At 64.1% G+C, this 115,343-nt stretch carries 100 protein-coding genes, 2 tRNA genes, 1 other RNA gene and 1 pseudogene (2 of these 104 cut by a window edge); 41 read left to right on the top strand and 63 right to left on the bottom strand.

All coding sequences use genetic code 11. The features are described from left to right. Window positions 1-199 carry the 3' portion of a protein-methionine-sulfoxide reductase catalytic subunit MsrP gene (gene msrP, locus H6935_10330; GenBank protein MCP5278741.1) on the top strand. 743 nt of this gene lie to the left of the window's left edge, so only the last 199 of its 942 coding nucleotides appear in the window; its start codon lies off the left edge, out of view; its stop codon occupies window positions 197-199. A 130-nt stretch (window positions 200-329) separates the two neighbouring features. Next, window positions 330-980, top strand: a complete 651-nt coding sequence (locus tag H6935_10325) for a sulfoxide reductase heme-binding subunit YedZ (protein ID MCP5278740.1) — start codon at window positions 330-332, stop codon at window positions 978-980. 36 nt (window positions 981-1,016) lie between these two features. Here H6935_10325 and H6935_10320 read toward each other — a convergent pair whose 3' ends face one another. After that, the gene (locus H6935_10320; protein ID MCP5278739.1) at window positions 1,017-3,203 is read right to left on the bottom strand and encodes a UvrD-helicase domain-containing protein; all 2,187 of its coding nucleotides are present in this window, start codon (window positions 3,201-3,203) and stop codon (window positions 1,017-1,019) included. Window positions 3,204-3,328: 125 nt separating this feature from the next. Here H6935_10320 and H6935_10315 point away from each other — a divergent pair, with 125 nt between their 5' ends. The 5 genes from H6935_10315 (at window position 3,329) to selD (ending at window position 8,246) form a co-directional block, all read left to right on the top strand. Then, window positions 3,329-4,558, top strand: a complete 1,230-nt coding sequence (locus H6935_10315) for a phosphatidylserine decarboxylase (protein ID MCP5278738.1) — start codon at window positions 3,329-3,331, stop codon at window positions 4,556-4,558. Beyond that, a complete protein-coding gene (locus H6935_10310; GenBank protein MCP5278737.1) occupies window positions 4,555-5,217 on the top strand; it encodes a uracil-DNA glycosylase family protein in 663 nt (220 codons plus the stop codon). Before H6935_10315 ends, H6935_10310 begins: the two co-directional genes overlap by 4 nt. A gap of 88 nt (window positions 5,218-5,305) precedes the next feature. Further along, window positions 5,306-5,575 (top strand): MoaD/ThiS family protein, encoded by a 270-nt coding sequence (locus H6935_10305; protein MCP5278736.1) that lies wholly within the window; start codon window positions 5,306-5,308, stop codon window positions 5,573-5,575. A gap of 125 nt (window positions 5,576-5,700) precedes the next feature. Further along, window positions 5,701-7,164, top strand: coding sequence for an apolipoprotein N-acyltransferase (gene lnt, locus H6935_10300; GenBank protein ID MCP5278735.1), 1,464 nt, complete (start codon window positions 5,701-5,703; stop codon window positions 7,162-7,164). Next, a complete protein-coding gene (gene selD, locus H6935_10295; protein MCP5278734.1) occupies window positions 7,161-8,246 on the top strand; it encodes a selenide, water dikinase SelD in 1,086 nt (361 codons plus the stop codon). Before lnt ends, selD begins: the two co-directional genes overlap by 4 nt. A gap of 151 nt (window positions 8,247-8,397) precedes the next feature. Here the strand turns inward: selD and H6935_10290 are convergent, their stop codons facing one another. Then, on the bottom strand, window positions 8,398-8,778 hold the full coding sequence (locus H6935_10290; protein ID MCP5278733.1) for a hypothetical protein: 381 nt from the start codon (window positions 8,776-8,778) through the stop codon (window positions 8,398-8,400). A 272-nt stretch (window positions 8,779-9,050) separates the two neighbouring features. Between H6935_10290 and H6935_10285 the strand changes: the two genes are divergently transcribed. Next, entirely contained in the window at window positions 9,051-9,233 is a 183-nt protein-coding gene (locus H6935_10285; GenBank protein MCP5278732.1) for a hypothetical protein, read from the top strand. 52 nt (window positions 9,234-9,285) lie between these two features. Here H6935_10285 and H6935_10280 read toward each other — a convergent pair whose 3' ends face one another. The 7 genes from H6935_10280 to H6935_10250 all read right to left on the bottom strand — a co-directional run bounded on the left by H6935_10280 (window position 9,286) and on the right by H6935_10250 (window position 18,668). Next, on the bottom strand, window positions 9,286-10,740 hold the full coding sequence (locus tag H6935_10280) for a TrkH family potassium uptake protein (GenBank protein ID MCP5278731.1): 1,455 nt from the start codon (window positions 10,738-10,740) through the stop codon (window positions 9,286-9,288). 12 nt (window positions 10,741-10,752) lie between these two features. Beyond that, window positions 10,753-12,126 carry a Trk system potassium transporter TrkA gene (gene trkA, locus H6935_10275; GenBank protein MCP5278730.1) on the bottom strand — a complete coding sequence of 458 codons (1,374 nt, stop codon included), beginning with the start codon at window positions 12,124-12,126 and terminating at the stop codon, window positions 10,753-10,755. 106 nt (window positions 12,127-12,232) lie between these two features. Next, window positions 12,233-13,489: a sigma-54-dependent Fis family transcriptional regulator gene (locus H6935_10270; protein MCP5278729.1), complete on the bottom strand. Its 1,257-nt coding sequence runs from the start codon at window positions 13,487-13,489 to the stop codon at window positions 12,233-12,235. A gap of 72 nt (window positions 13,490-13,561) precedes the next feature. After that, window positions 13,562-15,691: a HAMP domain-containing protein gene (locus H6935_10265; GenBank protein ID MCP5278728.1), complete on the bottom strand. Its 2,130-nt coding sequence runs from the start codon at window positions 15,689-15,691 to the stop codon at window positions 13,562-13,564. 100 nt (window positions 15,692-15,791) lie between these two features. Further along, on the bottom strand, window positions 15,792-16,376 hold the full coding sequence (locus H6935_10260; GenBank protein ID MCP5278727.1) for a DUF4390 domain-containing protein: 585 nt from the start codon (window positions 16,374-16,376) through the stop codon (window positions 15,792-15,794). A 46-nt stretch (window positions 16,377-16,422) separates the two neighbouring features. Then, complete coding sequence (gene rsmB, locus H6935_10255) at window positions 16,423-17,715, bottom strand: 16S rRNA (cytosine(967)-C(5))-methyltransferase RsmB (GenBank protein ID MCP5278726.1); 1,293 nt, start codon at window positions 17,713-17,715, stop codon at window positions 16,423-16,425. 14 nt (window positions 17,716-17,729) lie between these two features. Further along, window positions 17,730-18,668, bottom strand: coding sequence for a GGDEF domain-containing protein (locus H6935_10250; GenBank protein ID MCP5278725.1), 939 nt, complete (start codon window positions 18,666-18,668; stop codon window positions 17,730-17,732). A gap of 114 nt (window positions 18,669-18,782) precedes the next feature. Between H6935_10250 and mpl the strand changes: the two genes are divergently transcribed. The 9 genes from mpl to H6935_10205 all read left to right on the top strand — a co-directional run bounded on the left by mpl (window position 18,783) and on the right by H6935_10205 (window position 28,329). Then, window positions 18,783-20,240, top strand: coding sequence for a UDP-N-acetylmuramate:L-alanyl-gamma-D-glutamyl-meso-diaminopimelate ligase (gene mpl, locus H6935_10245; protein ID MCP5278724.1), 1,458 nt, complete (start codon window positions 18,783-18,785; stop codon window positions 20,238-20,240). 20 nt (window positions 20,241-20,260) lie between these two features. After that, window positions 20,261-21,382: an ABC transporter permease gene (locus H6935_10240; protein MCP5278723.1), complete on the top strand. Its 1,122-nt coding sequence runs from the start codon at window positions 20,261-20,263 to the stop codon at window positions 21,380-21,382. Further along, window positions 21,379-22,149: an ATP-binding cassette domain-containing protein gene (locus H6935_10235; GenBank protein MCP5278722.1), complete on the top strand. Its 771-nt coding sequence runs from the start codon at window positions 21,379-21,381 to the stop codon at window positions 22,147-22,149. Before H6935_10240 ends, H6935_10235 begins: the two co-directional genes overlap by 4 nt. Continuing rightward, complete coding sequence (locus H6935_10230) at window positions 22,139-23,095, top strand: MCE family protein (GenBank protein ID MCP5278721.1); 957 nt, start codon at window positions 22,139-22,141, stop codon at window positions 23,093-23,095. The genes H6935_10235 and H6935_10230 overlap by 11 nt, the downstream gene beginning before the upstream one ends. Further along, window positions 23,092-23,703 (top strand): membrane integrity-associated transporter subunit PqiC, encoded by a 612-nt coding sequence (locus H6935_10225; GenBank protein MCP5278720.1) that lies wholly within the window; start codon window positions 23,092-23,094, stop codon window positions 23,701-23,703. Before H6935_10230 ends, H6935_10225 begins: the two co-directional genes overlap by 4 nt. A gap of 145 nt (window positions 23,704-23,848) precedes the next feature. Further along, the gene (locus tag H6935_10220; GenBank protein ID MCP5278719.1) at window positions 23,849-24,403 is read left to right on the top strand and encodes an esterase; all 555 of its coding nucleotides are present in this window, start codon (window positions 23,849-23,851) and stop codon (window positions 24,401-24,403) included. Beyond that, window positions 24,403-26,265 (top strand): RNB domain-containing ribonuclease, encoded by a 1,863-nt coding sequence (locus tag H6935_10215; GenBank protein MCP5278718.1) that lies wholly within the window; start codon window positions 24,403-24,405, stop codon window positions 26,263-26,265. The genes H6935_10220 and H6935_10215 overlap by 1 nt, the downstream gene beginning before the upstream one ends. Then, window positions 26,241-27,167 carry a TonB family protein gene (locus H6935_10210; protein MCP5278717.1) on the top strand — a complete coding sequence of 309 codons (927 nt, stop codon included), beginning with the start codon at window positions 26,241-26,243 and terminating at the stop codon, window positions 27,165-27,167. Before H6935_10215 ends, H6935_10210 begins: the two co-directional genes overlap by 25 nt. 154 nt (window positions 27,168-27,321) lie before the next feature. After that, window positions 27,322-28,329: a class 1 fructose-bisphosphatase gene (locus H6935_10205; protein ID MCP5278716.1), complete on the top strand. Its 1,008-nt coding sequence runs from the start codon at window positions 27,322-27,324 to the stop codon at window positions 28,327-28,329. A gap of 59 nt (window positions 28,330-28,388) precedes the next feature. On the opposite strand, the gene H6935_10200 is transcribed toward H6935_10205, so the two are convergent. The 11 genes from H6935_10200 to ilvD all read right to left on the bottom strand — a co-directional run bounded on the left by H6935_10200 (window position 28,389) and on the right by ilvD (window position 38,610). After that, window positions 28,389-29,066, bottom strand: a complete 678-nt coding sequence (locus tag H6935_10200) for a hypothetical protein (GenBank protein ID MCP5278715.1) — start codon at window positions 29,064-29,066, stop codon at window positions 28,389-28,391. Window positions 29,067-29,201: 135 nt separating this feature from the next. After that, a complete protein-coding gene (locus H6935_10195; GenBank protein ID MCP5278714.1) occupies window positions 29,202-30,296 on the bottom strand; it encodes a nucleotidyltransferase family protein in 1,095 nt (364 codons plus the stop codon). Further along, on the bottom strand, window positions 30,293-31,192 hold the full coding sequence (locus H6935_10190) for an HprK-related kinase A (GenBank protein ID MCP5278713.1): 900 nt from the start codon (window positions 31,190-31,192) through the stop codon (window positions 30,293-30,295). The genes H6935_10195 and H6935_10190 overlap by 4 nt, the downstream gene beginning before the upstream one ends. Beyond that, window positions 31,183-31,482 (bottom strand): hypothetical protein, encoded by a 300-nt coding sequence (locus tag H6935_10185; protein MCP5278712.1) that lies wholly within the window; start codon window positions 31,480-31,482, stop codon window positions 31,183-31,185. The genes H6935_10190 and H6935_10185 overlap by 10 nt, the downstream gene beginning before the upstream one ends. Continuing rightward, the gene (gene prmC, locus H6935_10180) at window positions 31,479-32,339 is read right to left on the bottom strand and encodes a peptide chain release factor N(5)-glutamine methyltransferase (protein ID MCP5278711.1); all 861 of its coding nucleotides are present in this window, start codon (window positions 32,337-32,339) and stop codon (window positions 31,479-31,481) included. The genes H6935_10185 and prmC overlap by 4 nt, the downstream gene beginning before the upstream one ends. Before the next feature lie 2 nt (window positions 32,340-32,341). Beyond that, complete coding sequence (gene prfA / locus H6935_10175; GenBank protein MCP5278710.1) at window positions 32,342-33,424, bottom strand: peptide chain release factor 1; 1,083 nt, start codon at window positions 33,422-33,424, stop codon at window positions 32,342-32,344. 68 nt (window positions 33,425-33,492) lie between these two features. Further along, complete coding sequence (locus H6935_10170) at window positions 33,493-34,758, bottom strand: glutamyl-tRNA reductase (protein ID MCP5278709.1); 1,266 nt, start codon at window positions 34,756-34,758, stop codon at window positions 33,493-33,495. A 95-nt stretch (window positions 34,759-34,853) separates the two neighbouring features. Beyond that, the gene (locus tag H6935_10165) at window positions 34,854-35,783 is read right to left on the bottom strand and encodes a D-hexose-6-phosphate mutarotase (GenBank protein MCP5278708.1); all 930 of its coding nucleotides are present in this window, start codon (window positions 35,781-35,783) and stop codon (window positions 34,854-34,856) included. Then, window positions 35,780-36,391 carry a ParA family protein gene (locus H6935_10160; GenBank protein MCP5278707.1) on the bottom strand — a complete coding sequence of 204 codons (612 nt, stop codon included), beginning with the start codon at window positions 36,389-36,391 and terminating at the stop codon, window positions 35,780-35,782. Before H6935_10160 ends, H6935_10165 begins: the two co-directional genes overlap by 4 nt. Before the next feature lie 29 nt (window positions 36,392-36,420). After that, window positions 36,421-36,747: a hypothetical protein gene (locus tag H6935_10155; protein MCP5278706.1), complete on the bottom strand. Its 327-nt coding sequence runs from the start codon at window positions 36,745-36,747 to the stop codon at window positions 36,421-36,423. Between the two features lie 6 nt (window positions 36,748-36,753). Beyond that, window positions 36,754-38,610 (bottom strand): dihydroxy-acid dehydratase, encoded by a 1,857-nt coding sequence (gene ilvD / locus H6935_10150; protein MCP5278705.1) that lies wholly within the window; start codon window positions 38,608-38,610, stop codon window positions 36,754-36,756. 71 nt (window positions 38,611-38,681) lie between these two features. Between ilvD and H6935_10145 the strand changes: the two genes are divergently transcribed. The 6 genes from H6935_10145 to H6935_10120 all read left to right on the top strand — a co-directional run bounded on the left by H6935_10145 (window position 38,682) and on the right by H6935_10120 (window position 42,333). Beyond that, complete coding sequence (locus H6935_10145; protein MCP5278704.1) at window positions 38,682-39,464, top strand: prolipoprotein diacylglyceryl transferase; 783 nt, start codon at window positions 38,682-38,684, stop codon at window positions 39,462-39,464. 43 nt (window positions 39,465-39,507) lie between these two features. Then, window positions 39,508-39,583: transfer RNA gene (locus H6935_10140), tRNA-Ala, on the top strand. Window positions 39,584-39,640: 57 nt separating this feature from the next. Next, entirely contained in the window at window positions 39,641-40,255 is a 615-nt protein-coding gene (locus H6935_10135; GenBank protein ID MCP5278703.1) for a DUF938 domain-containing protein, read from the top strand. A 3-nt stretch (window positions 40,256-40,258) separates the two neighbouring features. Beyond that, window positions 40,259-41,401: a GNAT family N-acetyltransferase gene (locus H6935_10130; protein MCP5278702.1), complete on the top strand. Its 1,143-nt coding sequence runs from the start codon at window positions 40,259-40,261 to the stop codon at window positions 41,399-41,401. A gap of 404 nt (window positions 41,402-41,805) precedes the next feature. Continuing rightward, complete coding sequence (locus H6935_10125) at window positions 41,806-42,009, top strand: cold-shock protein (GenBank protein MCP5278701.1); 204 nt, start codon at window positions 41,806-41,808, stop codon at window positions 42,007-42,009. A 102-nt stretch (window positions 42,010-42,111) separates the two neighbouring features. Continuing rightward, window positions 42,112-42,333, top strand: coding sequence for a hypothetical protein (locus H6935_10120; GenBank protein ID MCP5278700.1), 222 nt, complete (start codon window positions 42,112-42,114; stop codon window positions 42,331-42,333). Here H6935_10120 and H6935_10115 read toward each other — a convergent pair. Both H6935_10115 and H6935_10110 read right to left on the bottom strand, forming a co-directional pair. After that, on the bottom strand, window positions 42,318-43,478 hold the full coding sequence (locus H6935_10115) for a hypothetical protein (protein ID MCP5278699.1): 1,161 nt from the start codon (window positions 43,476-43,478) through the stop codon (window positions 42,318-42,320). The two genes, H6935_10120 and H6935_10115, sit on opposite strands and share 16 nt — an antisense overlap. 116 nt (window positions 43,479-43,594) lie before the next feature. Continuing rightward, window positions 43,595-43,671, bottom strand: a tRNA-Arg gene (locus H6935_10110). A 100-nt stretch (window positions 43,672-43,771) separates the two neighbouring features. Between H6935_10110 and H6935_10105 the strand changes: the two genes are divergently transcribed. Further along, entirely contained in the window at window positions 43,772-44,572 is an 801-nt protein-coding gene (locus H6935_10105) for a c-type cytochrome (GenBank protein MCP5278698.1), read from the top strand. Window positions 44,573-44,615: 43 nt separating this feature from the next. On the opposite strand, the gene H6935_10100 is transcribed toward H6935_10105, so the two are convergent. Both H6935_10100 and H6935_10095 read right to left on the bottom strand, forming a co-directional pair. Continuing rightward, entirely contained in the window at window positions 44,616-46,613 is a 1,998-nt protein-coding gene (locus tag H6935_10100) for a UvrD-helicase domain-containing protein (GenBank protein ID MCP5278697.1), read from the bottom strand. Window positions 46,614-46,673: 60 nt separating this feature from the next. After that, window positions 46,674-47,288 carry a cytochrome c4 gene (locus H6935_10095; protein ID MCP5278696.1) on the bottom strand — a complete coding sequence of 205 codons (615 nt, stop codon included), beginning with the start codon at window positions 47,286-47,288 and terminating at the stop codon, window positions 46,674-46,676. A gap of 70 nt (window positions 47,289-47,358) precedes the next feature. Between H6935_10095 and H6935_10090 the strand changes: the two genes are divergently transcribed. Next, complete coding sequence (locus H6935_10090; GenBank protein ID MCP5278695.1) at window positions 47,359-47,988, top strand: YihA family ribosome biogenesis GTP-binding protein; 630 nt, start codon at window positions 47,359-47,361, stop codon at window positions 47,986-47,988. Between the two features lie 175 nt (window positions 47,989-48,163). Beyond that, the gene (gene hemB, locus H6935_10085; GenBank protein ID MCP5278694.1) at window positions 48,164-49,180 is read left to right on the top strand and encodes a porphobilinogen synthase; all 1,017 of its coding nucleotides are present in this window, start codon (window positions 48,164-48,166) and stop codon (window positions 49,178-49,180) included. Window positions 49,181-49,186: 6 nt separating this feature from the next. On the opposite strand, the gene H6935_10080 is transcribed toward hemB, so the two are convergent. Next, window positions 49,187-49,921 (bottom strand): flagellar brake protein, encoded by a 735-nt coding sequence (locus tag H6935_10080; protein ID MCP5278693.1) that lies wholly within the window; start codon window positions 49,919-49,921, stop codon window positions 49,187-49,189. Between the two features lie 230 nt (window positions 49,922-50,151). On the opposite strand from H6935_10080, the gene H6935_10075 reads away from it, so the two are divergent. From H6935_10075 to H6935_10050, 6 genes and pseudogenes are all read left to right on the top strand, one after another. Further along, on the top strand, window positions 50,152-50,823 hold the full coding sequence (locus H6935_10075) for a hypothetical protein (GenBank protein ID MCP5278692.1): 672 nt from the start codon (window positions 50,152-50,154) through the stop codon (window positions 50,821-50,823). A 7-nt stretch (window positions 50,824-50,830) separates the two neighbouring features. Further along, on the top strand, window positions 50,831-51,694 hold the full coding sequence (locus tag H6935_10070; protein MCP5278691.1) for a ThiF family adenylyltransferase: 864 nt from the start codon (window positions 50,831-50,833) through the stop codon (window positions 51,692-51,694). Window positions 51,695-51,753: 59 nt separating this feature from the next. Beyond that, window positions 51,754-52,518 (top strand): PEP-CTERM/exosortase system-associated acyltransferase, encoded by a 765-nt coding sequence (locus H6935_10065; protein MCP5278690.1) that lies wholly within the window; start codon window positions 51,754-51,756, stop codon window positions 52,516-52,518. Beyond that, the gene (locus H6935_10060) at window positions 52,505-53,578 is read left to right on the top strand and encodes a hypothetical protein (protein ID MCP5278689.1); all 1,074 of its coding nucleotides are present in this window, start codon (window positions 52,505-52,507) and stop codon (window positions 53,576-53,578) included. The genes H6935_10065 and H6935_10060 overlap by 14 nt, the downstream gene beginning before the upstream one ends. Window positions 53,579-54,631: 1,053 nt before the next feature. Further along, window positions 54,632-54,712 (top strand): annotated as a pseudogene (locus H6935_10055) (PEP-CTERM sorting domain-containing protein). 70 nt (window positions 54,713-54,782) lie between these two features. Beyond that, window positions 54,783-55,658, top strand: coding sequence for a class I SAM-dependent methyltransferase (locus H6935_10050; GenBank protein MCP5278688.1), 876 nt, complete (start codon window positions 54,783-54,785; stop codon window positions 55,656-55,658). 24 nt (window positions 55,659-55,682) lie between these two features. Here H6935_10050 and H6935_10045 read toward each other — a convergent pair whose 3' ends face one another. After that, the gene (locus H6935_10045; GenBank protein MCP5278687.1) at window positions 55,683-56,423 is read right to left on the bottom strand and encodes an outer membrane lipoprotein-sorting protein; all 741 of its coding nucleotides are present in this window, start codon (window positions 56,421-56,423) and stop codon (window positions 55,683-55,685) included. 96 nt (window positions 56,424-56,519) lie between these two features. Here H6935_10045 and H6935_10040 point away from each other — a divergent pair, with 96 nt between their 5' ends. After that, on the top strand, window positions 56,520-57,239 hold the full coding sequence (locus tag H6935_10040) for an ABC transporter ATP-binding protein (protein ID MCP5278686.1): 720 nt from the start codon (window positions 56,520-56,522) through the stop codon (window positions 57,237-57,239). Window positions 57,240-57,404: 165 nt separating this feature from the next. Next, window positions 57,405-58,856, top strand: a complete 1,452-nt coding sequence (locus H6935_10035) for a hypothetical protein (GenBank protein MCP5278685.1) — start codon at window positions 57,405-57,407, stop codon at window positions 58,854-58,856. Window positions 58,857-58,996: 140 nt separating this feature from the next. Here H6935_10035 and H6935_10030 read toward each other — a convergent pair whose 3' ends face one another. The 11 genes from H6935_10030 to H6935_09980 all read right to left on the bottom strand — a co-directional run bounded on the left by H6935_10030 (window position 58,997) and on the right by H6935_09980 (window position 79,017). Next, window positions 58,997-60,208, bottom strand: a complete 1,212-nt coding sequence (locus H6935_10030; GenBank protein MCP5278684.1) for an ABC transporter permease — start codon at window positions 60,206-60,208, stop codon at window positions 58,997-58,999. Between the two features lie 12 nt (window positions 60,209-60,220). After that, a complete protein-coding gene (locus H6935_10025) occupies window positions 60,221-61,456 on the bottom strand; it encodes an ABC transporter permease (protein ID MCP5278683.1) in 1,236 nt (411 codons plus the stop codon). A gap of 178 nt (window positions 61,457-61,634) precedes the next feature. Further along, window positions 61,635-62,546 (bottom strand): THxN family PEP-CTERM protein, encoded by a 912-nt coding sequence (locus tag H6935_10020; GenBank protein MCP5278682.1) that lies wholly within the window; start codon window positions 62,544-62,546, stop codon window positions 61,635-61,637. Window positions 62,547-62,719: 173 nt separating this feature from the next. Next, complete coding sequence (prsT, locus tag H6935_10015) at window positions 62,720-65,491, bottom strand: PEP-CTERM system TPR-repeat protein PrsT (GenBank protein MCP5278681.1); 2,772 nt, start codon at window positions 65,489-65,491, stop codon at window positions 62,720-62,722. 48 nt (window positions 65,492-65,539) lie between these two features. Beyond that, window positions 65,540-68,308: a PEP-CTERM system TPR-repeat protein PrsT gene (gene prsT / locus H6935_10010; GenBank protein ID MCP5278680.1), complete on the bottom strand. Its 2,769-nt coding sequence runs from the start codon at window positions 68,306-68,308 to the stop codon at window positions 65,540-65,542. 80 nt (window positions 68,309-68,388) lie between these two features. Continuing rightward, window positions 68,389-71,169, bottom strand: coding sequence for a PEP-CTERM system TPR-repeat protein PrsT (gene prsT, locus H6935_10005; protein ID MCP5278679.1), 2,781 nt, complete (start codon window positions 71,167-71,169; stop codon window positions 68,389-68,391). Window positions 71,170-71,289: 120 nt separating this feature from the next. Then, the gene (gene prsR, locus H6935_10000) at window positions 71,290-72,642 is read right to left on the bottom strand and encodes a PEP-CTERM-box response regulator transcription factor (protein MCP5278678.1); all 1,353 of its coding nucleotides are present in this window, start codon (window positions 72,640-72,642) and stop codon (window positions 71,290-71,292) included. Continuing rightward, a complete protein-coding gene (prsK, locus tag H6935_09995; GenBank protein ID MCP5278677.1) occupies window positions 72,639-74,705 on the bottom strand; it encodes a PEP-CTERM system histidine kinase PrsK in 2,067 nt (688 codons plus the stop codon). Before prsK ends, prsR begins: the two co-directional genes overlap by 4 nt. Before the next feature lies 1 nt (window position 74,706). After that, window positions 74,707-76,089 (bottom strand): TIGR03013 family PEP-CTERM/XrtA system glycosyltransferase, encoded by a 1,383-nt coding sequence (locus H6935_09990; protein MCP5278676.1) that lies wholly within the window; start codon window positions 76,087-76,089, stop codon window positions 74,707-74,709. Window positions 76,090-76,160: 71 nt separating this feature from the next. After that, the gene (locus H6935_09985) at window positions 76,161-76,712 is read right to left on the bottom strand and encodes a nucleotidyltransferase (GenBank protein MCP5278675.1); all 552 of its coding nucleotides are present in this window, start codon (window positions 76,710-76,712) and stop codon (window positions 76,161-76,163) included. 7 nt (window positions 76,713-76,719) lie between these two features. Then, window positions 76,720-79,017, bottom strand: a complete 2,298-nt coding sequence (locus tag H6935_09980; protein MCP5278674.1) for a penicillin-binding protein 1A — start codon at window positions 79,015-79,017, stop codon at window positions 76,720-76,722. Window positions 79,018-79,135: 118 nt separating this feature from the next. Between H6935_09980 and H6935_09975 the strand changes: the two genes are divergently transcribed. The 5 genes from H6935_09975 to pilQ are packed head-to-tail and all read left to right on the top strand — an operon-like array spanning window position 79,136 to window position 84,149. Further along, complete coding sequence (locus H6935_09975) at window positions 79,136-80,212, top strand: pilus assembly protein PilM (protein MCP5278673.1); 1,077 nt, start codon at window positions 79,136-79,138, stop codon at window positions 80,210-80,212. Then, entirely contained in the window at window positions 80,209-80,799 is a 591-nt protein-coding gene (locus H6935_09970) for a PilN domain-containing protein (protein MCP5278672.1), read from the top strand. Before H6935_09975 ends, H6935_09970 begins: the two co-directional genes overlap by 4 nt. A gap of 1 nt (window position 80,800) precedes the next feature. Then, window positions 80,801-81,421, top strand: coding sequence for a type 4a pilus biogenesis protein PilO (locus tag H6935_09965; protein ID MCP5278671.1), 621 nt, complete (start codon window positions 80,801-80,803; stop codon window positions 81,419-81,421). Further along, the gene (locus tag H6935_09960; protein MCP5278670.1) at window positions 81,418-81,915 is read left to right on the top strand and encodes a pilus assembly protein PilP; all 498 of its coding nucleotides are present in this window, start codon (window positions 81,418-81,420) and stop codon (window positions 81,913-81,915) included. Before H6935_09965 ends, H6935_09960 begins: the two co-directional genes overlap by 4 nt. 5 nt (window positions 81,916-81,920) lie before the next feature. Then, a complete protein-coding gene (gene pilQ, locus H6935_09955) occupies window positions 81,921-84,149 on the top strand; it encodes a type IV pilus secretin PilQ (GenBank protein MCP5278669.1) in 2,229 nt (742 codons plus the stop codon). A 63-nt stretch (window positions 84,150-84,212) separates the two neighbouring features. On the opposite strand, the gene H6935_09950 is transcribed toward pilQ, so the two are convergent. The 26 genes from H6935_09950 to H6935_09825 all read right to left on the bottom strand — a co-directional run bounded on the left by H6935_09950 (window position 84,213) and on the right by H6935_09825 (window position 113,619). After that, on the bottom strand, window positions 84,213-85,136 hold the full coding sequence (locus H6935_09950) for a UDP-3-O-acyl-N-acetylglucosamine deacetylase (GenBank protein ID MCP5278668.1): 924 nt from the start codon (window positions 85,134-85,136) through the stop codon (window positions 84,213-84,215). A 163-nt stretch (window positions 85,137-85,299) separates the two neighbouring features. After that, window positions 85,300-86,487 carry a cell division protein FtsZ gene (ftsZ, locus tag H6935_09945; protein MCP5278667.1) on the bottom strand — a complete coding sequence of 396 codons (1,188 nt, stop codon included), beginning with the start codon at window positions 86,485-86,487 and terminating at the stop codon, window positions 85,300-85,302. Between the two features lie 117 nt (window positions 86,488-86,604). Continuing rightward, window positions 86,605-87,843: a cell division protein FtsA gene (gene ftsA, locus H6935_09940; GenBank protein MCP5278666.1), complete on the bottom strand. Its 1,239-nt coding sequence runs from the start codon at window positions 87,841-87,843 to the stop codon at window positions 86,605-86,607. Next, window positions 87,840-88,559, bottom strand: a complete 720-nt coding sequence (locus tag H6935_09935) for an FtsQ-type POTRA domain-containing protein (protein MCP5278665.1) — start codon at window positions 88,557-88,559, stop codon at window positions 87,840-87,842. The genes ftsA and H6935_09935 overlap by 4 nt, the downstream gene beginning before the upstream one ends. Further along, the gene (locus tag H6935_09930) at window positions 88,549-89,463 is read right to left on the bottom strand and encodes a D-alanine--D-alanine ligase (GenBank protein ID MCP5278664.1); all 915 of its coding nucleotides are present in this window, start codon (window positions 89,461-89,463) and stop codon (window positions 88,549-88,551) included. The genes H6935_09935 and H6935_09930 overlap by 11 nt, the downstream gene beginning before the upstream one ends. Continuing rightward, window positions 89,456-90,484 (bottom strand): UDP-N-acetylmuramate dehydrogenase, encoded by a 1,029-nt coding sequence (gene murB, locus H6935_09925; GenBank protein ID MCP5278663.1) that lies wholly within the window; start codon window positions 90,482-90,484, stop codon window positions 89,456-89,458. Before murB ends, H6935_09930 begins: the two co-directional genes overlap by 8 nt. Window positions 90,485-90,495: 11 nt before the next feature. Then, entirely contained in the window at window positions 90,496-91,890 is a 1,395-nt protein-coding gene (locus tag H6935_09920) for a UDP-N-acetylmuramate--L-alanine ligase (protein ID MCP5278662.1), read from the bottom strand. Window positions 91,891-91,993: 103 nt separating this feature from the next. After that, complete coding sequence (murG, locus tag H6935_09915; GenBank protein MCP5278661.1) at window positions 91,994-93,082, bottom strand: undecaprenyldiphospho-muramoylpentapeptide beta-N-acetylglucosaminyltransferase; 1,089 nt, start codon at window positions 93,080-93,082, stop codon at window positions 91,994-91,996. After that, window positions 93,079-94,239 carry a putative lipid II flippase FtsW gene (gene ftsW, locus H6935_09910; GenBank protein ID MCP5278660.1) on the bottom strand — a complete coding sequence of 387 codons (1,161 nt, stop codon included), beginning with the start codon at window positions 94,237-94,239 and terminating at the stop codon, window positions 93,079-93,081. The genes murG and ftsW overlap by 4 nt, the downstream gene beginning before the upstream one ends. Further along, window positions 94,229-95,746: a UDP-N-acetylmuramoyl-L-alanine--D-glutamate ligase gene (gene murD, locus H6935_09905; GenBank protein ID MCP5278659.1), complete on the bottom strand. Its 1,518-nt coding sequence runs from the start codon at window positions 95,744-95,746 to the stop codon at window positions 94,229-94,231. Before murD ends, ftsW begins: the two co-directional genes overlap by 11 nt. A 16-nt stretch (window positions 95,747-95,762) precedes the next feature. After that, window positions 95,763-96,848 (bottom strand): phospho-N-acetylmuramoyl-pentapeptide-transferase, encoded by a 1,086-nt coding sequence (locus H6935_09900; protein ID MCP5278658.1) that lies wholly within the window; start codon window positions 96,846-96,848, stop codon window positions 95,763-95,765. Continuing rightward, complete coding sequence (locus tag H6935_09895) at window positions 96,839-98,323, bottom strand: UDP-N-acetylmuramoyl-tripeptide--D-alanyl-D-alanine ligase (GenBank protein MCP5278657.1); 1,485 nt, start codon at window positions 98,321-98,323, stop codon at window positions 96,839-96,841. The genes H6935_09900 and H6935_09895 overlap by 10 nt, the downstream gene beginning before the upstream one ends. A gap of 124 nt (window positions 98,324-98,447) precedes the next feature. Further along, a complete protein-coding gene (locus tag H6935_09890; protein ID MCP5278656.1) occupies window positions 98,448-99,923 on the bottom strand; it encodes a UDP-N-acetylmuramoyl-L-alanyl-D-glutamate--2,6-diaminopimelate ligase in 1,476 nt (491 codons plus the stop codon). Beyond that, entirely contained in the window at window positions 99,920-101,683 is a 1,764-nt protein-coding gene (locus H6935_09885; protein MCP5278655.1) for a penicillin-binding protein 2, read from the bottom strand. Before H6935_09885 ends, H6935_09890 begins: the two co-directional genes overlap by 4 nt. Next, window positions 101,680-101,949: a cell division protein FtsL gene (gene ftsL, locus H6935_09880; protein MCP5278654.1), complete on the bottom strand. Its 270-nt coding sequence runs from the start codon at window positions 101,947-101,949 to the stop codon at window positions 101,680-101,682. The genes H6935_09885 and ftsL overlap by 4 nt, the downstream gene beginning before the upstream one ends. Beyond that, window positions 101,937-102,893, bottom strand: coding sequence for a 16S rRNA (cytosine(1402)-N(4))-methyltransferase RsmH (rsmH, locus tag H6935_09875; GenBank protein MCP5278653.1), 957 nt, complete (start codon window positions 102,891-102,893; stop codon window positions 101,937-101,939). Before rsmH ends, ftsL begins: the two co-directional genes overlap by 13 nt. After that, window positions 102,890-103,363 (bottom strand): division/cell wall cluster transcriptional repressor MraZ, encoded by a 474-nt coding sequence (gene mraZ / locus H6935_09870; GenBank protein MCP5278652.1) that lies wholly within the window; start codon window positions 103,361-103,363, stop codon window positions 102,890-102,892. Before mraZ ends, rsmH begins: the two co-directional genes overlap by 4 nt. 259 nt (window positions 103,364-103,622) lie before the next feature. Continuing rightward, window positions 103,623-104,008, bottom strand: an RNA gene (gene rnpB, locus H6935_09865) — RNase P RNA component class A. A 39-nt stretch (window positions 104,009-104,047) separates the two neighbouring features. Next, complete coding sequence (locus H6935_09860) at window positions 104,048-104,929, bottom strand: phosphoribosylaminoimidazolesuccinocarboxamide synthase (protein ID MCP5278651.1); 882 nt, start codon at window positions 104,927-104,929, stop codon at window positions 104,048-104,050. A gap of 130 nt (window positions 104,930-105,059) precedes the next feature. Next, window positions 105,060-106,127 (bottom strand): fructose-bisphosphate aldolase class II, encoded by a 1,068-nt coding sequence (locus tag H6935_09855; GenBank protein ID MCP5278650.1) that lies wholly within the window; start codon window positions 106,125-106,127, stop codon window positions 105,060-105,062. Between the two features lie 37 nt (window positions 106,128-106,164). Continuing rightward, the gene (gene pyk / locus H6935_09850; GenBank protein MCP5278649.1) at window positions 106,165-107,598 is read right to left on the bottom strand and encodes a pyruvate kinase; all 1,434 of its coding nucleotides are present in this window, start codon (window positions 107,596-107,598) and stop codon (window positions 106,165-106,167) included. 82 nt (window positions 107,599-107,680) lie between these two features. Continuing rightward, complete coding sequence (locus tag H6935_09845; protein ID MCP5278648.1) at window positions 107,681-108,865, bottom strand: phosphoglycerate kinase; 1,185 nt, start codon at window positions 108,863-108,865, stop codon at window positions 107,681-107,683. A 148-nt stretch (window positions 108,866-109,013) separates the two neighbouring features. Next, window positions 109,014-110,012: a type I glyceraldehyde-3-phosphate dehydrogenase gene (gene gap / locus H6935_09840; GenBank protein MCP5278647.1), complete on the bottom strand. Its 999-nt coding sequence runs from the start codon at window positions 110,010-110,012 to the stop codon at window positions 109,014-109,016. A 38-nt stretch (window positions 110,013-110,050) separates the two neighbouring features. Then, complete coding sequence (gene tkt, locus H6935_09835; protein MCP5278646.1) at window positions 110,051-112,033, bottom strand: transketolase; 1,983 nt, start codon at window positions 112,031-112,033, stop codon at window positions 110,051-110,053. 240 nt (window positions 112,034-112,273) lie between these two features. Then, entirely contained in the window at window positions 112,274-113,059 is a 786-nt protein-coding gene (locus tag H6935_09830; protein ID MCP5278645.1) for an inositol monophosphatase family protein, read from the bottom strand. 5 nt (window positions 113,060-113,064) lie between these two features. Then, complete coding sequence (locus H6935_09825; protein ID MCP5278644.1) at window positions 113,065-113,619, bottom strand: thioredoxin family protein; 555 nt, start codon at window positions 113,617-113,619, stop codon at window positions 113,065-113,067. Between the two features lie 66 nt (window positions 113,620-113,685). Between H6935_09825 and H6935_09820 the strand changes: the two genes are divergently transcribed. Then, the gene (locus H6935_09820) at window positions 113,686-114,411 is read left to right on the top strand and encodes a 16S rRNA (uracil(1498)-N(3))-methyltransferase (GenBank protein MCP5278643.1); all 726 of its coding nucleotides are present in this window, start codon (window positions 113,686-113,688) and stop codon (window positions 114,409-114,411) included. A gap of 73 nt (window positions 114,412-114,484) precedes the next feature. Further along, window positions 114,485-115,343, top strand: the 5' portion of a protein-coding gene (gene argA / locus H6935_09815) for an amino-acid N-acetyltransferase (protein MCP5278642.1). Its footprint extends 473 nt past the window's final position; the window shows 859 of its 1,332 coding nt (coding positions 1-859); it begins with the start codon at window positions 114,485-114,487; the stop codon falls past the right edge of the window.

The raw sequence follows: 115,343 nt of genomic DNA, 5'->3' as shown, positions 1-115,343 counted from the left end.
CACCTCCTGGGGGCGGGCCGCGCCCCGGGAATACGGCTTCTATTCCAACGTGAACCCGGACGTGGACCACCCCCGCTGGAGCCAGGCCCGGGAACGGCGCATCGGCGAGTTCTTCAAGCGCAAGACCCTGATGTTCAACGGCTACGGCGATCAGGTGGCCTCCATGTACGCAGGCATGGACCTGCGCAAGTTCTACTGATGGACATGCTTCGTATGGGGATTTTCTCCCCCTTTATCAAAGGGGGATCGAGGGGGATTTCAGGCGATTCCAGGTTCGCAGGGGGGCGGCAATCCCCCCTGCCCCACTTTGCCGAAGTGGGGTTCCCTACATGAGCTTCCAACCCACCTCACGCCAGCTCACGGGCATCAAGGCCTTCGTCTTCGCCCTCTGCCTGATTCCCCTGGGCCACCTGGTCCAGGGCATCGTCACCGACAGCCTGGGGGCCAATCCCATCGAGGCCGTCACCCGGGGCCTGGGGGACTGGGCTTTGCGCCTGCTGCTCATCACCCTGGCGGTCACGCCCCTGCGCCGCTTCACGGGCCTCAACTGGCTGCTGCGGCTGCGGCGCATGCTGGGCCTGTTCACCTTCTTCTACGCCACCCTGCACATGCTCACCTACGTGTGGCTGGACCAGTTCTTCGCCTGGGATTTCATCCTCCAGGACATCGTCAAGCGGCCCTTCATCACCGTGGGTTTCATCAGCTTCGTGCTGCTCATCCCACTGGCGGTGACCTCCACCAACGCCATGATGAAGCGCCTGGGCCGCAACTGGTCCCGGCTGCACAAGGTCGTGTACGCCATCGGCATTCTCGCCGTGCTGCACTTCTGGTGGATGGTGAAGGCGGACGTGCGGGAGCCGGCGCTGTATGCCGGCATCCTGGCCGTGTTGCTGGGTTTGAGGCTGGTTTGGTGGGGACGCGCCAGGCAGTCCGTTCGCCCTGGGCCTGGCGAAGGGCGGGTTTCGACAGGGTTCTCCTGAGTGAAGTCGAAGGGCTCAACCCGAACCGCGTAGGGACTACGCCGCGGTCAAGCGGGCGTAGTCCAGGATGAACACCTTGCGCCCCGCCTTGGGGAAGGTCACTGTCACCTCGGCGTCGGGCCCCTGGCCCTGGTAGCCCCCTACCACGCCCTCGCCGTACTTGGGGTGGTTGACCCGGGCGCCCACGGGGAAAGGCACGTTGGCTTCCCGGCGCGAAGCCTGGTAATGGGGCGAGGACTCGGCGCCCCTTGGAGTCCCTCCATGGCCATACCCGCCCCGGCCATAGGCATTGGAGGGCTGGTGGACCACAGGTGCTCCCATCCGACGGGACAGGGAATGCACCAGGGCCTCGGGAATCTCTTCCAGGAACTGGGACGGCAGGCCGTAGCGCATCTGGCCGTGGAGCATGCGCATCTGGGCGTGGGTGATCGTCAGGCGCTTGCGGGCCCGGGTGATGGCCACGTACATCAGGCGGCGTTCCTCCTCCAGGCCGCCCTCCTCGCTCATGGCGTTCTCGTGGGGGAACAGGCCCGCCTCCAGGCCGGTGATGAACACGGTGTGGAATTCCAGGCCCTTGGCGGCGTGCACGGTCATGAGCTGCACCGCATCCTGGCCCTGGGCCGCCTCGTGCTCGCCGGCCTCCAGGGCGGCGTGGGCCAGGAAGGCCTCCAGGCTCTGGTCGTCGGTTTCACCCGCGAAGGCGGCGGCCGCGTTGGCCAGTTCCTCCAGGTTGTCCACCCGGTCCTGGCCGTCCTTCTCGTTCCTGTAGAACTCCAGCAGGCCGGACTTGGCCACCACGTGCTCCACCGCTTCCACCAGGGGCAGGCCCGTGGTGTCCCGGCGCAGGTCCTCGATCAACAGCACGAAGGGGGCGAATTTCCTGCCTGCCTTGCAGGCCGCCGCCCACAGGCTGGTGCCCGCCGCCCGGGCGTCGGCGTCCAGGCTTTCCAGGCCCCGGGCGCCGATGCCCCGGGCGGGAAAGTTCACCACCCGCAGGAAGGCGTTGTCGTCCTCCGGGTTGGCCGCCAGGCGCAGGTAGGCCAGGGCGTGCTTGATCTCGGCCCGCTCGAAGAAGCGCAGGCCGCCGTACACGCGGTAGGGAATGGCGGCGGAGAACAGGGCGTGTTCCAGGCCCCGGGACTGGGCGTTGGAGCGGTACAGCACGGCAATGTCGGCGTAGTTCTCCCCTTCCCGCTTCAGGCCCTGGATCTCCTCCACCACGAAGCTGGCCTCCTCCCGGTCGTCGCTGGCCTGGAAGTGGCGGATGGGTTCCCCCTTGCCCAGCTCGGTCCACAGGTCCTTGCCCAGGCGCTCCTTGTTGTGGGCGATGACCGCGTTGGCCGCGTCCAGGATGGTGGAGACGGAACGGTAGTTGCGGGTGAGCTTGATGGGCGCGGCTATGCCCATCTCCTGCATCAGCAGGCCCATGTTGCCCACGTTGGCGCCCCGGAAGGCGTAGATGGACTGGTCGTCGTCCCCCACGGCGAACAACGCGCTGTCGGGCCCCTTCAGCAGCTTCAGCCACAGGTATTGCAGGCGGCTGGTGTCCTGGAACTCGTCCACCAGGTTGTGGCGAAAGCGGGTCTGGTAATGCGCCCGCAGAATGGCATTGCGGGTCAGCAGCTCGTAGGCCCGCAGCAGCAGCTCGGCGAAGTCCACGCAGCCCTCCCGCCGGCACTGGTCGTCATAGGCAGCGTAATACTCCGTAAGGCGCTTGGAATAGGGGTCCCAGGCGTCCACCGCGTCCGCCCGCAGGCCCTGCTCCTTGTTCTGGTTGATGAAGCTCTGCACCTTGCGGGGGTCGTACTTCTCCGTGTCCACGTTCAGGGCCTTCAGACAGCGCTTCACGGCGGAAAGCTGGTCCGACGAATCCAGGATGGTGAACAACTGGGGCAGCCCCGCCTCCCGGTGATGGGTGCGCAGCAGCCGGTTGCACAGGCCGTGGAAGGTGCCCACGAACATGCCCCGGGTGTTGATCGGGAGCATGGCCGACAGCCGGGTCAGCATCTCTTTCGCCGCCTTGTTGGTGAAGGTCACCGCCAGCACTCCCATGGGCGACACCTGGCCCGTCTGGATCAGCCAGGCGATGCGGGTGGTCAGCACCCGGGTCTTGCCCGACCCCGCCCCCGCCAGCACCAGGGCCGAGCCGGGAGCGGTGACGGCGGCCAGCTGGTCGGGGTTTAGGGAATCGAGGAGGGTGCTGGATGGGGCGGCGTGGGTCATGGGGGGATTATCCCCGATTCAAGTAGTTGGAGAGACCGCCGGCCGGGAGATGTGCCATGCTGAAAACCTGCAGGGCGGTGACACAGGCCATTCAATTCAGCCCGGCAATGACTCGGGAGCATTCCATGATTTCCATCTTGCGAATGATGCTGGTGTGTTTCACGGTAAGCTTGCCTGTATGGGCGCAGTCGGCCAACACAACCCCGGCTTCATCGGAAGCGCCGCCCGTCAAGGCCTTGCGGGCCCTGTATGACGCTGATCAGGGGTTCCGCGACACCCTGGACCGGGCGTTGGCGAACGTCCGGGACCCGGATGGCCCCATGGCCAATCCCTGGAAGGGCAAGACCCTGGATGACCTTGCCGCTTTCTTCAATGACTGGTTTTATCTGCTGCCCGTCAACGGTGGTGCCGACGACGAGTTCGAGTACATCAAGAAGTTCGCCTGGTTCTATTACCGCAATGAATACGGACAACGGCTAGTCGGCCAGGAGCCCGGCCTGGGCTGGACGAAGAATTTCGTCGCCGCTCGGGGCGCGTTCCTGGACAGCCAGGCATCCACTGCATCCATCAGGCAATGGATGGCCGACCCGGGCATTGCCATGGACCAGTACGTCGTTCCCCCGGGAGGTTTCCAGTCCTTCAACGAATTCTTCGCCCGGGACCTGAAGCCCGGCATGCGGCCCATCGCCAGCCTGATGGATGACGCCGTGCTGGTGGCCCCCACGGATTGCGTCCTGAACATGATCGACCCATTGACGCCGGAGGCGCGAGTCGCCGCCAAGCTGGGCCAGAAGATGGACGTGAAGGCCCTGCTGGCCGGATCGGCCTATGCAAAACATTTCGAGAAGGGAACCTCCATCTCCTGCATCCTGCTGCCCCATACCTACCACCACTACCACGCCGTGGCGTCGGGTCGGGTAGTGGAATCCCGGGAGGACGTTGCTGGGGCCTACTGGGGCATTCCGGACCTGCACGGGTTCCTGAACAAGGGCAACATCGGCTATGGCCAGGGTTACAGCGTCTTTGAGCACTTCCGTCGGGGCTATTTCATCATCGAAACCAGCGATTACGGCTACGTGGCCATGGTCCCCGTGGGCCTGGATACGGTGGGGTCCGTGGTGTTCGAGGACAAGTTCCGGCAGGTGGCGCCGTTCCGGCCTGTACCTGTCGCCAAGGGCGAAAGGATGGGCCACTTCGCTTATGGCGGCTCCTTGGTGATCACCCTGGTGGAGCAGGGCATGGAAGGCATCACCATCCCCCAGGGTCAGCAGATGGGTGTGTTAAGACCAAAGACACCCCCGGCGGCCACGGGTGGCCCTTATTCCGAAGTCTTGCCTGATCCGACGAACCGATGAGCGCGCTGGACATACTCCTGGGCAAGGCGAGGGCCTGCACCCTCTGTGCCCCCCACCTGCCCCACGGCCCCCGGCCGGTGCTGCGGGCCTCGACCACGGCGCGACTGCTGGTGGTGGGCCAGGCGCCGGGGCGCAAGGTGCACGATACGGGCATTCCCTGGAACGACCCCTCCGGCGACCGGCTGCGGAGCTGGCTGGGCATGGACCGGGACACCTTCTACGACGAGTCCCGCATCGCCATCATCCCCACGGGCCTGTGCTTTCCCGGCACGGGCAAGCAAGGCGACCTGCCGCCCCGGCCGGAGTGCGCGCCCCTGTGGCACCCGCCCCTGCGGGCCGCCCTGCCGGATATCCGCCTGACCCTGCTCATCGGCCAGTATGCCCAGGCCTACTATCTGGGGCCCCGGGCTAAGAAGACCCTCACCGAGACCGTGGCAGCCTGGCGGGAATACCTGACGGTCGAGGAAACGACGGGCCGCCCCGAGTTTCCTCGTCCCCCTCGGGGGGCGGAGGCCGCGCAGCGGCCGCCTGGGGGTGGTCCATTCCTTCCCCTGCCCCACCCAAGCCCCCGCAACCAGATGTGGTTGAAGCGAAACCCTTGGTTCGAAAGGGATTTGCTGCCGGTATTGAGGCAGAAGGTAAGCGAGGCTCTGGCTTAAAATACGCAGCCTTTATTCCCCCACCCTGACCTCCCCCGCTTGCGTGAGAGGGTTCTGGCAAGGGGGACCATGTTTCCGGAGTTTTTGCATGAACCGTCAGATCACCATTCTTTACTTCGCCCACCTGGTGGAGCTGCTGGGCCGCGACAACGAGGTCCTGTTCCTGCCCATGTCCGTAAACGACCTCCACGGCCTCATGGCCCACCTGGCCAAGCGGCAGGAGCACTGGGAAACCGTGTTCGCGAAAAACCCCGAGCGCCTGAAGATCACCGTGAACAAGCAGTTCGTGGACGACGGCGCCAACGTGCCCCTGAAGGGGGGCGACGAGGTGGCCTTCGTCGCCTTCAGCATGAACTGACCCGCATGGGGCGTGCCCCGCCCTGTGGTTTGGCCTGACATGAAACGACCCCCTGACTCGCTATGCTCGTTTCCCCCCGAGGGGGAGGTCAGTTCCTTCGGAACGGCCGCACGGAGCTGACAGCCATGCCCCGCCTCGTTTCCCACCTGCTGATCCCGGCGCTGCTGGGCGCCCTGGCCGTGCCCGGCTTCGCGCCCTTGGGCTGGTGGCCCGCGACCATCGTGTCCCTGACGTTCCTGTTCGTCTGGGTACGAGGCTCATCCCCCCTGGGCTCCTTCGTTGTGGGTTGGGGCTACGGCATGGGCCTGTTTCTGGTGGGGGTTTCCTGGGTCTATGTGAGTCTGTCCACTTATGGCGGCCTGCCGGCGCCCATTGCCGTGGTGGCCACCCTGCTGTTCTGCGCCTTCATCGCCCTCTACCCTGCCCTGGCGCTCATGCTGGCGGCACGCCTGGCCCCCAAGAGCTGGATGAGCCCCGTCCTGGCCCTGCCCGCCGCCTGGGTGCTGTTGGAATGGGTACGGGGCTGGTTCCTGACGGGATTCCCCTGGCTGGCCTTCGGCTATTCCCAGGTGCCGGACAGCCCCCTGGCGGGTTTCGCGCCGATGCTGGGGGTGTATGGCGTGAGCCTGATGGTGGCCCTGGTGGCCGGACTGTTCGCCAGCCGGCGGCCCAATTTCATGACGGCGGGGGTGCTCCTGCTGGTGGCGGGCTACGGCCTGCAGCAGGCCACATGGACCCGGCCCGCGGGCGCGCCCGTGTCCGTGGCCCTGCTCCAGGGCAACGTGCCCCAGGAGATGAAATTCCGCCCGGAGAAGATCGCCGCCACCCTCCAGGACTACGCCCGCCAGGTGTTCGCCACCGACGCGCGGCTGGTGATCATGCCGGAGACGGCGGTGCCCCTGTTCCGCTCCAACGTGCCGGGCGGCTATCTGGAAGTGCTGGCCGAGCATGTGAAGCAGCGCAACGGCGATCTGCTGGTGGGGCTGCCGGAGAACACGCCCTCCGGCGAGTACTACAACGCCGTGGCCAGCTTTGGCGCCTCGCCGGCTGGCAATTACCGCAAGCATCACCTGGTGCCCTTCGGCGAGTTCGTGCCCTTCGGTTTCCGCTGGCTGGTGGACATGATGCATATCCCCCTGGGGGACTTCTCCGTGGGGGCGGCGGACCAGGGGCCCATCGCCGCCGCCGGCGAGCAGCTGGCGGTGAACGTGTGCTACGAGGACGCCTTCGGCGAGGAACGCATCCACGCCGCCCGGGAAGCGACACTCTTGGTCAACGTGAGCAACGACGCCTGGTTCGGCAACAGCCTGTCCCCGCGCCAGCATTTGCAGATCGGCGCCATGCGCTCCCTGGAGGCGGGGCGCTGGCAGTTGCGGTCCAACAACACGGGCATCACCGCCATCCTGGACGAGCAGGGCCGGGTGCGGGCGGAACTGGCGCCCTTCACCCAGGCCACCCTGGCGGGCGAGGCCCAGGGGCGCACCGGCCTGACGCCCTACCTGCGCTGGGGCAATGTCCCTGTCCTGATTATCATTGCGGCTTTACTGGCTGCTGCCTTCCTGATTTCCAGAAAACGAGCATCTGCATGAGTGATTCCACTCCCGCCCCCGTCCTGAACACTCCTGTTCGCCTTACCCACCTTTCCCACGGCGGCGGCTGCGGCTGCAAGATCGCCCCGGCGGTGCTGGAAAGGATCCTGGCGGACACCCCCTTCTCCAAGGGTCTGGCGTCCAGCTTCCCCGACCTGCTGGTGGGCATCGAGTCCTCCGACGACGCGGCGGTGTGGAAACTGAACGAGGAACAGGCCATCGTCGCCACCACGGACTTCTTCATGCCCATCGTGGACGATGCCTTCGAGTTCGGCCGCATCGCCGCCACCAACGCCATCTCCGACGTGTACGCCATGGGCGGCAAACCCCTGTTCGCCCTGGCCCTGGTAGGCATGCCCATCGACAAGCTGCCCCACGATGTCATACGGCAGATCCTGGCGGGAGGCGAGGCGGCGGCCAGGGCTGCGGGCATCCCCATCGCCGGCGGCCACTCCATCGATTCCCAGGAGCCCATCTACGGCCTGGTGGCCATCGGCGTGGTGGATCCCCGCAAGATCAAGAAGAACAGCGCCGGCCAGGCCGGCGACGTGCTGATCCTGGGCAAGGGCCTGGGAGTGGGCATCTACTCCGCCGCCCTCAAGAAGGACCAGCTATCCCCCAAGGGCTATGAGGCCATGATCGATTCCACCACCCAGCTCAATACCCCCGGGGTGGAACTGGGGCAGATGGACGGCGTGCACGCGCTCACGGACGTGACCGGCTTCGGCCTGCTGGGTCATGGCCTGGAGCTGGCACGGGGCTCCGGGCTCACCGCCTTCATCGAGTTCTCGAAATTGCCGGTGCTGCCTGACGTGGTGGACCTGGCCCAGGCGGGCTTCGTCACCGGTGCCAGCGGTCGCAACTGGATGAGCTACGGCCAGGGCGTGGAGTTGTTCGCCGACTGCGCGGACTGGCAGAAGGCCATTCTCACCGATCCCCAGACCAGCGGCGGCCTCCTGGTGGCCTGCTCCGCCGACGCAGCGGACAGGGTGCTGGAGGTGTTCCGCAAGGAAGGCTTCGAGCGAGCCGCCGTCATAGGTCGGCTGGAGGCGGGGGAGCCCTTGGCGGTGGTTAAGCCGTAGGGGGTGCCTCGACCCCAGCCGCTTTGAACGTCTGCTTCACCACTTGGTGGAGGTCCGGGTTCGCCTCGCTGCCGACGGTCGCGTGGCGTTACAGATCAGCCTACTCCCGACCCTAAGCGTAATGCCAAGGTAGCTTGGCAAACTCGAACACTCATGGAGAAGCAATCCAGATTCTGGCGTCTTCGATGGATGTGAATAATCGGTTTGTCCAGGAACTCTCCAACTGTTCCATCTCTGCGATGTAATGCTTAGCCAACTCGGAAAACTGTGGGTCTGTAGTTATGAACGCGGCCTTCATGGGTTTCAAGTATCCGCTGGCCACATAGTCAGTGAAGGCGATTTCCGTGACATGGTCTTTTTCAACCTCGAAATGTTTCATCGCTGAAAAATCCCAAAGCACCTTGGTGACATGCTCCGACCGTTCGTCGTTGTAAAAATCATTAGTCGCCTTGTTGAGACCTGCAGCATCAACATCGCCGGAAAAATGACACCTCATTGTATTGGGGGATTCCCAAATCAACATGTAAGGCATTGCGCTTTGATTACTTCAATAACCAGTGAAAATTTTACTCTCCACTCCGGCAAGCATTAACGTCTGCGCAAGGCCGGCAGAGGATGTACACGCCCTACCAAGGGAAGAACGGCTTGAAGTTCAACCCCGCCGCTCATCGCCAAGAAAAAACCCGCCACAGGGGCGGGTCAAGGCACTGCGTGGGAGATAGACGGTTCCATGTTGCCTGCCCCTCATCGTTGTGAACACCGACCGGGTTGGCCCAATGGCTCTTTCGAATAACATACGGTCCCATGGCCACCATTGCCCGCACCGACAACGACACGGCGTTTCTCGTCGATCTGGGGGTCCGTCTGCTGCTAAAGGTCGGCAAGAGCCGGGCAAGGTTATTTCTGGCCAGTTACAAGGTTCCTGCAACGGTCATCAACCGCGTGGTGGAAAAGGGTATCTACCGTCCACTGAGCGACCTCTACTAGCTGGCTGCCGCATCGGACGATTTCGGGCGCTGGCTCCCGGGGGGCAGGCCGCTTACCGGCGCCAGAAGGCCGGCGTCAGCACCACGAGCAGCGTGAAGAGCTCGAGCCGGCCCAGCAGCATGGCGAAGGTGCAGATCCAGGTCTGGAAATCATTCAGCACCGCATAGGTGGTGGCCGGCCCCACGTTGCCCAGGCCCGGGCCGGTATTGTTGAGGGTGGCGACGATGGCGGAGAAGGCCGTGAGCACGTCCAGGCCGGTGAAGGAAAGGGCGAAGGACAGGATGACGATGGACGCCACGTAGATGAAGGCGAAGGCCAGCACGGCGTACATGATCTTGTTGGGCACCACGCTCCCCCCCAGCTTCACGGGGATCTGGGCGTTTGGGTGGATGAGCTTCTGAAGTTCCCGGTATACCTGCTTGTAGAGCAGCATGGCCCGCATGAACTTGATGCCGCCACCGGTGGAGCCGGCGGAGGTGGAGAAGCTGCACAGGAACATCATCCACAAGCCGGCGAAGAAGGGCCACTGGCCGTAGTCGGTGGTGGCGAATCCCAGGGTGGTGGCCACGGAGATGGTGTTGAAAAGGGCGTAGCGCAGGGCGGTGGGAAAGTCCAGGAAGAAGTCCCGCCCCCACAGCAGCAGAGCCAGCAGCAGGCCGCTGCCCAGCACCACGCCCAGGAACCAGCGGATTTCCGGGTCGAATCGGTAGGCTGAAAGGCTGCGTCCCCGCAGGGCGAGGAAGTGGGTGGCGAAATTGATGCCCGCCAGCAGGGCGAAGCCGCCCACGGCCACTTCCAGGGCCACGGAATCGTAGAAGCCCAGGCTGGCGTCGTGGGAGGAGAAGCCCCCCAGGCCCATGACCGAGAAGGCATGCACCACGGCGTCGAAGAAGCTCATGCCCAGGGCCCACAGCACTGCGATGCAGGCCAGGGTGAGAAGGATGTACACCACCCAGAGCCCCTTGGCGGTTTCAGCCATGCGGGGCGTCAGCTTCTGGTCCTTCATGGGCGTGGGCATTTCCGCCTGCAGCATCTGCCGGCCGCCCACCCCCAGCAGGGGCAGCACGGCCGCCACCAGCACGATGACGCCCAGGCCGCCGATCCAGTGCAACTGGGCGCGCCACAGGTTGATGGAGTTGGGCAGGTCGTCCAGGCCGGAGAGCACGGTGGCGCCGGTAGCCGTGAGGCCGGACATGGTCTCGAAGTAGGCGTCGGTGACGGACAGGTCCGGCAGGTAGAGGAGCAGGGGCAGGGCGGCGAAGCCCGGCAGCAGGGTCCATATCAGCACCACAAGCAGGATGCCGTCCCGGGTTTTCAGTTCCCGCCGCCAGCGCCGTCCCGCCAGCCAGAGGATAAGGCCCACGCCGATGGTGATGAGGGCCGCCTCGTCATAGGCCCGCTGGGCGCCATCCCTGGTGATCTCGGCCAGTAACAGGGGGGCAAGCATGGACAGGCCGAAGAAGCCGATGACCATGCCCAGGACATGGAGGAGATTCAGGAATCGCATGGGTCCCTGTATCTAGAAGAAGCCCAGGCCCACCTGGAACAGTTTTTCCACCTTGGGGATGAGCTGCTTGTGGGGCACGAACAGCACCAGGTGGTCCTCCGCCTCGATGGTGGTGTCGTGGTGAGCGATGATGACCTTTTCCGCCCTGAGGATGGCGCCGATGGAAACGCCCTCCGGCAGGCTCACCTCCTCGATGCGGCGGCCCACCAGCTTGGAGGCCTTCGCGTCGCCGTGCACCACGGCTTCCAGGGCCTCGGCCGCGCCCCGCCGCAGGCTGTGCACCACCGCCATGTCGCCCCGGCGGATGTGGGTCAGAAGGGGGCCGATGGTGGCCTGGGCGGGGGACAGGGCGATGTCGATCTCGCCGCCCTGCAGCAGGTCCACGTAAGTGGCGCGGTTGATGAGGGCGATGACCTTGCGGGCCCCCAGGCGCTTGGCCAGCAGTGAGGACATGATGTTGTCCTCGTCATCGTTGGTGAGGGCGCAGAACACGTCCATGTCCTCGATGTTCTCCGACAGCAGCAGGTCTTCGTCGGTGCCGTTGCCGGTGAGCACCAGGGTGCTCTTCAGGACGCGGGAAAGGGCCTCCGTGTTCTTCTTGTTGCGGTCGATGAGCTTGACCTCATAGTCCGCTTCCAGGCTGGTGGCCAGGCGCCGGCCGATGTTGCCGCCGCCCACGATCATGACCCGGCGCACGCCCTTGTCGGAGCGACGCATCTCCTTCATCACGGCGCGGATGTTCTCCGTGGCGGCGATGAAGAAGATCTCGTCGTCGTTCTGGATGACGGTGCGGCCCTCGGGCACGATGGTGCGGTCGCGGCGGAAGATGGCGGCCACCCGGGCGTCCAGTCCTGGCAGGTGCTTCTGCAGGTCCCGCAGCTCGTGGCCTACCAGGGGGCCACCGGCCCGGGCCTTCATGGCCACCAGGCGGGCCCGGCCGGCGCCGAAGTCCACCACCTGCAGGGCCTCGGGGTAGTCGATGAGCTTGCGCAGGTAATCGGTGATCTCCTGCTCCGGGGCGATGACGTGGTCCACGGCGAAGTTGTCCGGGCCGAACAGTTCCGGGTGCTTCATGTAGTCCAGGGAGCGGATGCGGGCGATCTTGGTGGGGATGTTGAAGAGGGTGGCGGCCAACTTGCAGGCGACGATGTTGGTCTCGTCGTTGAGGGTCACGGCCACCAGCATGTCGGCGTCGTCGGCGCCGGCCTGGCGCAGGATGGATGGGTGGGAGGCCTGGCCCCAGACGGTGCGCAGGTCGAAGCGATCCTGGAGGGCCGAGAGCTTGTCGGCATCCACGTCCACCACGGTGAGGTCGTTGCCTTCGCGCACCAAATGCTCCGCCAGGTTGGAGCCCACCTGGCCCGCGCCGAGGATGATGATTTTCATGTTTTGCGGTGAAGGGTTAAGGGGGAAGGGGGAAGGGTGGCAGGGGGGAGTTTAGACCCTTCCCCCTTGAGCGCCGAAGGCGCGGGCCCTTCCCCCTTTACCTGCATCATTTTTCCTTTCCCGGTGCCTCGATGCCCAGCTGCTTCACCTTGCGGTAGAGGTTGGTGCGGTCCAGGCCGGCCCGCTCCGCCGCCCGGCTCATGCCCCAGTGGCATTCCTCCAGCATGGCTTCCAGGTAGGCCTTCTCGAACTGGTCCCGTGCATCCTTGAGGGGCAGGTGCAGCATGAGGTCGATGCCGCTGGCATGGGCGCCCTTCTTGCCGGGGCCCAGAATGGCTTTCACCTCCGCCGCGTCGATGGGCGCGTCGCCGCCATTCAGGGCCAGGCGCCCCGCCAGGGTTTCCATCTCGGTCAGGTTCTCGGGCCAGTCGTGGCCGGTGAGGGCCGCCAGGGCGCCCTCGGCGAATTGGCGGGGAGGGATCAGCAGGCGGGCGCAGGCGTCCTCCACCATGCGGCGGGCCAGGGGCACGATGTCCTCCCGGCGTTCCCGCAGGGGGGGCATCTCCACCACGGCATGGATGAAGATGTCGTGCAGTTCCTGGCTCAGGTGCCCTTCCGCCAGCAGATCGTTCAGAGCCATCTGGGTGGCGGCGGCCACGCGCACGCCGAATTCGGCTCGGCGGTTGAGGAGCAGCGCCAGGCCCCGCTGTTGCATGGCGTTGAGGCCCGCCAGGTCGGGGATGAACACCAGGCCGCCCTTGGCCTGGGCCAGGATCTCCGTGGGCTGGTTGGCCAGGGTGGCGGGCACGTCCACCCGCAGGAAGGAACCGTTGGGGGGGGTGAGGTAGCGGGCGGCGTGTTCCTCGCCGCTGCCGGGTTCCCCCAGCAGCACCACGGGCAGCCCCGCGGCCACGGCCAGGTTCAGGCGCTGGGTCAGGCGGCGAATGGCTTCCCCGGCCCCCAGGGCGGAAAGGTCGCCCGTGGTGGTGGGCTTGGAAGGCTTCGCATCCAGGGCTTTCTTCACCGTCTCCAGCAATTGCTTGTAGGCGATGGGCTTTTCCAGGTAGTCGAAGGCCCCCAGGCGGGTGGCCTCCACGGCGGTGTGCACGGTGCCGTGGCCTGACATCATCACCACGGGCATGGTGAGGCGTCCCTGGGTCTTCCATTCCTTCAGCAGGGTGACGCCGTCCACGTCGGGCATCCAGATGTCCAGCAATACCAGGTCAGGGATCTTGTCCTCCAGGGCGTTGCGCGCGCTGGCGCCGTTCTCGGCCATGCGCACCTCGTAGCCCTCTTCCTCCAGGATTTCCTGCATCAGTTCCCGAATGCCGGGTTCGTCATCCACCACCAGGATTTCAGACATCGTGTTTTTCCTTATTGACAATCGCCGTCATGGCCGGCCTCCGAAAGGGAGTGACCGGGCCCGGGCACGGCCCTAGGTTTCCTTCAATGCGGGCAGGCGCACACAAACCTGGGCGCCACCATTATCCATATTGCTCACCGTGATACTGCCATGGTGTTCCTCAACGATCTTTTTTACCACAGGCAGGCCCAGGCCCGTGCCTTTGGGTTTGGTTGTGGCATAGGGCTCGAACATGCGCCCCTTGAGTTCATCCGGGAAGCCGGGACCGTTGTCCTCCACGCACAGGTCCACGTGGTCCCCGTGCAGCAGTGTGCGCACGCGGATGTGGGGCCTGGTGCCTTCGCCGACAGCCTCCTGGGCGTTCTTGATGAGGTTAACCAGCACCTGGCGCAGCAGGGCGGGGTCGCCGGCCACGGGAGGCAGGTCCTCCGCCAGGGCCGTCTCAAGCTGGGCCGACTCTTCATAAAGATGGGCGACCTCATGGACCAGGGCGTTGATGTCCAGGCGCTCGATCCTGGGGGAGGGCAGGCGGGCATACTGGGCGAACGCATCCACCAGGCCCTTCATGGCGTTCACCTGGCCCACGATGGTGGCGGTGGCCCGGGTGAGGATATCCCGGGCAGCGCCCTCCAGCCTGTCCGACAGCTTGGCTTCCAGGCGTTCGGCGGAGAGCTGGATGGGAGTGAGGGGGTTCTTGATCTCGTGGGCCATGCGCCGGGCGGCTTCTCCCCAGGCCGCGTCCCGCTGGGCCTGCATGAGCTGGGTCACGTCGTCCAGCACCAGCACGTAATCCGGCATGTCGGCGGCGGACAGGGGCGTGCCCCTGGCCAGGAGGATGCGGTTGCCTTCCGGCGTGGCCAGTTCCAGCTGTTCCAGCCAGGAGCCGGTGGGGTTCTCGCGGAAGTGTTCCACCATCTCGGCGGCGAAAGCGGCCAGGCCGTTGCTGGGGCGGTCCTGGCCCCAGGCGGACAGGGGCCTGTTTTCCAGGTCGCCGCGGGCGGCGCCCAGGATGGCGGCGGCGGCAGGGTTGGCCAGCCGCACGGAAAGATCGTGCTCCAGGGTGACCACGCCGGTGGTGACGCTGGCCAGCACCCCTTCCAGGTAGGCGTTGGCCTCCAGGATCTTGTCTTGCCGCTCCTCGGCGATGGCCCGGGCGTCCGCCAGCTGGCGGGTCATGCGGTTGAAGGACTGGGTGAGCATGCCCAGTTCGTCCCGGCTGGCCACGGTGGTCACCTGGGTGAAGTCGCCCCGGGCCACGGCGCGGGTGCCCCTTGCCAGGGCCCGCAGGGGCGCTGCAAGGCGTTCAGAAAGCAGGAAGGCCAGGGTGAAGGCGGAGAACAGGGCCAGGGCCAGGGCCAGGGTGAGGGAGATGCCATAAAGGCGCTTGAGCCCCAGGCGGGAGATGTCCAGTTCCTGGTAGCTCTGGCGGGCGGCTTCCACTTCCTGGGCGTCGGCCGCCAACTGGCTCGGCACGGGCTGAATCACCTGGAGGATGCGGATCTGCTCGGCCAGGGCCACCAGGTTGACGGGCACCACCACATGCACGGAGATGCCGCTGCCCTTCTCCGAGGCCTGCAGGCGGGACCAGGGCTGTTGCAGCTTGGCCTGCCAGATGGCGCCCTGGTCCGGGGGTGGGGGCAGCAGGCTGTCACGGCTGCCGGAGGAGAAACCCAGCATGCCGCCGTTGACGTCGAACAGGGCGACTTCCTGGAGGCCGGCGGCTTCCCGCAGGTCGTCCAGGCGGCCGGTCTGGATCACGGCGGGCAGGTCCGCCAGTTGCTGGGCCAGGTTCTCGCTCTTGCGCACCACTTCCCGCTGCACGTGCTCCAGGGCGGAACGGCCCAGGGAGAGGCCGCCCTCCAGGGCACGTTCCATGCGCACGTCGAACCAGGATTCGATGGAACTGATGAGGAACTGTACCGAGATGCCGTACACCACCATGCCCGGCACCAGGGCCATGAGGCCGATGATGAGAAACAGGCGGGCTGTGAGCTTGGCGCCGAACACGCCGGCGCGGATGCGCCGGATCAGGACTACGGCCTGGTAGACGATGAGCAGTGCCAGGCCGACGGCCGTGGCCACGGTGATGCCCAGCAGCACATGCAGGTTGCCAGCGAAGAAGCTGGTGTTGTCCGCGGCGGCGGCCAGCAGGCCGATGAGGACTGACCCCAGCAGCAGACTGATGGCGACCAGGTAGAACATTACTGGGGAGTGGGCAGTTGGGAGTGGGGAGTGGGGGCGAAGGCGCAGCGGAGGCGGGTTTCCCGCTTCCCACTTCCCGCTTCACGCTTGCCCATGTCCATCAGTACTTCACCGCCTTCTCCTGCCAGCCCGAATCCAGCTGCCAGCGGGTGGAGGAAGCCAGGGCGTTCACCTGCAGGGGTTTGGGCAGTTGGGAGATGTCCAGGTACATGCGCACGAAGAAACTGTATTGGGACTTCTTCTTCATCTGCTTGATGTTGAGCACGGCCCAGTCCCGCAGATCCCCCACGGCACGCAAGGCTTCCGGCAGGCCTTCGTGGCTGGTGGAGACGCCAGCCAGGGTCACGTAGTACTGGCGCAACAGGGCGTTGTAGGACAGGCGGATGGTGCGTTCCTGTTCCGTCAGGCTTTCCGCCAGCCAGTAGGCCCGCTCCCTTTCGCTTTCCACGGCCTGTACGAAGGAGAGCTGCACGCCCCGGTGCAGGGCCTTTTGCATGGTGTCGGAAAGCTGGATGTCGAAGTGGCCGGAGAGCTGGAACAACTCGCCCTTCTGGGTCACTTCCAGTTGGGCCAGGGAGATGCCCTCGGCCCGGACACCGGCCGGACCCATGACGCAAATAGCCGCCAGCAGGAAGAGGCTGGCGCGCAGGAAGCTCTCTATCAGCGACCCCCAGGAATCCGCCATGCGGATTCCACCCCCCGAGGGGGGTGAGTAAATTCGGGGCGGCCCATCACTTTCTCTTGAGCAGGCGGGCATAAAAGAATCCATCGGTCTCCGGTCCGGGCAGCACCTGGCAATGGGCCGTTCCATGGTCCAGGCCGGGCAGGGTGAGGGGCTCGGCGCGGGCCTCCGGATGGCGCTCCAGGAATGCGCGAATCTGGTCCTCGTTCTCGCCGGGGAACAGGCTGCATGTGGCATAGAGCATTTTGCCACCCACCCGCAGCAGGGGCCACAGTGCATCCAGCAGCCTGGCCTGTTCCTTGGCCAGATGTTGCATATCTTCGGCGCGCTTGAGCCACTTGCCGTCCGGGTGGCGGCGGACCACGCCGGAGGCGGTACAGGGGGCGTCCAGCAGGATGCGGTCGAAGGGGCGGCCGTCCCACCAGGCGTCTGGGCGGCCAGCATCCGCCGGCATGACTTTGGCCTCAAGGCCCAGGCGGGCCAGGGTGTCCCGCACCTGATCCAGGCGGCGGCCATCGTTGTCCAGGGCGGTCAGGTGCAGTTCGTGGACCTCCAGCAGGTGGGCGGTCTTGCCCCCTGGGGCCGCGCAGGCATCCAGCGCCCGCATGCCGTCGGCGCAATCCAGCAGGGGTGCGGCCCATTGGGCGCCCAGGTCCTGTACCGAGGCCCAGCCGTCGGCGAAGTGAGGCAATTCGCCCACGGGCACGGGCTGCTCCAGGGTGAGGGCCCAGGGGCCGGTCTGGTGGCAGGCATGGCCGGCGGTCCGAAGCAGGGCGGCATAGGTGGTCAAGTCCGTGCGCCGGACATTGACCCTCAGGGTCATGGGCGGGTGGCTGTTCTGGGCGGCGACGATGTCCTGCCAGTGGGACGGGTAGGCGTCCTGGAGGCGCTCCAGCCACCAAAGGGGGAAGTTCCAGCGGGCTTCATCGTCTTCCTGGGCGCTTTGCTCAAGTTCCGCGCGGCGACGCTGGAAATTCCGCAGCAGGGCGTTGGCGAAACCCCGGGCCCGGGGATGGTCCCGCCCCACCATGGCCACGGTCTCGTTCACGGCGGCATAGGGCGGGCTGGCCTCGGTGTCCAGCTCGAAGAGGCCCACCATCAGGGGGCCCAGCAGGTCCGGGGGGGTCAGGGGCCGGCCGGCGAGGGTAGAGAGGAAGAACCGCAGCCGCCCTGCCCGTCGCAAGGTGCCGTAGGCCAGGTTCTGGGCGGCGGCAAGGACGCGGGGGTCCTGGGGACTGGGCTGCTCGCGCCAATGGCCGATGGCCTGGGTCAGGCTGCGGCCCTCCAGCAGAACAGCATTGACGAGCTGGGCGGCGAGGACTCTGGCCGGGCTGACGGGCACGGAGGGGGTGGCGATCAGGTGGCCAGGAGGATCTTGTCGCGGCCGGACTGCTTGGCCTTGTACAAAGCCTCGTCCGCCCGCCGCAGCAAGGCATGGCCGTTTTCATCCTGCGCCAGGCTGGCTACGCCGCCGCTGAATGTGGTGTTGATCTTGTTGCCCTCGAACATGAGGGGGGACTTCTGCATGACCTGCTGCAACCGTATGAGCACCAGCATGGCTCCCCGGGAATCCGTATCCGGCAATATCAGGGTGAATTCCTCGCCGCCGTAGCGCACCAGGGCATCCGACTTGCGCAGTACCGAGCGGATGAGGGATGTGAAATGCACCAGCATGTTGTCTCCCGCCGAGTGGCCGAACTCGTCGTTGATTCTCTTGAAAAAATCCAGGTCCACCATGGCCAGGGAGAGTTTGCCGTTGGTGCGCTGGCAGCGGGCGACTTCCCGGTCCAGGGTCTGGTCCAGACCACGCCGGTTCAGGGCGCCGGTGAGGGCGTCCTCGTTGAGGAGCTGGCGGGTTTCGGAGAGCTCGTTCTGCATGTTGACCAGGGCATAACGGGTCTCCTGCAGTTCCTTGTGGCTGGCTTCCACCGTGTTCTGGATGCCGCTGGCCTGCATGACCACGGAGGACAGCAGGCGCAGGATTTCGCCCTTGTCGCGGCTGGACTTCAGGGTGTTGACGTTGTCTGAAAGGCCCTTGTTCCTTTCGTCAAGATCCTTGGCCAGGTTGCCGGTCTTGTCGCTCACGTCCTGGACCATTTCCCGCACCACCTGGACCAGTTCCATGCAGATGGCTGTAGCCTGGTCGTTCTTGCTGGCCCCGGAAGCCTTCGCCGGGGGCGGCAGTCCGGAAATTTCGTAATACAGGCGCTCGTAGTTCTCGGGCGTAGGAGGTTCACCCGTCTCCTTGAGCCGCTGCATGACGGTGATGCCGATGACGTTTGGGGTTTGGGCCATGTTGCCTGGAAGGTGCGGACTATGCGTTGACTATTATCGGCCATGTGACTGCATTCTTTAACGGGGAACAATCCGGGATAATGCCGCGAAGCATCCATGGCCCACGTTTCTTCCATGCATATCCACATCCTCGGCATCTGCGGCACCTTCATGGGCGGCATCGCCGTCATCGCCCAGCAGGCGGGCCATACCGTCACCGGTTGCGACGCCAACGTCTACCCGCCCATGAGCACCCAGCTGGAGGCCCTGGGCATCAAGCTCATGGAAGGCTTCGGCACCGAGCAGCTGGCACTGGAACCGGATATCTGGGTGATCGGCAACGTGGTCACCCGGGGCAAGCAGCCCCTCATGGAGGAAATCCTCAACCGGGGCCTGCCCTACATATCCGGGCCCCAGTGGCTGGCGGAAAACATTCTGCATCCGCAGAATGTTTCGGCGAAGACTAATGCGCCGGATGGCGGGTTAGGTCGCAGCCAAAACGTGCCTCATGAAAAATGGGTCTTGGCCGTGGCGGGCACCCACGGCAAGACCACCACGTCCTCCATGCTGGCCTGGGTGCTTGAGGACTGCGGCCTCCATCCCGGCTATCTCATCGGCGGCGTGCCCATGAACTTCGGCGTGTCCGCCCGGCTCACCGATTCGCCCTTCTTCGTCATCGAGGCGGACGAGTACGACACCGCCTTCTTCGACAAGCGTTCCAAGTTCGTGCATTACCGCCCCCGCACGGCCGTGCTGAACAACCTGGAATACGACCACGCCGACATCTTCCCGGACCTGGCGGCCATCGAGACCCAGTTCCACCACCTGGTGCGCACCGTGCCGGGCAATGGCCTGGTGGTGAGCAACGGCAGGGAGGAAAGCCTGGAACGGGTGCTGGCCCGGGGCTGCTGGACGCCGGTGGAGCGCTTTGGACTGCAGGGCGGTTGGCGGGCCGAGCCGGTCAACACGGGTTTGCGTGCCTCCCATTTCGACGTCTGGCTGGGTGAAGCCCTGCAAGGCCGGGTGCAGTGGAACCTGCTGGGGGAGCATAACCGCCAGAATGCCCTGGCCACCATTGCCGCCGCCCGTCACGCGGGGGTGCCTGCCAGGGACGCCATCGATGCCTTGTCCCGTTTCCAGAATGTGAAGCGGCGCATGGAGGTGAGGGGCCAGGTCAATGGCGTCACGGTCTACGACGACTTCGCCCACCACCCCACTGCCATCGCCACCACGGTGGCGGGCCTGCGCGCCAAGCTCAGTGCCGTCCACTCCGGCGCTCGCATTCTTGCCGTGCTGGAGCCCCGTTCCAACACCATGAAGCTGGGGGTGATGAAGGCCCAGCTGCCTGCCAGCCTGGAAGGTGCGGACCGGGTGTACTGCTACAGCGGCGGCATCGACTGGGATGCTTCAGGCGCGCTTTCCCCCCTGGGAGACAAGGCGCATACCTATGCCGACCTGTCCGGCCTGGTGGAGGCCGTGGCCAGGGAGGCCCGGCACGGCGACCACGTCCTGGTCATGAGCAACGGCGGCTTCGGCGGCATTCACGACAAGCTTCTGGCCCGCCTGGGTGAAGCGGCATTACTGGACGTTTGAGCGAGTCCGGGTCGTCCTCCATGAACAATCTGCCTCGGTTGACCCTGGAAGAGACCGAGGCGGGAGCGGTGCTCCGCCTGACCGGGGACTGGAGGTTGTCCCATCTCCTGGACGCCCAGGCCGCCCTCGCCTTTCTGCCGAAGCTGGAAGTGGATTCGGTCCAGCTGGACGGCAGCGGACTGGAGGGCCTGGACAGCGCCGCTGCCCTGGTGCTGATGCACAGCCTTCATGACCATGGCGTGGCATGGGGCAAGGTGGCACTGCAGGGATTCGATGCCCGCCGGCGGGCCTTGCTGGATCTGGTGGCCGAGCGCATGGCGGTCTCCGGCCCGGGACCGGCCGGCGCCCCGGGCTGGCTTGCCCGCCTGGGCGAAGTGGTGGTGCACGTCCTGCGGGGTGGCCGTGACATGCTGGCCTTCGTCGGTAGAACCAGCCAGGCCCTGGGGGAGGTATTGGTGAGGCCCACCCGGCTGCGGCCCCGGGAACTGTTCATGCAGCTGGAGGTGGTGGGCCTGGAGGCCCTGGCCATCGTCGGGCTCATGACCTTGCTGGTGGGGGTGGTATTCGCCCACCTGCTGGCCATCCAGATCGAGAAATACGGTGCCAACATCTTCATCGTCGACGGCGTGGCCCTGGCCCTGGCCCGGGAACTGGCGCCCCTGTTGACGGCCATCCTGGTGGCGGGCCGTTCCGGCGCCGCCTTCACGGCCCAGATCGGCGCCATGAAGGTGACGGAAGAAGTCGACGCCATCACCACCCTGGGCCTGTCGCCCTTCCATGTTCTGGTGCTGCCCCGGCTGCTGGCCATCGTCATCGCCATGCCCCTTCTGACCTTCTTTGCCGACCTGTTGGGGCTGCTGGGGGCTTCCTTCGTGGCGGCCCAGCAGCTGGACATCACCCTGTACACCTTCTTCAGTCGCCTGAAGGACGTGCTGCCCCTGGAATACGTGCTGTACGGCCTCTACAAGGCCCCGGTGTTCGCCGCCGCCATCGCCCTCATCGCCTGCCGCAACGGTTTCGCCGTGAGCCGGGACGCCCGCAGCGTGGGGGAACGCACCACCACCACCGTGGTGCAGAGCCTGGTGGCGGTCATTCTCATCAATGCCGCCTTCGCCCTGGCCTCGCCGGAGTATCGGGGATGAACCCGCCCGTCCTGGAGGCAAAGGGCATCCGTACCCGACTGGGGGGGCGATGGCTCCACGATGGCGTGGACTTTTCCCTGGGGCGGGGCGAGGTGGTGGCACTCATCGGCGGCAGCGGCACGGGCAAGACGGTGCTCCTGCGGGAGTGCATCGGCCTGCTGCGCCCCACGGCGGGCGAGGTGCGTCTGCTGGAGGAGGACCTGTGGCAGCTTTCCGGCGCTAGGTTGAACCGCCTGCGCAGACGGTTCGGCGTGCTGTTCCAGGAAGGGGCCCTGTTTTCCTCCCTGACCGTGGCCCAGAACGTGGCTGCGCCGTTGATGGAGCACACCCCCCTGCCCCGGGGTCTGCGGGACGAGATCGTGCGGCTCAGGATCCGCCTGGCGGGGTTACCGCTGGACGCGGCGAACAAACGGCCGGCGGAGCTGTCAGGCGGCATGAAGAAACGCGCGGCCCTGGCCCGGGCCCTGGCCCTGGAACCGGAGTTGCTGTTCCTGGATGAGCCCACCTCCGGCCTGGACCCCATCAGCGCCCGGGAATTCGACCACCTGCTGCGTACACTGTGCGACAGCCTGGGCCTTACCGCCCTGCTCACCACCCACGACCTGGATACCCTCTGGGGACTGGTGGACCGGGTGATCGTCCTGCACGATGGCAAGGTGATCGCCAACGGGCCGGTGGCGGAGGTGGCCAGGGTGGACCACGAGTGGATAAGGTCTTACTTTTCGTCCCATGCGGGCGGAAGAAGGGAGCTGAACGATGGAACCTGAAGCGCGCTACGCCTGGGTGGGGGTGGCCGTCCTGGCCCTGGTGGCCCTGGTGGCGGGGGGCATGTACTGGCTCACGGGCGGCACCGAGAACAAGCTGGTCAAACGCTATGTGGTCTATTTCGAGAAACAGTCCCTGGAAGGCCTGCAGATCGGCAGCGACGTGCGCATGCAGGGCATCAAGGTGGGCAAGGTGGAGGACTATGCCATCAGCCCGGGCCAGGCCAGGCGGGTACGGGCCGTGCTCCAGGTAGATGCGCGCACCCCGGTGCTGGAAGGAGTCCATGCCGAGGTGGCCCGGCACCTGGTGACGGGCCTGGCGGCCATCGACCTGGTGAACGTGGAGGAAGGCGGCCCGGCCCTGCTGCAGGTACCCGATGGGGAGGAATTCCCCGTGATCCCCGAGGGCGTGCCCCAGTTTGCCCGGGTGGCCAGTACCCTGGAGGAGATGAGCTTGGTGGGCAGGGATGCCCTGGTGCGCTTCAACACCCTCCTGGCGGATCGGAACCAGAAGGCGATATCGGACATTCTCGTCAACCTCGACGGTCTCAGCGGGGACTTGCGCCAGAGCCTGCCGGCATTGCGGGAGGACCTGCACGCCACCCTGGCCACTACCCGCAAGGCAGCGGACCAGGTGCAAGGTCTCAGCACCGATGCCGGTCATGTCCTCCGGCATGTGGACGAGCGGCTGGACCGGGTGGCGTCGGAAACGGAATCCACCCTGGCCTCGGCACGCCAGACCCTGGGCGCCATGGACCGGGAGGTGCGCGGGCTGGCCCTGCAGTTGCGCCTGTCCGCCGACCTGGCCACCCAGGAGGTCCAGACCACAGCCCAGTCCCTGCGCCTGGCAGGGGACGCCCTGCGGGATACGGGCCGGGCCATGTCCGACCCGGCGCGAATTTTGTACGGCACCAACGAAGCGGACCTGGGGCCGGGGGAGAAGCCATGAAGCAACTGTTAGGCCGCAAGCTTCTGGCTCTTTTCACCCTCCTGGCGCTGGCCGGATGCTCCCTGCCTGGCAAGCCCCGCCAGGCGGTCGGCTACCACGTGCTGACAGACCCGGGCCCCGTGGCAAGCAGCACCTCCACCCATGCCGCCACTCTGTTGCTGCGGGAGATGGAGGCGCCGCCCTTCTACCAGGACACGCGCCTGGCCTTCAGCCGCTCGCCGGGCACCCGGGGCCAGTACCAGTTCGCGCAATGGAGCGAACCGGTCCCCCGGCGCCTGGGCTGGATGCTGCGCCAGCGTCTGGAAACGGCCGGGGTCTATCGGCAGGTGGCGCACCTGGGCAGCGGCGTGCTGGGGGATTTCCAGCTCAACACCCGCCTCATCGATTTCTACCATGATGCCTCCCAGGTACCGGGCGTGGCCCTGACGATGCTGGAAGCGGAGCTGGTGCGGCGCGCCGACGGCACCCTGGTGGACCGGCGCATCTTCGTGGCCCAGGTGCCCGTGGCCAGCCATGACGCCGCGGGGGCGGCGGATGCCCTGGGGCGGGGCGCCAATAATGTCATGGATGACCTCATCGCCTGGCTGGCCCGGGCCGGTGGCCGTTGATACAGGAGTAGGAGTCGCGGCGCCCTAGGAGCCTGTGGGAGCCATGTCCTGACTGGAAGGTCCTGCGAACGACTTGAGCGGGCAAGGCCGGTACAATGCGGCACCCGAATCCAGGCGTGCCGGGGTTCCGGAGCGCCTTCAATCCATGCTGATCTATATCCACGGTTTCAACAGTTCCGCCCAATCCGGCAAGGCCCGGGAAATGGCCGCCTGGATGGCCCGGCGGGGCCTGGGCGAGGCCTATGCCTGCCCGGACCTGCCCCATCGTCCGGCCCAGGCCATCGCCCTGCTGGAAGATCTCATCAACCGGTCCAACGGGCCGGCCAAGCTCATCGGCAGTTCCCTGGGGGGCTTCTATGCCACCTACCTGGCGGAAAAACACGATCTCAAGGCAGTGCTGGTGAACCCCTGCGTGGGTTGTCATGACAAGCTGACGGGGTACCTGGACCAGCCCCAGAAGAACTGGCACAGCGGCGAGGAATATGTGTTCAGCACCGCCCACCTGGCGGACCTGTTGCCCCTGGCCGTGGCTCCGGCCCGCAAGGGCAACTACTTCCTGCTGGTGGAAACCGGCGACGAGGTACTGGACTACCGGGAGGCCGTGGACTTCTACGCCGGTGCCCGCCAGGTGGTGCTGGAGGGCGGTGACCACGGCTTCACCCGCTTTGTCGAATATCTGCCCGCCATATTGGAGTTTTGATGTTCCTTTTGTACGAAGAAGATGGCGACATCAAGGCCGGCGCCATTCTGGCGGACAACGACACGTCCCTGCAGATCGAGTCCCAGCACGGCAAGCGGGGCAAGCTGAAGGCGGGCCACGTGCTGCTGCGGTATGCCAGTCCCGGTCCCGCCGAGGTGATGGAAGCCGCCCGGGCCCAGCAGGGGGACCTGGACCTGGATTTCCTCTGGGAAGTCGCGGGCGATGCCGAGTTCGGCTTCGAGGATCTGGCCGCCGACTACTTCGGACACAAGCCTTCCCCCACCGAGGCAGCGGCCATCGCCCTGGCCCTCCACGGCGCCCCCATCTATTTCCAGAAGAAGGGCAAGGGCCGCTACAAGGCCGCGCCGGCGGAACAACTGGCCGCGGCCAAGGCGGCCCTGGAACGCAAGGCCCGGGAGGCGGTCCAGCGGGTGGAATGGGTGGAAGCCCTCAAGGCCGGGCGCCTGCCCGAAGCCTTTGCGGGCCAGGTGTATGAGTTGGCCCACAAGCCGGACAAGAACAGCCTGGCCTACAAGGCCCTGGCCGACGCCTGCGCGGAGACAGGACTGTCCGTGGTGCGCCTGCTGGACCAATGCGGCGCCATTCCGTCGCCCCTCGAGTTTCACCTGCAGGCCTTCCTGCTGCACCAGTTTCCCCGGGGCCGGGGTTTCCCGGCCCTGCTGCCACCTCCGCCGCCCCCGGAACTGCCCCTGGGCGATGCGCCGGCGTTCAGCATCGACGACGCGGCCACCACGGAGATCGACGACGCCTTCTCCGTCATCTTCCGGGAGGACGGCGGCGCCAGGGTAGGCATCCACATCGCCGCCCCGGCCCTGGGCATTCCTCCGGGTTCCGATCTGGACCGGGTGGCGGCCAGCCGCCTGTCCACGGTGTACATGCCCGGCGACAAGATCACCATGCTGCCGGAGGGGCTCATCGCCCAGTACACCCTGGCCCAGAACCGGGACTGCCCGGCCCTGTCCCTGTACGTGGAGGTGGGTCCGGACTTCGCCATCCGCAGCCTGGGCACCCAGGCGGACGTGGTGCGCATCGCCGCCAACCTGCGCCACGAGACCCTGGAGCCCCTGTTCAACGAACAAACCATCGGCCAGGGCGGCGCGGATTATCCCTTCCGCCGTGAACTGGAGTGGCTGCATGGTTTCGCCGTGCATCTGGAGCAGGCTCGGGGCAAGGCGGACCAGATCCAGCGCCACGATTATGTATTCAAGGTGACTGGGGAGGCCCCGGAAGAGCGGGTGGAGATCACCACCCGCCAGCGGGGCAATCCCATCGACAAGCTGGTGTCGGAGATGATGATCCTGGCCAACAGCCGCTGGGGCGAGTTGCTGGCGGACAAGGAGGTGGCGGGGGTGTACCGGGCCCAGACCGGGGGCAAGGTGCGCATGACCATCAAGCCGGCGCCCCACGAGGGCCTGGGGGTGGCCTACTATGCCTGGAGCACATCGCCCCTTAGGCGATACGTGGACCTCGTCAACCAGCGCCAGATCCTGGCGGCCAGCCGGGGAGAGGCGCCCGCCTACGCCGGCAACGACCCCATGCTGTTCGCGGCGGTCCGGGACTTCGAACTGGCCTATGATGCCTACAACGAGTTCCAGCGCCGCATGGAGCGCTTCTGGTGCCTGCGCTGGTTGCGGCAGGAGGGTGTAAAGGAAATCGACGCCGCCCTCATCAAGGAGAACCTGGTGCGCTTCGACCGCATCCCCTTCATCACACGGGTGACCGGGGCGCCCACCCTGAACCCCGGGGACAGGATGCGGGTCGGAATAGGAGAGATCGACCTGTTGGATATCGAGTTGTCATGCCGTTACCTGGGCCCATGTCAGGACCCTTCGAGCGCCTGAAGTCGGCCTTTGAGCCGATCCCCTACGATCCGCTCACCTCCGCGGACTGGGATGACCGTTTCACCAAGGCCATCCTCGTCTCCGCCATCGTGCATACGGTGTTCATCTTCGGCCTGCAGTTCCAGAAGACGAACCCCGGCCTGTTCGACAACCGAAGCCCGCCCATCGACGTGGTGCTGGTGAACGCCAAGTCCAGACAGAAACCCATCAAGGCGGATGTACTGGCCCAGCACGACCTCTATGGCGGCGGCACCGTGGCGGAGGACCGCCAGGCCACCTCGCCCCTGCCCGTGTCGCCCCAGGACCAGCCCATGAGCGGCGAGGCCGAGGCCAGCGCCCGGGTCCAGGCCCTGGAGCAGCAGGCCAAGGCCCTGATGCAGCAGATGCAATCCAGCTACCAGGTGCCGGAGCAGAAGCCCCAGGCCGAACTGGAGCCCAGGCCGCCCACGCCGGTGCCGGCGCCTGCGGACCTGGCCCAGCGCAGCATCGAGATGGCCCGGCTCCAGGCCCGGGTGGACCAGCAGTGGTCCGAGTACCAGAAGCGACCCCGGCGTGGGGAGTTCGGCATCAACGCCCAGGGCTACAGCTTTGCCCAGTACGTGGACGACTGGCGCATCAAGGTGGAACGGGTGGGCAACCTGAACTACCCCGAGGCGGCCCGGCGGCAGGGCCTGTACGGCTCCCTGGTGCTCACCGTGAGCATCAACGCCGACGGCAGCCTGGAGTCCGTGGAGGTCTACCGTTCCTCCGGCTCCAGGATTCTGGACGCCGCCGCCATGAAGATCGTTGAAATGGCGGCCCCATACCCGCCCTTCTCCCAGGAAATGCGCAAGAAGGTGGACATCCTGGGCATCACCCGCACCTGGACCTTCACCCGCTCGGACCAGCTCACCAGCCAGTAGGGAGTGGGGAGTAGGGTGTGGGAGGATCCGCGCTGCGGCATTTGGGTCACAGGCCCCCTGGCAGGGCGGGCTGATAAGGATGTGGCGGGAGCGGATAAACGGGCTTTATAGATTAGAATCCGCCCTTTTACATTCCCAGCCAAGAGACCCAGCCATGCATATCGGTACCACCCTGACCCAGTTCATCATCGAGGAACAACGCCACATCGCCGGCGCCACCGGCGAGTTCACCGCCCTGCTGAACGATCTGGTCACTTCCATCAAGGTCATCTCCAACGCCGTGAACAAGGGCGCTCTCATCGGCGTCATGGGCGCCCTGGACAGCCAGAACGTGCAGGGCGAGACCCAGAAGAAGCTGGACGTGATCACCAACGAGATCATGATCAAGCACAACGAATGGGCGGGCCACCTGGCCGGCATGGCCTCCGAGGAGATGGACGAGGTCTACGCCATCCCCAACAAGTATCCCCTGGGCAAGTACCTGCTGGTGTTCGACCCCCTGGACGGCTCCAGCAACGTGGACATCAACATCTCCGTGGGCACCATCTTCAGCATCCTGCGGGCCCCCGTGGCCAACCGCGCCGCTTCCGCCGAGGACTTCCTCCAGCCCGGCGTGAAGCAGGTGTGCGCCGGCTATGCCCTGTACGGATCCTCCACCATGCTGGTACTCACCACCGGCCATGGCGTGAACGGCTTCACCCTGGACCGGGAAGTGGGGGAGTTCCTGCTCACCCACCCCAACATGCGCGTTCCCGAGGAAACCAGGGAATTCGCCATCAACGCCTCCAACCGCCGCTTCTGGGAAGCCCCCGTGCAGCGCTACGTGGAAGAGTGCCTGGAAGGCAAGACCGGCCCCCGGGGCAAGGACTTCAACATGCGCTGGGTGGCCTCCATGGTGGCCGAGGTGCACCGCATCCTCACACGGGGCGGCATCTTCATGTACCCCCGGGACACCAAGGACCCTGCCAAGGCCGGCAAGCTGCGCCTGATGTACGAAGCCAACCCCATGAGCTTCATCGTCGAGCAGGCCGGCGGCGCTTCTTCAACGGGTTACGAGCGCATCCTGGACATCCAGCCCGAGGGCCTGCACCAGCGGGTGCCGGTGATCCTGGGGTCGAAGGAGGAAGTGGAAGTGGTGGTGGGGTACCACCAGCAAGACTGAGGGCCACAATAACGAACAGGGCACCTTGCGGTGCCCTGTTCGTTTGTTCTTGGAGTTCCTTAGGCGTGAAGGCTCTGGAAGTAGCTGATCACGGCTGTAATGTCCCAATTCACCCCAGTCGGGTCATACCGGCCGCCGCTGAGGATGACCGCGTTGAACATGGCGACGACCTGTGGGCCCGAAATGGGGAAGGTGGGGTGGCCGTTGGTGGGGTCCACGGCGTTCATGTAGGCGGCGATGGCTTCCTGGCCCAGAACAATGCCATTGGCTGTATCGAATCCCCCAACCTGTCGGACGCGCAGGCCCTTGTTGTTGTCGGAAAGATCCCAATCGCCCCGAAGTACATCCAATACAGTGGGGTTGCCCGTGAAATTCGCGTCATTGATCTTGAAACGCTCGAAGGCATCAGCAAACTTGATGGACTGCGTATTGGGAGTGTTCTTGAATTTCCTGATATCCCCATCGTTTTGCACAAAATCAGTTCCGCCTGGCCAAGAAGTCGGCGCAAGGCCGGCGTAGTAACTGGGCGACTGTCCCAACGTGGCACAGTCCACTTTGCCAGGTCTGGAAATGTTGCCTGAAATCTGGCCGGAGATCGTGCAATTCCAGGCATCCGCCAGGACAGGTCGGCTGGCCAGGGTGCCCAGGACTACTGGAGCGGCCAGGCTGGCTTTCGTGAGCTTGCGCCGGCCCTCGTTGATGGGGGCAGAGTGCTGTTGCTTGGGGTCGCTTGTCATGGTGTGTCCGCCAAATCAAAGGTTTGTCAGATATTAGCAAGTTCCATGCCTTGGTGGTTTTCCCCAGAAAAACCGCTGATTAGGCGAGATCGGGGTTTCGGGCAGGGGACGTTTGTAAAAAAAATCGACATCCACTCACCGGCTCTTGGCATTCTCTGGCATGGGACCCCGCACCGCCAGCCAGGCCTTGTAGGCCAGGTGGGGCAACAGCAAATGCGGGGGCATGCGCAGCGCGTGGGAACGCACATAAAGCATGAATTCCGCCAGGGCGTTTCCCCCCATGCGGCATTCGGGGTGACAGGTGGAAAAACCCCGCAAGAACAGGGCGTCCCGCAGTGGCCATCCGAAGAAAGAGAGCGATCTGCGCGACCTGTCGAGCAAGGTATTCGGCACGGGCGTGCCAAGGAGGGCTTCGGCGTAGCGTGTCGCCAGGGCCAGGGGCACCGTCAGTTGGAGTTCCTCCCCACGCTGCCACAAGGCTTCCCACCAGCCTTCGCGGGTGGCGCCATGGCGCATCAGGGCGTCCAGGTCCGCCAGGTCCCGCAGTCCATGGTCCCACTCGCCTTCGTGGAAAAGGTGGGTGGCGGAGTGGAGGACCAGGTCTTCCAGGCATGGCACATGGAGGGCCTTGAAGCCAGGCAGGAGTTCGGCTTTGGCGATCACCTTCTCAGGGTGGGTCTTGATGCGGGCGGTTTCGGGCAGCAGGTTGTGGTGCACGTCCAGGGTGCTCTGACGGCGGATGTGTGTCAGGGGCGGCAACTCGTGCATCCACTGGCGGTAGTAGCGCTGGTCGTAGGCGGAATGGTGGGTGCCGTGCCAGCCATGAAGTCGCAGCGCGCCTTCCACCCGGCCCAGGGAAGGTTTGGGCACCAGGATGTCGATGTCGCCAAATACCCGGCCCCGGGCGGACGGAAGATCGGCCAGCGCGTAGGCGGCGCCCTTGAGCAGGACCACGGGCACGCCCTCATTGGCCAGGGCCTGGTCGAGCTTGCGGGCTTCCCAATGCACCGCGCGCAATTGGCGGTCGGCAATGGAGCGGGCGGCGTCGAACCAATGTCCTGCCTGGGGGGGCACATCCAGTCCCAGGTCGCCGGCCAGTACGGCAATGCGTGACAACAGGCCGGCCCGGTGGGCCTGGCGCAGCAGGATGTCCCAACCGGCCAGGTCCAGGACGGCCATGTGCCCGGGGTCGGCCAGGACATCCAGCAAGGGGCTGCAATGCATCTTCATTCCGAGAGTTCCCGGAAAAGCCGGATGGCGTCCGGTAGCTGGCTGTACTCGAAATCCCAGCACTCGCAGGCGTCCATCAGGTCCGCCACGAGCCGGAACCCCAGGGGACCCAGCAGGCTGTAGTTGAAGGCGTGGCTGGCCAGGTGCAGGAAGGCGGCGGACTTGGAATGGGGGCTCAAGCGCGTTTCGGCCTGGGACTTCCAGCGGGGAAACACGATCCACGCGGGGCGGGCTGGAATGCCGATGCGTTCCACGCTGGGGGCGGTGGGGCGCAGGTGGCCCACGGTGCCCTTGTGGGTGTCGCGGGCCACGTCGCCCAGGACAGCATCGGGGGCGTGGGCCTGGATGATGTCGATGGAGGCGTTCTTCAGGCTGACGGGTCGGGCCAGGCCATGGAGGAGGCCGTCGTCCCGGTCGATGAGGGTGATCTCGTCGGACAGCAGGCGCCAGCCGTCCAGCATGAGGGCGGCGGTGAGGGTGCTTTTCCCGGCACCCGGGTCCCCGGGCATGATGAGCGCCCGGCCATTGCGCTCCAGGACGGCGGCGTGGAGCATGAGGTAATGGTGGGCATGGCCGGCAATGCACCAGTTCATGCCCCACTCCAGCATGGCGAAGGCCTGGTCCCGGGGCAGGGGCATGAAGGGCGTGTGGCCATCCATCCAGAACTGGGCCTGGGGGCTGAACAAGCGCCGCAAGCCATGCATGGCGTCGATGCGCACGTGGAAGTCGGCGTAAGGGCCTTCCACCAGGGGAAACTCGGCGTAGAGCCGGGCCAGGCCCCGGGCGATGTCCGGCAGGCGACTGGCGATGCGGAAGGTGAAAGGGCCGGTGCCGATCTGCAGGCCGGAGCGCAGACGCCCCTCGAGTTCCCGTGGGGCCAGGTCCTTCAGGCGCATGCCGTCTGCTCCACGCATTCGTGGGTGAGCAACACGCGCAGCAGTTCGGCCAGGGCGCCGTTGATTTCCTCCTGGGGCAAGGGGGCATCCATCATGCCGTTCAGGGCCTCGGCCAGGCTCGACTGGTCCATGGGGCCCGTCTGTGACAGCAAGTCAATGACGGCCAGGGCGGCATCGGATAGGCGCAGGGTTTCCCCCGTGCCCGAATGGTAAATGACCCATTCCTCCCCGCCTTGCCAGCGCTGGAATTCCACCCCGGGGGGGATGCGGTAGCAGGCCGTCGAGGTCATGCCCGCGATGGCCACTGCCCCCCCGTGACCCGGGCCTGTCCCCCCAGGTCCTGGAGCGTGAAGATGCGCTCGAAGCCTGCCTGGGCCAGGGCGGCCGCACCGGCCCCGGCCTGGTCAAAGCCGTGCTCGAACAGGAGCCATCCTTCAGTTGTCAGGTGGTCGGCCGCCCGGGTCACGATGGCATGGATTGCGTCCAGCCCCAGGGGGCCGGAAACCAGGGCATGAACGGGTTCGTGGGGCAGGTCTCCCCGGCGCAGGTGAATGTCGCCGAGGGCGATGTAAGGGGGATTCGAGACGATCATGTCGAAGCTCATGGTTCCGAGTCGATCATACCAGTCGCTTCGGATAATCCGAACGTTACCAGCGTCCAGCCGGGCGGCGTTGCCGCGCACGATGTCCAGGCTGGCCGGGCTCGCGTCGGACGCCGTGATTTCGCAGTCCGGGCGCTCCAGGGCCAGGGTGATGGCGATGCAGCCGCTGCCCGTGCCCAGGTCCAGGATTCGGCCGGGGCGGTCCTTGGGCAGGCGGGCCAGGGCGGCTTCCACCAGCAGTTCCGTCTCCGGGCGGGGAATGAGCACGTCCGGAGTGACCCGGAAGAGACGTCCGTAGAACTCCCTTTCGCCCAGGATGTAGGCCACGGGCTCGCCTTTTTCCCTTCGGGCGAAAAGCGCTTCCAGGCTACCGGCTTCTTTCATGGACAGTTCGTCACGGTCGTGGGCGATGAGCCAGGCCCGGCCAACCCCCAGCGCATGGGCGGCAAGGATCCGGGTCTCCAGCCGGGCTTCCCGGTGCTCCAGATCCAGGGCTTTTTCCAGGCGGGTGGTGGCGGATTTGAGGAGGTCCGCCAGGGAGGCCACGCTCAGTCTTCCCCGGAAAGTGTGGCCAGCTGGTCGGCCTGGTGCTCGGCGGTGAGAGCGGCGATGAGTTCGTCCAGGTCCCCTTCCATGATGGCGCCGATCTTGTACAGGGTGAGGTTGATGCGGTGGTCCGTGACCCGGCCCTGGGGGAAGTTGTAGGTGCGGATGCGGTCCGAGCGGTCGCCGGTGCCCACCAGGCTCTTGCGGGTGCTGGCTTCCTTGGCGTGGGCTTCCCGTTCCTGCTGGTCCTTGAGGCGGGCGGCCAGGACCTGGAGGGCCTGGGCCTTGTTCTGGTGCTGGGAGCGGCCGTCCTGGCATTCCACCACCAGGCCGCTGGGCAGGTGGGTGACGCGCACCGCCGAGTCGGTCTTGTTGATGTGCTGGCCGCCGGCGCCGCTGGCGCGGAAGGTGTCGATGCGCAGGTCGGCGGGATTGAGCTGGATGTCTTCCAGTTCGTCCGCCTCGGGCATGATGGCCACGGTGCAGGCGGAGGTGTGGATGCGGCCCTGGGTTTCCGTGTCGGGCACCCGTTGCACCCGGTGGCCGCCGGATTCGAACTTGAGCTTGGAGTAGGCCCCCTGGCCGATGATCCGGCAGATGATCTCCTTGTAGCCCCCCACCTCGCCTTCGCTCTCGGAAACGATTTCCACCTTCCAGCGCTGGCGCTCGGCGTAGCGGGCATACATGCGGAACAGGTCGCCGGCGAACAGGGCGGATTCATTGCCGCCGGTGCCGGCGCGAATTTCCAGGAAGATGTTGCGCTCGTCGTTGGGGTCCCGGGGCAGCAGCAGCACCTGGAGTTCCTGCTCCAGGTTATCCAGCCTGACTTTGGCGGCGTCGATCTCCTCCTGGGCGAAGTCCCGCATCTCCAGGTCTGAAAGCAGACCCTCGGCGGTCTTCAGGTCCGCGCTGGCCTGCTGCCAGGCCCGGTAGTGCTCCACCACGGGGGTGATCTCGGCGTGCTCCCGGTTGAGCTTGCGGTACTGGTCCATGTCCGCCGTGGCGGTTTCGCTGGACAGCAGGGCATTGAGTTCCGCCAGGCGGTCGGCGAGATTGGCGAGCTTGTCTTGGAGAGAGGATTTCATCGTCTGCAGTAGGCAGTCATCAGTTAGCAGTGACTGCAAGCTGCCGACTGATGACTGCCAACTTGGTTCTAGTCGTTATGCAGGTTGTAGAGACGGGAGACCAGGCGCGCCAGTTCCTCCCGTTCGGAGTCGCCGGCCTGGTTGAGGGTGTGGCTGGGGTCGTGCAGCAGCTTGTTGATGAGGCCCCGGCTCAGGGCCTCCAGCACCTGCTGGGGGTCGTCGCCCCGGGCCAGGGCGCGATGGGCCTTTTCCAGCTCGTGGCGGCGCAGGCGCTCGCCGTGGTCCCGCAGGCTGCGGATCACGGGCACGGTCTTGCGGGTGTCCATCCAGTGCATGAACTCGTACACCCGGGCGGAGATGATGGCCTCGGCCTGGGTGACGGCGGACTGGCGGCTGTCGTGGCCCTGGCGCACCACCTCGCCCAGGTCATCCACGGTGTAGAGGAACACGTCGTCCAGTTCCCCCACCTCGCTTTCGATATCCCGGGGCACGGCCAGGTCCACCATGAACATGGGCCGGTGTTTGCGCTGCTTGACGACGCGTTCCACCATGCCCAGGCCGACGATGGGCAGGGGGCTGGCGGTGGAGGTGACCAGGATGTCGAAATCCGCCAGCAGTTCCGGCAGGTTGCTGAGGGCCGCCGCCTCGCCGCCGAACTTGTTGGCCAGGTCCCGGGCCCGTTCGATGGTGCGGTTCACCACCATGATGCGCTTGGGGTTCTTGGCGGCGAAGTGGGTGGCCACCAGTTCGATCATCTCGCCGGCGCCGATGAACAGGATGGCCTGGCCGGCGATGCTGGGGAAGATGCGTTCCGCCAGGGTGACGGCGGCGGCGGACATGGACACCGTGTTGGCGCCGATCTCGGTGGCGGTACGGACTTCCTTGGCCACGGAGAAGGTGCGCTGGAACAGCTTGTTGAGCAGCAGGCCCAGGGTGCCGGCGTCGTTGGCCTTCTCCGCCGCCTGCTTCATCTGGCCCAGGATCTGGGTCTCACCCAGCACCATGGAATCCAGGCCCGAGGCCACGCGGAAGGCATGGTTGGCCGCCTTGTCCTGGGGCAGCAAATAGAGATAGGGCTTCACGTCCTTGGCCGGCAGGCCGTGGAAGCTGGCCAGCCAATCCGCCACCCCCTGGGGCTCCGGCGTGTTGCAGTAGATTTCCGTGCGGTTGCAGGTGGAGAGGATCGCCGCCTCCCGGGCAAGAGGTTTGGCACCCGATCGCTCCCCGGTCACGTCAACCAGGGCTTTGGGCAGGATGTCCGGCGGAAACGCCACCCGCTCCCGTATGGAGACGGGGGCCGTGTGGTGGTTCACGCCGCAGGCGAAAAGCTGCATTCCGCTTCTAAATCAAGGAATTGAGGGCGCGCATTGTAGCGCGAAGGCAGAACTTGGACATTGGCGGAGGTCAAGAACTCCCCAGGAGCGGTGCTTCAAAGGGCCTCGGCGGAGTAGGTCACGCTCATGACATGGCTCTGGCCGGCGGGGACGATCACCACGTTATCCACGGCGTTGGCGGACTCCACGCACACCATGGCGCGCCAGCCGCCCGCATTGTCCACCACGGGGCCGAAGTCGCCCATCTTGTCCGCCTTTTCCGCCCAGGGAGTCCACACCACGGTGGAACGGGAGCCGGCCTTCTCGATGACGATGCGGCGCTTCAGGTCCTGGTCCTCGATGACGCAGGTGGCGGCGGTGTTCACGTACACCCGGTCCACCTCGCCGGTGCAGGCGATGGCGCCGGCCTGGGTCTTGCGCTGGCTACCGTCCACCTTGTCCACGAACTCGCAGCCCTCCAGGCCGGTGATGCCGATGCGGGCGATGTCGCCGATGCGGAAGTAGGTGTGCAGGGCCTCGCCGATGGTGATATCCCCGCCGCCCATGTTGGTGGTGGTGAGATCGATCTTCAGGCTTTTGCCCACCACGGCCTTCAGTTCCACCCGGCTGGGATGGGGCCAGTGGGCCCGGGTCTGGTCCGTATCCACCAGGGCCAGGTGGATTTCCGTCTCGCCGGAGGCCAGGGCGGCGCTGCCGGTCACTTCCCACATCACCGTGCGGGCGAAGCCGTGGCCGGGGAACCCGCTTTCCGTGGCATGGGGGCCGAACCAGGGCCAGCACACGGGTGCGCCGCCGCGGATGGACTTGCCCGCGGCGAACTTGGCCAGGTCCGACAGCCAGATCACCGGCTCCGCCTGGTCCTTGGGCCGGAAGGTGGTGATGTGGGCGCCCTGGAGGCACAGGGTGGCGCTGCCCAGCTTGTTGTCGATCTCGGCGAAGATCAGGCCGCCGGGGCCTTCCACGAATTTCAGGGCGGGCAGGCCGAAACGGCTGTTGAGGTCGGCAAGGGTTTGGGGGGTACTCATGGTGCAATCTCCTGATTCAGCCAATTGATCAAATAATCCCACTGTTCCAGTTCCCGGCTGGCCAGGTGATGGGGTAGGTCGAACAGACTCTTGCCCTCGAAGGCCGCGTTCACATAGCTCTGGGCGTAGCGCAGGTAGGCCAGCACGGGCAGGTCCTGCTTTTCCAGGAATTCCTGCAGGGTCAGGCCCATGCGGGTGCGGGGGTCGATGCGCATGCCCACCACGCCTACGAATATCCTGCCCTTGCGCACCCCCCGCTCCGCCTGGAGGGCGTCGAGGAAGTCCTGGCTGGCGGCCATGTCGAACATGGAGGGAGAGACGGGTACCACCACCTGGGTGGCCAGCTTGAGGGCCCGTTCCAGCATCTTGCCGTGGAGGCCGGCGGGGGAGTCGATCACCAGCCAGTCCGGGCTGGTGCCGCTCTGGAAGCGGGCGATGGGGGGCAGTTCCTCTTCCCGCAGGTCCAGCCAGGCATTGGCGGATTGCTGCCGGTCCATGTCCATGAGGGCCACCTGCTGGCCTATGCTGGCCAGGTAGCCCGCCAGGTTGGTGGCCAGGGTGGTCTTGCCGCTGCCGCCCTTGGGGTTGGCCACCAGGAGGGTCTTCATCTGCTGCTTGCTCATGGTCGTCTCCCGTTTCAATTGCCCGCCAACAGCATCACCACCCAGTTGCCGATGCCTACGATTGCGCAGAGGGTGACGAAGAACATGCCTCCACGGCCTTTCGACAGCCGCAGGGCCAGCATCAGGTACACCGCCGTGGCGATGGCGTTGAAGGGCAGCCAGACCAGGGCCTTGAACCAGGCGCTGACGCTGGGGTCCGCCACGTTGCCCAGCATGCCATAGACGAACAGGGCATTGACCGCCAGGGCCGCCGCCAGGAAGCCGTGCCAGTTGCGGAAGCGCTCCAGGGTATCCCGGTCCTCGCCATCCAGGGGTTCCTGTTCAGGCGCGCCCAGGGCCATCACGCCTCAAACCTTGCGTTCCACCTGGCTCACGTCCCGCACCGCGCCGTTGGCGGCGGAGGTGGTCATGGCCGCATAGGCCCGCAGGGCGGCGGAAACCGGCCGGTTGCGTCCCGCGGGCTTCCAGGCGTCGGCGCCTTTCTGTTCCATCTCGCCTCTGCGCCGGGACAACTCTTCGGCGTCCACCTTGAGATGGATGCTGCGCTGGGGGATGTCGATCTCGATGGTGTCGCCTTCCTGCACCAGGCCGATGGCACCGCCCTCCGCTGCTTCCGGCGAGACGTGGCCGATGGACAGGCCCGAGGTGCCGCCGGAGAAACGGCCGTCTGTGATGAGGGCACAGGCCTTGCCCAGGTCTTTTGACTTCAAATAGGAGGTGGGGTAGAGCATCTCCTGCATGCCGGGGCCGCCACGGGGGCCTTCGTAGCGGATAACCAGCACATCGCCTTCCTTGATCCGGTCGCCCAGGATGGCTTCCACGGCGGCGTCCTGGCTCTCGAAGATGCGGGCGGGGCCGGTGAACTTGAGGATGCTGGCGTCCACGCCGGCGGTCTTCACGATGCAGCCGTCCAGGGCGAGGTTGCCGTACAGCACGGCCAGGCCGCCGTCCTGGGAGTAGGCATGGGCCTTGTCCCGCAGGCAACCGTGGGCCCGGTCCAGGTCCAGTTCCGGGTAGCGGCGGTTCTGGCTGAAGGCCACCTGGGTGGGCACGCCGCCGGGGGCGGCCTTGAAGAACTCGAACACGGAGATGTCGTGGGCCTGCATCACGTCCCACACGGACAGGGCCTCGCCCAGGGTCTTGCTATGCACGGTGTGGCAGTTGCGGTGGATGAGCCCGGCCCGGTCCAGTTCCCCCAGGATGGCGATGACGCCGCCGGCCCGGTGCACGTCCTCCATGTGGTACTGCTGGGTGCTGGGCGCCACCTTGGCCAGGTGGGGCACCTTGCGGCTCATGCGGTCGATGTCCTGCATGGTGAAGCCCACCCCCGCCTCCCGGGCCGCCGCCAGCAGGTGCAGCACGGTGTTGGTGGAGCCCCCCATGGCGATGTCCAGGGCCATGGCGTTCTCGAAGGCCTCGAAGGTGGCGATGGAACGGGGCAGCACGGATTCGTCGCCACCTTCGTAATAGCGCTTGGCCAGGTCCACTGCGGTGCGGCCGGCCCGCAGGAACAGTTCCTTGCGGTCCGCGTGGGTGGCCAGCAGGGAACCGTTGCCCGGCAGGGACAGGCCCAGGGCCTCGGTGAGGCAGTTCATGGAGTTGGCGGTGAACATGCCGGAGCAGGAACCGCAGGTGGGGCAGGCGGAACGCTCGGTGGCCTCCACCTCCTCGTCCGAACACTTGGAATCGGCGGCCTGCACCATGGCGTCCACCAGGTCCAGCATGATGGTCTTGCCCTGCCAGGTGACCTTGCCCGCCTCCATGGGGCCGCCGGATACGAACACCGTGGGGATGTTCAGGCGCAGGGCGGCCATGAGCATGCCGGGGGTGATCTTGTCGCAGTTGGAGATGCACACCAGGGCGTCGGCGCAGTGGGCGTTGCACATGTATTCCACGCTGTCGGCGATCAGGTCCCGGCTGGGCAGGGAATAGAGCATGCCGCCATGGCCCATGGCGATGCCGTCGTCCACGGCGATGGTGTTGAACTCCTTGGCCACGCCACCCGCCGCCTCGATCTCCCGGGCCACCATCTGGCCCAGGTCCTTCAGGTGGACGTGGCCCGGCACGAACTGGGTGAAGGAGTTGGCGATGGCGATGATGGGTTTCTCGAAATCCCCATCCTTCATGCCGGTGGCACGCCACAGGGCGCGGGCGCCGGCCATGTTGCGGCCTTGGGTGGTGGTGCGGGAGCGGTATTGGGGCATGGTTGAAACCTTGGGTCTCTATAATCCATGGCATTTTATCCCAGCCGGCCCTTTCCGACCCCTCGCCCAACATGCTCGTTTACCCCGACATCGATCCCATCGCCATCAAGCTGGGCCCCCTGGCGGTGCACTGGTACGGCCTCATGTACCTGGCGGCCTTCATCGCCTTCATCCTGCTGGGGCGGCGGCGCATCGCCACCCGGCCGGACCTGGGCTGGAACAAGAAGGATTTGGACGACCTGCTGTTCTGGGGCGTGCTGGGGGTGGTGCTGGGGGGGCGCCTGGGCCAGGTGCTGTTCTACGAGCCGGGATATTACCTGGCCCATCCGGCGGAAATCCTCGCCGTGTGGAAGGGGGGCATGTCCTTCCACGGCGGCCTCATCGGCGTACTGGTCACCCTGTGGGCCTTCGGCCGCAAGACCGGCCGCAGCTTCCTCCAGGTGGGGGATTTCGTCGCCCCCCTGGTACCCCTGGGCCTGGCCTTCGGCCGTATCGGCAACTTCGTCAACGGCGAGCTCTGGGGCCGTGCCGCGCCGCCGGACCTGCCCTGGGCCATGGTGTTCCCCCATGTGGACCAGATTCCCCGCCACCCGTCCCAGCTCTACCAGACGGGGCTGGAGGGACTGTGCCTGTTCGTGTTGCTGTGGATCTACTCGGCGAAACCCCGCCCGGTGGGCGCGGTGTCCGGCGTCTTCCTGATCGGTTACGGCGTGTTCCGCTTCGTCGCCGAATACTTCCGCGAACCTGACGCCGGCATCTTCGGCCATTCTTATATGGTGAGCATGGGCCAATGGTTGTCCCTGCCCATGGTGCTCATCGGCATCTGGCTGCTGGCGAGGGGCAGGGCTCGCTAGGATGGAATAGGGCTTTTAGCTATACTTCGCGCCAGCTTTCTGGGGGCCGATAGCTCAGCTGGGAGAGCGCCGCGTTCGCAATGCGGAGGTCGGGAGTTCGATCCTCCTTCGGTCCACCACCCCAACAGCCAGACTTTCCGTGTAAAAAGGCTCATCGAACCTGATGCGCCAGCCCCATGGAAAAACCCCACGCCCCTTCCTGTGACCGCAATCGTGACCCCATTCTTGAGGTGTTGCGTGACCACTTCATGGATCGAAGCCGAGTGCTGGAGATTGGCAGCGGCACGGGCCAGCATGCGGTGTATTTCGCCGCCGCCCTGCCCCATCTGACCTGGCAGGCTTCCGACCGCACGGAGAACCTGGCCGGTATCCAGGCCTGGCTGGATGAGGCCCTCCTGCCCAACACGCCGCCCACCCTGGAATTGGACGTGTCTGGAGACTGGCCGGCGCAGCGCTTCGACGGGGTATTCAGCGCCAACTGCCTGCACATCATGGCCTGGGAGGCCGTGGAACGCCTGTTCACCGGGATGCCTGTCATCATGGCGGCCGATTTCAAGCTGATCATATACGGGCCTTTCAATTACGGCGGCCAATTCACCAGCGAGAGCAATGCCGCCTTCGAGATTTGGCTGAAGGAACGGGGCGCCCATCAGGGCATCCGGGATTTCGAGGCGGTGGATGCTCTTGCCCGGGGCATCGGCCTGGTGCTGGTGGAGGACCGGGCCATGCCCGCCAACAACCGCTGCCTGGTGTGGCGCCGGGCGAGGGCAGGCGCGGACCCGGGTCTTTGAGGCATGTCGCCGCAGTTGCTTGCAGGCGCTGACGATCTGCCGGAAGCGGACTGGCAAGCCCTGGCCACGGCCGGGGATCCCTTCGTCAGCCGCGCCTTCCTGGGGGCGGCGGAAAGGACCGGGGCGGCCGCAGAGGCCCTGGACTGGCAGCCCATGCATCTTGTATTGCGGGATGACGCGAACCGGATTTCGGGGTTGCTGCCCCTCTACCAGCGCTACAACTCCTTCGGCGACTTCTCCCGGGATTGGGACTGGGCCGGGGCATGGCGCCAGGCGGGGATGTCCTACTACCCCAAGCTGGTCACCGGCGTGCCTTTCACCCCTTCGCCAGGGCCGCGTCTGCTGAGCCGGGTCGGGGAAGAGGCAAGGGCCCAACTGGTCGATGCTGCGAAAGCCCTGGTGGCGGAGATGAAAGTGTCCAGTTGGCAGTGCCTGTTCGTGGAGGAGGGCGAAAAGGCCTTGCTGGAGTCGGCCGGGCTGCTGTTGCGGCGAGGGGTCCAGTTCCACTGGCTTAACCGGAGTTATCGGGATTTCGCTGATTTTCTCGACGGTTTCAGTGCGGAGAAGCGCAAGAAGCTGAAGCGGGAGCGGCGCGGCGTGCAGGAAGCGGGGCTGCGCATCGAGGTACGCTACGGCGATCAGATCGATGCCCCGCTTTGGGAAGCTATCCACCGCCATTACCGGGATACCTTCGTGCGCCACGGCAATCACCCGGCCTTCTCCAAGGCGTTCTTCGAGTCCGTGGGCGCTTCCCTGGGGCGTCAAATGGTGGTGTTCGTGGCCTGGAATGGCGAGACACCGGTGGCCTCCGCCATCTGCTACCGGGACGCCACTACCCTCCATGGCCGCCACTGGGGGGCGGACATGGCCTGTCCGGGTCTGCATTTCGAGCTTTGTTATTACAGCGCCATCGAGTACGCCATCGCCCAGGGCCTGGAACGCTTCGAGCCGGGCGCCCAGGGGGAGCACAAGCTGGCCCGCGGCTTCGAACCCCAGTCCACCTGGTCGGGCTACTGGATCGCGGATGGGCCCATGAGGCTGGCGGTCGCCCGCTTCCTGGTGCGGGAGGATGCAGCCATGGTGGATTACCAGGCGGAGATGGCCGCCCGGCTGCCTTTCAGGCAGGCTCAGGGAACCATGACCTGAGGGCGGCTTCCGGTTACGTCGAGGCGCAGATCAACCCAGCAGCGTGGAGCCTATGGTCAATGCCAGGGAGACCAGGCTGACCAGCAGGACCAGGCCGTCGGGGTGATGAAGACAGCGGGTGAGGGAGGGGGATTTCATGGTGCGTGCTCCAGTGGCCAGGGTGGAGCCATTGTGGAATGCATGGGGCTCATGGCGTGAGCCTAAGAAAATCATGATTTTCTTAAATGCATGTGGGTGCTTGTTGCCGCGAAAACGCTGCTGTAGAGTCACGCGCGCAGGTTCTCAAGTGGTGTTTGTTCGGCTGTTCCCTACCCTTGGTTGGTATTTCAGTTGCACCCCTGGCTTGGCGCTTGCGTGGCGGGGGTATGCCCGTCAGTCCATTCACGCATTTAGGATGATTCAATATGGCAACTGGTACCGTTAAGTGGTTCAACGACGCTAAGGGTTTTGGCTTCATTACTCCCGACGAAGGCGGTGAGGACCTCTTTGCACACTTCTCCGCGATTCAGTCCAAGGGCTTCAAGAGCCTGAAGGAAGACCAGAAGGTGGAGTTCGAGGTGACCACGGGTCCCAAGGGTAAGCAGGCCTCCAATATCCGCCCCCTCTGAGCGTTTCCCGCTTTCCTGAAAGCCCGCCTAGGCGGGCTTTTTTATTTGCGCTGCCCTCCGGCGGGCCTACGCTTTGGGAAGGCGAGCTATTAGGAGATGGTCATGAAGCGGTGGATTGCGCCTTTTATGCTGGGCCTGCTGATGATGGGCTGTGGTGCGGAAACGGTGGGCACCGCCGCCATTCAGGCCTCCCTCAAGGCCCAGGAGGCCGAGGAGGCAAAGCGGATTCAGCAGGACGTGCAGCGGCAGATGGAAGCCGCGCAGCAACTGCAGCAGCAACGTCTGGATGAGACCCTTCGGGCCGCGGATCAGGCGTCCCAGTAGGGCGTGGCGATGGTGTCACCCAGGTCCGCCTCCACCAGGCGGCGGCGCACCTCCAGCAGACGGGCGATGAGGGCCGGCTCGGCGCGGCCGTAGGCGTCGGCGTCCGGGCGGCGGTTCACCACCACGCCCAGGAGTTCCGTGATGGCGTTGCCGATGGAATTCTGGCTGATGGTGACGATGAGCTTGCCGGCGTCGTTGCGGTAGATGAGCTGCTTGAAGGCCGGCTGCCAGCGGATGGCGTTGGCGTACTTGGCGTCCTTGATGCAGCGGTCCCGCACCATCTTGGCGGTCTTGAGGAAGTCGTTGTTGAACTGGAGCTTGTCCTCAACCAGTTCCGGGAAGTGGATATCCCTTGGCAGGGGCGCGTTGCGGGTGGACACCTGGCTGAAGAAGGTGCGGTAGAAGTCGATGAAGCCCTTGAGCAGGGTGTCGTATTCCTTCCAGAAGCGGATTTCCTTCAGGGACGCCGCGCCCCCCGTCACCTCCCAGCTGGGCAGGCCCTGGGGATAGCCGGTGATGGCGATCTTGCAGGACCCGGGCGTGCAGGGACGCAGGATCTCCAGGTCCAGTTCATCGAAGAAGGCCCGGTAAACATCGCGCAGATAGGCCTGGAACAGGGAATGCTGGCCGCCGTCGGTGAGGTTGGGGTTGTTCTCGTCCGCCACGGGGGCGGCGGCCAGTTCTTCCTTGTTGAAGACGATGAAGTGGTTGTGCAGCATGCGGATACTGGGCACGCCGGGGGAAGTCAGGGGCCAGGTGGCGTCCAGGCTGGCCTCCCCGGCCAGGACCAGGTGTTTCTCCGGGTCCGGGTATTGCTCCAGCATGTAGTCGTAGATGATGGCGTTCATCCGGTTCCACACGTTCTTCACCGCCTCCGGCACCTGGGTGCGGCGTACCGGGCGACCCAGGGGGTCCAGGATGGCGCGGGAGGTGTTGTAGATGATGGAGGCGTCGAACTCGTTGCTGTGGCCCAGGGCCTTGCGGTACAGCAGCAGGCCCTCCGGGTTCTGCAGCAGGCCGTTGTTGTGCACCAGGTCGTTCAGGTTCTCCGTGCTGTTGAAGAACTCGTTGGGCTTCATGCCCTCGGGCACGTCCAGGGGAATGGGACGGAAGGGCGTGGTGATCTCGCGGGGACCTGACTGCATGGCTGTTCCTGGCACTTCGTGAAAGGGAATGAGGTGCAGGGGATGATAGAGGAACAGGCCGACCTGGCAAGCCTGGCCTTGACCTGGCGCAGGCGGGGAGGGGCCGAGATGGGAATTGGCGCGCCCGACACGATTCGAACGTGCGACCCCTGCCTTCGGAGGGCAGTACTCTATCCAGCTGAGCTACGGGCGCGCGGGCCGCGAAGAATAGCACAGCACTTCACGCCGGTCAGGCATATGACCGTATAATCAGCAGGTTTTTGCAACCGACCCCCGTTATTGAGAACTGCGCCATGGCCGACCATCACGAGATGACCAAAACCACGCCGAAGGACTTCCTTATTGCCACTCTGGGTGGTTTGTTCGCCCCCGGTCTGGCGATTTTTCTCATCGTTATGCTGTTTATAGGCATCCAGGGCCGCATGGGCCAGGAGGATGCGGCGCCTGTCTCCGACCAGGCTGTCCAGTCTCGCATCCAGCCCTTCGGCAAGTCCGTCGCGGTGGACCCCAATGCCCCCAAGGTGGAACTGACCGGCGAGCAGGTCTACAACGAGATCTGCGCCGGTTGCCACGCCTCCGGCGCCCTGGGCTCGCCCAAGTTCAAGGAATCCAAGGACTGGGGCCCCCGCATCGCCAAGGGGTATGACACCCTGCTCGTGCATGCCCTCAACGGTTTCAACAAGATGCCTGCCCGGGGCGGCGAGCCGGACCTGTCCGACCTGGAAGTGGCCCGGGGCATCGTGTACATGACCAACGTCGCCGGCGGCAAGTTCGAGCCCACCTTGAAGAAGGAAAAGGAGCCCACCGCCGCCGAACTGGCCCGGGGCAAGGTGGTGTACGCCGAGAACTGCGCCTACTGCCATGACACCGGCAAGACTGGTGCCCAGAAACTGAACGACACCCAGGCCTGGGCAGCCCTGATGAAGGAAGGCCGGGACTACCTGTATACCGCCGCCATCAAGGGCAGCTTCGGCGGTCCCGCCAAGGGCGGCAACGAGAAACTGTCCGATGCCGACACCATCGTCGCCGTGGACTACATGATCGACCAGGCCAAGGCAGCGATGGCCGCCGCCAAGCCGGCCGTGAAGCAGTAAGGCTTCGGAAGCCGCCAGAAAACGCCGCCTGCGGGCGGCGTTTTCATTTGCTGCCCAGCATGGCCTTCAGGGCGGAGAGGCGGCGCTGGCCCTCGGCCTTGGTGGCGTTGGGGTCTGTTTCGGGGGCTCCGGAGCGCTTCACCTCGCCCCCATCCAATTCCGACAGAAAACGTGAAGGTTCGCAGGGCACGTTCTCTCCCCCCTTCTTGCGCTTGGCGCAGTGGGTGATGACCAGGCCCCGCCGGGCCCGGGTGATGCCCACGTACATCAGGCGGCGCTCCTCCTCCAGGCGGGGGCCCTCCAAACATTCCCGGTGGGGAAGAATCTCTTCTTCCACGCCGATCAGATAGACGTGGGGAAACTCCAGGCCCTTGGCGGCATGGAGGGTGGACAGGCGCACGGCATCCACCTCGGTGTCGTCCCGGCCTTCCAGCAGGTTCATGAGGCTCACGGTCTGGGTGAGTTCGTTCAGGCTCTTGTCGTCTTCCTCGCCTTTTTTCGACAGCCAGTCCACGAATTCCCTCACGTTCTCCCACTTCACCTTGGCGGACCGGTCGTCTTCGTTGCCGTAGAGCCATTCCTCGTAATGGATGGCGGCCAGCAGTTCCTCCAGCAGGCGACCGGCGGGTTCCTTGTCGGCCCGGAAGGCCAGGCGGTTGATGAAGTCGCAGAATTCCACCAGGGGTTCCAGCTGGCGGGCCTGCATCTGGGCCTGGAAACCCTCCTCGAAGGCCGCCTCGAACAGACTGACGTGGCGCTTGCCGGCGTGATCCCCCAGCTTTTCCAGGGTGCCGGCACCGATGCCCCGGCGGGGCGTGGTGGCGGCGCGGATGAAGGCGGGGTCGTCGTCCTGGTTGGCGATGAGGCGCAAATAGGCAGTGAGGTCCTTGATCTCCGCCCGGTCGAAGAAGGATTGGCCGCCGGAGAGCTGGTAGGGAATCTTGGCCTCCCGCAGGGCTTCTTCCACCAGCCTGGCCTGGTGATTGCCCCGGTAGAGCACGGCATAGTCGGCATGGCGGGTGCGATGCTCGAACTTGTGGGCGGAGATGCGCATGGCCACGGTTTCCGCCTCATGGCGGTCGTCCCGGCATTGCACGATCTCGATGTGGTCCCCCAGACCCAGCTCGCTCCACAGGTTCTTCTCGTGCAGCCTGGGGTTGTTGCGGATGACGCTGTTGGCGGCCTTGAGGATGCGCTGGCTGGAGCGGTAGTTCTGGGTAAGGGGAATGATCTTCAGCTGGGGCCAGTCGGTGGTGAGGCGGCGCAGGTTCTCCACGTCGGCGCCCCGCCAGGCATAAATGGCCTGGTCGTCGTCTCCCACGGCGGTGAAGCGGCCCATGGGGCCCGCCAGCAGCTTCATGAGCTCGTACTGGGCGCCGTTGGTGTCCTGGTATTCGTCCACCAATAGGTAGCGTAGGCGGCCCTGCCAGGTCTGCAGGGCGTCCGGGTGCAGGCGGAACAGTTCCACCGGCAGGCGGATGAGGTCGTCGAAATCCATGGCCTGGTAGGCCCGCAAGGTGTCCTGATAGGCCTGGTAGGCCACGGCCACCTGGCGCTGGGCTTCGTCTTCGGCCGCCTTCAGGGCCTCGGCGGGGCTGAGCAGGGCGTTTTTCCAGTTGGAAATGACTGAAGCGGCCTGGCGCAGGCTGCCCTTGTCCGGGTTCTTGAGGATGTCGGACAGGATGCCGTTGGCGTCGGCGGCGTCCAGCACGGAAAACCGGGGCTTGTAGCCCAGGCGCCTGGCCTCGGCCCGCAGGATGTGCAGTCCCAGGGAGTGGAAGGTGGAGACGGTGAGGCCGTGGGCCGCCTTACCCGGGAGCAATTCGGACACCCGTTCCCGCATTTCCCGCGCCGCCTTGTTGGTGAAGGTGATGGCGGCGATATGGCGGGCCTCGATGCCACAGCCGGTGACCAGGTAGGCGATCTTGCGGGTAATGACCCGGGTTTTGCCCGAGCCGGCGCCCGCCAGCACCAGGAGGGGGCTGTCGAGATACTTTACAGCTTCTCGTTGTTGCGGATTAAGGTCGTCGAACTGGGACATGGGCGGCAGAACAAAAGAAAACGGCCCGCGCGAGGCGGGCCGCTTCGGAGGAAGAGAATCTTAACGCAGGCCGGAGATGTATTCGGCCACGGCCTTCATTTCCTGGTCGGTCATCTTGCGGGCGATGACCTGCATCATCTTGCCGCCGTCGTTGGCGCGGTCGCCGCTGCGGAAGTTCTTCAACTGGGAGAGCACGTACTTGGCATGCTGGCTGCCCAGGCGGGGGAACTGCACGGGGATGCCGGCACCGGCGGGGCCGTGGCAGGAGGCGCAGGCGGGTACGCCGCTGCCCTGGTTGCCGCCCTTGTAGATCTTCATGCCTTCGGCGGCCAGGGCTGCATCCTTGGCCTGCTTGGGCTTGGGCTGCTGGGCGCTGAAGTAGGCGGCCAGGTTCTGGATGTCGTCATCGGAGAGCTTGGCGGCGTTGGGGGCCATGGTGGCGTTCATGCGGGCGCCGGAGCGGAACTCGGTGAGCTGCTTGGCAATGTACTCGGGGTGCTGGCCGGCCAGGCTGGGGTAGATGGGATTGTTGCTGTTGCCATCGGTGTTGTGGCAGGCGCCGCACACGTTGTTGACGATGGACTGGGCCTTGGCGGCATCGCCCTTGGCGAAAGAGAGGGAGGAAAAGCCCACGGCAGAAATCAGCAGGCCAGTCAGCAGCGCGAAGGCTTTCATGAAACGCTCCTTAAATATCCGGAATGACAGCAAGGGAAAATCGCGGCATTGTAACGGCCTGTTTACATGAGTGCCAACCGTGCTTAACGCCGTTTTCCATATCTCCGTCGCCAATGCCCGTGACCTGCCCCGGGAAAGCCTGGCCGAGGTGGCCTTCGCGGGCCGCTCCAACGCGGGCAAATCCAGCGCAATCAATACCCTCTGCAACCACAAGCGGCTGGCCTTCGTCAGCAAGCTGCCCGGGCGCACCCAGTTGCTCAATTTCTTCCGTATTGCCGACGGGCGGTTCCTGGTGGATCTGCCGGGCTATGGCTTCGCCAAGGCCCCCAAGGAGCAGCAGATGCAGTGGCAGGACCTGATCGGCGGCTATCTGGCCCGCAGTTCCCATCTCATGGGCTTGGTGCTGATCATGGACATCCGCCATCCCCTGACTGAGCTGGACTGGTCCCTGCTGGAGTGGTTCAGGCCTTCGGGCAAGCCCGTCCACGTGCTGCTTTCAAAGAGCGACAAGCTGTCCAGGGGACCTGCCCAGCAAACCCTGCTCAAGGTACGTGCCGCCCTCCAGGAGGCCGGGTTCCCTGCTTCCGTGCAGCTGTTCTCCAGTCTGAAGCGGGTGGGTGTGGACGAGGCGGAGGCCTTGGTGCGGCAATGGCTGGGGACACCCAAAAAAAACCCGGCCGAAGGGGATCAGGCCGGGTAGAAGAGGCCTTAACCTTGCGTTAAGGCACCCGCTCAGGGAGGAGAAGCGGGAGACGATGGAAGCTGTGTCTCACGACACTCGTCTGGCTTGATAGACGTCATGTCCTGGGCGATGGTTCCCGGTAAGCTTGTCACCTGCCTGGTAAATTCGTTCTGGTTATATGGAGCAAAGCCTGATGTTCGATCTGTCCCGCTTTCCCCAAAAACGCATGCGCCGCATGCGTCGCGACGACTTTTCCCGCCGCCTCATGCGGGAGACGGTGCTGACCCCGGCGGACTTGATCCTGCCCGTGTTCGTGCTGGATGGGGAGAACCGGGTGGAGGACGTGGCCTCCATGCCCGGCGTGCAACGCATGAGCCTGGACCGGTTGTTCGTGGTGGCGGAGGACTGCCTGAAATACGGGGTGCCCGCCATGGCCCTGTTCCCGGTGGTGGATGCCGGCCTGAAGAGCCTGGATGCAGCCGAGGCCTATAACCCGGCCGGCCTGGTGCCCCGGGTGGTCAGCGCCCTGAAGCAGCGGTTCCCGGAGCTGGGCATCATCACCGACGTGGCCCTGGACCCCTATACCAGCCACGGCCAGGACGGACTCATCGACCCCAACGATCCCCGGGGCTACGTGCTCAACGACGAGACCATCGCCGTGCTGACCCGCCAGGCCGAAACCCATGCGGCCGCAGGGGCCGATGTGGTGGCCCCCTCGGACATGATGGATGGTCGGATCCACGCTGTGCGGGAAGCCCTGGATGCTGCCGGATTTCTTTACACTCGCATCCTCGCCTACTCGGCAAAGTACGCCTCCAGCTTCTACGGACCCTTCCGGGACGCGGTGGGATCTGCCGCAAATTTGGGCAAGGGGGACAAGTACACCTACCAGATGGACCCGGCCAATTCCAATGAATCCCTTTGGGAAGTGGGGCTGGATCTGCAGGAAGGGGCCGACATGGTCATGATCAAGCCCGGCATGCCTTATCTGGACATCGTGCGGCGGGTGAAAGAGACCTACCAGGCACCCACCTACGTCTATCAGGTGAGCGGTGAGTACGCCATGCTCAAGGCGGCCGGCCAGAACGGCTGGATCAACGAGCAGGCCTGCGTGCTGGAAAGCCTGCTGGGGTTCAAGCGCGCCGGCGCGGATGGGGTTTTGACCTACTTTGCCCTGGATGCGGCCCGGTGGCTGGCCGAGGACCGGTAGACCGGGTCAGATGTAACGGGCCAGCCTTTCCCGCTCCACGCGGTTGATGTAGCGCTGGATTTCCGTCTCCACGCTGGGGTGCAGGTCGATGAACTGGCAGCCGGCCCGGTGAGTGACCCGGCCGTTCTTGAGGGTGAGGTCGAAGGTGCTTCGCACCGTCAGGCTGATGGCGAACTCGCCCGTGCCGGGGAGCGTGATGCGGCAGCCTTGATAGCTGTCGCCGGGATGCAACAAGCCGGCACCTTCGTAGGAGAGGATGCCCATCCCGCCTATGCTGATGTCCACAACGACGGTATCAATGAAGCCCTGGGGCGTGTTGATGGCACAGCGCACGGGGTTGATGACGGACGTGCCGAGGCGGTAGTACTCCCTGCGCTGCAGGCGCAGGAGCTCCCGGGGAATGGGAAAGCGGAAGACGGGTTCTTCCTCCAGCCGGGCGGGTTGAATATCCTGGGCAGTGAACTGAATGTGGACCTGGTCAAGGGTGGTGACGCAGGTGGCATGGCCGCTTTCCAGCAGGCGCTCGTTGAGGATCTGGCTCGATCCTTGCTCTACTTGAAGGGAACCTTCCTGGGGGTCCAGGGCCACTATGGAGGACAGGATGAAATCCCGTCCTTTGGTGTCGTAAAGGGCGATGGGGGACTTGGATTCCATGACGCCCCGGAGGATGCGTTCTATCTCGTGGGCGTGGCGAACCAGGTATCGTTCGCTGCCCTGGGTAGGTAGAGGTTCGGTCGGCATGGCGTGGATTGTATCGAAGCGTTGAAGGGATGTTATCCGTCACTTCAGCGTCCGGCGGTGTAATGAAGTCTGTGTATCATTCATAAGCGTTCGCTAATGCTCAGGAGTTGACTTTGGGTTTCTTTGATAGGTTGCGTGCTGGCAGCCAGCGATGGGCAAAAACCCTCGTGGTCGTGCCCCCGCCGGGCCACTTGCAGAATGCAGGACTGGTTCCGCGCAAGCCTGAACCGTTGCGCGCCCACAATGAAGAAACCGTCCGTCAGGACACCATCAAGATTCGCCTGGCCCACGACGCTTCCCGCTCCACGGCTGCCCGGGTCCTGGTCGAGCGCCGCTACGAAGAAAAGGGCTACTTCTCCGTGGGGGACCTGAGCCACAAGCAGGTGTGCCCGGAAAACATCACGCTTGCCAGCTACAAGGGCGACGAGATGATGGGCACCCTGAGTCTGGGCTTCGACACGGGAGCTGGCCTGCTTGTCGACGAAATTTACAAACCCGAGGTCGACGAGCTGCGCCGAGCCGGACGTCGGGTCTGTGAATTCACCAAGCTGGCCATCGACAACAAGCGCACGTCCAAGCGCATCCTGGCGGGCCTGTTCCACATTGCCTTCCTCTACGCGGAGCGCATCTGGGGCTACACCGACATCGTCATCGAGGTGAATCCGTCCCACGTCTCGTTCTATCAGCGCATGCTCGGGTTTGACGTGCTGGGAACGGAGCGCATGTGTTCCAGGGTCAACGCGCCGGCCGTGCTGCTGAGAGTGGACACCCAGTGGGGTCGGGACATGGTGGACAAATTCGGCGGGCGTCCCGAACTGGCCAAGCAGGAACGCTCGCTGTTCCCCTATTTCCTTTCCAAGGCAGAAGAGGACAGAATCCTGGAACGTCTGATGCAGGGATGACTTCCACTTGGATTCCAGCCTTTTCGATTACACGACCGCCTTTTCGCGCAATATTGGCTGGGTAACCGAGGCCGAGCAGCATTTGCTCAGCGGCAAGCGGGTTGCCATCGCGGGCATGGGGGGGGTGGGCGGCTTCCACCTGCTGACCCTGGCCAGGCTGGGCGTGCAGCACTTCCATATCGCGGACCTGGACGAGTTCGAACTCGCCAATTTCAACCGCCAGGCGGGCGCTTCCATGGGCGCCCTGGGCCGACACAAGGCGGAAGCCCTGGCCGAGATGGCCCTGGAGATCAACCCCCAGGCTGACATCAAGCGGTTCCGTGATGGCGTGACCCAGGCCAACCTGGCCGAATTCTTTGCGCAGGTGGACCTTTACGTCGACGGCCTGGATTTTTTCGCCTTCCAGGCACGCGAGGAGGTATTCGCCTATTGCCATGACCATGGCATCCCGGCCATCACCGTGGCGCCCCTGGGAATGAGCGCAGCCCTCCTGAATTTCCTGCCGGGGCGGATGGGTTTTGAAGACTACTTCCAGCTCCAGGGGTGTCCCGAACTGGAAAAGGCCATTCGTTTTCTCATCGGGCTGGCCCCCAACGCCTTGCACCGCCATTACCTGGCGGACCGCTCCCGGGTGAACCTGGCCGAGCGGCGGGGGCCTTCCACGGTGATGGCCTGCTCCCTGTGCGCCGGCGTGGCGGGCACCGAGGCCCTCAAGATCCTCCTGGGCCGTGGGCCGGTGCTGGCCGCACCCCACGGCATGCAGTTTGATGCCTACCGCAACAAGCTGGCCCGAACCTGGCGGCCCGGCGGCAACGCCAATCCGCTCAACCGCCTGGCCATTGCCGTGGCGAAGCACATGCTGGGGCTATAAGTCGTCCAAGGCATCGAACCTGTGGCACACTGGCTTGCCACCCCAAGAGGAGACATGGTTTGAGCCCGGATCTGGTCTCGGCCTTCAACGATTATTTCGAACTGGTCCATGCGGATAGCGCGGAACTGCGCAAGCAGGTGTACCTGTTGCGCTACCAGGTCTATGTCCTGGAGACGGGGTTCGAGGACGAGGACGACTGCATCTGCGTGGATGTGGCGGGCAACGGCCGTATCTGCTGGGAAGAGGACGAGTTCGACCGGCGTTCGGACCATTATCTGGTCAGGCATCGGCGCACCGGTGTCTATGCCGCCACGGCCCGCCTGATCCTGCCCGACCCCCAGGACATCTCCGCTCCCTATCCCATCGAGTCCCATTGCCAGCTGGACCGGCCCGTGGCCGATGCGGCCGAGCGTGCATGCCTGGGAGAGATCTCCCGCTTCGCGGTGTCCAAGGTGTTCAAGCGCCGTATCGGCGAATCCGGCACCCTGGCCGGCGTGGCCGAGAACGTGGACATGTATTTCGAGGAGGACGAGCGCCGGGTCCTGCCCCATATCTCCCTCGGCCTGTTCGCCGCAGTCATGCACATGGCCTACGACCACGGCATCACCCAGTGCTACGCCGTCATGGAACCGGCCCTGCTCAGGCTGCTGGGCCGGTTCGGGGTCATCTTCAACCGCATCGGCCCGGACGTGGACTACCACGGCAACCGCACGCCCTGCCTGGGCACCATGGAAGAAGCCCTGCCCAACATCCAAAGGGTCTGCCCCGCCGTCTGGGAGCTCATCACCAACCGGGGGGAATGGGTCGGGCATGAGCCCATCTGATTCGCGTTTGCCGGACCCGGAACAGCTCAGGTACATCCTGGAAAGCGCCGTGCTGGCGCCTTCCGCGGACAACCAGCACCGCATCCGTTTTGAATTGACCCAAAATGTCTTGCGGGTAAAGCATACGGAACAGGAACTGCCTGCCGAGGGGGGCTACAAGCGGGTCCTGTTGCTGTTGTCCATCGGGGCGGTGGCAGAGAACCTGGCCATCGCCGCCACCCGCTTCGGGCTCACCGCTACGGTGACCTTGTTTCCCGGGCAGACGCCGGCCGATTGCCTGCTGGAGGTGACATTCACACAGGATGGCCGGGCAGAGGATCCGCTCTGTTCGATGATTCCCCTGCGGCACACCAACCGCCGCGTCCTTTTCCGCGGTCCGGCCTTATCGGAGCCTGAAAAAGCCGAATTTTCGGTTCAGCTGGCGAACGCCCCGTCCAATCACCTGGTTTGGATGGACGAACCCCGGTTGAGGAAAAAGGTGATCGGCCTGATGAGGAAGGCCGAGACGGAGCGCTTTCGCAACGCCGAACTGCATGCGGAACTGTTTTCTGCCATCCGCTTCGACCAGGGCTGGAGCCATGCCTGTGAGGAAGGGCTGCCCCCAGGGGCGTTGGGAGTGGAGCTGCCCCTGCGGCCCTTTTTCGCCCTCATGCGCCATTGGCCCCTGATGCGCGCCCTCAATCTCTTCGGCACCCACCATATGCTGGGCTGGCGCGCCAGCGGACTGCCGGCTTGGTTGGCACCCAACCTGGGCATGATCGGCGTGAAGGAGGCGGACGACCAGTCCGTCTTTAAGGCGGGTCGTACTTTCCAGCGCGTCTGGCTCACGGCCACGAAGCAGGGCCGGGTGCTCCAGCCCCTGCCGGCCGTAGCCCTCTATGGGCTGAAAGGTGCAACGTCAGAGTGCATTTCCCCCAACCTGCAAAGCGCATTGGCTGACGGCTGGCGGGAACTGGCGCCGGGATGGGTGCCCCTCATGCTGTTCAGGGTGGGTTATGCCAAACCCCTGGCCATCCACAGCGCCCGATCCGCCCTGGAGTCCTATCTGGCTGCGTCGTGACAGGGGCTCCTGCGGGTCATCTGGAACATAATTCCCTGTCGCGGCCCGACGGCGTTGTACTTCCCTTTTCCAGCGCCTGTAGGTGTCGGCAAGCTTTACAAGTCCGGCTTCTGATCCTCGGCCCGATTTTTCAGAGGAATTTATTCCATTAATAATCATGGCGTTGCGATGATTTATTGATATTGGCACGGTGGTTGCTTTAACTGGACTGCGATAAAACGCGGAGCAGGTAAGTAGGTTCCAGCAAAGATCAATGTAACGAAAGGAAAGAAAATGAAAGTCTTCAAACTCGCGGCGTTGACCGCCATGATGTCCCTGGCAGCTGGGGCCCAAGCCGGTACCGTAGCCAGCCAGTTCTTTGATGGTTTCCAGCAGTTGTCTGACAACAGCGCCGAGTGGCTCTCTGGTGACCTGAATACCAACCGTAAGCTTGAGTTGGGCGATACCCTGCAAGGTATCTTTACGATTGAGACTCTGGAAAAAACCGGTTTTGCAACTCGTTACCTGGGTGGTGGCAGTGGCAACAACGAACTGACTGGTTTCTTTGAGGGTGTGGTTGTCGGATATCAAGAACTTGTTCCTGCTACGCCTGGCCTAGCAGATGGTGTTTATAAGTATTTGTTTGCACCAACCGCTAGTTTCCAAGCTACTTACGGTGTGGGCGCCATGGTTGCAATGTTTGAGGACGCAACACCTGACTACACCCGGGTAAATAATGCCACTTGTACTGATTTGGCCTCCTGCATTGCTACGGCTACCAATGGCTCGCCCTTTATGACCCTTGGCTTTGCGACCGCAAGCGACTTCTGGGCTTCGACCTCTTTTACAAATGACATTGATGTTGTGGGCCAAACGAATGCTCCCCTGAATGGTGGCGTGTTCAATACGGGTTTGAGCATCTTGGCTAATTATTCTGGTCTGACTTTTAACAAGGTCGGGTGCGGTGCATTGGGCCCCGTTAATGTATGCGGCTCCGGCAGCTTGTTGGGAACCGAAGGTGTGGTTACTCCCTTTGATTCCTTCGATAACGTTGACTTCACCGTCAACGTGGAGCGCGTTCCCGAGCCCGCCACCCTGGGCCTGCTGGGCCTGGGTCTGATGGGTCTGGGTCTGGCCCGTCGTCGCAAGGCCTGATCCCGGGTCAAGCGCTCCAAGAAGCCCTGCCTGGCTACCAGGCAGGGCTTTTTTCATTTATAAAGCTGGCATGCCCAATCCCGCCCTGATCCCCACCTTCCTGCGCGAACTGGTCGTGGACCGCACCCTGCCCAGGGAGCCCGAGCCCGACCTGGTCATGGACGATCCGGAGCAGGTGGCCGCCTACGGCGAGGCCGGCCGCATCGACGGGGTCATGGCGGCGGCCTACCTGTTCCATTCCGCCCGCATCAGCCAGGTGATCCAGGGCCGGGCCCAGGTGCTGGACCTGGGCTGTGGACCGGCCACCCAGTTGGCCCAGGTCGCCGAATTCAATCCCGGCACCCGGTTCACGGGGATGGACCTGTCCCCCACCATGCTGGCCAACGCGGAAAAACACGTGGGGGCCCTGGGGCTGACCAACGTCTCGTTCCGGGAGGGCGACATCACCCAGTTGCCGGGCATCCCGGACGGGAGCATGGACGCGGTGATCAGCACCATGGCCCTGCACCATCTGCCCACCCTGGGGCACCTGGAGGCGTGCTTCGCCGCCGTCCGCCGGGTGTTGAAGCCAGGCGGGGCGGTCTACCTGACGGACTTCGGTCGCTTGAAGTCCCTGAAGTCGGTGATTTTCTTCGCCTACATGAACGCCCGGTACCAGCCCCACCTGTTCTCCCTGGACTACGAGCGTTCCCTGCGGGCGGCCTTCCTGAAAGAGGAGTTCGCCGCCCTGACCGAACGTTTCCTTGCCGACGAGGCCCGGCTGGTGTCCACCTTCAAGGTCCCCTTCCTGGTCATCGTCAAGAGCAAGGACAAGCCGCTGCCGGAGGCATTGCGCCTGCGGCTGAAGACCATGCGGCGTGATTTGAAGTCCCGCTACCGCCGGGACCTGGACGACATGCGCACCTTTTTTGGCCTGGGCGGCCTGAAGAACGACCCCTTTGCCTGAAGGGACCTGGCTTGCCGGCCGAAGCTACTGCAGCTTCTTCAGGTAGTCCTTGGAGAAGACCTTGTCCGGCAGGTCCCGCAGTTTCATGTGGCTGTATTCCAGCACCGACTCCTCGCCAGGCCGCAGCGCGTCTTCCATGACCAGCCGGGTGGGGCGGCGCAGGCCGGCCATTTCCTGGAAGCTTTCATAGGTGCAGGTCTTCATGAGCCGGTTGGAGAGGGAGTAGAACTCGGCCTTGCGGGGCCGGTGGTTGGCCTTGTTCACCCAGAGCAGCACCCGGTGGTAGGTCACGCCCCGGTCCACGGCAATGAGTTCCAGGACGTGGTGATCCTCGCCCCCCACCCTTTCCGAGCGCAACAGGGCCGGGTTGTAGTCACCGCTGAAGTTGGCCCGGGCCAGGTCGCCGTTGGCCACCTCGCCGGTGAGACGCTGGGCCAGGCCCAGGCGGATGGGCTGGGAGACGTTGGGCATGAACACCCACAGGTCGCGGCCCTTCATGAGCATGATCTGGCCCCGCTCCGAGGCGGGTTCCAGTATCATCACCACGGTATTGTCGTTGCCCTTGGAGAGGACGCGGTACTTGCGGACTTCCGCATCCTGTTCCGGGGCCGTGCTGGTGATGTTGATGTCCACCTGGAAGCCCTCCGTGGGGAAGCGGATGGCGTCTGACTTTTCCAGGATGGCACGCGCCAGGCTGTCCCCGCGCTCCGGGCTCTCGGCGACGACGGCACTGGAGAACACCGTGAGCAGGGCCAGACCGGCCATGAGGGATAGGGTAGGAAACAAGCGGATGCTTAAGAACGGAATAACGGACATGTCACTGGGCCATCCAATGTCGCTGCCTTGCACGGAAGCCCTTTCATGAGCCTGGTCCGCGTAGAAGGCGTCACCAAGGAATATCAACTGGGCGACCAGACAGTGGTCGCACTTCACGATATTACACTCTCTTTCGAGGAGGGCGTCTTCCTGGCCATCGCCGGCCCATCCGGCAGCGGCAAGACCACCCTGCTCAATATCATCGGCTGCATCGACACGCCCACCACGGGGCGGGTGTTCATCGACGACAAGGAGGTGACGGGCTTGTCGGCGGATGAACTGGCCGACCTGCGGGCCCGCACCACGGGCTTCATCTTCCAGACCTTCAACCTGTTCCCGGTGCTCACGGCGGCGGAGAACGTGGAATATCCCCTCCTGCAGTTGCCTGAGTTGAGCCCCCATGACCGGGCCAAGCGGATCAAGCGCTACCTCCACATGGTGGGACTGGAGAAATACGCCCACCACATGCCCAACCAACTCAGCGGCGGGCAACGACAGCGGGTGGCCATCGCCCGGGCCCTGGCCATCAACCCGCGCATCGTGCTGGCGGACGAGCCCACCGCCAACTTGGACAGCAAGACGGGGGAAAGCATCCTGGGGCTCATGAAGGAGATCAACCGGGGGCTCGGGACGACCTTCATCTTCTCCACCCACGACCGGCGCGTGATGTCCATGGCGGACCGGCTCGTCCGCATCGAGGATGGCCATCTGGCCATGCTGGCGATGAAGCAGGAGAAGGGCTGGAAACAAGTGAGAACGGGGTGAGTTGTGCCCCCGGCTCGAATAAAACCCTCCGAGCCGTCCCTTCGTTTTCTTGAGAGACAACCGCATTAAGGAGTGCATGGCATGAGTTATCGCCACATGGGTTTGTTGGGGATGTTGTTGCTTGCGGGAGGGTGGATGCCCGTCGCCGCTGGGGCGGAGGCGCCCATGTCAAAGGATGCGCTGTTCGACCTGGTGCCTGAGACACCGGCCGAAAGGCCGAAGCCGGCCGGGGCGCCCGAAGCCGTGCCGGCTTCCAGGGATGAGTTGTTTGCCCTGGAACCCGCGGCGGCCAAGCCCGCTGCCGCCAAGGAGGAAGCCGCCCTGCCGGCTAGCAAGGAGGCCCTGTTCGACGAGCCGGCCAAGGTGTCCGCCCCCGAGAAGGCCGCGGCTGCAGTTGCGCCCGCGCAGCGCCTGCAAGGTTTTATCCAGGCCGAGACTGCGGGCACCCTCGCCGATCCCGAACACTGGTCCAAGGCCATGGTGCGCCTGGAACTGGGTACCCAGGGTCGCCTGGCGCAGGGCATGAAATGGAAGCTGAGCGGCCGGGTGGATTACAACGCCATCTACGACCTGGACGATTTCTATCAAGCCCAGGTCCGCGACGACCAGCGCCTGGAATTCCAGGTGCGGGAGACCTACCTGGATTTCACGGCCGGTGACTGGGACTGGCGCCTGGGGCGTCAGCACATCGTCTGGGGCGAACTGGTGGGCATGTTCGTGGCCGACGTGGTCTCGGCCAAGGATCTGCGCGAGTTCATCCTGCCGGACTTCCAGGTCCTGCGCATCCCCCAGTGGGCCGCCCGCGCCGAGTACTTCAAGGAAGATTTCCACGCCGAAGTGGTGTGGATCCCCTTCCCCAGCTATGACGAGATCGGCAAGCCGAAGAACTTCCTTGCCCCGGGCGGCGGCGCCGATTTTTATGCCTATCCCCTGCCCATTCCCGCAGTCATCCTGGGGGACGACAAGCCCAGCAAGGGCCTGAACCACGGCAATTTCGGCGTGAGGCTGACGCAGTTGACCAACGGCTGGGATTTCTCCGGCTTCTACTACACCAGCATGAATGGTTCGCCCACGTTCTACCAGTTCACGCCGGGCACCCTGACGCCCCGCCATGACCGGATCTGGCAACTGGGCGGCACCCTGGCCAAGGACTTCCGCGACGTGGTGCTCAAGGCCGAGGCGGTCTACACGGACGGACGGCGCTTCAACCTGACCAACGTAGTGGCGCCCGATCCCGCCGGCGGCGTCGTGGAACAGAACACGCTGGACTGGGCCGTGGGCCTGGACTTCAACCCGTCGTCGGAGATCCGGGTCAACACCCAGTTCTTCCAGCGCTATTTCTTCGACCACAACCCCAACATCATTCCTGACCGGGCCGAGAACGGCGTATCGCTGCTGGTGAACCGCAAATTGCCGGACAACTGGGCAGTGGAGGCCTTGCTGGTGCACAGCCTGAACCGCCAGGACTGGATGCTGCGTCCGAAGGCCTCCTGGGGCTTCCGGCCCAACTGGAAACTCACTTTCGGACTCGACCTCTTCAACGGGCCGGTCACGGGCCTGTTCGGCCAGTATGACCAGCAGGACCGGGCCTACGCTGAAATGAGGTACGACTTCTAGCAAAGCGCTGGATGGGGACCGTCACCGCTAGGAGCATTGCGGCACGGCGATCCATGGGTGTCGAGCCTGTAAGTTTGCTGGATTGCTTCGCTGGGCTCTCAATGACGCTTTGATGTTTACACGGCGGCTGCCGGCATGGGCTAGATGCTCTGGCGCAGGGCGTCCACCACAGGGATGCGCCGCACCCGCAGTGCCGGGGGCAGGGCCGCGATGAGGGTGGCGACGAAGCCCACCAGGAAGGCGCCCGCCACCACGCTGGGAACCACGCGGATGTGGGCGATGTAGCTCAGGTCCGCATTGGGGGGCGGAGGCATGGGGATGCCGATGGCCGAAATGACCATGGCCAGCAGGATGCCAAACACCACGCCGATCACGGCCCCGCCCAGTCCGATGATGGTGTTCTCCATGAAGATCAGTTCAGTCACCTTGCGGCTGCGGTTGCCCAGGGCCATCATGGTACCGAACTCGCCCACCCGCTCGAACACGCTCATGTTCACGCTGTTCGCCACGGACAGCAGCACCATGAGCAGGATGATGAGGCGCAACACGCCGAACTGGACGTCGTACATCTTTACTGTCTTGGCGTAGAAGTCGTTAAGCTTGAGCCAGGAATTGACCTCCAGACCCTTGCCGTCGAAGCGCTGCCCGAGGAGCTCGGCCACATCGCCCGTGTCTTCCGTGTGCTTCAATTCCACCACCAGGGTGTTCACGCCCGGTGTGGCGAGCAGGTCCTGGGCGGCGGCCAGGGGGATGCGCACTGCGCGGGCGTCATAATCCTTGGAGAAGGTCTGGAAGGTGCCGATCACCTGGAATTCCATGCTGTTCAGGGCCCCCTCGGGGGTGTTGATCACCAGGGTGGCCCAGTCCCCAGGGGCCAGTTTCAGGGCGCGGGCCAGGCCCTGGCCGATCATCATGCCATGCTCGTCCTTGTCCTCCAGCCTGCGCCCGGACGAGATGACCATGCCGCTGCCGAGCTTCGCCTCCAGGGCCGGTTCCACGCCCTCGCCGACGATGGGCAGGTCCGTGCGGCCGTTGTTGAGCAGGCCGGCGAAGTAGAGTCGTCCCATGACGTTATCGACGTCGTCCATGCCCTGGATTTCATCCCGCAGTGCTTCAGCGTCCTGCATCATGAATTTCTCCGGGCTGCGAGCGCCGCGCTCGAAATAGCCGCTGCGGGCGACCTGCATATGGCCGGACTGGGAATGGATGAGGACTTCCCCCAACTGGGTGAAGATGTCGTGCACGAACCCGCCACTGAGGACGAGGCCCACGACCCCGGTGACGATGGCCAGCAGGGTCATGGCCGTGCGGGTCTTGTGACGCAGGACGTTGCGCAGGGCGAGTTTCCACATGTCCGGGATTCCCTAGCGGTTGTGACGCAAGGCGTCCACGATCACCAGGCGCGACGCGCGCCAGGCGGGGTAGATGCTGGCCAGCAGGGCCGTGGAAACGGCCAGCAGCAAGGCCTCCAAGACGATGGTGGGCGTGATGGTGATGCCGGCGACGAAGCCCCGTGACATGCCCGGGGCGGGTGGCATGGGAATGCCTATGGACGAGATGGCCACGGCCCCCAGGTAGCCCAGTGTCACGCCGACGATTCCTCCCACGGCCCCCAGTTGGCCCCCTTCCAGCAGGAACAGTGTGAGAATGCGTCGACGCCGGACCCCCAGGGCCATGGCCGTGCCGATTTCCACGGTGCGTTCCATGACGCTCATGGTCATGGTGTTGCTGATGCTGAGCACGATGATGGCGGCGATGATGAACTTCACCACCCCCATCTGCCTGGAAAACAGTTCCACGGTCTTGTTGTAGAAGTCAGCAAGCTTGGTCCAGGGGGTCACTTCATAGGCCTTGAAGGCCGGGTTGTCATGGATGGCAGCAAATGCCTTGTCCGTCAGGTCGGTGTCCTTCAGGCCAACCACCCACAGGTGGGCGCCCTGGGTGCGCAGCAATTTCCGGGCGGTGTCCAGGGTCACCCGCAGCATGGTGTCGTCGTAAGCCTTCATGGAGGTGGAGGCCAGGCCCCGTACGTGGACTTCCACGGCATTGATGCCCCCGGTGGCCGTGTTGGCCAGAAGGACCACCGTGTCGCCCGTCTTGACGCCCAGGTTGGCGGCCAGGCCGATGCCCATCTGGATGCCCATGTGATCTTCGTTGGCAAGGCGCTGGCCCGAAAGGATTTCCAGGTACTGGGAAGAAGGATCCCTGACCGGGTCGATGCCCTCGCCGATGAAGGATATGGTGCTCTCCCCGTGGCTGATCAGGCCATTGAAGGTAAGGCGCGGCGCCACGGCGCGCAGGCCCGGGGTGCCCTCCAGGGCGGTCAGGGCGGGGGATTTGGTCGGCAGCAGGAAGGACATGGGGTCGGAAAGCCCCTCCTCGTGGTAGCCGGGACGGGCCACCTGGATGTGCCCCAACTGGGTGACGGCCACCTTTTCCCGGTTGGCCCAGAAAATCCACTCGATGTAGCCGGTGGACAGCATCATGGCCACGACGCCGAAGCCGATGGCGGCGATGGCGATGGCACTGCGCCGCCGCTGGCGCAGGATGTTGCGCAGGGCGAGTCGAAAATCGACGACGAGGGCAGGGTGGATCTTCAAGCCTGTGGTGTTCACGCGGCGGCTGCGCTAACGGAGTGTGGGTGAATTAGACCCGCTGACCCGTCCGGGTGTCCATAGCCTTCGGCAGCATGGGGGCCCGTGGTGCCGGGAGAAAATCAGGGGCTTCCGTGGAAGCCCCTGTGCGTTGGATGGGGGCCTGAGCCCCGCGACCGATGGCTTAGCGCGAACGGCGGCGCAGGCTCAAACCCAGTCCGCCCAGGCCCAGGCCCAGGAGCGCCAGAGTGCCGGGTTCGGGCACTCCGTTGGGCGGAATGAAGATGGCCTGGTCGGTGATGGCCAAGCGAACGTCGAAGCGGTTGGACTGGCCTTCCCGGGTAACAAAACCGATGCAGCCGGCATCCGCCCCCGCCACGTCGCAGGCGGTATCACTAAGCAGGCCCAGGCCCGTCACGAAGATTTTGCTGTAGTAATCATAACCGTCGTAGGTGAACTGCGTGGTCAGGCTGCCGTCCGCTTCCACGAAGCCGGCGCCGGCCGCGTCGATGACGAAGATGTCCTCGCACAGGGAGTTGCCCGGAACCCCGTAGGTGTTTTGGCAGGCGGCCTGATTGTCGAGGTTGGTGGTCTCGAGGAAATGGATGGCGAAGGACAGGGCCGGCACCTGGAACGCGCCGGGGGCAGCGGCGCCGTTGGGGTCAAGATAAAGCACGTCGAACAGCGTGGCCGTTTCCAGGGAGGGCTCGTAGATCACGTTGTTGTTGTGCACCAGGTAGGTGGTCAGCACGGCAGGGCCGTTGGTGACCACCGAGCCGGTGAAGTGGCCATTGCTGCCGCCCCCCACGTCCAGGGAGGATTGCCCGGCATTGGTGGCGGGCTCACCCCAGGTCAGCTTGGTGGGCACGTTGCCGATGGCGCTGAAGTCGATGTCGGGGCCGACCTGCATGTCAAAGTTGTCGTTGGAGGCCGACAGGGCAGCGTTGTTGTTGGAGCCGGTGGGGTTGAAGCCGCCACCATTGGGGGTCCAGGCGGTGAAGCCGTTCTCAAGCCTGAAGTCCCAGTTCAGGATCTCGGCGGCTTGAACGGTGGTGGCGCTGGTGCAGATGGCCAGGGCCACCAGGGATTTTTTCATCAGGTGTTTCATTTGGGTTCCCTTTCTTGCGGGCAGTTGCGTCCACCGTCATGCAGAACCCGTGCCAGTTATAAAACCTCTTGCAACATACTGATTTTTATGAGGATATTTGAGCGATTTCCGTGCGGTCTCAGGGTGTCTGTCAAGAAACCCGACAGTTCCGACACCGGCTACTACAGGCTGCTCAGCAGGGCCCTGGCTTCTTCTTCTTCAGGGAACTTCTGCTTGATGAAGATGGCGGCCTCCAGTTCCTTCCTGGCTTCCGCCTTCTTGCCCGCGCGGACCAGGGCGGCCCCGTGGTGGTAGCGCAGGGTGGGGACGTGGGGGGCTTGGGCCGACGCCTTGGCCAGGAGGTCCAACCCGCGAGCGGATTTGCCCTGTCGCACCAGGATCCAGCCCAGAGTGTCCATGACCCCCGGGTGGTCGGGGGCGAGCTTGTAGGCCTGCTCGGCCGTGGCCAGGGCGCGGGGGTCGTTGCCGCGCTGGTAAAGGGTCGCCAGGTTGTTGTATACGGCTGCGTTGCCCTGGCCAGCCTTCAGCAGCGCCTCATACTCGACGATGGCCTCGTTGTAGCGCTTGCCGCGCATGTGGCTTTCGGCTGCGTATAGGCGCGCGCTGTGATCATCGGGGTGTTGCTTGAGCCAGGCGGCGAGTTTCTGGTCCGCCTCCGCTACTCGGTTTGCAGCCATGAGCGCCCGGTGCAGGTTGACGAAGCGGCCCGTGGAGGGATCTTTCGCGAACGCCTGTTCATAAGCCTTGATGGCCTGGGGGAAGCGCTGCTGGGACCAGAGGATGTCCGCCTCGGCAGCAAAGCCGGAGGGCGATTTGGGTTGCTGGGACTGGAGTTCCCGCGCCAGGCCCAGGGCGCTCTCGACCTGCTTGTCGGCCATTTCCGCGCGGATGAGCGTTTCCTTGGCCGGATGAAAGTTCGGCCGGATGGCCAGGGCCTGCCGGAGGTTTTCCCGTGCAGGCAGGACGCGACCGTCCGCCAGTTGGGCCCGGGCCAGGTCCAACAAGGCTTCAGGTGACTTGGGGGCTTTCTGGGTGATGCCGGTGTAGGTGTCGATGGCCGGGTCCAGGTTGCCCGTGGCCAACAGGGTGTCCCCGAGCAACTTGAGGGTATTGAGGTCGTCGGAGTTGGCGGCGGCGGCCTCCCGCGCCTGGGCGAGGGCCTTGGCCGCATCCTTCCGCGTCAGGTGATAACGGACCAGGGCGGCATGGGCTTGCAGGGACCTGGGATCCGCCTTGATCGCCTTGCGCAACCAGTCAACGAATTCGCTTTCGTGGCGCTTGATGGCGGCCAGGTCCGCCAGGGCCAGCATGGCCCGGACGTTGGCCTTGTCCTTGGACAGGACTGCATGGAAGCGCTTGCTGGCGACTTCTGGCTTGTTGTCCAGCATGTCCAGCCGGGCGAGGTTAAAGGCCGCAGGATAAAAGTCCGGCTGGAGGGCAAGGGCCCGCTCCAGGGCCTGGCGGGCTCCCTGTCGGTCGCCTTTACCCATCAAGGCTGCGGCACGGAGGTTCTCGGCAACAGGGTTCCTCGGGGCCTTGCCTTCCATTTTGGCAATGGCGTCCAGGGCCTTGTCGTAGGCCCGGTCGCCCATGTGCATCAGGACCACTGCGAGATCGGCCCGGCCGGGCTTGTCGCCCTGGCTGGCCATGTGTTCCAGATGGGCCAGTGCGTCGTCCCGCTGCCCTGCGGCCAAGAGGCCGACGGCCTGGAGGCCGCTGATGGAAGCATTGTCCGGCGACAGTTGGGCCGCCCTGTCCAGGTAGCCCTGGGCCTTGGTGTTGTGCCCCAACTGCAGGTGGGCGTCCCCTGCCAGGGTCAGTAGCTGGAGGTCATCCTTGTATTTGGCCAGGAGCGGCTCGAGGGTTTTCAGCGCTCCCGGCGCGTCACCCTGCCGCAGTTGGCTGCCTGCGAGGATCCGGGCTGCGATGAGATTGTCCGGCTGGGCCCCGAGCACCCCGCTGGCGTACTTCTGACTCTGGTTATACATGCCCTGGGCATAACTGGTCATGGCGTAGGCCAGCATGGTGGGCACGTGGTTGGGGGCGGCGCGCAGCAGGTCCTGGAGGACGCTGCTGGCCTTGTCCAGTTGGCCACGCTGCAGTTCGAAGGTGGCCCGTGCCAGTCTGACCAGCAGGTCCTTGGAGCCGGACTTCTCGGCGGACTGCAGGTCCCGCTCGGCGGCACCCATGTCCCTGGCGCGCAGGTGCAGCCCATGCAGCGCCAGGTGTGCGCGGAACTGCCCGGAGTCGTTGGCGACGATCTGCTGATAGACCTTGAGGGCTTCGTCGTGCTTGTCTTCGGACTGCAGCAGGGCGGCTTTCAGATATAGGGCCTCGTTGAACTTGGCGTTCTCGGCCAGGGCAGCTTCCAGCAACTGCCTGGCCCGGGTCTTGTCCTGCTTGCTCAGGGCAACCTTGGCCTTGAGCAGCAGCAGGTCAGGCAGTCTTCCGTCCGCCGCTTCGGCCCCGGTGATGGCCTCCAGGGCTTGATCCTCCTTCTCCAGCCCCAGCAGGGCCGCCGCTCGCCAGGTGTACAAGGCAGCCCTCGCCGGGGCACCGAACTTGTCGGAAGGGTTGCCCAGGTCCACGACCGCCTGGGGCTCGCCATTTCTTACCAGGGCCTGGGCGAGCAGGGGCAGGACCTCCTCGTCCGGAGCCCCTTTTTCGCGCGCCTGCTCCAACTCCTTTCGGGCATCCGCATACGCCTCGCTGGAAAGGTAGATCCTGCCCAGCAGCATCCGGGCCGCTGCATTGGCCGGTTGGGCCTGGAGGGTGTTCTTGAACTCCACGATGGCCCCCTGCCGGTCGCCCTTGGCCAGCAAGGCCTTGCCTTGCTCAAAATGCTCTTCCGGCGTCTTGCCACCACAGCCTGCCAGGAAGATGGCCAGCAAGAGGGCCAGCAGGGGGGCGATGGGCTTGGGGGGCTTGTGCATGGGCAACTCAGTGCTTCCTGGAGGCAAGGGACAGGGGAGGTCAGGTCGTCACAGGTTCTTCAAAAGGGCTTCAGCCTGTTCCTTTTCTGGAAACAACTTGCCGATGCCCACCGCAGCCGCCAGTTCTTTCTTGGCCTCGGTTTTCTTGCCGGCTCGATAAAGGGCGGCGCCATAGTGGTAACGCACGGAGGGGTCCTTGCTGGCCCTGGATGCGGCCTTGGAGAGAAGATCCATGCCCCGGGGCAACTGACCCTGCTCCACCAGGATCCATCCCAGGGTGTCCTGGGTAATGGGTTGATCGGGGGCGAGTTTGAGGGCCTTTTCAGCGGTTTCAAGGGCGCGGCTGTCCTTCTCGCGCAGGTACAGGTTGGCCAGGTTGTTCAGGGCCAATGCGTTGTTCGGGGCGAGTGCCAGCAGCACTTCGTACTGGGCGATGGCCTCCCGGTTGCGCTTGGTCACCATAAAGAACTCTGCCGCGTAAGTGCGCAGGACCGAATCCTTGGGGTGCTCGCTGAGCAGTTTAGTCAGTCGCTGGTCGGCGGCCTTGGCGTTGCCCGCCATGAATAGGGCCCGATGCAGCTTGATCGAGCCCGCCACATCCCCTCCGGCACTAAGGGAGAGCGCCTTCTCAAAGGCGGAGACAGCTTGTGGATATTTTTTTTGCGACAGAAGAATCCCGCCCTCCCGGTCATATCCAATGGGAGAGCGGGGCTGTTGAGCCTGAATTTTGCGGGCGATGGCCAGCGCGGCATCTGGTTTATTGTTCACCAACTCCAACCTGATCAAGGCGTCCTGGGCTTGAAGAAAGTCGGGCTTGAGCTCGATGGCTTGGGTGAGCGTCTTGCGTACCACATCGACTGGCTTAATGGCGGACTGGGCCTTGGCCAATAGCAGAAGGGCCTCGGCTGACTGGGGGGCCTTATTCACCAAACGCGCATAGGTATCAATGGCGGCACCCCAATCTCCAACTGCAGCTTGTGTTGCGCCCAGGAGGTTGATCGTGGCCAGGCTTTCTGGATTCGTGTCTTGCGCTTGTTTGGCTTGGGCGAGGGCCCTGGATTTGTCCTGCTTTGCAAGGTGGTGTCTGACCAAGCCAGCATGGGCTGCCATGTTTCTGGTGTCGATCTTGAGAGCCTTCTCCAGCCAGTTCACATAATCATCTTTCTTCTTTTCAAGGAGGGCCACGTTAGCCAGCGCAACCATGGCACTGACATTGGCCTTGTCATGACTAAGTATTGAATCGAAGCGCTTGCGTGCCGCTGCGATGTCCTTGTCCTTCAAATCCAACTCGGCCAGCGTGGCTGCGGCGGGGTAATAGGTGGGGTCCACGCTCAAGGCCTTTTCCAGGGACCTACGAGCTGAAGGAATGTCCGGTTTAGAGACGTAGGCCATCGCACGAAGGCCATGGGGGACTGGACTGTTGGGCAGTTTCTTTTCCAAGGCGTCGATAGCTTGGAATGCCTGGTCAAATTCTTTGCGTTGTAAGTGAATGCGTATGAGCGAGATGTCCGCATTTCTAGCCTGGTCGCTGGCTTTGCTGGCTTGCTGCAACTCAGCAATTGCCAAGTCGGTCTTGCCCTGGGCCAACAGGTTTGTGGCTTGAAGTTCCTTGATGGCCAAGTCCCCTGGGTTCAGGGCTTCTGCCTGGTCAAGGAATGATTGGGCACGGGCATAGTCCTGGGCCTGCATGGAGGCTTCGCCAGCGATGCTCAGCAGTACTGGATCCTTGGGGCGATCCTCGAGGAGCTTGCTGAGGGTTTGCATGGCCGCCTTGGGGTCGCCCGATCGCAGTTTGCTTGTTGCAACCACCTGCGCTGCCAAGGTATTGGAGGGCTGTTCTGCCAAGACTCGCTGGGCGTCCTTGAGACTTTGCTCATAGTTCCCTTTGCCCAGATTTACGAGGGCAGCCACCAGTCTTGCGGGCAGGTAGTCTGGTACCAGCTTCAAGACCTGTTGTATGGATTCATTGGCGGCATCCAGATCGTTTCGCTGGAGTTCAATAACTGCCCGGCTGTAAATAACAAGCGGGTGCCGAGGTGCAGCTATCTCGGCAGCCTGCAAGGATTTTTCGCTTGCCTGGAGGTTGCCCTGTCTACGCTCTATGCTGGATATGAAAAGGTGAGCACGAAAAGCTTTGGGGTCGTGCTTCAGTGCTTCCCTGTAGGTGTTGAGGGTTTCGTCGAGCTTGCCTTCAGACTCCTGCGCGGCTGCCTTGAGATAGTAAGCATACACATGGTTTTTGTCCTGGCTGATCGCAGCGTTAAGGAACTGTATGCCTTCGGCTCTATTGCCCTTTTGCAGGGCGAGACGTGCCTTGAGGACCAGCAGGTCCGGGTCGCCGGGGTTGGCCTCCTCTGCCATGGCGATGGCTTGGTCTACATCAGCTCGCCTATCCATGATGAGGAATGCTTCCGCACGCGTGGCTTGCATGGAGGCAATTTCCTGCCGGTTCAGCCGGCCTGGAGGCAGCCCCAAATCGAGCACTTTCTGGGCTTGCCCCGTGCGCAGGTAGGTCTTGGCCAGCAGGGGCAGGACCTGGTTGACCGGAACCCCGTTCTTCTGCGCACGCTCAAGTTCCTTCAGAGCATCGGCATAGCTCTCCTGGGCAATGTAGGTCCTGCCGAGAAGCAGCCGTGCCTCGGCATTGTTGGGTTGCTCCTGCAACGTGTTCTTGAGTTCAAGGATGGTGCCCTGGCTGTCGCCTTTTGCGTACAGAGCCTTGGCTTGCTCGAAGTGTTCTTCCGGGCTCTTGCCGCATCCTGCCAAGGCAAGGGCCAGAACCAGCATGGTGGAAACAGGACGAAGGCGGACAATCATGACAATTCGGCTCCCGGATTTGGATATGTAGGGTATTGGTGCGAGCGATGGCCTTTTCGCTTGAGGTCAAGGCCATGATGTCAAAGGTTTTCGAGGTACTTTTTCGCTTGGGCCTTCTGCGGAAAATCAAGCCCGCTGTAGATCAGCTTCTCCAATTCCTCTTTGGCACGTTGACGATCCCCGGATTTGGCGAGGGCCATTGCCAAATGCCAATGGATTTCGGGTGCTGTGGGCGCCTTGGCATGGGCTTGCTGCAACAGGTCCAGGCCCCGCTTGGTGTTGCCGGCATTCACCTGGACCCACCCCACGGTGTCCAGCGTGGCGGGGTTGTCGGGGTCCAATTTGAGGGTTTGTTCAGCCACGCTGACGGCTTCCTTGTCCCCCAGTTCCCCCAGGATCCAGGCCAGGTTGTTGTGGGCGACCAGATCCTTGGGGCTGGCTTGGGCCAGGATGCGGTAATTGTCCGCCGCATCCTTCAGCCGCCGGGCGTTCAGTTGGGATAGGGCGAGGTGGTGTCTCACCGTCGTGTCCTTGGGGTTTGCCAAGAGCCATTGGGAGAGCAGTTTTTCCCCTTCCACGCCCTGACCGCCCTTAAGGTAGGCCTGGTGGGCAAGCATGAGCGTCTGGCCTTTGCCGCTAAGCTGGGCAGCTCGTGCGAACTGCCTGGCAGCGTCCAGGTATCGCTTCTCTCCGTTCAGGAGTTCCGCTTCGGCCAAGTACCCTGCGGCGGCCTTGGGAAGTCTTGCCTGCAGCTTGCGGGCGATCTTGACTCCATCCTCGCTGCGCCCCGTCTGTCCGAGGATCAGAGCCTTGTTCAGGTCAGCCTCGACGAAATCCGGACGCAGGGCCAGGGCCTTGTCCAGGGACTTCAGGGCAGACGCCAGGTCCTTGGTGGCTGCTTGTTCCTGGGCGACCCGGAAATGCGCCACCGGGTTGGCCGGATTGGATTCCGCCCATTTGCTGAACGTGGCCAGGGCGTTGGTGTGGTCACCCTGGGAGGCCTGGGCCAGGCCGATGTATTCGGTGAACGCCGTGCGGCCCGTGGCATCCAGGGCGGAGCGCGCCTCCACCAGGGCCTTGCCTGCGTCCTTCTTGCCCAACCAGTAGCGGACCAGCATGACGCGTGGCTCGGGTGCCTTGTCGTTGGCCTTCTTCGCTTCCTCAAGATTCTGCAGGTGGCCGGCATCGTTCCTGTCCCGGGCGTCGAGGGCCGCCAGGGCAAGCCAGGCCCGGCTTTCCTTTTGATTGTGCTTGAGGAGTTGCTGGTACCGGGCCCTGGCCGATTTGGGATCGTTCGCGCGTATGTCCAGCAGCGCCAGGTTGGATGCGGCGGGGAAATAATCGGGCCTCACTTCCAGGGCCTTGTTGAAACTGGAACGGGCCTTGCCGACATCCTGCTGGCTCATGTGGATGGCGCCCCGCAGGTTGTGGGGTAGCGGATCCTGGGGGCGCTCCTTTCCAAGCTTGTCCACGACCTTGAGGGCCTCGGCGTATTGCTTTGCCTTCAGGTGGGTCACGACCAGCAGCACCTCCGGGCGCTGGCTTTCAGTGTCCAGTTCGGCCGCCCTGCTGAGGGCAGCCACCGCCCCGGCTTCGTCACCGCTTCCCAGGCGGCTCGCAGCCAGATCCGTGAAATACTTGGCGTCCTGCCGGGTGCCCTCCGGAATCTGCTCCAGGTGTTTCCGGGCCTCGGCATAATCGCCCTGGCGCAGGGAAATCTTGCCTTGCAGGGTGTTGAGTAAAGGGTCGTCGGCGGCATTGCCGAAGGAGGCGAGCAAGGCCTTGGCCTGACCAAGGTCGCCCAGGTCTGCCATGGTGGCGGCCATGAGCTTTCGCGCCAGGGCATGGTTTGGCGCAGCGGCCAATACCTTGTCCAGGTGGGCCCGTGCGGCTTCCCGGTTGCCCAGGGCGATATTGACCGTGCCGGCCAGCATGTGTCCGGGCAGGAAACCTGGCGAGCCCCGCAGGATGCCTTGCAGGATGTTGTTTGATTCGGTGTGGCGGCCACGTCTGAATTCGATGTATGCCTCCAGGTAGCGCCCCATCACGTCGTTGGGCGCTTGCTTGCGTACTTCCTTGAGGTCGGCAGAGGCCTTGTCAAGGTCGGATGATTCCAGATGCAGTTGGGCTCTGGACAGCCGGGCCGGGACGTTGGCGGGTTCGCTCTCCAGGGCCTTGGTATAGGCTTGCATGGCAAGGTCATTCTTCTTGGTGATGCGCAGCAGGTCGCCCTTAAGCAGCCAGAAATCCGCTCGCCCGGAAGCCTTGGCGAGGGCCTTGTCCATGAAGGCGAGGGCGCCGTCGGTATCCTTTTCCGAAAAGGCAGCCACAGCGCGGGTGAAGAGTGATTCCGGATGTTCGGGCACGATTGCGTCCGCTTCACTGAGGCTGCGCTGGCTGTTGACGCCGTCCTTGAAGAGAAACTGGGCGCGGGCGCGGAGGGCCAGGAGCGCGGCACGAGCGTCGGGCTCGATGCCATCCTGAATTTGGATTTCGCTTAGAAGGCGCCGGAATTCCCCCAGTTGGAGAAGGGTTCGGGCGTGAAAAACGTCCAAAGACGGATCGCGCAAGCCCAGTTCACGGGATTTCTTGAATTCCTTCTCCGCGCCCAGATAGTCGCCTTGGGAAAAAAGGACCTGGCCCAGGCGGAAGCGAGCCTCCCCATTGTCGGGCATGGCCTGGAGGGCGTTCTTCAGTTCGATGGAAGCACCCTTCAGGTCGCCTTTCTCCTGCAGGGCGATGCCTGACCGGAGGTGATCGTCGGGGGATTTTCGCGTGACCATGTAGAGGCCACCGGCCAGAACGGTGGTTCCCAGAAGCACGATAAGCAGCTTGGGAAGGTTGGCCTTCAGCCATTGCATGGATTTCGCTTGGCGACGATGGGAGCGTTTCATGGGGAACCTCGGTGAAACAGGTCTTGTAGATTGGGACGGGGCGCGGTGGCTATCGAACGGATATTCCTGAAAAGGGCTAAGTCATTCTCACTTCAGCCCGAACCGGTTCATCAGGTCATACAGGGTGGGGCGGGAAACGCCCAGCAATTCTGCCGCCTGGGCGATGTTGCCGTTGCTGCGGGCAAGGGCGCGGACCACGGCCTGCCGCTCCGCTTCCTCCCTGACCTGCCGCAGGTTGAGTGGCTGGTCTTCATGGTCGGTGGCTTTCAGGCCCAGGTCCTCGCTGGTCACCTGGGGGCCGTCGGCCATGATGACCGCCCGCTTCATGGTGTTTTCCATCTCGCGCACGTTGCCTGGCCAGGTGTGTCTTTCGATGGCCTGTAGGGCGTCCAGGGTGATGCCCCGAAGGCTCCGTTTCTGAGTCTGGTTGAAGCGCTCGAGGAAGGCATGGGCCAGCAGGGACGGATCGCCTTGCCGTTCCCTGAGGGGAGGGATGAGCACCGAGATCTCGGAGAGTCGATAGAAGAGGTCTTCCCGGAAGCGACCGGCCTTGATGAGTTCGGGCAGGTTCTGATGCGTGGCGGAGACCACGCGCACGTCCACCGGGATTTCCCCGCGTCCGCCCAGGCGCTCTATGACCCGTTCCTGCAGGAAGCGCAACAGCTTGGCCTGCAGTGGCATGGGCAGGTCGCCGATTTCGTCCAGGAACAGGGTGCCCTTGTCGGCATATTCGATCTTGCCGATGGTTTGCTTGGCCGCGCCGGTGAAGGCGCCCTTTTCGTAGCCGAACAGTTCGGATTCCAGCAGGTTTTCCGGGATGGCCGCGCAGTTGATGGCGACGAAGCGTTCCTTCACCCGGGGCGAGAGTTCGTGCAGGCCCCTGGCCAGAACTTCCTTTCCGGTGCCGGATTCGCCCAGGAGCAGCACGGAGGCGTCGCTGGGCGCCACTTTCTCGATCATGCGGCAAACCTTGAGCATGTCAGGGTCGTTGGTGATCAGGCCCTGCAGGGGTTCGGCACGGTTGCGCGACGAGAGCGCACGGTTTTCGTCTTCCAGTTCGTGCACGCGGAAGGCGCGCTCGATGACGATCTTGAGGATCTGCTCGTCGAAGGGCTTGTGGTAGAAGTCGAACGCGCCCAAGCCGATGGCCTGGATGGCATTGGCGCGGTCCTGGTTCCCCGTGACGACGATGATCTTCGTGCCGGGACTGAGTTGCAGGATCTGTTGCAGCGTGGCCAGCCCCTCCGTTGCCCCATCCGGATCCGGTGGCAGGCCCAGATCCAGCAGTACCACGGCGGGTTCGAACCGGCGAATCTGGTTCAGGGCGCCTTCGCGGTCACCCGCCAGGATGACCTCGTAGTCGTCAAGACTCCATTTGATCTGTTTCTGCAGGCCAACATCGTCTTCCACCAGCAATATCTTGGGCGCTTTGTCGCTCATGCTTGTGCATTCTCCTTGTCTGCAAGGGGAAGGCGGATCGTGAACTTTGTGCCTTGGTGGGGACTCGGGCCCACGCGGCTTTCCACCAGGATGTTTCCCCCCAGTTCCTGGATGTATTCCCTGCATTCATAAGCGCCTATGCCCATCCCCGTCCCTTTCGTGGAGGTGAATGGCCTGAACAGGCGCTCGCGGATGAATGCCTGGTCCATGCCGGAGCCGGTGTCCTCCACTTCCACCACGCCCCACTCATGATCCTGGGAAAGTGTAACACCCACCCGACCGGTATATGGCGTGGCCTCGATGGCGTTCTGGACGATATGGCCGATGACCCGGAGGAGCCGTTCCTTTTCGGCCCTGACCCTCAGCCCGCCAGTCTTGACCTGCAGCGAGGGCTTCAGGCTGTAGGCGCTCTTGCTGAGAATGACTTCCTCCAACAGCTTGTCCAGCAGGATCGTCACTGAGCGCGTCTGGGTGGGCTCGTCCCGGAGCTTGGTCAACATCCTGTTCATGCGGGCTACGGAGCTTTCTATGGTCGCAAGCATGTCCTCCTGGAACTCGGGCTTGTGCTTGTGCTTGTCGGCGTTCGCCAGCAACAGGGTGAGCTGGGCCACCAGGTTTTTGATGTCATGTACCACGAAGGCCGCGGCCCGGTTGAAGGATTCGAACTGGCGGGCCACGGTAAGGGCTTCTGCCGCCTGGGCCTGGGCCAGGTGGGCGGCGGCTTGGCGGGCCGCCGTCTTGAGCAGGTCGCTCACTTCCCAGTTGAAGGGGATCTTGCCCAGGGAGGGGCCCAGTACCATGAAGCCCAGCAAGTGTTCGTGCCAGAGCAGGGGGATGACGAGCCAGGCCTCCGAGGCCTGTTCAAGCCAATCGGGCAATGGGTTGTCTTCCAGGATAGCGGGCTGGTCCCGGCACTCCCCCAGATCCAGGACCCAGTTGCGCGTCTCCATGAAGCGGATGAAGGGGTCGTCGGCCGAAACCTGGCCGTTGGCCGTTGCCAGATTCCATTCCGCGACCCGGCGGAAGATGCCCTGGTCCTGTCTCAGCCATAGCCCTGCGCTGGTGCTGTCGACCAGGCGGGCCATGGCGTGCAGGGTGCGCTCATACAATTGGCTACCGGGCTCGCCCTCCGTCAGCATGGACGTGAAGCGCAGCCATTCCTCCCTGTAGTCGTAGCGGTAGCGGAAGAAATGCTTGGACAGGAAGACCCGCAACCGCGCCCGCGCCGTGCCGGAGGAAACCACCAGCAACAGCACCAGGACCGCCCCGAATAGGAAGACCGTCTGCAGGATGTGTCCCCACTGTCCACCCACAAGGCGCAGGTAATACCCGGCGGCGGCCATCAGCATCAGGTAGACGCCCGTGCCCAGCAGGCTGACGGTGTGGAAGACCATCCGGTGGGAAATGGATACCTTCAAGTCGGTATGGATGCGCCGCTTGAGGGATACCCAGATGAGGGGCACGAGGAGGGCGTTGATGAGTCCCCGCGCGCTCCAGGCCCCCTTGTCGAAGGCCGCGAACAGCATGGCCTCCGAGTAGAGGTAGAAGTCGAAGATGAAGCTGCCGCCCAGGGCGATGCACAGGTACTTGATGGCCCATCGCTCCTGGGGGGAAGAGTTGCGATAGAGCTGCTCCACCAGCACCAGGCCGGCCACGGACAGGACGGCGGGCACCACCGCGCTGGCCCAATAGGCCAGGGACTGGTGGGGCACCAGCAACAATATGGCCTGGGATGCGAGGGCGATACCCGCCAGCCAGGCCAGGGGCTGACCAAGGAAGGCCAGGGAATCGCGGCCGTCCTGCTGCTTGTCCCTCATGGCCCGCAGGTTGCGCCACAGGTACCAGATCCAGATCAGGCTGTGGGCGACCTCCGCCAATCCCACCAATGTCCTGCCTGCGGCGGAGAGGGTCCCCATGGCCGCCACAGCGGCCCATAAGGCGCTGGCCAGGGAGGGGACCGCCACGCCCGGTACCCCGGGGGGGCCATCCCGGCCCCGGGAGGCGAGCCCAAGCAACAGAAAAGCGATGGCGGCCAGTCCGTAGCCCAGGGCCGCGAAATCCACGTCAGCGGACTCCTTTGCCCAATACGACGACCTGAGCGGTTTGGAGGAGGATCATGATGTCCAGAAACAGGCTGTGATTCTTGACGTAATACAAGTCGTATTGCAGCTTGTTCATGGCGTCTTCGACGCTGGCTCCATAGGGAAACTTGACCTGGGCCCACCCGGTGATGCCGGGTTTCACGCTATGGCGGGCGTGGTAGTAGGGAATCTGCTCGGCCAGTTCATTGACGAAATACGGGCGTTCCGGGCGTGGCCCCACGAAGCTCATGTGGCCGACAAAGACGTTGAGTACCTGGGGCAGTTCGTCGATGCGCGTGCGCCGTATGAATCTGCCCACGCGAGTAGTGCGGTCATCGTTCTTGCGGGCCCAGACCGGGGCGCCTTCCTTTTCGGCATCCGTGCGCATGCTGCGGAATTTGTAGATGGTGAAGGACTGGCCGAACTGGCCCACCCTTTCTTGGGTATACAGCACGGCGCCGCGGCTTTCCAGCTTGATCAGGAGGGCGGTGAGCAGCATCAGAGGGAACAACAGCAACAGGAAACTGCCGCTGACGAGCAGGTCAAAGACCCGCTTGACCAGATCCCGTGACGAACCCTGGCTAAAGCCTTCGGAAAAGATCATCCAGCTGGCGTTGGTGGATTCCAGGGGCAATATGCCGGTTTGCTGCTCGAAGAAGGCCGGCAGGTCCAGAATTTCGATTCCCCGCAACTTGCATTCCAGCAATTCGTTGATGGGCAGCCCCCCGCCTCGCCGCTCCCTGATCGCCACGATGATGGTGGTCGCACCCAGGGCCAGGGCTATGTCGTAGAGCCGGCCTCCGCCGTGGATCAGCCTCTCATGGGGGACATAGCTGTGGGTGGTGCCAAGGGGAAGGTAACCCACGACTTCGATGCCCTGGGATTCGCCGCCGTGGATGATTTCCTCTATTTTCGCGGCCCGGCTGCCGGTGCCTACCACCAGGACCCGTTTCTTGAACAGGGAGGTTTTGCCCCATTCCATGAACAACAGCCTGATTAGGATGGCACTGAACCCCACCAAGGCAATGCTTGCGGCGAACTCGGCACCCTTCGGAAACAGGTTGGGGATGAACATCGTGCCGGCGGCAATGATGGCAGCGCCCGCCACAAGACTGCCCAGGACACGTATCAGCAGGCTCTTCAAGCCCGTGGTCCATTCCCAGTCGTACAGGCCGAACATGGAGTTCATCAGGCTGAGCAGCATGGCGAACAGCCAGGGCTTGTACGCGGATTCCAGGGAGCCATTCGCTGCGGGATGGCCGTAATGGATGCCCGTGTACTGGGCAATCAGGAAGAACAGCACCAGTTCCGCGCCTGTCAACAGGGCGAGGCTAAGGGGAATGTAGTGTCGAAAAAAACGAATCATCTAGGTGGCGCTGGCGATCGAAATTGATTCGGGAATGGCCAGCGCCGTAGTGTAACCAGCGTTGATGCTTCTTAATAAGTGGTTTGAACCAGCTTTCTCAACTGTTTGATGCTCAGATGACTCTTTTGGGAGTTGTACCCCGGGTGCCGGTCCTTGGTTGGAATCCGTACCAGGACATCCACCGGCTCGGCATAAATCAGATAGGCCGTCTGTCCTGCCTGGTCCATGACTTTGAATTCGATTTCCTGGTTTACCAGGAATTGCTCGAAATCCTTGCTGGAGTCAGCCTGGATATCCAGTTCGATGATGCTGTGCTCGGAGACGGCGCCCGATGCAATTGCACCGGTCAGTATCGGGTTGAAGCGGTCAAATACCTGCATGACTTGCAGCGCTTCGTCCCGCAGTTCGGCCAGCAGGAGGAGTTGGTCATGGGGTTCGAACAGGCTCTGGCGTTCCATCAGCGCCTGGTCGACTTCCTCGTTGCTGGGCAGGCTGGCTCCCTCGGGCAAGCCCAATTGCCGTGCCGCCTTTCTCTTCGCCAGAGCGTAGTCGCGGATGCCATGTTCGGCCATAAGGCGTCCCGCCAGTTCGGCAATCAGCGTCCGCGTCTGGGCGGATTTCAATGCATGGTCATGAGGGCGCTTGGCCATCGGCTGGGGGCTCCGCGACACCGGACGGAAGCAACGATCCGGGCGCGAATTCCTGGTAGAAGTATTCTGTCATCCCCTGGCCTTCAGGGAGGGTATTTCCCGTGGCGGGGTCGATGGGCTCTGCAACCATCCCGGGAGGAACGGCGAAAGGCATCTCCGGGACACCCTGCAATACCTCTCCCATGTACTGAATCCACATGGGCAACGCCGTCACGCCGCCTGTTTCGCTACCGCCCAGGGGCCGTGGTTGATCGTAGCCCATCCATGCCACCGCCACGCGTGTGGGCTGGAAACCGGCAAACCACGTGTCACGGTGGTCATTGGTGGTGCCGGTCTTGCCCGCAAGGTCACTGCGTCCCAGTTTCATGGCGCCGGTAGCCGTGCCGCGTCTGACCACGTCCTGCATCATGCTGGCCATGGTGAAGGCGTTTCGAGGGTCAAGGACGGGCAGGGAGGCCGGTGCGGTGAAGTTCTCGAGTACGCGGCCGTCCTTGTCCGTGACCTTGAGCAGATGCCATGGCGTGACGCGTTTGCCGCCGTTGGCGAATACAGCGTAGCCGGTTGCCAGGCTGAGGGGGGTTACTTCGCCGGCACCCAGCGCCATGGTCAGGTACGGGGGGATACGCCCCATGTCAAAGCCGAACCTGGCCACGTGCTCATGGGTAAATGGCGCCGTTGCCGCTTGAAGTACCCGAATGGAGACCAGGTTCTTGGACTTGGTCAACGCGTTCCGCAGGGTACTCGCGCCATCCATGGAGCCATCATAGTTCTTGGGTTCCCAGGGCACGCCACCGGTTTCGGCGGGGTCAATGGTGATGGGTGCATCGTCGAATCGCGTTGCAGGGGTGATGCCGCGCTCCAGGGCTGCCGAATAGACAAAGGGTTTGAAGCTTGACCCTGGCTGGCGCCATGCCTGCGTAACGTGGTTGTACTGGTTGCGTGCGAAATCGAAGCTGCCCACCATGGCGCGTATCGCACCCGTGTCGGGCGACAGGGCCACAAACCCGACTTCCACCTTGGGCAGATAGGTCAGCTGCCAGGGCTGGCGGGCATCATACCGGGCTACGCGGACGATGCTGCCCTTTCCTAGCCGCATGTCCTCACGCACTTTGCCGCTGATGTGGCGCTGGGCAAAATTGATTTCCGTGGCGCCCAGTGAGATATCCTCGCCGCTACGCAAGCGGACTTTCATGGACTTCTTGTCCAGCGCGATGACCACACCGGGCAGGAGGCCGCTACATTCCTCCCGGTCGGTCAGGGCGTCTTCAATGGCCTTGTCTGCCTGGGCCGGGTCAGATGGCAACTTGATTTTGCCTTCGGGGCCCGCGTAGCCGCGACGTCGGTGGAACTCCAGGACGGCCCGCTTGGCCCCCTCGATGGCGGCTTTCTGGTCCACGCGGCGCAGGGTTGTAAAGACCTTCATGCCGCTGACATAGATGCTGTCCCCATATTTCTGCTGCATGCGCTGGCGCACGAGTTCTGCCAGATGAGGGGCTTCGACCTCAAAGCTCAACGGGGAGTACTTTACTGGCAAGCGAAGATTCTTGGCCGTGTCATATTCGCGTTGTGAAATGTAACCCAATGTTTTCATACGCCCGAGTACATACAGCTGTCGGGTTTTTGCGCGTTTTGGGTTGACCACCGGATTGTATGCGGAGGGCGCCTTGGGCAGGCCCGCGAGCATTGCAGCCTCTGCGAGGCTCAAGTTTTCCAGGGGTTTGCCGAAATAGATGCGGGAAGCAGCAGCAAAGCCATAGGCGCGCTGTCCCAGATAGATGTGGTTGATATATAGCTCAAGGATTTCATCCTTGGTAAGCGCATGCTCGATCTTGATGGCAAGCAGTGCCTCGTTGAGCTTGCGCCGCATGGTCTTTTCTGACGAAAGGAAAAAGTTGCGCGCTACCTGCATCGTGATGGTTGACGCTCCTTCCTTGGCTCCTCCGGATACCAGGTTGGATGCGGCCGCCCGCAGTACGCCCAACGTGTCCACGCCGCCATGTTGATAGAAACGTTCATCTTCCGCGGCCAGAATGGCCTGTCGCAGGGCTTTGGGGGTTTCCTTGAGGTGGACGACCTTGCGGCGTTCTTCCCCGAACTCGCTGATCAGGGCCCCATCCTCGGTGTAAATGCGGAGAGGTTGCTTCGGACGGTAATCTGTCAGGCTATCGAGACTGGGCAGATTGGGGTATACCAAGGCTGTCGCCAAGGCCGCCACGGCAAAGGCCGATACAAGCATGACGGCTGTTACCGCCAAAAGATAATGCCACCAACGGGTCATAACGAGGCTTGGGGGAAAGGCAAAAAGAAAATATTGTGCAGATAAATAAAGTTGTTGCTAGGATTTAATCCAGATTATTAAATGTCGCCTGTGTAGGCGGTCTTGTGGGAGACGATATTTGGAACTCGCGTTTTTAGGACAGGGTTCGCGTCCCTTGATCGGGGTCGATGTTAGCTCATCGGCCGTGAAAATGCTCGAATTGAGCGAGAGCGGCAAGGGTGTTCGGCGTGTCGAACGTTATTCGGTCGTACCATTGCCGAAGGAAGCCGTCATGGACGGTGTCATCGCCAAGGCAGATCTCGTGGAAGCCGCAATGCGGGAAGCTTGGCGCAAGCTGGAAACCAAGACCCGCCACATTGCCATGGCATTGCCGGCGTCGGCGGTGATCACGAAAAAAATCCTGTTGCCGGGCACTGCCTCGGAGTCGGAGATCGAAGCCCAGGTGGCGGCAGACGCAAACCAAATGGCCTCCTTTCCCCTGGACGAGGTCAGCCTTGATTACCAGGTGCTGGATCCCAATGCCAAGAACCCCAACGAGAACGATGCTCTGCTGGTGGTTACCAGAAAGGAGCGCGTGGAAGAGCGCGTGGCCATTGCTGAAGCGGTGGGCTTGAAGCCCGTCATCATGGATGTGGATGCCTTCGCCATACTCACGGCTTATGAACAGTTGGCATTCCAGTTGCCCGAGAATGGGCAGGGGCAGACGGTGGCCATCGTCGATGTCGGTGCGCAGACAACCCATTTCAATGTGCTGAATGACAACCAGCCCGTGTACCAGCGGGAACATGCTTTGGGGGGCAATGCGCTCACCAGCGAGATAACCCGCAGGTTCGACATGACGCCTGAGGAAGCGGAGGATGCCAAACGCAAGGGGCTCCTGCCTGAACGCTATGAGTCGGAAGTCCTGCAGCCTTTCCTGGATTCCGTGGCACTGGAGATAAGCAGGGCGCTCCAGATGTTTTTCTCCGCGACGTCGTTTCAAAAAGTGGATCACATCCTGCTGGCTGGTGGCTGTGCGGCCATTCCTGGCCTGGATGATGTCGTGCACGGCAAGACCCAGACGAGCACGCTCATCGCCAATCCCTTCTCGAAGATGGCCGTGTCAGCGAATGTTCGCGCGAGGCAATTGGCGTTGGATGCTCCCGCCCTGTTTGTCGCCTGTGGCTTAGCATTGAGAAGGTTTGACCCGGTATGACACCGATACGCATCAACCTAATGCCTCATCGGCAGATGAGGCGAGCACGTGCACAACGCCTGTTTGCCCTCATGGCAGCGCTTTCCGCTGGGCTGGGTGTGGCCACAGTGGCTGCGGGGCAGTACTGGATTTCCAACGCCCAGGCCCAGCAGGAACAGCGAAATGCATTCCTGCGCGAAGAGATCGCCAAACTCGACAAGCAGATTCAGGAAATTGCCCAGTTGAAGGAAAAGACTCAAGACCTGTTGGCTCGAAAGGACGTGGTGGAGTCCTTGCAGGTTAATCGGGGTGAATCCGTTAGGCTGTTCAGCGAATTGTCCGCCCAAGTGCCCGAAGGCTTGTATTTGAAAAACATCAAACAGACCGGGGACAAGTTCGTCATCGTTGGGTATGCACAGTCAAGTGCACGCGTGTCAACCTTCATGCGTGCCCTGGATGCCTCCACCCTGTTTAATGCACCGACGCTGGTGGAAGTCAAGGCCTCCCAGGTGGGCAACCAGAGATTGAATGAATTCACTCTGAATGCCCAGATTGAGCGTGTGGCGCAAACGGAGGAAAAACCCGTCAAACCAGGAACGGGGGGCTAGCATGAACTGGTCTGACATCAATAACCTGGAACTCAAGGATGTAGTCAGTGCCCCCGCGCCTGTGCGGGCCGTGCTCATGGTCCTGATTTTTCTGGGCATTGTGGCGCTGGGGTGGTATTTGATCTGGTCCGACGCAATCACTCAGATGGAGAGTGCGCGTAACGACGAGCAGACCTTGCGCGAGGCGTATTCGTCCAAGAAAAGCCAGGCCTACCACTACGAAACCTACAAGCGGCGGCTGGAAGAAATCGAAAAGTCCCTCGCGTCCCTGTTGCGTCAATTGCCCAACCGTTCAGAGATGGATGCATTGCTTACCGATATCAACCAGGTGGGTGTGGGGCGGGGACTTTCCTTCGAACTTTTCAGGCCAGGGACAGAAACACCCGCGGATTTTTACGCCACATTGCCGGTGGATATACGCGTTACGGGTGGATATCCAGATATCGGCGGGTTCGTAAATGACGTGGCCAAGTTGCCCAGGATCGTGACCTTGCACGATGTTTCCCTGACGCCAGGCAAGGAGGGGGCGATCCTGACCATGGAAGCCAGGGTTCAGACATATCGCTATCTTGACGATAGTGAAATGGCTGCCCAGAAGAAGAGCAAAGAGCAGAAAAAATGAGGCTGATTGTTCTTTTTACCTTGATATTTCTCGCAGGTTGCGAACAGGATGAGTTTGCTGACTTGAAGACCTTCATGGCCCAGGCAGGGCAGGAAGGCCAGCACGCACTCGACCCATTGCCTCAATTAAAGCCCCAGGAAGAATTCAGTTTCATACCTGAAGGTCAGTTGGATCCCTTCAGGCCTCGCGTTGTCAAGTCAGGCCAATCCGGTGGCGCGCTCCAGCCGGATGTCCGGCGGCAGAAGGAATATCTGGAAGGGTTCCCGCTGGATGCGCTCAGAATGGTGGGCACAATTGCCCAGAAAGGCCATCTGTATGCCCTAGTAAAGACCCCGGATGGGGCCGTTTCCAGAGTCACGAAAGGAAACTACCTGGGCCAGAATTATGGCTTGATCATTGGAATATCGGACTCCGCCGTCGAATTGAGAGAAACGATTCAGGATGGCGCCGGTGAATGGATTGAATCAAAGGCCAGTCTGGCCCTGCAGGAGTAATTGGCATGAATGTGACCCTAAGTATGCTTTCTCGTTGCCGAACGGTATGCCTGTCGGTCTTTACGGCCACCGCATGTCTCTTCTCGTTGCATGCCTGGAGTGCGCCAAATGGTCTCCTGGCGGTGACCGTCGCAAAGGGCAAGGAAGACAGCCAGATCATCAAGATTCAGTTCAATCAGGATTTGGCGGCAGAGCCTGTGGCGTTCACCACCAGCAACCCAAACCGCCTCGTGCTGGACTTCGCGGATACGCGTAATTCAATGGGGCGGGCTCCGGAAGAGCTCAATAGCGGTGTCGTCAAGAGCTTCCAGGCCGTCCAGTCCGGTGAACGAACCCGTCTGGTGGTAAACCTGGCTGCGCCCGCAAACTATGAAATCAGACGGGATGGCAAGAATGTATATGCGGTGCTGCATGGCGCCCATACTGCCGCCAAGGATATCGCTCCCAAGCCGGCAAGTTCCTCTGTCGCTTCGGCTCATAGCGTGCGGGATGTCGAATTTCAAAGAGGAAAAAATGGAGAAGGCCGTGTCATGGTGTCCCTTTCCAGCCCAGGGGGCGCAGTGGACATTCAGCAGAGAGGGAAGTCCATCCAAGTGGATTTCCTGAACACCAACCTCCCGTCTCCCCTGCAACGTCGCCTTGAGGTGGCCGATTTCGCCACGCCCGTACAGGTCATCGAGACGATTCCCCAGGAAAAGTCCACGCGTATGACCATCACGCCCCGGGGCAAGTGGGACTACTACGCGTACCAGACCGGTGACCAGTTCATCCTCGAGGTCCGCTCCCTGGATGATCCCCAGTACGCGAAAAGCGACAAGCCTGTCTACAGCGGCGAAAGGCTTTCTCTCAACTTCCAGAACGTGGATGTACGGGCTGTACTGCAGGTCATCGCCGATTTCACGAGCCTGAACATCATCGCCAGCGACACGGTGACTGGAAATATCACGATCCGGTTGAAGGACGTCCCCTGGGACCAGGCTCTTGACATCATCATGCGTTCGAAGGGCCTGGACAAGCGAATGTCCGGGAATGTGATCTGGGTCGCCCCGCGGGACGAATTGGCCGCCAAGGAGAAGGCAGAGCTGGAGGCCAAGCGTTCCCTTCAGGAGCTTGAGCCGCTGGTGACACGCAGCTACAAACTGAACTACGTGCGGGCCGACGACGCCGTCACCGTCTTGTCCGGTGGGTCCCGCAGAAGTGGTTCCAGCAGTGAAGACGCCACCTGTTCCCCGAGTTCAACCGGTATCCAGGCCGTGGATACAGAGAGTGGAGGATCAGGTACATCTGCTGCGACATCCGGACAGCAAAGTTCTGGCGCAAATAACCAGGGTGTCAACAGGGTGCTGTCCTTGAGGGGGGGGGCCTCCCATGATCTGACCACCAACACGCTTGTGGTTACGGATACCTTGGACAAGCATGCTGCGGTGGAAGAAGTGCTGAAGCAAATCGACATTCCCATGCGGCAAGTGATGATCGAAGCACGCATCGTCGTGGCGGACGACAAATTTGGCCGTGATCTTGGGGTTCGCCTGGGTTTGCACAGCAGGAATGACCTCGGTGGCGCCACCATGGGCCTTTCATCATCGGGTACGTCTTCCAGGAACATTGCCACGGGTGGTGGTGTCGGGGCCTCCAGTGGCTTTAACGTGCAGTTACCTGACGCCGCTGGCGTGGGCAATGCCGGAACCCTTGGCCTGACGATCCTCAACGCAGGCGCCAACACCATGCTGTCGCTGGAACTGCAGGCGTTGGAAGCAGACAACCGCGGCAAGATCGTGTCCAACCCCCGGGTTGTGACCACCAATCTGAAACCGGCCGTAATTCTTCAAGGTACCCAGATTCCTTACCAAACGGTCAGCCAATCGGGAACCCAGACATCCTTCAAAGACGCTCTGCTGTGTTTACTTGTCGCACCGCAAGTGCTGAACAATGACGCTGTCATTCTGAACGTGGAGGTCCAGAAAGATGCCCAAGGGGTTAACACCAGCGCCGGCCCGGCGATCAACGTGAAACGTGTGAAAACCCAGGTGCGTGTGAACAACGGCGAGACGGCAATCCTGGGAGGAATATTCGAGCAAACCCTGCGAGATGACACCAGCAAGGTGCCGTTCCTGGGAGATATCCCGGTACTGGGCAACCTGTTCAAGTCCAATAGCAAGACGGACGAGAAATCTGAATTGCTGATATTCCTTACGCCACGTCTGGTTGACGAAAACATGGCTGTGCTGCAGTAAGCACACAAAATCTGATCAGTAAATCAAGGGGCGCTCTTGGCGCCCCTCTGCGTTTATCGTGGCCTATGCAAAGGCAGCGGGTGAGAGGTGGAGACTCAACAAGTTGCGCGGCGTGGTCCGTTCATCCAGGTATTCCTGCCACTGCCAGGCGGTTGAATCGCTCATCAGCGTCCGCAAGAGTTTGTTGTTCAAACCATGGCCGGATTTGTAGGCGCTGAAGGTGGCAAGGACCGGGTGGCCGGTCAGGTAAAGATCGCCCACCGCATCCAGTACCTTGTGTTTGACGAATTCATCCGCATAGCGAAGACCGTCGCTGTTGAGAACCCGGTATTCGTCCAGCACGATGGCATTGTCCAGCGTACCTCCGAGGGCGAGCCCGTGGCTGCGCAGATATTCAACATCCTTCACGAAACCGAAAGTGCGGGCACGGCTGACTTCCCGCACATAGGAATCGCGGCTGAAGTCCAGGGTGATTTCACGGGACGTGTTGCGGAATACAGGGTGGTCAAAGTCGATGCGGAAGGAAAGCCTGAACCCTTCATAGGGCGTGAATTCTGCCCACTTGTCGCCGTCTTCCACACGAACAGTTTTGAGAACCCGGATAAACCTTTTGGGGGTGTTTAGCAGGTCGATGCCCGCGGATTGAAGCAAATACACGAAAGGCGCCGCCGACCCGTCCAGGATGGGAACTTCAGGGCCGTCGATATCGATTAGCAGGTTATCTATGCCAAGTCCGGCCAGGGCCGACATGAGGTGCTCAACGGTGGCCACCTTGGCGCCATCGGCCTCCAGGGCGGAGCAAAGGCGGGTATCCACGACCAGTTCGGGGGCGATGCGAAAAGACTTGGGCTCCGGCAGATCAGTTCGATGAAAGACAATGCCGGTATTGGCCTGTGCGGGGCGCATGGTGAGCGTGACCCGCGCGCCGGTATGCAGGCCGACGCCTGTGGTATGCACCTTTGCCTTGATGGAACGCTGTTGGATCATGGCTCAACCTGTGAATGCAGAGACGATACTACCCGGGGCGGGCGGAGGGTTGCCTGCCCCGGGTGCATCAGTGGCCACATGACTGTCGGCATTGTGGCTCGCGTGTATCAGGTCCGCGCGAAAGACCCGATGACGCTTCAGCCGCAGTCCGCCAGAACAGCCATCAGTCCGCCTGTTTGCGCAGGAACGCTGGAATGTCCAGCGTGTCGATGCCAGCGGATTGGGCTACCTCCACGGCAGCCTGATGGCTGCGTCGGTTGCGCATGATGGTGGGAGCGTCGTAGTTGTCTTCCATCGTGCCGGCCATGGGCAAGGCATCATGGGTGCCTGTGGCCTGCTGGTAGATGGGGGGCTGCACCAGGGTGATTTCCGGTTTTTTCTGCTGGGCCCGTACCGGGTTGCCAAGACCGGTAGCCACCATGGTGACCCGCAAGCCATCCTCCAGGCTCTCGTCCAGGGAAGTGCCGACTATGACCGTGGCTTCTTCCGCGGCAAAGCCCTGGATGGTGTTCATGACCTCGTAGTACTCCTCCAGGGTCAGACTGTCGTTGGCGGTGATGTTCACCAGCACGCCCCGGGCACCCTTCAAATCCACGTTTTCCAGGAGGGGGCTGGCCACGGCGGCCTCGGCGGCCTCCCGGGCTCGGGTTTCACCCGTGGCCTCGGCGGAGCCCATCATGGCCATGCCGACTTCGCTCATCACGGTCTTCACGTCGGCAAAGTCCACGTTGATGAGGCCGGGGTTGCTGATGATCTCTGCTATGCCGGACACGGCGCTGTGCAGCACGTCATTGGCGGCCACGAAGGCGTCGGTGAGCTTGGTCTTGCCGCCCAGCACCTGGATCAGTTTCTCGTTGGGGATGACGATGAGGCTGTCCACATGCTCGGACAGGGACTTGAGGCCCTGTTCAGCGGAACGCATGCGCTTGGCCTGTTCGAAGATGAAGGGCTTGGTCACCACGGCCACGGCCAGGATGCCCAGGTCCTTGGCGACCTCGGCCACCACAGGTGCAGCACCCGTGCCAGTGCCGCCGCCCATGCCGGCGGCAATGAAAAGCATGTCGGCGCCATCGATGAGCTCGGCGATGCGCTCCCGGTCCTCAAGGGCTGCTTCGCGGCCGACTTCAGGCTTGCCACCGGCCCCCAGGCCCTTGGTGGCGGAATTGCCGATCTGCAACTGGATCGGCGCCGCATTGCGCTTCAGTGCCTGGGCATCGGTATTGACGGCAATGAATTCCACGCCGGACATGCCCTTCTTGATCATGTGGTCCACGGCATTGCCACCGCAGCCGCCCACGCCAATGACCTTGATCACGGCGTCTTGAGTTTGGCTTTCTTCCAGTACGAACATTTTCATCCCTCCTTCAATTAACGGGTACTACGCGCGCGAAAACACCGGTGATGAGGAATGGGTAATGGGGCATGGGTGACACATCCCATCCCTCATTCCCCATGCCCCATTCCCGATTCAAAAATTTTGTTGGAACCATGCCTTCATCCTTTCCAGGATCTGCTTGAAACTGGCCCCCTGGATGCGGGCCGCCTGGTCGATCTCGTGCTTCCCCAGACCCGCCAGCAGCAGACCTACTCCGGTGGCGTAGCGGGGGTTGCGTACCCGCTCGGATAAGCCACCTACATACTCGGGAATGCCCACCCGCACAGGCATATGAAAGACTTCCTCCGCCAGTTCCACCATGCCTTTCATGAGGCTTGAACCGCCGGTGAGCACCAGGCCGGAGGAGATCTGCTCCTCGAAACCGGAACGGCGAAGTTCCGCTTGCACCAGGCTGAACAGTTCCTCCACCCGGGGCTCGATGACTTCGGACAGGAGCTGCTTGGACAGCATGCGGGGGCCTCGCTCGCCGATACCCGGCACTTCGATCATGTCGTCCCGGGCCGCCAGCTGGCGCAAGGCGATGCCATGCTGGATCTTCAGATCCTCCGCTTCCCGGGTGGGTGTGCGCAGGGTCATGGCGATGTCGTTGGTGATCTGATCGCCGGCCACGGGGATCACCGCCACGTGCTGGATGGCGCCCCGTGTGAACACGGCGATGTCCGTGGTGCCGCCGCCGATGTCCACCAGGCATACGCCCAGGTCCTTTTCGTCGTCATTCAGCACGGCGTGGCTGGAGGCCAGGGGCTGCAGCACCAGGTCGCTCACCTCCAGGCCGCAGCGGCGCACGCACTTGACGATGTTCTGGGCGGCTGACACGGCGCCGGTGACGATGTGCACCTTCACCTCCAGGCGCACGCCTGACATGCCCAGGGGCTCCCGCACCCCGTCCTGGCCATCGATGATGAATTCCTGGGGCAGCACGTGCAGGATCTGCTGGTCGGCGGGGATGTTCAGGGCCCGGGCAATCTCGATGACCCGGTCCACGTCCGCCTGGGACACCTCCCGGTCGCGGATGGGAAGCATGCCGCTGGAGTTCTGGGCCTTGATGTGGCTGCCGGCGATGCCCGTGTAGACCTGGGTGATCTTGCAGTTGGCCATGAGCTCCGCTTCTTCCAGGGCCCGCTGGATGGCGGAAACGGTGGACTCGATGTTCACCACCACGCCCTTCTTCAGGCCCCGGGACGGCGCCTGGCCCATGCCGATGATGGACAGGCCGCCCTCGGGCAGTACTTCGCCCACCATGGCCACGATCTTCGATGTGCCGATGTCCAGGCCGACGATGAGTTCCTTGTTTTCGCGAATCTGTTTCATGCCTTGCTTGCCTTGTTAGCCGTGGTGCCGCGCGATTCCACCTGGGCCGCGAAACCGTTGGGATAGCGCATGTCCGCCCGCTGGAACGGGCCCACCGCCGCCAATGCTTGGGGATAGGCCTGGGCGAAACGGCCCAGCCGCTCGTTGATGCGCTCCCGTCCCAGTTCCACGGTGATGCCGCCGGTCAAGCGCACGCGCCAGGACTGGCGGGCGCTGACCACCACCTGCTCCACCCGCACGTCCAGGGGGGAGACGATCTGGCTGAACTCCACGAAGCGCCTGGTCACCAGTTTCTCCATGCCGTCCGGGGCGTAGACGCGGGGCAGGTTGGGGCCTGGCTCCACGGGGAACACCTCGCCGTGGTCGTTCAGGCTGGCCCGGTCATTCCATGCGGCGGCGGGTTTGTGTTCCTGCAGCGTCACCACCAGCCTGCCGGGCCAGACCCGGTGCACATCCACCCGGCGCACCCAGGGCAGAGTCTGGAAATCGTCCTGCACGGCTTCAAGGTTCATGGAGAAGAAACCGCCACTCATGCGCCGGACAAGGGGCTGGATGCTTGCCTGGGTGGCGTCATGGGCCGCTCCGTGGACCGTGACCTGGCGGAAGGGAAAGCCCATCTCAAGCACGGCCCTGCCCGCCACCCACAGCACGTACAGTGCCGTGGCCGCCAGGATGATCCGGCTGATGCGGTTGAGGGCGATGGGGTCATCCCACATGGGCCATCTCCAATACCTGTACGCACAGGTCGGGGAAGTCGATGCCGGCGGCCCGGGCGGCCATGGGCACCAGGCTGTGGTCCGTCATGCCCGGAGCGGTGTTGATCTCCAGCAGATAGGGGGTTCCATCATCGTCCAGCAGCACATCCACCCGTCCCCAGCCACGGCAACCCAGCACCTGGAATGCCTTCAGTGCCAGGGCCTGCATGCGGGTCTCCTGGTCCGCAGGCAGGCCGCAGGGGCAGAGGTAGCGTGTGTCGTCGCGGAAGTACTTGGCCTCGTAGTCGTAGAACTCCGTGGCGGGAACGATTCGGATGACGGGCAGGGGGCGGTCGCCCAGAATGGCCACGGTGTACTCGCCGCCTCCCAGGAAGCGTTCCGCCAGCACCAGCTTGTCGTGCTGGGCCGCGTCCTTGTAGGCCTTGGCCAGTTCGCCGGGGGTTTTCACCTTGCTGATGCCCACGCTGGAACCCTCGTTGGCGGGCTTCACGAACAGGGGCAGGCCCAGCTGCGTTTCCACTGCCGCCAGGTCGCTGCGGTCGTCCAGCAGGGCGTAGTCCGGCACGGGCAGGTCCGCGCCCCGCCACACCAGCTTGGTGCGCCACTTGTCCATGCCCAGGGCCGAGGCCATGACACCGCTGCCGGTGTAGGGAATGCCCAGCAGTTCCAGCTCACCCTGCACGGTGCCGTCCTCGCCGCCCCGGCCGTGGAGGATGACAAAGGCCCGCTGGAAGCCTTCCTCCTTGAGCAGGTGCAGGGGACGTTCCGCCGGGTCGTAGGCATGGGCGTCCACGCCCCGGCTTTTGAGGGCGGCCAGGACCGCGTTGCCGCTTTTCAGGGAGACTTCCCGCTCCGCCGAGGTGCCGCCGAAGAGTACGGCTACTTTGCCGAATGAATCACTCACGATGCTTCTCACTAGAAAACGCAGGGCCGTGCCCAGTTTTCTTACCCCCCTCGGGGGGTGGAGTCCGGGAACCGGACGCCTGGGGGCGGTCACCTATGATTTTGACTTCACGTTGCAGCTGCACGCCGGTGCGGGCGGCCACCCGCGCCTGTACCGTTTCGATCAGATCCTCGATGTCCGATGCCCTGGCCTGGCCAAGGTTGACGATGAAATTGGCGTGCTTTTCCGAAACTTGGGCATCCCCCATGCGGAACCCCTTCAGGCCGCAGCTCTCGATGAGCCGGGCGGCGTGGTCCCCGGGCGGGTTGCGGAACACGGAGCCCGCGTTGGGTTGGTTCAGGGGCTGGCTGGCCAGACGCCGGTCCAGCAGGCGCTTGATCTCCTCCCGGCTGGCCTGGCCGTCACCCCGGGGGAACAGGAACCAGGCCGCCAGGAACCACTCGTCCCGGTGGTCGTCGCCTTCCACGTGGCGATAGGCCACGCGGAATTCCTTGGGGGAGCGCTTGAAGGTGATGCCCTGACGGTTCACGGTGAGCACCTGGCTCACATAGGACCAGGTCTCGTGGCCGTAGCAGCCGGCATTCATGGCCAGGGCGCCGCCCACCGTGCCGGGGATGCCCGCCAGGAATTCCGCGTTCACCAGGTCGTGGCTGGCGGCGAAGCGGGCCACCTTGGGGCTGGCCACGCCCGCTTCGGCATAGATCACGCCCATGCGGGAAGGGCCCTGGTCAGGCCGCCGTTCCTGGCGGCGTTCCTCGATGCGGATCTCGCTGAGGGCGGCATGCATGTGGATCACCGTGCCGCGGATGCCGCCGTCCCGCACAAGCAGGTTGCTGCCCAGGCCGATGAAAAAGAGGGGTTCGTGGGGGGGCAGGGTCTTCAGGAAGGCGCACAGGTCTTCCCGGTCGGCAGGATGGTAAAGGCGGTCCGCTGGCCCCCCCACACGCCAGCTGGTGTAGCGACGCATGTCGGCGCTCATCTCCAGCTTCTTGCCCGGAGCCTCGACGGCAGGCATGGCCATGGACTCCGCCATCATGCGGTCACCCCTTCCGCCAGCCGGGCAGGAATCTGGCCGATGGAACCCGCACCCATTACCAGCACCACGTCACCGTCCTGGACGAAGTCCGCCACGGTGGCGGGCAGGTCGTTCACGTCTTCCACGAACACCGGCTCCACCTTGCCCGCCACCCGCAGGGCCCGGGCCAGGCTGCGGCCGTCGGCGGCGACGATGGGGGCCTCGCTGGCGGCATAGACCTCGGTGAGCAGGACGGCGTCCGCCTGGCTGATCACCCGCACGAAATCCTCGAACAGGTCCCGGGTGCGGGTATAGCGATGGGGCTGGAAGGCCAGCACCAGGCGGCGGCCGGGGAAGGCACCCCGAGCGGCGGCCAGGGTGGCCTGCATCTCCACGGGGTGGTGGCCGTAGTCGTCCACCAGGGTGTAGCGGCGCCCGTCTCCCAGGGTGATGTCGCCGTAGCGCTGGAAGCGGCGCCCCACGCCACTGAAGCCGGCCAGGGCCCGCTGCACGGCAGCATCCGGAATGGCCAGTTCCCAGGCGATGGCGATGGCGGCCAGGGCGTTGAGCACGTTGTGCATGCCCGGCAGGTTCAACTTGATGTCGATGGGCGCACGCTCACCGTTGCGCAGGGCGGTGAAGGCCATGCCGCCGTCCTCGGCGCGGATGTCGATGGCCTGGAAGCTGCAATCGTCGGTGGTGCCGTAGGTCATCACCGGCTTGTCCACCCGGGGCAGCAGTTCGCGCACCACCGGGTCGTCGGCGCACAGCACGGCCATGCCCCAGAAGGGCAGGCGGTGGAGGAAGTCCACGAAGGCGCTCTTCAGCCGCTCGAAATCGTGGCCGTAGGTATCCATGTGGTCCGCGTCGATGTTGGTCACCACGCTGATCACCGGCGACAGGTGCAGGAAGGAGGCGTCGGATTCGTCCGCCTCGGCCACCAGGTATTCCCCCTGGCCCAGGCGGGCGTTGGCGTCGGCGGCCAGCAATTTCCCACCAATCACGAAGGTGGGATCGCAGCCGGCCTCGTTCAGCACGCTGGCCACCAGGCTGGTGGTGGTGGTTTTGCCATGGGTGCCGGCGATGGCGATGCCCTGCTTGAAGCGCATCAGTTCCGCCAGCATCATGGCTCGGGCCACCACTGGGATGCGGGCCGCCCGGGCTGCCCGGACCTCCGGGTTGTCCTCGTTGATGACGCTGGAGATCACCACCACGTCGGCCCCCTGCATGTTCGCCTCGGCATGGCCCTGGTACACCTGGGCGCCCATGGCCTGGAGGCGGCGGGTGACGGCGTTGCTGGCGGCGTCGGAGCCGGTCACCTGGTAGCCCAGGTTGACGAGCACTTCGGCGATGCCGCTCATGCCGGCGCCGCCGATGCCCACGAAGTGGATATGCCGGACCTTGTGTTTCATGTGCGACCTCCGGTCGCGGGAAGGGGGAAGGGGGAAGGGGGAAGGGCATGAGAAGCCCCAGGTGTTCCACCCTTAACCCTTAACCCTTCACCCTTCACGATGTTCATTTCGCCAACTCCTTCACCACTTCTGCCACCCGGGCCGTGGCGTCCGGCCGGGCCAGGCCGCGGGCCTTTTCCGCGCGCGCCAGGATTTCGTCCCGGTCCAGGCCCAGCAGCCACTCGGCCAGGCCTTCCGGGGTGAGTTCGTCCTGCTGCTTCAACCAGGCTGCGCTGGCGTCGGCCAGAAAGCGGGCATTGGCGGTCTGGTGGTCATCCACGGCGTAGGGGAAGGGCACGAACAGGGCGGCGGAACCGCTGGCGGCGATTTCAGCAACGGTCAGTGCTCCGGCCCGGCAGATCACCACGTCGGCCCATTCGAAGGCCGCCGCCATGTCGCCGATGAAGTCCAGGCATTCGGCTTCCACGCCGGCTTCGGCGTAGTGGCCCTTGAGGATGTCCAGGTGCTTGTGGCCGGACTGGTGACGCACCAGGGGGCGCTGCCCCTCTGGAACAAGGGCCAGGGCCTGGGGTACGCGCTCATTGAGGGCGGAAGCGCCCAGGCTGCCGCCGATCACCAGCAGGTGCAGCGGGCCCTCATGTCCAGCCATCCGCGCGGACGGGGCGGGAAGGGCGGCGATCTCGGGTCGCACCGGGTTGCCCACCCATTCCGTGGTCCTGCCCAGGGCGGCGTCGCCGCCGGCCAGGGGCATGCCCAGCAGGACCCGGTCCGCCAAATGGGACAGCACCTTGTTGGTCAGCCCGGCCACGGCGTTCTGCTCGTGGATCACCAGGGGCTTGGCCAGCAGGGAGGCCATCATCCCGCCGGGGAAGGCCACGTAACCCCCCAGGCCCAGGGCCACGTCGGGACGCTCCCGGAAAATGGCCCGGGCAGCCTGCCAGAAGGACACCAGCAGGTTGAGGGGAAGGATGAGTTTTGCCAACAGGCCCTTGCCCCGCACGCCGGCCACCTTCACCCAGGCCATGTCGAAGCCCTTCTCTACAGCCAGCCGGGCCTCCATGCCTGCCCTGGTGCCCAGCCATACCACGCGCCAGCCGTCCGCGCGCATGCGCTCGGCCACGGCCAGGGCGGGCATGACGTGGCCACCGGTGCCGCCGGCCATGATGAGCAGGGTGCGGGACGGGGTGTTCATGTCCGCTTCCCCTTCATCAGGCAACGATTTTCATGGTCGATGCGCAGTAACAGGGCCAGGGCCAGGCAATTGGCGACGATGCCGGAGCCGCCGTAGCTCATCAGGGGCAGGGTGAGCCCCTTGGTGGGCAGCAGGCCCAGGTTCACACCCATGTTGATGAAAGACTGCACGCCCATCCACACGCCCACGCCCTGGGCGGCCAGGGCCTGAAAGTTGCGGCCCATGAGGCCCGCCTGCCAGCCGATGGAGAAGGCACGCCAGGTGAGCCAGGCGAACAGCAGGATCACCACCATGACCCCCACCAGACCCAGCTCCTCGCCGATCACCGCCAGCAGGAAGTCGGTATAGGCCTCGGGCAGGTAGAACAGTTTCTCCACGCTGTCCCCCAGCCCCACACCGGTAATCTCCCCCCGACCCAGGGCGATGAGGGCATGGGTGAGCTGATAGCCGGCGCCGTAGGGGTCGCTCCAGGGGTCCAGGTAGCTGGTGACCCGGGCCAGGCGATAGGGGGACAGCACCACCAGCAGCACGAAGCCGATGGCCAGCAGCAGGATCAGGCCCACGAACAGGCGGGCGTTGAGGCCCCCCAGGAACAGCACGGCCAGGGCAATGGAGACGATGACCACGAAGGCACCGAAGTCCGGCTCCATGAGCAGCAGGCCGCCCAGGCCCAGCATCACCAGGAACATGGGCATGAAGCCCTTCTTCAGGCTCTTCATGAAGGCCGCCTTGCGCACCGTGTAATCGGCGGCGTAGAGAATGGTGGCCAGCTTCATCAACTCGGAGGGTTGCAGGTTGCCCAGGGGGCCCAGGGGAATCCAGCGCCTGGCGCCGTAGACTTCCTTGCCGATGAAGGGAATCAGTACCAGCATGAGCAGCACGGCGCAGGCGATGAAGAAGCCGGGCGCGATTTTCTGCCAGGTTCCCGTGGGCACCTGGAAAGCGGCATATCCCAGGCCCAGGGCCACCACCAGGTACATGGCATGGCGCACCAGATAGAAAGTGGCCCGATGGTCCGTGCTCTTGGCATCGGCAATGGCGACGGAAGCCGAATAGACCATGATGGTGCCCAGCACCAGCAGGGCCGTGGCGGCGAACACAAGGCCCCAGTCGAAGGGTGTCAGGGCGCTGCGCTTCAGGGCGGCGTTATGAAACATGGCCGGCCCTCCTGCGTTCGCCCTGGCGGCGATCCGGATAGACGATGCGGCTGTTGTCCTTGCGGCGTTCGCCGAAGCGGCGCTCACCGCTGCGGGCGGCCAGGGTTTCCACCGCCGCCACGAACACTTCGGCCCGGTGGGCGTAATTGCGGAACATGTCCCAGCTTGCGCAGGCCGGTGACAGCAGTACCGCGTCACCCGGCCTGGACAGGCGATAGGCCTGGTTCACCGCAGCTTCCATGGATTCGGCCCGGTAGACAGGGCAAATCCCCGCCACGGCCGCTTCGATGTGGGGGCCGTCCCGGCCGATCTGGACCACGGCACGGACATTGCCCACGGCATCCTTCATGGGGGAGAAGTCCTGGCCCTTGCCATCGCCGCCGGCAATGAGCACCACCGGCACGGTGAAACCCTTCAGGGCAGCCACCGTGGCCCCCACGTTGGTGCCCTTGGAATCGTCATAGAAAATGCGGTCCGCAAGCTCGGCCACCCGTTGCACCCGGTGGGGCAGGCCCTCGAAGGTCTTCAGGGCGGGGATCAGGCCGTCGTAGTCCAGGCCGATGCCCCGGCAAAGGGCCAGGGCCGCCATGGCGTTGGCGGCGTTGTGCAGGCCGGCGATGGGGAGCTTGTCCACCGGCAGCAGTCCCTGGCCTGCCTCCGTCATCCAAAGGCGGTCCTTCTGGTGCATGAGGCAATAGTGGCCGGTGGGGAGGGCTTCCTGGTCAGCGCATTCGCTCTCGATGCCGAAGGTCCACAGGGTATGGCCCGGGCGGGCCATGGTCATCACCAAGGGGTCGTCACGGTTCAGCACCTGGATGCAGGAAGGTTTGGCCCGGCCCAGGTCTGTTTCCACGCCGAAGACGCGGGTCTTGGCGGCGGCATACTCCTCCAGGCCGGCGTACCGGTCCATGTGGTCCTGGGAGATGTTGAGCACCGTGGCAGCGTCTGCCTCCAGGTTGCGGGTGGTTTCCAGCTGGAAACTGGACAGTTCCAGCACCCACACGTCCGGGGCCTTGCCCTGGGTTTCCCGTTCTTCCAGGGCTTCCAGCACCGGCAGGCCGATGTTTCCCGCCACCACCGTGTCCAGACCGTAGGCGGCGCAAAGATGGCCGGCCAGGGCAGTGACCGTACTCTTGCCGTTGGAACCAGTGATGGCGATGACCTTCGCGCTGGAACCCCGGATGGTCCGGGCGAACAGTTCCACGTCTCCCACCACGTCCTTGCCGGTGGCCACCGCGGCGGCCACTTCTGGGGTGGCCAGGGCCACTCCCGGGCTCACCACCACCAGGTCCGCCCAGGCAAAGTCCTCGGCTTGGAAGCCGCCCAGGCTCAGGGCTACTTCCGGGAAGGCCTCCCGCAGGCGCTGGGCATGGGGCGGTTCCTCCCGGGAGTCGGTGCCCCGCACGGTGGCGTCCCGCTCCACCAGCCAGCGCACGCAGGACGCGCCCGTGTCGCCCAGGCCCACCACCAGGGCCTTGGTGCCGGAGAAGTTGGAGGCGTCGCCCATGACTTTCTTCATGGTGTCACCGCAGCTTCAGGGTGGAGAGGCCCACCAGCACGAGCATCATGCTGATGATCCAGAAGCGGACGACGACTTGCGTCTCCTTCCATCCCTTCTTCTCGAAGTGGTGATGGATGGGGGCCATGAGGAACACACGCTTGCCCCGCAGCTTGAAGGAACCTACCTGGACCATGACCGAGATGGCCTCGGCCACGAAGACGCCGCCCATGATGAAGAGCACGATCTCCTGCCGCACGATGACCGCCACCACCCCCAAGGCGGCCCCCAGGGCCAGGGCGCCCACGTCGCCCATGAAGACTTCCGCCGGGTAGGCGTTGAACCACAGGAAGGCCAGTCCGGCCCCCACCATGGCGGCGCAGAACACCACCAGTTCGCCGGCGCCGGGGATGTGGGGTAGGCCCAGGTACTTGGAGAACACGGCGTGGCCGGCCACGTAGGCGAACACCGCCAGGGCCCCGGAAACCATGACCGTGGGCAGGATGGCCAGGCCGTCTGCCCCGTCCGTCAGGTTCACCGCGTTGCTGGTGCCGACGATGACGAAGTAGGCCAGCACCACGAAACCCGCCACGCCAAGGGGCATGACGATCTGTTTGAAGAAGGGCACGATGAGTTCGGTCTGGGCCGGCAGGTGGGCGGACCAGGCGAGCCAGGCGGCGATGAGGATGGCGATCACCGACTGCCAGAAATATTTCCAGCGGGAGGCCAGGCCCCGGGGGTTCTTCTCCACCACCTTGCGCCAGTCGTCCACCCAGCCGATGGCGCCGAAGCCTACCAGGGTGAGCAGGGATATCCACACGTAGCGGTTGGTCAGGTCGGCCCACAGGAGGGTGGTGACGGCAATGGCGGAGAGGATCAGGGCGCCGCCCATGGTGGGGGTTCCCGCCTTCACCAGATGGGTCTGGGGACCGTCGTCCCGCACTGGCTGGCCCACCTTCAGGGCGGTGAGCTTGCGGATCATCCAGGGACCCACGACGAAGGAAATAACCAGGGCCGTCAGGGCGGCCAGCACCGCCCGCAGGGTGATGTAGTTGAAGACGTTGAACAGGCGGATGTCGTGGCCGATCCACTGGGCGAGCATCAGGAGCATGGTTGTGCACCCCCACGATCACTTGTGTTCACTGCCCCCCGATGGGGCGCAATGCCAGGCTCGGGATGGCCCATCGCCTGGCATAGGTGGGTCTCCACGAAGGATTTGACGACGCGCTCCATCTGCATGAAACGAGAGCCTTTCACCAGCACTGACACGTCCGGCCCCAGGGCCTGCTCGATCTCCGCCAGGAGTTCCTCGATACGCTCGAAGTACATGGCGCCCTCGCCGAACCCCTGCACGGTGTTCACTGACATTTCGCCCAGGCAGAGCAGGCGGTCGATGCCGGCAGCCTTGGCCTTTTCACCCACCTCCCGGTGCAGGGCGGGTGCATCGGGCCCCAGTTCCCCCATGTCCCCCAGCACCAGCATGCGGGTGCCAGGCCGGGCAGCCAGCACGCCAACGGCGGCCAGCACCGAGTCCGGGTTGGCGTTGTAGGTGTCGTCGATGAGGGTGGCGCCCATGAGACAGGCGTGGGTCTGGAGCCGGCCCTTGGTGCCGGCGTAGGCGGCCAGCCCTTGGGCGATGGCCACGGGCTGGATGCCCAGGGCCAGGGCCGCCGCTGCCGCCGCGGCGGCGTTGCGGAAGTTGTGGTCACCGGGCACCTGCAAGGCGGTCTCGACCCGCCCCAGGGGCGTGTCGAGGGCGAGTGGAAAGTAGGAAGTAGGGGGTGGGGCGGTACCAATGGTTTTCCCATTCCCCACTTCCCATTCCCCACTACCGAGAATCCTCACATCCGCCTGGGCATCGAAACCGAAACTCATAACCTGGCGGCCCTGGTTCATCTTCCGCCACAGGCCGGCATGGGCGTCGTCTGCATTGAGGATGGCCACGCCACCCGCCTTCAGGCCTTCGTAGATCTCACCCTTGGCCCGGGCCACGGCCTCCACGCTGCCCAGGCCTTCCAGATGGGCCCGCAGGGCATTGTTCACCAGGGCCACGTCGGGACGGGCCAGCCGGGTCAGGTAGGACAGCTCACCCGGGTGGTTCATGCCCATCTCGATGACGGCATAGCGGTGAGCGGGGGTCAGGCCCAGCAGGGTCAGGGGCATGCCGATGTCGTTGTTCAGGTTGCCCCGGGTGGCCAGCACGGCGGTGTCGCCGGCCTCTGCCTGGCAGATGGCGGCCAGCATCTCCTTCACGGTGGTCTTGCCGTTGCTGCCGGTGATGGCGGCCAGCCTGGCGGGCATGCGTTCCCGGTGCCAGGCGGCCAGTCGGCCCAGGGCCAGGCGGGTGTCCTTGACCACCAGGGCGGGGGCAATGGTGAGTTCGGCGCCGGCTTCCACCATGACCGCCGCGGCACCCTGTTCCAGGGCCTTGGCGGCGAAGGCGTGGCCGTCGAAGTTGGCGCCCTTCAAGGCCACGAACAGGCAGCCGGGGGTGAGCTTGCGGGTGTCCGTCTCCACCCGGGTGAATTCCACGTCCACGCCCACGGCGGTGGCGGACAGGGCATGGGCGGCTTCATGGAGTTTCATGACCGCCGCCGGGCTGCCCCTAGGCGGGCATTGCGCCCCGAGCGTATCCGTTGCCGCTTCAGCGGCATTACGGATACGGCCTGCCCCTTGGGGGTGCTCGGGGGGCAGCGGAGCGTGGGGGCTGTCAATCATGCTTGCTCCATTGGGCCAGGGCGGCCTGGGCTTCGGCCAGGTCGGAAAAGGGGCGTTTTACGCCGTGAATCTCCTGGTAGTCCTCATGGCCCTTGCCGGCCAGCAGGACGATGTCTTCGGGGCCTGCCTGGGAAATGGCGGCGCGGATGGCCTCGCGCCGGTCCAGGATCACCCTCTGCCCGTCGGGCATGCCTGTCAGGATGTCCTGGACGATGTGGGCGGGCTCTTCGTTGCGGGGGTTGTCGCTGGTGACAACGCTCTTGTCCGCTCCAGCCGCCACGGCGGCGCCCATGAGGGGGCGCTTGCCCGTGTCCCTGCCGCCACCGCAGCCGAACACGCAGATCAGTTTCCCTGTGGTGAGAGGCTTCAAGGCGGCCAGCACCTTTTCCAGGGCATCCGGGGTATGGGCAAAGTCAACGATGACCGTGGGTGCGCCGGGATGGCCCTCCACGGTTTGCATGCGCCCGGCGGCGGCCCGCACCTTGGCCAGGGCGGCCAGGGCGGCGGCCATGGGGATGTCGGCGGCCAACAGGGCACCCAGGGCGGCCAGCAGGTTGTAGCCGTTGAAGGCCCCCAGCAGGGGACTTTCAAGATGGCCGTTGCCCCAGGGGGAGACGATCTCCAGTTTCAGGCCCAGGCGGTCAGCCTGCATCCGGGCCCGCAGGTCGCCTGCCCGCAGGCCGTAGCTGATGACGCGCGCATCCTTCACCTGGTGGGTGAGGGCCATGCCCAGGTCGTCGTCGGCATTTACCACGACGGCCTTGAGTCCAGGCCAGTGGAACAGGCGGGCCTTGGCGGCGGCGTAGGCCTCCATGGTGCCGTGGTAGTCCAGATGGTCCCGGGACAGGTTGGTTAGCACGGCCACGTCGTAGGCCACACCCGCCACCCGGCCCTGGTCCAGGCCGTGGGAGGAGACTTCCATGGCTACGCCGGCCGCGCCAGCGTCCCTGTAGCTGGCCAGCAGGCCTTGCAGGGAAACGGCGTCCGGCGTGGTATGGGTGGTGGCTGCCATCTCGCCGGGGAAGCCGTTGCCCAGGGTGCCCACGGCGGCGGTCCTGCGACCCAGCTGGGTGAAGGCCTGGGCCAGCCAGTGGGAAACGGAGGTCTTGCCGTTGGTGCCGGTGATGCCGGTCATCCACAGAGCCTCCGAGGGGTTGCCATGCCAGGCGGCGGCCAGGCCGGCAGCCCGGTTCCTGAGGTCGGCCAGGGGCAGGTGGGGAACCTGCCAGGCGGGATCCCAGGCGAAGCCGTCCGGTTCCCAGGCCACGGCGGCGGCACCGGCTTGCAGGGCGTGGGCGATGTGGGCGCGACCATCGTGCACGCCGCCGGGATAGGCCAGGAACACGTCGCCCCGTTGCACGCGGCGGCTGTCGGCGGTCATGTCGGCGGCGGAGGGGGCCAGGCGGCGCAGTTCTTCCACCACGTTCTCCTCTTGCTCCTTGGTCCTTGGTCCTTGAACCTGATTCATACCGCCTCCGGTACCACGGGCGCGGCCCCCGGCGGGGCGCTGAACTGGTCGAAGGAGGCGTCCGGCGGCACGGCCATGAAACGCAGGGCACCGGCCATGACCTTGGAGAACACGGGGGCGGCCACCAGGCCGCCGTAGTAGTCCCGGCCGCTGGGCTCGTCCACCATCACCGCCACCACCAGGCGGGGGTCCGATGCGGGGGCCAGGCCCACGAAGGAACTGATGTACTTGTCCGGGGCGTAGGCGCCGCCGATGAGCTTGTGGGCGGTGCCGGTCTTGCCCGCCACCCGGTAGCCCACCACCCGGGCCTGGGGCGCCGTGCCGCCGTCCTGGGTGACGCTTTCCAGCATGGCCAGCACGGCCTGGGCCGTCTCCGGATTCATGACCCGGCTGCCGATGGCCTGTCCCTCCCTGCGCAGGGCGGTGAGCTGGGGCATGACCCCGTCGTTGGCGAAGGCGGTGTAGGCGTGGGCCAGTTGCAGGAGGCTCACGGACAGGCCGTGGCCGTAGGCCATGGTGGCCTTCTCGATGGGCCGCCAGGTGGCGTAGGGGCGCAGGCGGCCGCTCACCTCGCCGGGCAGGCCGGACTTGGGCGGCGCCCCCAGGCCGGCCCGTGTGAGCAGGTGCCAGTAGTCCTCACCGCGCATTTCCAGGGCGATCTTGGCCACGGCCACGTTGCTGGATACCTGGAGGGCCTGGGACACGGTCATGACGCCCTTGGCATGCACGTCGGACACTCGCTTGTCGCCGATCTGGAACCAGCCAGGGCCCGTGTCGATGACGGTGTGGGGTTTCACCACGCCGGCCTCCAGAGCTGCGGCCACCAGCAGGGGCTTCATGGTGGAGCCGGGCTCGAACACGTCGGTCACGGCCCTGTTGCGCAGGCGTTCAGGGGAATAGGTGGAACGGCTGTTGGGGTTGTAGCTGGGGGTGTTGGCCAGGGCCAGGATCTCGCCGGTACGGGCATCCAGCACCACCACGGCGCCGGCCCTGGCCTTGTACTTGATGACGGCGTCCGCCAGTTCCCGGTAAGCCAGGTACTGGATGTGCTGGTTGAGGGAAAGCACCAGGTCCCGGCCTGGCTTGGGCGCCTTCACTCGTTCCAGGCTCTCCACGGCGTTGCCGCGCCGGTCCTTGATGACCCGCTCGGCCCCTGGATCGCCGGTGAGCCAGGTCTGGTAGGCCAGTTCCAGGCCTTCCTGGCCCTGGTCCTCGATGTTGGTGATGCCCAGCATGTGGGCGGCAACTTCGCCGGCGGGGTAGTAGCGTCGGTATTCCGGCTTGGCGTACAGGCCTTCGATTTCCAGGTTTCTGACCTGCTGGGCCTTGTGGGGATCCACCAGGCGTTCCACGTAGACGAATGCCCGGCTCTTGTCGGCGAACTGGCGCCGGATCTGGTCCGGGTTCTTCTCCAGGATGCTGGCCAGGGCCTGGATCTGCTGGGACGTGGGATCCGCTTCCCGGGGGTTGGCCCACAGGGACTCCACCGGCGTGCTCACGGCCAGGGGCTCGCCGCGACGGTCGGTGATCATGCCCCGGTAGGCGGGGATGGGGATGACCCGTTGGCTGCGCTTCTCGCCTTCCTCGGTCAGGAATTCATCGTGCCAGGCCTGGAGATAGACGGCCCGGGCAGACAGGGCGGTGAAGCCGGCGAACAGCAGGGTCAGGGTGAGGCGCTGGCGCCAGCGTTGCAGGTCCAGGCGCAGCAGGGGGTGGTCATTGGCTTGGGCGTGGTGTGCGCGCCGGGACTTCGCACTCATTGCGGGCCCTCCTGCAGCACATAGACCCGGCGCGGGTCCGGCACCGCCATCTGCAGGCGCGAGCGGGCCACTTCCTCCACCCGGTTGTGCATGAGCCAGGTGGATATCTCCAGTTGCAGGCGGCCCCACTCGATGTCCAGATCCCGGGCCCTGGCCTGCTCAGCCTGGAGTTCCACAAAGAATTTGCGCGCCTGATGGCGCGCTGAGACAACGGCAAGGGCGCAGACCAGCAGCACCAGTATGAGGAGCAGGTTCAACTTGACCATGGCGCTTCTGTCCCGGAAGGGTTCCTTTCAGCCACCCGCATGGTGGCGCTGCGGGCCCGGGGATTGGCCTGGCACTCGGCCTCGGAGGGGCGGACGGCCTTGCCCACCAGGCGCAGGCGGCCCGGACGCAGGGCAGCGGCAGTCACGGGGATTTCAGGCGGCACCTGCTCCCCTTCCGACTCTCTGCGCATGAACCGTTTCACCATCCGGTCTTCCAAAGAATGAAAACTGATCACCACCAATCGCCCGCCCGGTTTCAACAATTCCACGGCCTGAGGGAGGGCCGCCTCGATTTCCTCAAGCTCGCGGTTAATGAAAATCCGCACAGCCTGAAAGGTGCGGGTGGCCGGATCCTGGCCCCGCTCCCGGGTGCGCACGGCCCCGGCGACCAGCGTTGCGAGTTGGCGGGTCGTCGCGAGGGGCGTTTCGGCCCTTGCCTTAATAACCGCCCGCGCAACCTGCCGAGCAAACCGCTCTTCGCCATAGTCCCGGACAACCCTTGCAATCTCCTCTTCCGACGCCTGGTTCAACCACTGGGCCGCCGTCTGGCCCCGGGTCGTGTCCATGCGCATGTCCAACGGGGCATCAAACCTGAAACTGAATCCCCGCAAGCCTTCGTCCAGTTGAGGACTGGACACCCCCAGGTCGAACAGCACGCCGTCCACCTGGTCCATACCTTGCGACCGCACCGCTTCGCCCAGGCCCGAGAAGGCCGTGTGGACGAGACTGAAGCGCGGATCGCTCCATGTCTCTCCCGCCGCCACCGCCGCCGGATCCCGGTCCAGGGCGACGAGGCGGCCCCCGGAGCCCAGCCTGGAAAGCACCGCCCGGCTGTGGCCGCCCCGGCCGAAGGTGGCGTCAACATAGACGCCTTCCGGCCTGACGTTCATCGCTGCCACCGCCTCTTCCAGGAGGACGGTGACGTGTCCCGCCTCCGCGCTCACAGCGAGAAGCCCTTGAGCTCCTCGGGCAGGCTGCCGTTGCGTGCGGCATCGTTAAGCATTTCCGGCAACTGGGCGGCCTGTTCGAACAGGGCATGCCAGGCCGGTTCGCTCCACAGGGCGAATTTCTTGTCCTGGCCCACCAGCACCACATCCTTGTCCAGCTTGGCGTACTTGCGCAGCATGGGAGGCACCAGGATGCGGCCGGCCGTATCCATGTCCAGTTCCTCGGCCGAGCCCACCACCAGCATCTTCAATTGCCGGGTCACAGCATCCATGCCGGGCAAGTCATTGATATGGCGTTCGACGATTTCCCATTCGGGATAGGGGTAGAGCAGCAGGCAGCCGTTGATGGGGTCCGCCGTCAGCATGACGTGGCCACCACAACGCGCCATCAGGCGCTCGCGGTATTTTGCCGGGATGGACAAACGCCCTTTCCCGTCCAACGCCAGTTGCGTCGAGCCTCTGAACATGTCTCCTGACACCCCTTTATCGATCCACGGATCCACACCGGATCACACGATCTCCCACTTCCTCCCACTATATGAACACAAAATCCCACGGTCAAGCCCGGATTCAGGAAAAAATTGCAATGGCTTCAAGGACTTACGAAATATGCCCATGATGCAAAATACATAATCAAATTGGGGTGGTAGCTCCACAACTTAAAGCGCTACTTTAAGTTGTGGAGCGAAGTGGGGTATGGCTGGGTACAACCGGAATACAGGGAGAAGTGGGAGTCGGCCGATAAGCCGGGTTCTGTCGTGGACAGCCATTCATCTGGGACGATGATCGCTCACCGCCTCAAGCAGCCTACCCGCAGACTCCGGCGGGCCGCCGGTGTTCAAAGAACGCGTCTGCCTATTTGGCCTTGCTCCGGGTGGGGTTTGCCCGCCGCCACTGTTGCCAGCGCGGCCGTGCGCTCTTACCGCACGATTTCACCCTTACCTGATCTGGTCTGGTGACCAGCCATCGGCGGTATGTTTCTGTTGCACTTTCCGTCGCCTTGGGCCGGGACGAGGTCCCGACTTATAACGCCCAGGTGTTACCTGGCACCCTGCCCTATGGAGCCCGGACTTTCCTCTGTGCCTGCACACAGCGGCTGTCTGGCCGACTCCCGGGTGGAGTATAGGCGAGAGGGTGTGAAGTGCCTGACTTTATGTTGTCAGGCGACGCAGTGCCTCGGCATATTTCTCGGCGGTCTTGGCGACAACTTCGGCAGGCAGTACCGGGCCTGGAGCCTGTTTGTTCCAGCCAGAGTTGCTGAGCCAGTCCCGCACGTACTGTTTGTCGAAACTGGGCGGGTTGCTGCCCACCTTGTATTGGTCCAGGGGCCAGAAGCGGGAGGAATCAGGGGTGAGGACTTCATCGATGAGGGTAAGGGAGCCGTTCTCATCCAATCCAAACTCGAACTTGGTGTCGGCGATGATGATGCCCTTGGTCAGCGCGAATTCCGCCGCCGCCTTGTAGAGGGCGATGGCGGCATCCCGGACTTTGGCGGCCATGTCTTTGCCCAGTAATTGCTGGCACTGCGCGAAGTCGATGTTCTCATCGTGGGCACCTGCTGCAGCCTTGGTCGAAGGGGTGAACAGGGGGTCAGGTAGTTTGTCCGCCTGTTGCAGCCCGTCAGCCAGGGGAATGCCGCAGACCTTGCCGGTCTTCTGGTAGTCCGCCCAGCCGGAACCCACCAGATAACCTCGTACGATGGCTTCCACCGGCAGGGCCTTGAGGCGCTTGACCACGATGGCGCGCCCTGCGACCTGTTCCCGCTCGTCTGGGGCTACAACGTCCTCGGGGCGATCATCCGTGAGCTGATTGGGGATGATGGAGGCCAACTTGCGGAACCAGAAATCCGCCACGGCGGTGAGGACCTTGCCCTTGCCCGGTATGGGGGTGGGCATGACCACGTCGAAGGCGGACAGGCGGTCGGTGGTGACGATGAGCATGCGCTTGTCGTCGATGGCGTAGATGTCTCGCACCTTGCCCTTGTGGATCAGGGGCAGGGACTGGATGGAGGATTCGTAGAGAGCTTTGGACATGGCAAAAGAGTGGTCAGAGGACAGTTGGCAGTTTGCAGTAAATCCGCGGTTCTGCCGACTGCGAATTGCCGACTGGCGGCTCGCCAAAGAGAAAAGGCGGCCGAAGCCGCCTTTTCTCTTTGGACGTAGATCAGTTGACCTTGGGATCCAGCTCGCCCTTGTCGTAGCGCTTCTGCATGTCTTCCAGGCTGTAGACCTTGGTGATCTTGCTGGCCTGGCCGGCGGCGCCGAAGGCTTCGTAGCGGGCAGAACAGATGCCGCTCATGGCCTTGGTGGCTTCCTTCAGGAACTTGCGGGGGTCGAAGTTGGACTTGTTTTCCGCCAGATGCTTGCGGATGGAACCGGTGGAGGCCATGCGCAGGTCGGTGTCGATGTTCACCTTGCGCACGCCGTTCTTGATGCCTTCCACGATTTCCTCCACGGGCACGCCGTAGGTCTGGCCCATGTCGCCGCCGTAGCTGTTGATGATGGCGAGCCAGTCCTCGGGCACGGAGGAGGAACCGTGCATGACCAGGTGCACGCTGGGGATGCGGGCGTGGATTTCCTTCACGCGGTCGATGCGCAGCACCTTGCCGGTGGGCTTCTGAGTGAACTTGTAGGCCCCGTGGGAGGTGCCGATGGCGATGGCCAGAGCATCCACGTGGGTCTTCTTGACGAAATCGGCGGCCTCATCCGGGTCGGTCAGCAGGGCCGAATGGTCCAGCACGCCTTCGGCACCGTGGCCGTCTTCCTCGCCGGCCTTGCCGGTTTCCAGGGAGCCCAGGCAGCCCAGCTCGCCCTCGACAGATACGCCGCAGGCATGGGCCAGTTCCACCACGTGGCGGGTGGTGTCCACGTTGTACTCATAGGTGGAAGGAGTCTTGCCGTCAGTGCCCAGGGAGCCGTCCATCATCACGGAACTGAAGCCGGACTGGATGGAGCGGAAGCAGATGCTGGGGGAGGCGCCGTGGTCCTGGTGCATGCACACCGGGATGTGGGGGTAGGACTCGATGGCAGCCAGGATCAGGTGGCGCAGGAAGGGTTCGCCGGCGTAGGAACGGGCCCCGGCGGAGCCTTGCAGGATAACCGGGCTGTTGGTCTTGTCGGCGGCCTGCATGATGGCCTGGACCTGTTCCATGTTGTTGACGTTGAAAGCGGGCAGGCCATAGCCGTTTTCGGCGGCATGGTCCAGCAGTTGACGCAGGGAAATCAGAGCCATCTGTCGTTCTCCTTAAACAAGTAATGAATGCTGGGGCTTACGCCTTTTTGCGTTCGCCTACGCGTACGATTTTCATGGTGTTGGTACCGCCTGGCTTACCGATGGGCTCGCCGATGGTCAGCAAGATCAGATCTCCGTCCCGCACAGCGCCACGTCGTCGCAATTCGTCTTCGGCCTCGGTGAGGAGGATGTCGCGATCGTTCTTGGCTGGCCGGAAGTTGACTGGATACACACCCCGGAAAAGTGTCACCTTTCTACGAGTCTCCACCTCGGGCGTCAAGGCGTAGATGGGGACATTGGTGGACATGCGGCTCATCCACAGGGCCGTGGAACCCGATTGGGTCATGGCGGCGATGGCCTTGATGTTCAGGTGCAGGGAGGTGAATACGGCGGACATGGCGATGGCCTCGTCCGTGCGAAGGAAGCCCCGGTCCAGCAGTTTCTTGCCAAAGGTGGGCTCCATCTCCTTTTCCGCTTCCAGGCACACCCGGTCCATGGCCTGGATGGCCTCCACCGGGAACTGGCCCGCGGCGGTCTCGGCGGACAGCATGACGGCGTCGGTGCCATCAAGCACCGCGTTGGCCACGTCGGAAACCTCGGCCCGGGTAGGGATGGGGCTGGAGATCATGGATTCCATCATCTGGGTGGCCGTGATCACCACTTTGTTCTGTTCGCGCGCGGCCCGGATCATGCGCTTCTGCAAGGCGGGCACGGCGGCGTCGCCTACCTCCACACCCAGGTCGCCCCGGGCCACCATGATGGCATCTGCGGCGGCGATGATTTCCTCCAGGGCCTCGATGGCCTCGGCCCGCTCGATCTTGGCCACGATCCAGGCCTTGCCGCCTGCGGCCCGCAGGATGTCCCGAGCCTGCTGGATGTCCGCGGCGGAGCGGGGAAAGGAAACAGCGAGGTAGTCCGCCTTGATGGCCGCTGCGGTCTTGATGTCCTCGATGTCCTTGTCCGTCAGGGCGGAGGCGGAGAGGCCACCCCCCTTGCGGTTGATGCCCTTGTTGTTGGACAGCACGCCACCTTGTACCACCTTGCAGTGGACTTCGTTGCCAGCGACTCTCTCGACCCACAGTTCGAGGCGGCCATCGTCAAGCAACAGTGTGGCGCCCCGGGTCACATCCTTGACCAGTTCCTTGTAGTCCAGGCCAACCCGTTCCTGGTCGCCCAGTTTGCAGTCGGCGTCCAGGATGAACTTGTCGCCGGGATTCAGGGAGATCTTGCCGTCCTTGAACTTGCCGATGCGGATCTTGGGGCCTTGCAGGTCCACCAGCACCCCCACGGCCCGGGCCCGGGTCTTGGCCAGGGAACGGACAAGTTCGCAGCGCTGCTGGTGTTCGTCGGCGGTGCCATGGGAGAAGTTGAGGCGGACCACATCCACCCCGGCCTCCATCATCTTGTCCAGCACCTTGGGGTCAGTGCAGGCGGGGCCCAGGGTGGCGACGATTTTTGTTCTACGAATCATTTTGGTTGGCGGTGAGCGGTGAGCGGTGAACGGGAAAGGGCTGGGCGGTGAGGAGTTCCGCTCACCGCTTACCGTTTACTGCTTACGCTTGGGCCCGCTTCTCCAGGATGTCCACGGCGGGCAGGACCTTGCCCTCCAGGTATTCCAGAAATGCGCCACCGGCCGTGGAGATGTAGGACACCTTGTCGTAGATGTCGTACTTCTGGATGGCGGCGATGGTGTCGCCACCGCCTGCCAGGGTAAAGGCCTTGGTGTTGGCGATGGCCATGGCGATGGCCTTGGTGCCCGCGCCGAACTGGTCGAACTCGAACACGCCCACGGGGCCGTTCCAGACCACGGTGCCGGCCTTCATGATGATGTCCACCAGTTCCTGGGCAGACTTCGGTCCGATGTCGAAGATCATGTCGTCGTCGGCGACGGCGCCGGCGTCCTTGGTCACGGCGGCTTCATTGGCATCGAACTGCTTGCCGCACACCACGTCGACGGCGATGGGTATGGTGGCGCCACGGGCGGTCATCTTGCCCATCAGGGCCTGGGCGGTGGGGATCAGGTCGGTTTCGCACAGGCTCTTGCCCACGTTCTTTCCGGTGGCGGCCAGGAAGGTGTTGGCGATGCCGCCGCCCACCACCAGTTGCTCGCATTTCTCGGACAGGGCTTCCAGCACGGTGAGCTTGGTGGACACCTTGGAGCCGCCGACGATGGCCACCATGGGGCGGGCCGGGTTGGCCAGGGCCTTGTCCAGGGCTTCCAGTTCCTCGGAAACCAGCTTGCCGGCGCAGGCGGTGGGGGCGAACTGGGCGATGCCGTAGGTGGAGGCCTCGGCCCGGTGGGCGGTACCGAAGGCGTCCATGACGAAGACGTCGCACAGGGCGGCGTATTTCTTCGCGGTCTCTTCCACGTTCTTCTTTTCGCCCTTGTTGACGCGGCAGTTTTCCAGCAGGACCACTTCACCCTCGGCCACGTCGAAGCCGCCATCGACCCAGTCCTTGATCAGGCGTACGGGCTTGCCCAGCTTCTGGGACATGACTTCCGCCACGGGGGCCAGGGAGACCTCGGCGGTCCACTCGCCTTCGGTGGGACGGCCCAGGTGGGATGTGACCATGACCTTGGCGCCGGCCTTGAGGGCGTGCTCTATGGTGGGCATGGAGGCGGTGATGCGGGCGTCGGAGGTGACCTTGCCTTCCTTGACGGGCACGTTCAGATCGGCGCGGATGAAGACGCGCTTGCCTTTGAGGTCCAGGTCGGTCATGCGGAGGAATTTGGCCATGTTGAACTCCTGTGGGGTTTGTTTGGAAAGCGGTTTGCGGAGCGAAGCTCGGCGAACAACTCTCGAAAAAGTTCGCAGTTCGCAGTTCACAGTCAACAGTCGGCAGCGAACGCCACCAACTGCAGACTGCTAACTGACTACTGCTTACTTATTTGGCGACGTGCTCCACCAGACGGAGCATGTTGCAGGTGTAGCCGTACTCGTTGTCGTACCAGGCCACGACCTTGACGAAGGTGCCGTCCAGGGCGATGCCGGCTTCGGCGTCGAAGGTGGAAGGAGCGGAGTTGCCGACGAAGTCGGTGGAGACCACCTTTTCGTCGGTGTAGCCCAGCACACCCTTCAGGGCGCCTTCGGAGGCGGCCTTCATGGCGGCGCAGATGTCGGCGTAGGCGGCTTCCTTGTTCAGTTCCACGGTCAGGTCGACCACGGAAACGTCGGAAGTGGGCACGCGGAAGGCCATGCCGGTGAGCTTCTTGTTCAGCTCGGGCAGCACCTTGCCCACGGCCTTGGCGGCGCCGGTGGAGGACGGGATGATGTTTTCCAGGATGCCGCGGCCACCACGCCAATCCTTCTTGGAGGGGCCGTCCACGGTCTTCTGGGTGGCGGTGGCGGCGTGCACGGTGGTCATCAGGCCACGCTTGATGCCCCAGTTGTCGTTCAGCACCTTGGCCACGGGAGCCAGGCAGTTGGTGGTGCAGGAAGCGGCCGAGACGATGGCCTCACCGGCATACTTGTCCTGGTTCACGCCGTACACGAACATGGGGGTGTCGTCCTTGGCCGGGGCGGACTGGACCACTTTCTTGGCGCCGGCGGCGATGTGGGCCTGGCAGGACTCGGTGGTCAGGAAGAAGCCGGTGCAGTCGATGACGATGTCAGCGCCCACTTCGTTCCACTTCAGGTTGGCGGGGTCCTTCTCGGCGGTCAGGCGGATCTTCTTGCCGTTGACGACCATGTTGGAGCCGTCCACGGCGATGGTGCCGTTGAAGCGGCCATGCACGGAGTCGTACTTCAGCATGTAGGCCAGGTAGTCAGGATCCAGCAGGTCGTTGATGGCAACGATCTCGATGTTGGGGAAATCCTTGGTGACAGCGCGGAAGACCATGCGGCCGATGCGACCGAAACCATTGATGCCGACTTTGATAGCCATGTTTTTTGCTCCTTGTTTATTAAAAAAACGGTAACCGCTTAGAGGACGCCCTTCACCTTGGCGACCACGTTCTCAACCGTAAAGCCGAACTCCTTGAACAGCTGGCCGGCGGGGGCGGATTCGCCGAAACGGTCCAGGCCCACCACCGCACCGTCCAGGCCCACGTACTTGTACCAGCCGTCGGTGACGCCGGCCTCGATGGCCACGCGCTTGCCGCTACCGAGCACGCTGGCCTTGTAGGCGGCGTCCTGGGCGTCGAAGGTGTTGGTGCAGGGCATGGACACCACGCGGGCGGCAATGCCTTCGGCCTTCAGGGCATCCTGGGTCTTCAGGGCCAGTTCCACCTCGGAGCCGGTGGCGATCAGGGTGACCTTGGCGCCCGCGGCGTCGGACAGCACATAGCCGCCCTTGCGGATGTCAGCGATCTGGGCCTCGGAGCGCGCCACGAAGGGCAGGTTCTGGCGGGACAGGATCAGGCTGGTGGGGCCGTCCTTCTTCTCCACGCCGGCGGCCCAGGCCACCAGGGTCTCGGTGGTGTCGCAGGGACGCCAGACGGACATGTTGGGGATCATGCGCAGGGTGGCGGTCTGTTCCACGGGCTGGTGGGTAGGGCCGTCCTCGCCCAGGCCGATGGAGTCGTGGGTGAACACGTAGACCACGCGCTGCTTCATCAGGGCGGACATGCGCAGGGCGTTGCGGGCGTATTCCGAGAACATCAGGAAGGTGCCGCCGAAGGGGAACAGGCCACCGTGCAGGGCCATGCCGTTCATGATGTGGGACATGCCGAATTCGCGCACGCCGTAGGAGATGTAGTTGCCGCCCGGATTGCGGTGCAGGGGGTGGCAGCCGGGCCAGTTGGTCAGGTTGGAACCGGTCAGGTCGGCGGAGCCGCCCACCCGCTCGGGCAGGGTGGAGACCAGGCGCTCGATGGCCAGCTGGCTGGCCTTTCGGGTAGCCACGGTCTCGGACTTCTCCAGGGTGGTCTTCATGGCGGCGGCCACGCGGTCGGTCCAGTCGCCGGGCAGGTCACCCGCCATGCGGCGCTTGAACTCGGCGGCTTCGGCGGGGAAGGCCTTCTCGTACTCGGAGAACTTGTTGTTCCACAGCTTTTCCAGCCCCTCGCCCTTGGTCTTGGCGTCCCAGCCGTCGTACACGTCCTGGGGGATTACAAAGGGTTCGTGGTGCCAGCCCATGTGCTCGCGGGCGGCGGCCAATTCCTCATGGCCCAGGGCGGCGCCGTGCACGTCGTGGGAACCTTGCTTGTTGGGCGCACCCTTGCCGATGATGGTCTTGCAGCAGATCAGGGTGGGCTTGTCGGAGGATTGCTTTGCCTTCTGCACGGCGTCTTCGAGCGCGACGAAATCGTGGCCGTCCACATTGGCGATCACGTTCCAGCCATAGGCCTCGAAGCGCTTGGGCGTATCGTCGGTGAACCAGCCGTCGGTGTGGCCGTCGATGGAAATGCCATTGTCGTCCCAGAAGGCGATCAGCTTGTTCAGGTGCCATGTGCCGGCCAGGGCGCAGGCCTCGTGGGAGATGCCTTCCATCATGCAGCCATCGCCCATGAACACATAGGTGTGGTGGTTGACGATCTCGTGGCCGGGCTTGTTGAATTCGTGGGCCAGCAGTTTCTCGGCCAGGGCCATGCCCACCGCGTTGGTGATGCCCTGCCCCAGGGGGCCGGTGGTGGTCTCCACGCCGGGGGTGTAGCCGTACTCGGGGTGGCCCGGGGTACGGGAATGCAGCTGGCGGAAGTTTTTCAGGTCGTCGGTGGTGACGTCATAGCCCGTCAGGTGCAGCAGGGCATAGATCAGCATGGAGCCGTGGCCGTTGGACAGCACGAAGCGGTCCCGGTCGGGCCACTTGGGATTGGTCGGGTTGTGGCGCATGTGGTGGTTCCACACCACTTCAGAGATTTCCGCCATGCCCATGGGGGCGCCGGGGTGGCCAGATTTAGCCTTTTCGACGGCATCCATCGCCAGGGCGCGGATCGCGTTCGCGAGCTCGTTACGTGTAGCCATGTTGTTGTTTCCTCGAATAAAAAACCGGATTTGTGGCCCATTTTGGGCGGAAAGTATTGATTATCTATGACGCCATATGGCAGAGCAAGGTGACTCACCGGTCTTAATTGGACGCCGAGACCGACAGGCGCGGCGTCCGGCCTTGAATGGCGCGGGGATTGGCTTGGAGGCGTGCTTGATTAAAATGTTTTTATATTCTCAAATGCCATTCTTATGATGCAGTGCGGCAGAAATCGAAATTCAGGGCGCGGGGTTCAGAACCCAGGTTTTCCACTGGGAGAGCAGTTCAGGGGTGAGGGCGGCCAGGACGGAGCGGTTCCATGGGTTTTCGCCGCGGAACTCCTCGCCGTTGATGAGGCAGGAGGCGCCGCCGGCCTCCCGCAGGATGAGGCAGCCCGCAGCGTAATCCCAGAGTTTCTGCCCCCCGTGCAGGTAGATGTGCATGCGGCCCGCCGCCACATAGCACCAGTCCAGGGTGCTGGCCCCCAGGTTGCGCTGGGAACCGAAAGGGTGCTCGCTGGCAAGGCGCCCCCCCAGTTGCCGGTCGATGCGCTTGAGGTCTATGGCGGCCATGCAGCGCTTCAAGTCCATGGGTGGTTGCTTGATGGGGAGGCGTTCGCCGTTCATGTACGAGCCCTGGCCATGGACGGCATAGAAGGCCTCGTCCGCACTGGGGTCATACACCACGCCCAGGACGCTTTTGCGGTTTTGTATCAGGGCCACGGAGATGGCGAAAAAGGGCAAGCCATTGACGAAATTGCTGGTGCCATCGATGGGGTCCACGCACCACAGGCCGTCGCCGCCTATCTCCCAGACGTCGTGCTGCTCTGCCTCGGTCATTTCCTCCCCCAGCACGGGGTAGGGGGCGATGGCACGCAACCTGCGGAACAGAGCGGTCTGGGCAGCCACATCCGCTTCAGTGAGCAGGCTGCCGTCCACCTTGCGCTCGTGGGCCACCTTCAGATAGCGGGGCATGACTTCCTCCCGCCCCACCTCCCGGCAGGCGGCGATGACCCGCTCCAGCATGTCCTTCAGGTCCGCCATTTGATGGAGCATCCCATGCTGGGAATCTGGTCGGTCGGGCCTCGCTGGGTCTCTGCCACCTGTTTCATGGCCTCGAAAAGATCACGTCGCGCACCTTCCGGTGCGGTTTCCTTGCGGGATTCATCCAGGCGGCCCCGGTATTGCAATGCCAGGTCGCGGTTGAAGCCGAAGAAATCCGGCGTGCATACGGCGCCGTAGGCCCGGGCCACGGCCTGGGTCTCGTCCGTCACGTAGGGCATGGGGAAGGCCAGATCCCGAGCCAGGCGCACCATGTTGTCGAAGGAGTCCTCGGGATATTCGCCGGGGTCGTTGGACATGACGGCAATGGCGCCGATGCCCAGGGCCTTCAGGTCCGAGACGTCCCGCACAATGCGGTGGATGACCGCCTTCACGTAGGGGCAGTGGTTGCAGATGAACATGAGCAACAGGCCATTGGGGCCTGCCACATCCTTCAGGGTATAGGTCTTGCCGTCCACGCCGGGCAGTTGAAAATCCACCGCCTTCCAGCCGAAATCGCAGACCGGGGTTTCCATGCGCACCACGGTAAAACTCCCGCTTGAAGCCAACGCCGGGATAATAACATTCGAGACCACATGCCCTGAGTGACCATGCCCCGTTTCTATTGCCCAGTTCCACTCCACGTCGATCGCGTGGTGACCCTGCCGGACGCGGTGGCGCGCCACGCCATCGGCGCACTCCGCCTGAGGGACGGGGAGGCCGTGACGCTGTTCAACGGGGACGGCGAGGAGTATTCGGGCATCCTCACCACGGGCGGCCATGCCTCGGTTCGCCTGCTTGCACGCCACAGTCAGGATCGGGAGTCGCCCCTGCGGGTGGTCCTGGCCCAGGGTGTTTCCAGTGGCGAGCGCATGGATTTGACCGTTCAGAAGTCCGTGGAACTGGGGGTGGCGGCGATCCAGCCCCTCATGATGCGGCGCACCATCGTGCGCCTTTCCGGCGACAAGGTGGAACGGCGCAGAGCCCACTGGCAGGCGGTGGTGGTGTCGGCCTGCGAGCAGTGTGGCCGCAACCGCGTCCCGGAGGTGGCGGGCATCGTCGACTTCGATGCCTGGCGCCGCAGTTGGCAGGACTCCCCGGGCGTTGGGCTGATGCTGGACCCGGAGGCCTCGCTCAGTCTGGGGGACCTGCCCGACCCAGTTGGAGAGATCACCCTGTTGGCCGGCCCGGAGGGCGGCTTCGACCCCGCGGAGCGGACCCTGGCCCGGGAGGCTGGATTCGTGGGGGTGCGTCTCGGCCCCCGCGTGTTGCGCACCGAAACGGCTGCCCTGGCGGCCTTGGCGGCACTGCAAGCCCTCTGGGGAGATTACAGGTAGTGGCTTTCCAGGCTTAAGTTTCATCTGGATTGTCCGTTAACCTGCCTTATAAACAAGACTCGGAGCACGTCCCATGGCCAAGCTGGGAGAAGCGGAAGCCAACACCTTCGTACAGTGGTTCCGCGCAGCGGCCCCCTATATCCATGCCTTCCGAGGCAAGACCTTCGTGGTGGCCCTGGGCGGAGACGCCCTGGCGGATGGTGGTTTTTCAAGCCTGATCTACGACTTCAACCTGCTCAACAGCCTGGGTGTGCGTCTGGTGCTGGTCCACGGCGTGCGGCCCCAGGTGGAGGAACGCCTTGCCGCCCAGGGGGATGAGCCCCAGTACGTGGGCGGTCTGCGGGTCACCGACGCCGATACCCTGGAACTTGTGAAGGACGCGGTGGGGTCGGTGCGGGTGGATATCGAGAGCATGCTTTCCGTGGGCCTGCCCAATACGCCCATGGCCGGGGCGGAGATCCGGGTCGCTTCGGGAAACTTCGTGACCGCCCGGCCCGTGGGGGTGGTGGATGGGGTCGACCTGCAGTTCACGGGGGAGGTGCGCAAGATCGCCGATGGCGCCATCAACGCCCGCCTGGCGGCTGGGGAGATCGTATTGCTCTCCCCCCTGGGATATTCCCCCACCGGAGAGGTTTTCAACGTGGCCCTGGAGGAAGTGGCCACGGCCGCTGCCATGGCTCTCCAGGCCGACAAGCTGATCTTCCTGCTGGACCGGGGCGACTGCCGTGATGCCAAGGGGAACCTCATCAGCCAACTCACCGTGGCGGCCGCCCAACGCATGCTCAAGGCCTTGCCGGAAGGCGATCTGAAGCTCTATTTGCCCCACGCCATCCGCGCCTGCCGGGGCGGCGTGCGCCGCGCCCACCTGCTGGAACGCATGCGGGACGGCGCCTTGTTGGTGGAATTGTTCACCCACGAGGGGGTAGGCACCA

Source organism: Thiobacillus sp. (genome assembly GCA_024235835.1).
Taxonomy (GTDB): Bacteria; Pseudomonadota; Gammaproteobacteria; order Burkholderiales; family Thiobacillaceae; genus PFJX01.
This window is presented reverse-complemented; position numbering and strand designations above follow the sequence as displayed.

Bases quoted from the DNA above. Each gene is read 5' to 3' on its own strand.
- H6935_10325 (MCP5278740.1), top strand. From the start codon at position 330: ATGAGCTTCCAACCCACCTCACGCCAGCTCACGGGCATCAAGGCCTTC.
- H6935_10320 (MCP5278739.1), bottom strand. From the start codon at position 3,203: ATGACCCACGCCGCCCCATCCAGCACCCTCCTCGATTCCCTAAACCCC.
- H6935_10315 (MCP5278738.1), top strand. From the start codon at position 3,329: ATGATTTCCATCTTGCGAATGATGCTGGTGTGTTTCACGGTAAGCTTG.
- H6935_10310 (MCP5278737.1), top strand. From the start codon at position 4,555: ATGAGCGCGCTGGACATACTCCTGGGCAAGGCGAGGGCCTGCACCCTC.
- H6935_10305 (MCP5278736.1), top strand. From the start codon at position 5,306: ATGAACCGTCAGATCACCATTCTTTACTTCGCCCACCTGGTGGAGCTG.
- lnt (MCP5278735.1), top strand. From the start codon at position 5,701: ATGCCCCGCCTCGTTTCCCACCTGCTGATCCCGGCGCTGCTGGGCGCC.
- selD (MCP5278734.1), top strand. From the start codon at position 7,161: ATGAGTGATTCCACTCCCGCCCCCGTCCTGAACACTCCTGTTCGCCTT.
- H6935_10290 (MCP5278733.1), bottom strand. From the start codon at position 8,778: ATGCCTTACATGTTGATTTGGGAATCCCCCAATACAATGAGGTGTCAT.
- H6935_10285 (MCP5278732.1), top strand. From the start codon at position 9,051: ATGGCCACCATTGCCCGCACCGACAACGACACGGCGTTTCTCGTCGAT.
- H6935_10280 (MCP5278731.1), bottom strand. From the start codon at position 10,740: ATGCGATTCCTGAATCTCCTCCATGTCCTGGGCATGGTCATCGGCTTC.
- trkA (MCP5278730.1), bottom strand. From the start codon at position 12,126: ATGAAAATCATCATCCTCGGCGCGGGCCAGGTGGGCTCCAACCTGGCG.
- H6935_10270 (MCP5278729.1), bottom strand. From the start codon at position 13,489: ATGTCTGAAATCCTGGTGGTGGATGACGAACCCGGCATTCGGGAACTG.
- H6935_10265 (MCP5278728.1), bottom strand. From the start codon at position 15,691: ATGTTCTACCTGGTCGCCATCAGTCTGCTGCTGGGGTCAGTCCTCATC.
- H6935_10260 (MCP5278727.1), bottom strand. From the start codon at position 16,376: ATGGCGGATTCCTGGGGGTCGCTGATAGAGAGCTTCCTGCGCGCCAGC.
- H6935_10250 (MCP5278725.1), bottom strand. From the start codon at position 18,668: ATGGCCCAAACCCCAAACGTCATCGGCATCACCGTCATGCAGCGGCTC.
- mpl (MCP5278724.1), top strand. From the start codon at position 18,783: ATGCATATCCACATCCTCGGCATCTGCGGCACCTTCATGGGCGGCATC.
- H6935_10240 (MCP5278723.1), top strand. From the start codon at position 20,261: ATGAACAATCTGCCTCGGTTGACCCTGGAAGAGACCGAGGCGGGAGCG.
- H6935_10235 (MCP5278722.1), top strand. From the start codon at position 21,379: ATGAACCCGCCCGTCCTGGAGGCAAAGGGCATCCGTACCCGACTGGGG.
- H6935_10230 (MCP5278721.1), top strand. From the start codon at position 22,139: ATGGAACCTGAAGCGCGCTACGCCTGGGTGGGGGTGGCCGTCCTGGCC.
- H6935_10225 (MCP5278720.1), top strand. From the start codon at position 23,092: ATGAAGCAACTGTTAGGCCGCAAGCTTCTGGCTCTTTTCACCCTCCTG.
- H6935_10220 (MCP5278719.1), top strand. From the start codon at position 23,849: ATGCTGATCTATATCCACGGTTTCAACAGTTCCGCCCAATCCGGCAAG.
- H6935_10215 (MCP5278718.1), top strand. From the start codon at position 24,403: ATGTTCCTTTTGTACGAAGAAGATGGCGACATCAAGGCCGGCGCCATT.
- H6935_10210 (MCP5278717.1), top strand. From the start codon at position 26,241: ATGTCAGGACCCTTCGAGCGCCTGAAGTCGGCCTTTGAGCCGATCCCC.
- H6935_10205 (MCP5278716.1), top strand. From the start codon at position 27,322: ATGCATATCGGTACCACCCTGACCCAGTTCATCATCGAGGAACAACGC.
- H6935_10200 (MCP5278715.1), bottom strand. From the start codon at position 29,066: ATGACAAGCGACCCCAAGCAACAGCACTCTGCCCCCATCAACGAGGGC.
- H6935_10195 (MCP5278714.1), bottom strand. From the start codon at position 30,296: ATGAAGATGCATTGCAGCCCCTTGCTGGATGTCCTGGCCGACCCCGGG.
- H6935_10190 (MCP5278713.1), bottom strand. From the start codon at position 31,192: ATGCGCCTGAAGGACCTGGCCCCACGGGAACTCGAGGGGCGTCTGCGC.
- H6935_10185 (MCP5278712.1), bottom strand. From the start codon at position 31,482: ATGACCTCGACGGCCTGCTACCGCATCCCCCCCGGGGTGGAATTCCAG.
- prfA (MCP5278710.1), bottom strand. From the start codon at position 33,424: ATGAAATCCTCTCTCCAAGACAAGCTCGCCAATCTCGCCGACCGCCTG.
- H6935_10170 (MCP5278709.1), bottom strand. From the start codon at position 34,758: ATGCAGCTTTTCGCCTGCGGCGTGAACCACCACACGGCCCCCGTCTCC.
- H6935_10165 (MCP5278708.1), bottom strand. From the start codon at position 35,783: ATGAGTACCCCCCAAACCCTTGCCGACCTCAACAGCCGTTTCGGCCTG.
- H6935_10160 (MCP5278707.1), bottom strand. From the start codon at position 36,391: ATGAAGACCCTCCTGGTGGCCAACCCCAAGGGCGGCAGCGGCAAGACC.
- H6935_10155 (MCP5278706.1), bottom strand. From the start codon at position 36,747: ATGGCCCTGGGCGCGCCTGAACAGGAACCCCTGGATGGCGAGGACCGG.
- ilvD (MCP5278705.1), bottom strand. From the start codon at position 38,610: ATGCCCCAATACCGCTCCCGCACCACCACCCAAGGCCGCAACATGGCC.
- H6935_10145 (MCP5278704.1), top strand. From the start codon at position 38,682: ATGCTCGTTTACCCCGACATCGATCCCATCGCCATCAAGCTGGGCCCC.
- H6935_10135 (MCP5278703.1), top strand. From the start codon at position 39,641: ATGGAAAAACCCCACGCCCCTTCCTGTGACCGCAATCGTGACCCCATT.
- H6935_10130 (MCP5278702.1), top strand. From the start codon at position 40,259: ATGTCGCCGCAGTTGCTTGCAGGCGCTGACGATCTGCCGGAAGCGGAC.
- H6935_10125 (MCP5278701.1), top strand. From the start codon at position 41,806: ATGGCAACTGGTACCGTTAAGTGGTTCAACGACGCTAAGGGTTTTGGC.
- H6935_10120 (MCP5278700.1), top strand. From the start codon at position 42,112: ATGAAGCGGTGGATTGCGCCTTTTATGCTGGGCCTGCTGATGATGGGC.
- H6935_10115 (MCP5278699.1), bottom strand. From the start codon at position 43,478: ATGCAGTCAGGTCCCCGCGAGATCACCACGCCCTTCCGTCCCATTCCC.
- H6935_10105 (MCP5278698.1), top strand. From the start codon at position 43,772: ATGGCCGACCATCACGAGATGACCAAAACCACGCCGAAGGACTTCCTT.
- H6935_10100 (MCP5278697.1), bottom strand. From the start codon at position 46,613: ATGTCCCAGTTCGACGACCTTAATCCGCAACAACGAGAAGCTGTAAAG.
- H6935_10095 (MCP5278696.1), bottom strand. From the start codon at position 47,288: ATGAAAGCCTTCGCGCTGCTGACTGGCCTGCTGATTTCTGCCGTGGGC.
- hemB (MCP5278694.1), top strand. From the start codon at position 48,164: ATGTTCGATCTGTCCCGCTTTCCCCAAAAACGCATGCGCCGCATGCGT.
- H6935_10080 (MCP5278693.1), bottom strand. From the start codon at position 49,921: ATGCCGACCGAACCTCTACCTACCCAGGGCAGCGAACGATACCTGGTT.
- H6935_10060 (MCP5278689.1), top strand. From the start codon at position 52,505: ATGAGCCCATCTGATTCGCGTTTGCCGGACCCGGAACAGCTCAGGTAC.
- H6935_10050 (MCP5278688.1), top strand. From the start codon at position 54,783: ATGCCCAATCCCGCCCTGATCCCCACCTTCCTGCGCGAACTGGTCGTG.
- H6935_10045 (MCP5278687.1), bottom strand. From the start codon at position 56,423: ATGGCCGGTCTGGCCCTGCTCACGGTGTTCTCCAGTGCCGTCGTCGCC.
- H6935_10040 (MCP5278686.1), top strand. From the start codon at position 56,520: ATGAGCCTGGTCCGCGTAGAAGGCGTCACCAAGGAATATCAACTGGGC.
- H6935_10035 (MCP5278685.1), top strand. From the start codon at position 57,405: ATGTCAAAGGATGCGCTGTTCGACCTGGTGCCTGAGACACCGGCCGAA.
- H6935_10030 (MCP5278684.1), bottom strand. From the start codon at position 60,208: ATGTGGAAACTCGCCCTGCGCAACGTCCTGCGTCACAAGACCCGCACG.
- H6935_10020 (MCP5278682.1), bottom strand. From the start codon at position 62,546: ATGAAAAAATCCCTGGTGGCCCTGGCCATCTGCACCAGCGCCACCACC.
- prsT (MCP5278681.1), bottom strand. From the start codon at position 65,491: ATGCACAAGCCCCCCAAGCCCATCGCCCCCCTGCTGGCCCTCTTGCTG.
- prsT (MCP5278680.1), bottom strand. From the start codon at position 68,308: ATGATTGTCCGCCTTCGTCCTGTTTCCACCATGCTGGTTCTGGCCCTT.
- prsT (MCP5278679.1), bottom strand. From the start codon at position 71,169: ATGCAATGGCTGAAGGCCAACCTTCCCAAGCTGCTTATCGTGCTTCTG.
- prsR (MCP5278678.1), bottom strand. From the start codon at position 72,642: ATGAGCGACAAAGCGCCCAAGATATTGCTGGTGGAAGACGATGTTGGC.
- H6935_09990 (MCP5278676.1), bottom strand. From the start codon at position 76,089: ATGATTCGTTTTTTTCGACACTACATTCCCCTTAGCCTCGCCCTGTTG.
- H6935_09980 (MCP5278674.1), bottom strand. From the start codon at position 79,017: ATGACCCGTTGGTGGCATTATCTTTTGGCGGTAACAGCCGTCATGCTT.
- H6935_09970 (MCP5278672.1), top strand. From the start codon at position 80,209: ATGACACCGATACGCATCAACCTAATGCCTCATCGGCAGATGAGGCGA.
- H6935_09965 (MCP5278671.1), top strand. From the start codon at position 80,801: ATGAACTGGTCTGACATCAATAACCTGGAACTCAAGGATGTAGTCAGT.
- H6935_09960 (MCP5278670.1), top strand. From the start codon at position 81,418: ATGAGGCTGATTGTTCTTTTTACCTTGATATTTCTCGCAGGTTGCGAA.
- pilQ (MCP5278669.1), top strand. From the start codon at position 81,921: ATGAATGTGACCCTAAGTATGCTTTCTCGTTGCCGAACGGTATGCCTG.
- H6935_09950 (MCP5278668.1), bottom strand. From the start codon at position 85,136: ATGATCCAACAGCGTTCCATCAAGGCAAAGGTGCATACCACAGGCGTC.
- ftsZ (MCP5278667.1), bottom strand. From the start codon at position 86,487: ATGTTCGTACTGGAAGAAAGCCAAACTCAAGACGCCGTGATCAAGGTC.
- ftsA (MCP5278666.1), bottom strand. From the start codon at position 87,843: ATGAAACAGATTCGCGAAAACAAGGAACTCATCGTCGGCCTGGACATC.
- H6935_09935 (MCP5278665.1), bottom strand. From the start codon at position 88,559: ATGTGGGATGACCCCATCGCCCTCAACCGCATCAGCCGGATCATCCTG.
- murB (MCP5278663.1), bottom strand. From the start codon at position 90,484: ATGGCCATGCCTGCCGTCGAGGCTCCGGGCAAGAAGCTGGAGATGAGC.
- H6935_09920 (MCP5278662.1), bottom strand. From the start codon at position 91,890: ATGAAACACAAGGTCCGGCATATCCACTTCGTGGGCATCGGCGGCGCC.
- murG (MCP5278661.1), bottom strand. From the start codon at position 93,082: ATGAACACCCCGTCCCGCACCCTGCTCATCATGGCCGGCGGCACCGGT.
- ftsW (MCP5278660.1), bottom strand. From the start codon at position 94,239: ATGTTTCATAACGCCGCCCTGAAGCGCAGCGCCCTGACACCCTTCGAC.
- murD (MCP5278659.1), bottom strand. From the start codon at position 95,746: ATGGGCGACGCCTCCAACTTCTCCGGCACCAAGGCCCTGGTGGTGGGC.
- H6935_09900 (MCP5278658.1), bottom strand. From the start codon at position 96,848: ATGCTCCTGATGCTCGCCCAGTGGATCGGCCACGACATCCGCCTGTTC.
- H6935_09895 (MCP5278657.1), bottom strand. From the start codon at position 98,323: ATGAAACTCCATGAAGCCGCCCATGCCCTGTCCGCCACCGCCGTGGGC.
- H6935_09890 (MCP5278656.1), bottom strand. From the start codon at position 99,923: ATGAATCAGGTTCAAGGACCAAGGACCAAGGAGCAAGAGGAGAACGTG.
- H6935_09885 (MCP5278655.1), bottom strand. From the start codon at position 101,683: ATGAGTGCGAAGTCCCGGCGCGCACACCACGCCCAAGCCAATGACCAC.
- ftsL (MCP5278654.1), bottom strand. From the start codon at position 101,949: ATGGTCAAGTTGAACCTGCTCCTCATACTGGTGCTGCTGGTCTGCGCC.
- mraZ (MCP5278652.1), bottom strand. From the start codon at position 103,363: ATGTTCAGAGGCTCGACGCAACTGGCGTTGGACGGGAAAGGGCGTTTG.
- H6935_09860 (MCP5278651.1), bottom strand. From the start codon at position 104,929: ATGTCCAAAGCTCTCTACGAATCCTCCATCCAGTCCCTGCCCCTGATC.
- H6935_09855 (MCP5278650.1), bottom strand. From the start codon at position 106,127: ATGGCTCTGATTTCCCTGCGTCAACTGCTGGACCATGCCGCCGAAAAC.
- pyk (MCP5278649.1), bottom strand. From the start codon at position 107,598: ATGATTCGTAGAACAAAAATCGTCGCCACCCTGGGCCCCGCCTGCACT.
- H6935_09845 (MCP5278648.1), bottom strand. From the start codon at position 108,865: ATGGCCAAATTCCTCCGCATGACCGACCTGGACCTCAAAGGCAAGCGC.
- gap (MCP5278647.1), bottom strand. From the start codon at position 110,012: ATGGCTATCAAAGTCGGCATCAATGGTTTCGGTCGCATCGGCCGCATG.
- tkt (MCP5278646.1), bottom strand. From the start codon at position 112,033: ATGGCTACACGTAACGAGCTCGCGAACGCGATCCGCGCCCTGGCGATG.
- H6935_09830 (MCP5278645.1), bottom strand. From the start codon at position 113,059: ATGCTGGAGCGGGTCATCGCCGCCTGCCGGGAGGTGGGGCGGGAGGAA.
- H6935_09820 (MCP5278643.1), top strand. From the start codon at position 113,686: ATGCCCCGTTTCTATTGCCCAGTTCCACTCCACGTCGATCGCGTGGTG.